This is a genomic window from Silanimonas algicola (genome assembly GCF_054777375.1).
In genome coordinates, this window is sequence record NZ_BAAHAS010000002.1 from 106,963 (window position 1) to 218,752 (window position 111,790).

Below are 111,790 nucleotides of genomic sequence, written 5' to 3' on the forward strand. Positions count from 1 at the left end.
GCATGGTCTTCCCGGAGCCCGTCATCTCGATGGCGGTGGAGCCGAAGACCAAGTCCGACCAGGAAAAGATGGGTATCGCCCTCGGCCGTCTGGCCCAGGAAGACCCCTCGTTCCGCGTCCGCACGGACGAGGAGTCGGGCCAGACGATCATCTCGGGCATGGGCGAGCTGCACCTCGAGATCCTCGTCGACCGCATGAAGCGCGAGTTCAACGTCGAGGCGAACGTCGGCAAACCGCAGGTGGCCTACCGTGAGGCGATCCGCAAGGCCGTCAAGCAGGAAGGCAAGTTCGTGCGCCAGTCGGGCGGTCGCGGCCAGTACGGCCACATCGTCATCGAGATGGAGCCGCAGGAGCGCGGCGCCGGCTTCGTGTTCGAGAACGCGATCGTCGGCGGCGTGGTGCCGAAGGAATACGTCACCGCCGCCGGTAAGGGCATCGAAGAGGCCATGAAGAACGGCGTCCTCGCCGGCTTCCCGGTCGTCGACGTCAAGGTCAAGGCCGTCGATGGTTCGTTCCACGACGTCGACTCGAACGAAATGGCGTTCAAGGTCGCCGGTTCGATGGCCTTCAAGGAAGGCTTCAGCAAGGCCAACCCGGCCCTGCTCGAGCCGGTCATGAAGGTCGAGATCGTCACGCCGGAGGATTACCTCGGTGACGTGATGGGCGACGTGAGCCGTCGTCGCGGCATCCTGCAGGGCAGCGACGATTCGCCGGCCGGCAAGGTCATCAACGCGATGGTCCCGCTGGGCGAGATGTTCGGTTACGCGACCACCCTGCGCTCCATGTCGCAGGGCCGCGCGACCTACACGATGGAGTTCGACCACTACGCCGAAGCTCCGAACAACATCGCCGAAGCGGTCATCAAGAAGGCCTGATCCAGGCCTTCCGACACCCGAATCCAACAGAATCAAACTCAGAGGTAAGCAGTCATGGCAAAGGGCAAGTTCGAGCGCACCAAGCCTCACGTGAACGTGGGCACGATCGGTCACGTTGACCACGGCAAGACGACGCTGACGGCGGCGCTGACGAAGATCGGTGCCGAGCGTTTCGGTGGTGAGTTCAAGGCTTACGACCAGATCGACGCGGCGCCGGAAGAGAAGGCTCGCGGCATCACGATTTCGACCGCGCACGTGGAATACGAGTCGCCGACGCGCCACTACGCGCACGTCGACTGCCCGGGCCACGCGGACTACGTGAAGAACATGATCACGGGTGCGGCGCAGATGGACGGCGCGATTCTGGTGTGCTCGGCCGCTGACGGCCCGATGCCGCAGACGCGCGAGCACATCCTGCTGTCGCGCCAGGTGGGCGTGCCGTACATCGTGGTCTTCCTGAACAAGGCGGACATGGTGGACGACGCCGAGCTTCTCGACCTGGTCGAGATGGAAGTCCGCGAGCTGCTGTCGAAGTACGACTTCCCGGGCGACGACACGCCGATCATCAAGGGCTCGGCCCGTCTGGCGCTGGAAGGCGACCAGTCGGAGATCGGCGTCCCGGCGATCCTGAAGCTGGTCGAGGCGCTGGACACGTTCATCCCGGAGCCGCAGCGCGACGTCGACCGTCCGTTCCTGATGCCGGTCGAAGACGTGTTCTCGATCTCGGGTCGCGGCACGGTGGTGACGGGCCGCATCGAGCGCGGCGTGATCAAGGTCGGCGAGGAAATCGAGATCGTCGGCATCCGCGACACGCAGAAGACGACGGTGACGGGCATCGAGATGTTCCGCAAGCTGCTGGACCAGGGCCAGGCGGGCGACAACGCGGGCCTGCTGCTGCGCGGCACGAAGCGTGACGACGTGGAGCGCGGTCAGGTCCTGGCGAAGCCGGGCTCGATCAAGCCGCACACGACGTTCGAGTCGGAGGTGTACGTTCTGTCGAAGGAAGAGGGCGGCCGCCACACGCCGTTCTTCAAGGGCTACCGCCCGCAGTTCTACTTCCGCACGACGGACGTGACGGGTTCCATCGAGCTGCCGGAAGGCGTCGAGATGGTGATGCCGGGCGACAACATCAAGATGGTCGTCACCCTGATCGCCCCGGTCGCGATGGACGAGGGCCTGCGCTTCGCGATCCGCGAAGGCGGCCGCACCGTCGGTGCCGGCGTCGTGGCCAAGATCATCAAGTAACACCTGGTGGCATCTCCCCGCCTGGCCGAGGCCGGGCGGGGCACCAAGCGAAAAGAGGTCCAAGGATGGGCTTCGTCTTCGCCGGACAGGGAAGCGTGGATCGTTAAGCCTCCGTTGTTGACGGGGGCTAGCCATCCCCTCTATACTCTCCCGTCTCGGCAGAAGCCCTGTGGTTTCTGTCGATGTTTTTTTGGGGTTCGCGCCAGACGCGTGCGGCCCGTCGCTCTTTAACTCAGGAAACCGGCCATGGCGGACCAGAAAATCCGTATTCGCTTGAAGGCGTTCGATCACCGACTGATCGACCGTTCCGCGAGCGAGATCGTCGAAACGGCCAAGCGGACCGGCGCGCAAGTGCGCGGCCCGATCCCGCTGCCGACGAAGATCGAACGCTACACCGTCCTCGTTTCTCCGCACGTCGACAAGGACGCGCGTGACCAGTACGAGACCCGCACCCACAAGCGCGTCCTGGACATCGTTGATCCCAACGACAAGACCGTCGACGCCCTGATGAAGCTCGAACTCGCCGCTGGCGTGGACGTGCAGATCAAGCTGGCCTGAGGTACACGATCATGAAGCACAGCATCGGTATCGTTGGGCGTAAGGCAGGCATGAGCCGGGTTTTCACCGCGGATGGCGCGTCCATTCCGGTCACCCTGATCGAAGCCACCCCCAACCGCGTCACCCAGATCAAGACCGTCGAGACCGACGGCTACACCGCCGTGCAGGTCACCGCGGGCGACAAGCGCGCCTCGCTGGTGAACAAGCCGGAAGGTGGCCACTTCGCCAAGGCGAAGGTCGCCCCGGGTCGTGGCCTGTGGGAATTCCGCGTCGAAGCCAAGGACCTGGGGGCCTATGAAGTGGGCGCCGAGATCAAGGCGGACGTCTTCGCTGTCGGCCAGATGGTCGACGTGCAGGGCGTGACGAAGGGCAAGGGCTTCCAGGGCACCATCAAGCGCTGGAACTTCACCATGGGTGACGCCACCCACGGTAACTCGCTCTCGCACCGCTCGCCGGGCTCGATCGGCCAGCGCCAGACGCCGGGTCGCGTGTTCCCGGGCAAGAAGATGTCGGGCCACATGGGCGCCGAGGTCCTCAGCGTCCAGAACCTCGAAGTCGTCAAGGTCGACGTCGAGCGCGGCCTCATCGCGATCCGTGGCGCCGTTCCCGGTGCGCCGGGTGGCGACGTGGTCGTCCGTCCGGCCAGCAAGGGTTAAGGAGTAGACGATGGAACTTTCCGTCATCAACGGCAAGGCGCTGTCGGTCAACGACGCCGTCTTCGGCCGTGAATTCAACCAGGACCTCGTGCACCAGGTCGTCGTTGCCTACCGCAACGCCGGTCGCGCGGGCACCAAGGCGCAGCTGACGCGTTCGGAAGTCCGCGGCACGACCAAGAAGTTCAAGAAGCAGAAGGGCGGCGGCGCTCGTCACGGCGACTACCGCGCTCCGATCTTCGTGGGCGGCGGCGTGACCTTCGCGGCCAAGCCGCGCAGCTTCGCGCAGAAGGTCAACAAGAAGATGTACCGCGGCGCCATGGCCGTGATCCTGTCCGAGCTCGCTCGCCAGGGTCGCCTGATGGTCGTCGAGGGCTTCGACGTCGACGCGCCGAAGACCAAGGGCCTCGTTGCCAAGCTGGCCGACATGAAGGTCGGTACCCGCACGCTGATCGTGTCGGAGCAGGCGAGCGAGAACCTGTACCTCGCCGCGCGCAACATCCCGTACGTGGAAGTGCGCGACGTGCAGGGCCTGGACCCGGTGTCGCTGGTCGGTGCCGATTCGGTCGTCATCACCGCCGAGGCCGTCAAGCTGATCGAGGAGTGGCTGGCATGATCAACGAGAGCCTGTTTTCGGTCCTCCGCGCCCCGAAGGTGTCGGAAAAGACCGCCCGTCTCGCCGAGAGCAACCAGTACGTCTTCGAAGTCGCCAAGACGGCGACCAAGGCTGACGTCAAGGCGGCCATCGAGCACCTGTTCAACGTCAAGGTGCTCGCGGTGAACGTCGCGAACATCAAGGGCAAGTCGAAGGCGTTCCGCCAGCGTGCTGGCCGTCGCTCCGACAAGCGCAAGGCGTATGTCCGTTTGGCCGAAGGCCAGACGCTCGACGTCACCGCCAAGGCCTGAGGATAAAGACCCATGGCAGTCATGACTTTCAAGCCGACCTCGCCTGGCCGCCGCGCCATGGTCAAGGTCGTCAACCCGGACCTCCACAAGGGCGCCCCGTTCGCGGCCCTCGTCGAGAAGAAGGGCAAGACCGGTGGCCGTAACAACCACGGCCGCATCACCACCCGCCACATCGGCGGTGGCCACAAGCAGCATTACCGCATCATCGACTTCAAGCGCGACAAGGAAGGCATCGCCTCCCGCGTCGAGCGCCTCGAGTACGATCCGAACCGTACCGCGCACATCGCGCTGCTGTGCTACGCGGATGGCGAGCGTCGCTACATCATCGCGCCGAAGGGCCTGCAGGTCGGCGACCAGCTGATCTCCGGCAAGGATGCGCCGATCAAGGTCGGCAACACCTTGCCGCTGCTCAACATGCCGATCGGTGCCACCGTGCACTGCGTCGAGATGAAGCCGGGCAAGGGCGCCCAGCTGGCCCGCGCCGCTGGCGCTGGCGTCCAGCTGATCGGCCGCGAGCATGGCTACGCCACCCTGCGCCTCCGCTCCGGCGAGATGCGCAAGGTGCCGGTTGACTGCCGCGCCACCATCGGCGAAGTGGGCAACACCGAGCACAACCTCGAGAAGCTGGGCAAGGCCGGTGCCTCCCGCTGGCGCGGCATCAAGCCGACCGTCCGCGGCGCCGCCATGAACCCGGTCGACCACCCGCACGGTGGTGGTGAGGGCCGTTCGGGCCAGGGCAACCCGCACCCGGTCAGCCCGTGGGGCCAGCCGTCGAAGGGTTACAAGACGCGTAAGAACAAGCGCACCGACAAGTTCATCGTGCGCGATCGTAGGGGTTAATCGGCCATGCCACGTTCACTCAAGAAGGGCCCGTTCGTCGACCACCACCTCGCCAAGAAGGTGGAGGTCGCTGCAGCGGCCAACAGCAAGAAGCCGATCAAGACCTGGTCGCGTCGTTCGATGATCCTGCCGGAAATGATCGGTCTGACCATCGCCGTGCACAACGGCAAGGCGCACATCCCGGTGCTCGTCAACGAGAACATGATCGGCCACAAGCTCGGCGAATTCGCGCTCACCCGGACCTTCAAGGGTCATGGCGGCGACAAGAAGTCGGGCAAGTAAGGAGATGACCATGGAAGCGAAAGCCATCCTGCGCTCGACGCGCATCTCCCCGCAGAAGGCCCGCCTGGTCGCCGACCAGGTGCGTGGCCTCCCCGTGGCCCGTGCCCTCGACCTGCTGAAGTTCAGCGACAAGAAGGCCGCCGGCATCATCCGCAAGGTCGTTTATTCGGCGGCTTCGAACGCCGAGAACAACCTGGGTGCGGACGTCGACGAGCTGAAAGTCGCCACGATCATGATCGACGAGGGCCCGGTGCTGAAGCGCTTTGGCGCCCGCGCCAAGGGCCGTGGTACCCGCATCCTCAAGCGCACCAGCCACATCACTGTGGTCGTGGGCTCCGGCAAGAAGGCGTAAGGACGAGACTATGGGTCACAAAGTTCATCCGACCGGTATCCGTCTTGGCATCGCCAAGGACTGGAACTCCAAGTGGTACGCGAACAAGAAGGAATTCGCGGGCTACCTCGCCGCCGACCTGAAGGTTCGCCAGATGCTTCGCGAGAAGCTGGCCCAGGCCGGCATCTCCAAGATCCTGATCGAGCGTCCGAGCAAGTCGGCGCGCGTGACGATCCACACCGCCCGTCCGGGCGTGGTGATCGGCAAGCGCGGCGAGGACATCGAGAAGCTGCGCAAGCAGGTTTCGGACATCATGGGCGTCCCGGCGCACATCAATGTTTCCGAAGTCCGCAAGCCGGAACTCGACGCCCAGCTCGTCGCCGAATCGATCGCCCAGCAGTTGGAGCGCCGCATCATGTTCCGTCGCGCCATGAAGCGCGCCGTAAGCAATGCGATGCGCCTCGGCGCGCTCGGCATCAAGGTCAACGTCGCCGGCCGCCTGAATGGTGCCGAGATCGCGCGTTCGGAGTGGTATCGCGAAGGTCGCGTGCCGCTGCATACGCTGCGTGCCGACGTCGACTACGGCTTCGCCGAAGCCCGCACCACGTTTGGCGTCATCGGCGTCAAGACGTGGGTCTACAAGGGCGAAATCTTCGACTTCTCGCAAGTCGGCCAGGAAAAGACCGATGAGCGCGCGGAACGTCCGTCGCGTGGTCAGGCCAAGTGAGGTAACGAGCCATGTTGCAACCCAAGCGAACTAAATATCGCAAGCAGTTCAAGGGCCGTAACGAGGGTCTGAGCTGGTCGGCGAACGCCGTCAGCTTCGGCGAGTACGGTCTGAAGGCTACCGAGCACGGCCGCCTCACCGCCCGCCAGATCGAATCGGCCCGCCGTACGATCAGCCGCTACGTGAAGCGCGGTGGCAAGCTCTGGATCCGCGTGTTCCCGGACAAGCCGATCACGCAGAAGCCGATCGAAGTCCGAATGGGCGCCGGTAAGGGTAACGTCGAGTACTGGGTCGCCCAGATCCAGCCCGGCCGGATGCTCTACGAGATGGAAGGCATCCCGGAGGACCAGGCCCGCGAAGCGATGCGCCTCGCCGCCGCCAAGCTCTCCGTCAAGACCACTTTCGTGACCCGGACGGTGCGCTAATGGAACTCCAGGAACTGCGTCAGAAGTCGGCCGAAGAGCTGAAGGCCCACCTGCTGGAGCTCCGCAAGGAGCAGTTCTCTCTGCGCATGCAGAAGACGACGAACCAGCTGGCGAAGACCCACGAGATCAGCCGTGTCCGCCGCGAGATCGCGCGCGTCAACACGCTGCTGACCCAGAAGAACTAAGGGACAGGCCATGAGCGATAACGCCACCCCGCTGCGCACGGTCGAAGGCCGCGTCGTCAGCAACAAGATGAACAAGACGGTGACGATCCTGGTCGAGCGCCAGGTCAAGCACCCGCTGTACGGCAAGTACATCCGCCGTTCGACCAAGCTGCACGCCCACGACGAAGCCAATGCCTGCAACGAAGGCGACGTCGTCCGCGTGACCGAGTGCGCCCCGATGTCGAAGACCAAGAACTGGCGCGTCGTCGAGATCGTCTCGAAGTCGGCCGAGTAAGAGGAGCCTGAGCCATGATCCAGACGCAGAGCTACCTCGAAGTCGCCGACAACTCCGGTGCCAAGGAACTGATGTGCATCAAGGTGCTTGGTGGTTCCAAGCGCCGCTATGCCCACATCGGCGACATCATCAAGGTCACCGTGAAGGACGCGATCCCGCGCGGCAAGGTCAAGAAGGGCGAGGTCTACAACGCCGTCGTCGTGCGCACCCGCAAGGGCGTGCGCCGCGCCGATGGTTCGCTGATCCGCTTCGACGCGAACGCCGCCGTGCTGCTGAACAACAAAGAAGAGCCGATCGGCACCCGCATCTTCGGACCCGTGACCCGTGAACTCCGCAACGAGAAGTTCATGAAGATCGTGTCCCTGGCGCCTGAAGTGCTGTAAGCCGGAGACGAAACCATGAACCGTATCCGCAAGGGCGACCAGATCGTCGTCATCACCGGCAAGGACAAGGGCAAGAAGGGCGAGATCACCCGCGTTGCCGGTGATCGCGTCGTCGTCGCCAACATCAACGTGGTGAAGCGCCATACCAAGGCGAACCCGCAGGCCGGTCAGGCCGGCGGCATCGTCGAGCGCGAAGCCCCGATCCATATCTCCAACGTGATGCTGTTCAACCCGGCGACGGGCAAGGGCGACCGCGTTGGCTTCAAGGTGCTCGAGGATGGACGCAAAGTGCGTGTGTTCCGCTCGAGCGGTGAGGCGATCGACGCCTGAGGAATGCCCCGATGACCACCCGGCTTGAAAAGATTTACAAGGACACCGTGGTGCCGAAGTTGATGAAAGACTTCGGCTACACGAATCCGATGCAGGTGCCGAAGATCACCAAGATCACGCTTAACATGGGCGTGGGCGAGGCGGTCGGCAACAAGAAGATCCTCGAGAACGCCGTCGCCGACCTGGCCACGATCACCGGCCAGAAGCCGGTCACGACCAAGGCCCGCGTCTCGGTTGCCAGCTTCAAGATCCGCGAAGGCTGGCCGATCGGCACCAAGGTGACCCTGCGCCGTGCCAAGATGTACGAGTTCCTCGACCGCCTGATCAGCGTCGCCCTGCCGCGCGTCCGCGACTTCCGCGGCGTGTCGGGTCGCGCGTTCGACGGCCGCGGCAACTACAACATGGGCCTGAAGGAGCAGATCATCTTCCCGGAGATCAACTTCGACCAGGTTGACGCCCTGCGCGGCATGGACATCGCGATCACCACGACCGCGAAGACCGACGCCGAGGCCAAGGCCCTGCTCGCTGCCTTCAACTTCCCGTTCCGCAACTGACCTTCAGGACCTAATCATGGCCAAGACCAGCATGGTGAACCGCGAGGTCAAGCGCGAGAAGCTTGCCAAGCGTTATGCCGCCAAGCGTGCCGAGCTCAAGAAGCTGATCGCCAACCCGGCGACCGGTTACGAAGAGAAGATCGATGCCGTCAACAAGCTCGCGAAGCTGCCGCGCGACTCCTCGGAGTGCCGCCAGCGCAACCGCTGCGCCCTGTCGGGCCGTTCGCGTGGCGTGTATCGCAAGTTCGGCCTCGGCCGCAACAAGCTCCGCGAAGCCACCATGCGTGGCGACGTCCCCGGTCTCCGCAAGGCGAGCTGGTAAGACAAAAAGCTGCTATCCTAAGCGGCTTGCTGAACCCACCCGGCCGGAGACGGCCGGGTTTTTCCACTGAACCTGTTCGCGAAAGCGGATATCGGTGCTACTCATAAGGAACTCTCCATGAGCATGACTGATCCCATCGCCGACATGCTGGTGCGCATCAAGAACGCGCTGGCTGTCCGCAAGACCACGGTGAAGATGCCGTCGTCCAAGATCAAGCTGTCCCTCGCCAACGTCCTGAAGGCCGAAGGCTACATCCTCGACGTGCGCCTGGTCGGCGACGCCAAGAAGCCGGAACTCGAAATCGTTCTGAAGTACTTCGAAGGCAAGCCGGTCATCGAGCGCCTCGAGCGCTTCTCGCGTTCGGGCCTCCGCCAGTACCGCGGCAAGGACGCGCTCCCGAAGGTCCTTGGCGGCCTCGGCGTGTCGATCATCTCGACGTCCAAGGGCATCATGACCGACCGCGATGCACGCCAGCAGGGCGTGGGCGGCGAAGTCCTGTGCCTCGTGGCTTGATGCAGGAGAACTGACCATGTCCCGCGTCGCCAAGAAGCCGATCGCTCTCCCGAAGGGCGTTGAAATCACCTCCACCGCCGCGCAGTTCAGCGTCAAGGGCCCGAAGGGCACCCTGACCCTGGCCAAGCCGCAGGGCGTGGACCTCAAGAACGAGAATGGTGTCGTCACGATGGTTGCTGCCAATGCGGCGGCCATCGCCATGGCAGGCACCGCTCGCGCCATCCTCTCCAACATGGTGAAGGGCGTTTCCGAAGGCTTCCAGCGCAAGCTGGAGCTCGTCGGCGTCGGTTACCGTGCCGCGATGCAGGGCAAGGACCTGAGCCTGTCGCTCGGATTCTCTCACCCGGTCGTGTTCAATACGCCGGAAGGCATCACCATCACCACGCCGACGCAGACGGAGATCCTGATCGCCGGCGCCGATGCGCAGATGGTGGGCCAGGTCGCGGCCAAGATCCGTGCGTTCCGTTCGCCGGAACCGTACAAGGGCAAGGGCGTCCGTTACTCGGGCGAGAACGTCATCATCAAGGAAGCCAAGAAGGCCTAAGGGTCTTCAGCTTCCAGAAGGTATCCAGTCATGGAAAAGAAAATCGCCCGCCTGCGTCGCGCCAAGTCGACGCGCCTGCACATCCGCACGCTGGGCATCGCCCGCCTGTCGGTCCTGCGCACCGGTCAGCATCTCTACGCCCAGATCTTCACCGCCGATGGCTCGAAGGTCCTCGCCGCCGCGTCGACCCTGGAGGCCGACGTCAAGTCGGGCCTGAAGGGCAGCAAGAACCTCGAGGCCGCCGCCAAGGTTGGCTCCGCCATCGCCGCCAAGGCCAAGGCCGCCGGCATCGAGTCGGTTGCCTTCGATCGTTCGGGTTACCGGTTCCATGGCCGCATCAAGGCGCTGGCCGACGCAGCCCGCGAGGGCGGCCTGCAGTTCTAAGTGTCATGTGGCATCCAGGCGCGGGGTCCAATCCGCGCCTCACACAACTATAAGCGGCGCAAAGCCGTAATTTTCTTTATCACGAGAGTCCATCATGAGCAGCAATGAAAGCCGCGATCGTCGCGACCGCGAAGGCGCCGACGACGGCATGATCGAGAAGCTGATCGCGGTCAACCGCGTCAGCAAGACCGTCAAGGGCGGTCGCCAGTTCACCTTCACCGCGCTGACGGTCGTCGGCGACGGCGCCGGCAAGATCGGTTTTGGTTACGGCAAGGCCAAGGAGGTTCCGGTCGCCATCCAGAAGTCGATGGAGTACGCCCGCAAGGCGATGATCAACGTCGACCTGAACGACGGCACCCTGTGGCACCCCGTCAAGGCCAACCACGGCGCGGCCGCGGTCTACATGCAGCCGGCGTCGGAAGGTACCGGCGTGATCGCCGGCGGCGCGATGCGCGCCGTGCTGGAAGCGGTCGGCGTCAAGAACGTGCTGGCCAAGGCCACCGGTTCGCGCAACCCGATCAACCTCGTCCGCGCCACGGTGCGCGGCCTGTCGATGATGCACTCGCCGGCCAAGATCGCGGCCAAGCGCGGCAAGAAGCTTGAGGAGATCCTCCATGGCTGAGAAGACTGTCAAGGTTCGGCTGGTTCGCGGCCTCCGCGGCACCCAGCAGCGCCATCGCCTGTCGGTCAAGGCGCTCGGCCTGAACAAGCTCAATGACGTCCGTGAGCTGAAGGACTCGCCGCAGGTTCGCGGCCTGATCAACCAGCTCCACTACCTCGTCCGCGTCGAGGCCTAAGGAGAATCCCATGCGTCTCAACACCATCACTCATGCCGAGGGCGCCCGCAAGGAGCGCACCCGCGTTGGTCGCGGTATCGGTTCGGGCCTCGGCAAGACCTGCGGCCGTGGCCACAAGGGCTCGTTTGCTCGCGCCGGCAAGGGCAAGATCAAGCCGGGCTTCGAAGGCGGCCAGATGCCGATGCAGCGTCGTCTGCCGAAGATCGGTTTCCGCTCCAAGATGGCCCACGAGTCGGCCGAGGTCCTGCTGTACCAGCTGGCGATGCTCGATGCCGATGTCATCGACATCGTCACCTTGCGCGCCGCCAAGCTGGTTTCGGACGACGCCAAGAAGGTGAAGGTCGTCAAGAAGGGTGAGCTCACCAAGAAGCTCACCATCAAGGGCCTGCTCGTCACGGCAGGTGCGAAGGCGGCGATCGAAGCCGCCGGCGGATCGGTGGAGTAATCGCTTGGCCTCGAACGCGGCAACGATGATGGGTGGTCTCGGCAAGTTCAAGGAACTGAAGGACCGCCTGCTGTTCGTGCTTCTCGCGTTGATCGTGTACCGGGTCGGGAGCTTCATCCCGGTCCCGGGGGTCAACCCCGAGGCCATGTTGGCCCTGTTCGAAAGCCAGGGCGGCATCGTGGACATGTTCAACATGTTCTCGGGTGGCGCCCTCTCGCGTTTCAGCATTTTCGCGCTCAACGTCATCCCCTACATCTCGGCGTCCATCATCGTGCAGCTGCTCGGGCAGGTGTATGAGCCGTGGAAGGCTTTGAAGAAGGAGGGGGAGGCGGGTCGCCGCAAGCTCACGCAGTACTCGCGCTACGGCGCCGTGTTCCTCGCCATCGTCCAGGCGGGCAGCATTGCCACCGCCCTGCAGGGGTCGGTTGCCGCCGGTGGCCAGCCCGTGGTGTACAGCCCCGGCATGGGCTTCGTATTCACAGCCATCGTGTCGTTGACCGCCGGTACGATGTTCCTGATGTGGCTGGGCGAGCAGATCACGGAGCGAGGCATTGGCAACGGTATCTCGCTGATCATCTTCGCGGGCATCGTCGCGGGCCTCCCCGGTGCGCTCATCAATACGATGCGCCAGGTGAACGCTGGCGAGATCAGCTGGCTCGCCATCCTCGTCATTGCCGTGCTCGTTCTTGGCGTCGTCTACTTCGTCGTGTTCATGGAGCGCGGCCAGCGCCGTATCACCGTGCACTACGCGCGCAAGCAGGGGGCGCGCCAGGGTTACAACAACCAGAGCTCGCACCTGCCGCTCAAGCTGAACATGTCGGGCGTGATCCCGCCGATCTTCGCCTCGAGCCTGATCATGCTTCCGGCAACCATTACCGCATGGACGGGCGGTACGGGTGCGGCCGAAGCGGCAGCGGCTGCATCCGATGCCGGTTGGCAGGCACAGGTCACCCTGGCGCTGCAGAAGGTCGCTACGGCGCTGGCGCCCAACGAGCCCCTGCACATGCTGCTGTTCGCGGTCCTGATCGTCGGTTTCGCGTTCTTCTACACGGCGCTGGTGTTCAACAGCCAGGAGACCGCGGACAACCTGAAGAAGTCCGGCGCGCTCGTTCCAGGCATTCGCCCCGGCCGCGCGACGGGCGACTACATCGACGGTGTCCTGACCCGTTTGACCCTGATCGGCGCGCTCTACCTCGTCGCGGTCTGCCTGCTGCCGGAAGTGCTCCGGGCGACATGGCAGGTTCCGTTCTATTTCGGTGGCACCTCGCTGTTGATCGTCGTCGTGGTGGTCATGGACTTCACAGCGCAAGTGCAGGCGCACCTGTATTCGCACCAGTACGACAGCCTTCTGAAGAAGGCCAATTTGAAGGGCGGTCCGCGCGGCGGCTTGGCGCGCGGATGAATCGAGGCGGGCCCGCGCAAGAGTAGCGCGGGCGGCGAGTGGGCCTTCGGGTCCGGTCGCCAACCCCGGTTTGTCGCCGGAGCATGGGCACACTCCCCATGCCGGGTTCGTCCCTGTTCAGGGGGCGGACTTCTATTGAACCCCAGGCCAGTGTAAAATTTCCGATTCCTTTCGCCGCTCGTCGGCGACGAAACCAGTGGAGACCGCGTCATGGCGCGTATTGCGGGTGTGAACCTGCCTGTCCAGAAGCATGTCTGGGTGGGCCTTCAGAGCATTTTCGGGATCGGGCGTACGCGCTCGCGCCTGGTGTGCACGGCCGCGGGTGTGAACCCGCACAGCAAGATCCGTGAGTTGTCCGAGCCGGAAATCGAGCGCCTCCGCGCCGAAATCGGCAAGTACACCGTCGAAGGCGACCTGCGTCGCGAAGTCGGCATGTCGATCAAGCGCCTGATGGACCTCGGTTGCTACCGTGGCGTCCGTCACCGTCGTGGCCTGCCGCTCCGCGGCCAGCGCACCCGCACGAATGCCCGTACCCGCAAGGGTCCGCGCAAGGCGATCAAGAAGTAAGGATCAGCCCCAATGAACAAGCCGGCAGCTGCCAGCAAGACCAAGAAGAAGATCAAGCGCGTCGTCACCGATGGTGTCGCCCACGTGCAGGCTTCCTTCAACAACACGATCATCACGATCACCGACCGCCAGGGCAACACGCTGAGCTGGGCCACCTCGGGTGGTGCCGGCTTCCGCGGCTCGCGCAAGTCGACGCCGTTCGCGGCGCAGGTCGCCGCCGAAAAGGCCGGCAAGGCCGCGCTCGATTACGGCCTGAAGACGCTCGAAGTGCACGTCAAGGGCCCGGGCCCGGGTCGCGAATCGGCCGTCCGCGCGTTGAACAACGTCGGCTACAAGGTCACGAACATCATCGACGTCACGCCGATTCCGCACAACGGCTGCCGTCCGCCCAAGAAGCGTCGCGTCTAAGGGCAAGGGGAAGAACACATGGCTCGTTATATCGGTCCCACCTGCAAGCTCGCGCGCCGCGAAGGCGCCGACCTCAGCCTCAAGTCCCCGGCCCGCGCGCTGGACAGCAAGTGCAAGCTCGAGCAGAAGCCCGGCGTGCATGGCCCCGTCGCCAAGAAGGGTAAGCTGTCGGATTACGCCACCCAGCTTCGCGAGAAGCAGAAGGTGAAGCGCATCTACGGCTTGCTGGAGCGCCAGTTCCGCAACTACTACAAGAAGGCCGCCAACCGGAAGGGCAACACGGGCGAGAACCTGCTGCAGATGCTCGAGCAGCGTCTCGACAACGTCGTCTACCGCATGGGCTTCGCTGTCACCCGTCCGCAGGCCCGCCAGCTGGTCTCGCACCGCGGCGTGCTGGTCAACGGCAAGTCGGTGAACCTGCCGTCGTTCCAAGTTCGCGTCGGCGACCAGATCACCCTGACCGAGAAGGCCGCGGCCCAGCTGCGCGTCAAGGAAGCGGTGGCCCAGGCCCAGCAGATGGACCTCGTCCCGTCCTGGTGCTCGGTCGACGCCAACAAGTTCTCCGGCACCTTCAAGGCTGTGCCTGATCGCGCCGACCTGCCGGCCGACATCAACGAAGCGCTGATCGTCGAGCTGTACTCGAAGTAATTCTCCGGAGAACGCCGCCCATGACGGTAAATGCCATCCAGATGCTGCGTCCCAAGGGGCCGCAGATCGAGCGCCTGTCGACCACCCGCGCCCGCGTCGTGATCGAGCCGCTGGAGCGTGGTTACGGCCACACCATCGGCAACGCGCTGCGTCGCGTGCTGCTGTCCTCGATCCCGGGTTGCGCCATCACCGAGGTGGAAATCGATGGCGTGCTGCACGAGTACACCACGCTTGAAGGCCTGCAGGAGGACGTCCTCGACGTCCTTCTGAACCTCAAGGACGTGGCGATCCGCATGCACAACGTCGAGTCGACGATGCTCACCCTTCAGAAGAAGGGCCCGGGGGTCGTGACCGCCGCGGACATCAAGACCGACCACAACGTCGAGATCCTCAACGGCGAGCACGTGATCTGCACGCTGACCAAGGACACGGCGCTGAACATGCGCCTCAAGATCGAGCGCGGTTTCGGCTACCAGCCGGCCGCGGCGCGTCGTCGCCCGGACGAAGAGTCCCGTGCGATCGGCCGCCTCATGCTGGACGCCAGCTTCGCTCCGGTCCGTCGCGTGGCATATGCCGTGGAAGCGGCCCGTGTCGAGCAGCGCACCGACCTCGACAAACTCGTCCTCGACATCGAGACCAACGGCACGATCGATTCGGAAGAAGCCATCCGCACCGCCGCCAGCATCCTCACGGACCAGCTGTCGGTGTTCGGTGACTTCATTGTCCGCGGCCCGGCGTCGAGCAAGAGCGCGACCGGTGGCGTCGACCCGACCCTGCTGCGTCCGATCGACGACCTCGAGCTGACCGTCCGCTCGGCCAACTGCCTCAAGGCCGAGAACATCTACTACATCGGTGATCTGATCCAGCGCACGGAAGTGGAGCTGCTGAAGACCCCGAACCTGGGTAAGAAGTCGCTCACCGAGATCAAGGAAGTGCTGGCTCAGCGCGGCCTTGCCCTCGGCATGAAGCTCGAGAACTGGCCGCCGGCCGGTCTCACCCAGGGCGTGATGATGGGCTAAGGCCCACGATCGATAAGGAACCCAACCCATGCGTCACCTCAACGCCGGCCGCAAGTTCAGCCGCACCAGCGCGCATCGCGAAGCGATGTTCCGCAACATGGCCTCGTCGCTGTTCAAGCACGAGCTGATCCGTACCACCCTGCCGAAGGCCAAGGAGCTGCGTCGCATCGCGGAGCCGCTCATCACGATGGCCAAGACGGATGGCGTCGCCAATCGTCGTCTCGCCTTCTCGCGCTTGCGCGACAAGGAAGCGGTGGGCAAGCTGTTCGTCGAGCTCGGTCCGCGCTACCAGGCGCGTCCGGGCGGCTACCTGCGCATCCTCAAGTGCGGCTTCCGTCCGGGCGACAACGCCCCGATGGCTTACGTCGAGCTGGTGGATCGGCCGCGTGCCACCGAGGCCGTCGACGCCGAGTAAGCGTCGAGCGTCGCGTGTTTCGAAGAAAAACCCCGGCGAAGGCCGGGGTTTTTCGTTTGCAGATGCCTTGCTCCTGCGTCGCCGCGATTCTCTGCGATGAGCACGGCTTGGTCACTCGGCGCAGTTCGCCTAGGCGTTGCAAGGCACATAGGTGTGACACCTCGTTGCTGCTAAAGACCCCTACGGCGCCTTCGGCGGCGGCGAGGGCCACTGGCTACTGATCAGGCACGTGAGTGCTTGAATGCCGCTGTATTCCCACCAAGCGCACTCCGGATCGTGGCAGCCGTTCGCCAACGGGAGAAGCTTGGGTGATTTGTCTGGGGGGGGTCAGCGGCCGCGATCGAATGCGCGAAAAGGAAGAAGGCAGCGACTGCCATGATTTTTGTGCGCTTCGTGAGCACTCAGCCTCTCGTGTTGGGGGATGAGATTCACTCACCGGTGTTCGCCATCAAGCGGCGCCGGCGATTGACTCTAGGGAACTGGCCGCGGCTTCGGTAGTCGGAGCACAATGCCTTTTGACTTTCCCGGTGTGTGTCCCATGTCGAACGCCAACCCCTTCGCTTGGTCCTTCCGCCTGCAGATGCTGTTCGGCTTCGCCGTCTGCGCGGCCCTGCTCGGTTTCGCGCTTTACGTCGAGCACGGCATGTTCATGCTGCCTTGCCCGCTGTGCATCCTGCAGCGCTTCTTCTTCGCCGGGATGGGCCTGCTTGGCCTCGTCGCGGCCCTGCACAACCCCGGCGGGCGTGCGGGCCGGGGGGGCTACGGCATTGCCATCGGCCTGCTGGCGGCGGTGGGGGGCAGCATCGCGGCGCGCCACGTGTGGCTGCAGCTGCAGCCGCCGAGCGGTTTCCCGAGCTGCAGCGGGCAAGGGCTGTCCTACATGCTCGAATCCTTGGGGCCGGTCGACGCGCTCGCGCAGTCGCTCTCCGGCTCGGCGGATTGCGCCAAGATCGACTGGGCCTTCCTCGGCTTCTCGATGCCGGCCTGGACGCTGCTGTGCTTCGTGCTGCTGGGCCTGGGCGCGCTGGTGGCGGGGCTGCGCCGGCGCGGCTGAGTCATGAACTCATGAAGTTGCGGATGTAATCGAGTCGCGACTCGAATTCCCGCGTGGCATAGTCTTCGGCCCACCCCAAAGAGAACCGCCATGAACGCGCAGGATCGTCCCGTCACCCCCGTCAACGCGCCCGCCGGTTGGACGCGTTCGTCGTGGCGGACGAAGACGGCCCTGCAGCAGCCGAGCTATCCGGACGCCGAGGCCCTAGCCGCGGTCGGGCGCGAGCTCGAGGCCCTGCCGCCGCTGGTCACGTCCTGGGAGGTGCTGGCCCTGAAGCGCCAGATCGCCGAGGCCGAGGTGGGCAAGCGCTTCATCCTGCAGGGCGGCGACTGTGCTGAGAGCTTCGCCGACTGCGAGAGCGGCTTGATCTCCAACCGCCTGAAAGTGCTGCTGCAGATGAGCGTCGTGCTCGTGCACGGCCTGCGCCTGCCGGTGGTGCGCATCGGCCGTTTCGCCGGTCAGTACGCCAAGCCGCGTTCGGCCGACCTCGAAGAGCGCGATGGCGTCACGCTGCCCAGCTACCGCGGTGACTTCATCAATGCGCCCGAGTTCACGCCGGAAGCGCGCATTCCCGATCCGCGCCGGATGGTGAAGGGCCACGCCCGTTCGGCGATGACGATGAACTTCGTCCGCGCGCTGATCGACGGAGGATTCGCCGATCTGCACCACCCGGAGTACTGGGATCTCGGCTGGGTGGCACGCTCGCCGCTGGCCGAGGAGTACCAGAAGATGGTGAGCGGCATCGGCGATGCCGTGCGCTTCATGGAAACCGTGACCGGCGGGCCGATCGACAACCTCAGCCGTGTCGACTTCTACACCTCGCATGAGGCGCTGCTGCTGCCCTACGAGGAGGCGCAGACGCGCCAGGTGCCGCGCCAGTGGGGCTGGTTCAACCTCAGCACCCATTTCCCCTGGATCGGCATGCGCACCGCGCAGCTCGACGGCGCGCACACCGAGTACTTCCGCGGCATCCGCAACCCGATCGGCATCAAGCTCGGCCCGTCGGTGACGCCGGACCAGGCCCTGCGCCTCGCTGACGTGCTGAACCCGGAGAACGAGTCGGGCCGCCTCGTGTATATCCACCGCATGGGCGCGGGCAAGGTGCTCGAGAAGCTGCCGCCGCTGCTGGAGGCGATGAAGCGCGAAGGCCGGCGAGTGGCGTGGATGTGCGACCCGATGCACGGCAACACCGAGACGGCGGCGAACGGTTACAAGACGCGCCGCTTCGACAACATCCGGGCCGAGGTCGAGCAGAGCTTCGACGCACACGCCGCGGCCGGAACGCGATTGGCGGGCGTGCATCTCGAGCTGACCGGCGAGAACGTCACCGAGTGCACGGGCGGTGCGCGCGAGCTGGTCGATGCCGATCTGGCCCGCGACTACCGCACCACGGTCGACCCGCGGCTCAACTACGAGCAGTCGCTGGAGATCGCGATGCTGATCGTGCGCAAGCAGTCGCAGATCGCCCAGCCGACGTCGCTTTGAGACGATCCGATCCCTCGGCGGCAGGCCGTCGAAGGATCGATCTCCGCCCTCACGGATTGCACTGCGGGCAATGCCCCGCGTCGGCGGCCATGAGGCCGTCGGCCCGCGGTCGATCCTCGCGATGCCCGCAGACGCCGCAGCCGTGGATCTCGGCACGGACCAGATCGGTCGCTTCGCCGCAGAGCTCGCAGGGCAGGCCGACGTGATTGCCGACGCGGCCGAAGCCGGGCGCGTGGCAGAAGGAGCAGGGCGTGGCGAGGCGCAGCGCGAGCTGATGCCCCAGCCGGCCGATGGCCGACAGACGCGTCGGGTTCACGTGAGCCCGCATATCGGCTTCGATGCGTGCGAGGCCGTCCTCCGAGGACGCGGCCAGGCGTCCCATTGCTTCGGCGATGCCTGCCGGGTGCCTCAGCCCCTTCGCCACCGGCATGGCCCCGGCTTGGGATCGCGCCCAGCGGTTCGGTTTCACAAGGGCGGCGTGGCCGGGCAGGCCGATCGACGCGATCACGGGTTGTAGATCGTCGCCGGGCCGAAGCGCCCTTGAGACCCAGTTCGTGTCGTGGCCCGCGTGCTCGAGGACGAGGGTCTGGCCATGCTCGTCGTCCACGAAGGCCAGCAGTTCCGTATGCAGGGGCAGGAAGCCGAGCAGCGGATCCGGGCCGAAGCAGCCCTCCGTGGAGAGACCGAGCTTCAGCCCGCTGGCAGCCATGCCGCGCCGGGCCTTTTCGATGACGACCTCGTGCGGCGTGCCCGGGCGCTCGATGTCGCCGGCGAAAGTGCCCAGCGCATCGGTGTCGACCGCGACCGACTCGACGCGAAAACCGAGCGGGGCCAGCGCCGGCGCCAAGGCCTCCGCCTTGCCGTGCAGGGTGGCGAGGGCGACGCGGGGATCGGAATAGGGCAGGCGCATCCCCACAGTGTCCGAGCCCTGCGGTGGAGGCGGCGCCGACGACCCGCACACCGCCTCCTCGTTTCCATCGATGCCGCTTATTCGCCCTGGGCCTGCGAGTAGCCTCGCACGCCGTCGAAGGTGTAGAGGTTCTCGGTTTTCACCGCGTCGAAACCGGCATCGGCGATGCGCATCAGCAGGCGCGAGATGGCCTGCCCGTCGACCGTCTCCCCCTTCGCGGGGAAGCGGCAGCGCCAGTGGTCGGTGCGCAGCGTCTGCGGGTTGCCGTTCGGGTAGACCTTGACGCCGCGGTTGGTGATGAGCGCGAGGCGGAAGTCGTCGCCGGCGAGTTTCTCGAGCGCCGCGCCGAGTTCGTTCGGGTCGCGGGCGTCGGTGTCCCAGTTCACGAACACGTCGACGCCGACCAGGGCCTTCTTCGCATTGACGTGCGGCGGAATCGACACGTCCGGATGGACCAGCGACTCCGGCTCGCGCTCGGGGTAGTTCACGGCAGCCATCTTCTTCGGCTTTTGGCCGAGGCGGGCGATGACCGCCTGCGCGAACTCGCGGGTGCCGACTTTCGTCGTGCTGACGCCGTCGCGGAAGATGTCGCCGGTGTGGATGCCCTCTTCCAAGGTGCAGAGCCAGGCGTTGTGGATGTCCGTGGCGGGCTTCGCGCGGCCGAGGTGCACCAGCATCATCACCGCCGACAGCAGCAGGCCCGAGGGATTGGCGATGTCCTTGCCGGCGATGTCCGGCGCGGAGCCGTGCACGGCCTCGAACATCGCGCAGTCGTGGCCGATGTTCGACGAGCCGGCGAGGCCGATGGACCCGGCCACTTCGGCGGCGACGTCGGAGAGGATGTCGCCGTAGAGGTTGGGCGTGACCACAACGTCGAAATCGGTCGGGCGGCTGGCCATGCGCGCCGTGCCGATGTCGATGATCATGTGGCTGGTCGCGATCTCCGGGTACTGCGGCGCGATCTCGTCGAAGACCCTGTGAAACAGGCCGTCGGTGAGCTTCATGATGTTGTCCTTAGTCATGCACGTGACCTTCTTGCGCCCGTGCGCGCGGGCGTACTCGAAGGCGTAGCGCACGATGCGCTCGCAGCCGGGGCGGGTGATCAGCTTCAGGCACTGCACCACCTCGTCGCTCTGGCGGTGCTCGATGCCGGCGTAGGTGTCCTCCTCGTTCTCGCGCACGATCACGACGTCCATCGTCGGGTGCAGCGCGGTGACGTAGGGGTGGTAGGAGACGCAGGGGCGCAGGTTGGCGTACAGGCCGAGGGTCTTGCGCAGCGTGACGTTGACCGACTTGTAGCCGCCCCCCTGCGGCGTGGTGATCGGCCCCTTGAGGATGATCTTGTGCTGGTCGATCGCCTTCCAGGTGTCCTCGCCGATGCCGGCCATCAGGCCGCTTTCGTAGGCCTTCAGTCCGACGGTTACCGCCTGGAAATGGAGGGCGGGATCCCCGGCCTTGAGGATCGCCAGCGTGGCGGCCATGATCTCGGGGCCGATGCCATCGCCGGCGGCAACGGGAATGGTGGCGGCGGGTAGCGCGGCGGGGACGTAGCGGGCCGGGGCGACGGATTCAGCGAGGACGGCGGACATTGTGCGATCTCCGAAACACGAAAAAGATGTCGTGAATATTGAAGCGCGAAAAGCTGTGCGGCGCAAGCTGGCGGGTGAGTCGCGCGTGAAGGCCTTGGCCGCGAAGCGCGTGCCGACGGGCGCCGCGGCGACGAAAGCGGCCCTGAAGTCGGCAGATGCCGACGCGCAATGGACCTTCCTGAGCAATCACACGCATGTGCTGGTTTGCCTCGCTGCCGACGCGGATCAGACTCTGCGTGACGTCGCTTCGAAGGTCGGCATCACCGAGCGTGCGGTTCAGCGCATTGTTGCGGAGCTCGAAGCGGCAGGCGCGCTGACACGGGAGCGCGATGGCCGTCGGAACCGCTATCAGCTCGACACCTCGCTGCCGCTCAGGCATCCGCTGGAGAAGCATCGGAGCATCGGCGACGTCTTGGCGCTGTTGCTCGGCGAGGTCCGCTGAACGGATGTCGGTCACGGATCCGAACCAGCGGGCCGTAGGCGATGCACCACGGGCCGGCGTTCTCCGGTGGCCGGGCGCCGAGCTCGACGTACGGACCGCCCAGGTGCGTCGGGGCCGGCAGACACTGGCGCTCGATCGCTCGTCCTACGAAGTGCTGCTGGCCTTGCTGTTGCGCGCAGGGCAGGTGCTCAGCAAGGACGACTTGCTCGATGCCGCGTGGCCGGGGCGCGTGGTCTCCGAAAACTCGCTGGCCAAGGCGATCAGTCGACTGCGTCGTGAGCTCGGCGAGGCGGCGGGTGCGCCGCTGCAGTCGGTGCACGGCTACGGCTACCGATGGGCGGGCGAGGTGCACTGGGTCGACGCCGAAGCCTCGCCGCCGACGCCCGCAGGCGAGCACGACTGGATTGGCGTCGCCGTTCCGAAGCGGCCGGGATGGACGTTCCGCCGTCTATTGGGTCGTGGGTCGCACAGCATGGTGTTTCTGGCCGATTCCGATGCTGGCGATGCGCCGCGCGCCTTCAAGCTCGGCGTCGGGGAGGAGGGTCTTCGGCATGTGCGACGCGAGGTGGCCCTGCATAGATACCTTGCCGCCATCGGTCGGAAGGTGCAGGGCCTTGCGCCCGCCTTGGGCTGGCAATTGGACGAACCCCCGATCTTCGTCGAGTACCCCTATTTCGAACATGGCGACCTCGCCCACTGGATGGCGTCGAAGGCCGCGACGGGTGGCGTTCCGTTTGACCATCGGCTTGCTTTGGCCGCTCAGATCGCCGAGGCGCTGGGCGAGCTGCACGCCGCGGGTGTCGTTCACCAGGGCCTGAAACCCGGCAATATTTTCCTTGCGCCGGATTCGGGCTTGCCGGAAGGGTGGCGTGTCGCCATTGCCGACCTTGGTGGCGGCCACGCATCGCCCATGTCCCCGCATGCCGATGCGCTGTTTGATGCCGACGCGATGGCTGAGGCACGGTCGCCGTCGGCCCTGCACGCGGCCGCAGCGCTCCACTGCGCCCCTGAAGTCCTCGCCGGCGGCTTGCCGACCCAGCGCAGCGATCTCTATTCGCTGGGGGTCCTGCTTTTCCAGCTGGTCGTCGGTGATTTGCGGCGACCCTTGGCCCCGGGCTGGGAGTCGGATGTCGATGATCCGTTGCTGCGCGATGACATCCGGGCACTGGCCGCCTTGCGGGGAGAACAGCGCACGTTGGGCGCGCAGCAGCTCGCCTTGCACCTGCGCCAGATGCCCGAGAGACGCCTCGCCGCCGCCGCGCGCGAGGAGACCCAGGCGCGCGCGCGTCGCGCCGAAGTGGAGTTTCAGCGGCAGCGGGTGAGGCTGCGCTTGCTCGGTGCGGCGACCGCCGCTTTGTGCGTGGGCCTCGCCGTGGCCACCTGGACCGGTTGGCTGGCGTGGGAGGCCCGCCGCGACGAGGCGCTTCGGCGAAGCGAGGCGCAGGCCGTCCTCGACTTCCTCACCGACGATGTGTTGACTCGCGCCGATCCTTACCACGGCGGGGATGTCGGGATCAGCTTACGGGCCTCGCTGGACGCTGCCGCCGCGAGCATCGACGAGCGCCTTGGTGGACGTCCGGTGGTCGCCGCGGCAGTGCATGGCGCCGTGGCCGAGGCCTACGAGGCATGGGGTGAATACGCCAAGGCGGCTCGCCACCAGCGCTCGGCCATCGAGAGGATCGCTGTCGGCAGCCCGAGCGCCGACTCGCTTGCCGCGCATCATCGCCGGCTTTGCCAGTTCGAGCGTCTCGCAGGCGATCTTGACGCTGCACAAGCGGCTTGCGACGCCGCTGCCGAAGGCGACCGAGTTCGCTTGGGGCAGGTTTCCGATGCCAGCTTGGTCGAGGCGGCCAAGCTCCTCTACGAGCGCGGTCGCTGCGACACCGCGGTTGCGCAACTCGCGTCGCTCGTGGCCGACGAAGCACGAAGCGCCCGCCTCCCCCCGGGCGTGCAGGCCGATGCCCTCTGGTTCATCGGTCTGTGCCAGAGCCGCCTCGGGGAAGAGGTGGTCGCCGCGGAAACCTTCCGGTCGCTGGTTGCCCTGCGGGAGGCGGAGTCAGGCCTCGACGACCCAAAGACGGCCTGGGCGTTGTCGGACTACGCCGAGGCCTTGGCCCGGGCGGGGCGCTTCGCCGAGGCGGGCGCCATCCTCGAGCGGCTCGATGATCGGATCGTCCATCGCCTGGGCGTGGAGCATCCCGACGCCCTCGCCATCGAGTATCGGCGGGGCCTGATCGCCGCAGGGCAGGGGCGCGACGACGAGGCCACGGGTCTCTTCCGCCGGGCCTATGACGGTTGGAGCCGGAAGCTCGGCGAACGCCACGTGCTGACGATCCTCGCCGGGTCCGAGCTGGCGCGCAGTCTGGCGCGGCAAGGAAATCGCCCCGAGGCCGATGCCCTGCTGGCCCGTACGCAGCTCGTGGGGCGGCCATTGCTGGCAGGTCGTGCCGCCAGGGCGGCCGATATTCAACAGCTTTGGGTCGAGACCCTCTTGCATCTGGGGCGGGTGGAGGACGCGGCACGGACGCTATCCGACTACCGTGCTGTCGCCGTCGATGTCTTTCCGGACCAGCATCCCCGCGTGGCGGCGGCACACTGCTACGAGAGCCAGATCGCCGCCCATCGGGGACAATTGGACGAGGCCGGTGCCTCACTGAGCGCCTGCCGTTTGGGGATGGCCCGCCTGCCGGCGGACGACTATCGGCGGCGGATTCTGGCCGATGCCGAGCAAGCGGCCGAGTCGGTGGCTCGCTGATCTCCGGAACGCGGCTCCAATCGATTGATTCAAAAGACTTTCATAAGTCTTCAGAAATGCTCACCCTTGGGGAAAGCGCACTTGCCTGTGCCTTGGCATCGTAACGGTACCTCGGGCCGGGCAGCGGCGATTCGAAGGGTGGGGACACCCGTAGGGCAGGGAGCCAGCAGGGACGCCGATCGTGCTGTTCGACCCCGGGCCGGTTCCACAGGACGTGGAATCAGGAGTTTCAGGGGTTCAGATGACCACGAAGGCGCCGGTTTGGAACCGGCGCCTTCGATCTTTCTGGTCCTGCCGAATGGCCTTTCGAGGCCGCGCTCAGGGCTGCAGGGTGGGGCGGAAGGTGGGGGGGCGACGCGCCCCAGCCAGCCCGGCCTCGACGGCCGCGCCCAAGGCCAACAAGTCCGCATCGCCGCCCCGGGCGCCCAGCAGGCTCAGGCCCACGGGCAGTCCGTGGATCTCGCCCATCGGGATCGTCAGGCTCGGCGTGCCCGCCACGGCGGCGGCGCCGTAACCCGCGCTCGTGAAGTGATCGCCCAGCACCGGGTCGATGGGCCAGGCTGGTCCGGTCGTCGGGGCGATCAGCGCATCGAAGCCGCCCTCGCGCAGCACCTTCAGCAGTCCATCGTCTCCGGCAAGGCGCCGGGCCGCGGCCTTGGCCTCGAGGTAGGCGGGATCGGTCAGCGGCCCTTTCCCTTGGGCCTGCTCCAACAGCTCCTGCCCGAACCAGGGCATCGCCCGGTCGGCGTTGGCGGTGTTCCAGGCGATGAGGGCGTCCAGATCAGCGACCGGCGCCGGGCCCTCGGCGAGGTAGCGGTTCAGTCCGTCCTTGAACTCGTAGAGCAGCACCGTCAGCTCCGCTTCGCCCCACTGGCCCCACGTCGGCAGTTCGACATCCACCACGTCGGCGCCGGCCTCGCGAAGCCGGGCCACCGCGGCCTCGGTCGCCGCATCGAGGCCGGCATGCCGGCCCATGGCCTGGCGCATCAGGCCGAAACGCCTGCCGGCCAGGGGCCGCACACCGGTCGCGCCGTTGGGGCTGGTCGTGAGGTTCTTCTCGGGATTCGTCGCCGCCTCGATGCCGGACAGCGCCGCCATCAGGGCGGTGGCATCGGCGATCGAGCGCGCCATCGGGCCCCCCGTGTCCTGCGAGGCCGAGATCGGCACGATGCCGTCGGCCGGAACCACGCCGACGGTCGGCTTGAAGCCCACCAGTCCGTTCACCGCCGAGGGGCAGAGGATGCTGCCGTCCGTTTCGGTGCCCACGCCCACGGTGGCCAGGCTGGCGGCGATGGCGGCGCCCGTGCCCGAGCTCGAGCCACAGGCGTTGCGGTCGAGCACGTACGGGTTGCGGGTCTGGCCGCCCGCGCTGCTCCAGCCCGAGATCGAACTCGTCGAACGGAAGTTGGCCCATTCGCTGAGGTTCGTCTTGCCGAGGATCACGGCGCCGGCGCTCCGAAGCGAGGCGACCAGTGCGGCATCGTCGGGCGGCACGTGGCCGGCCAAGGCCAGCGAGCCGGCGGTGGTCGGCAGGCCGGCGACGTCGATGTTGTCCTTCACCAGCACCGGGATGCCGTGCAGCGGGCTGCGCAGGGTGCCGGCCGCGCGCTCGGCGTCCAGCGCCTCGGCGTCGGCGCGGGCGTTCGGGTTCAGCGCGATGACGGCATTGAGCGTCGGGCCCGAATCGTCGACGGCGGCGATGCGCGCGAGGTAGGCGTCGACGAGATCGGCGCTGGTGAAGCGGCCGGCCCCCATGCCCGCCTGCGCGTCGGCCACGGAGAGTTCGACGACGTCGACCTTGGCGCGGGTTTCTTCCGACGTTGGTGCCGTCGCCGGCGCCGGCGGGGTGGTTTCGGCGCCTTGGCCGCAGCCGCCGAGTCCGGAGGCGAGAAGGACGCCCGCGATCAGGGCGGGGAGGGGGCGCAGGCGGTTCGGCATGGCGGACTCCGGTAGCGGAATCCCGATGCTAATCGCGGCGCGGCCCGTGCGGCCGTGAAGCGCCTCAGCCGCGCAGCAGGTCGAGGGCGAGCTTGCCGATCAGCGCCGTGACCACGGCGAGGAAGACGTAGCGCACGAAGCGCTGGCCTTGGCGGATGGCGAGGTGGCTGCCGATCCAGCTGCCCAGCATGTTGCCGAGGATCAGCGGCACGGCCAGCACCCAGACCACGAAGCCGCCGATGGCCAGCACCGTCCACGAACTCACGTCGGCCGCGACGTTGGCGGCTTTCGACACGCCGGACGACTTCAGGAAATCCAGGCCGAGCACGCTGACGAAGGCGAAGACCATGATCGTGCCGGTGCCCGGGCCGATCAGGCCGTTGTAGAAGCCGCAGGCCGCGCCGACGCCGGTGGCGACGAGGGCTTCCTTCTCCAGCGGGTAGCGCCGCGCTTCGACCAGGCCGAAATCCTTGCGGAACGCCGTGTAGACCGCGAGCACGGCACAGATCGCCAGAACCGTCCACTTCAGCAGTTCGGGGTCGAGGCGCTTGGCGAACTGCACGCCGATGGCGGAAGCCACCAAGGCACCGATGCAGGCCGGCACGACGATCTTGCGCTCGACCGGGATGCGCGACAGGTAGTTCCAAGCCGCGACGCTGGTGCCAAACATCGAGCTCGTGCGCTGCGTGCCGATGGTCTGCAGGATCGACAGGCCGGGGTGCAGGTTGAGCATCGCCGGCGTCAGGATCAGCCCACCGCCGCCGACGATGCTGTCGAGCAGGCCGGCGGCGAAGCCGGCCAGCGCGGTCAGCGCCAGCAGTTCGGGCGTGAGGTCGGCGAGCATGGGGACGGGCGCCGGGAGGCCGGCGCCCGCGTCGATCAGGCCGCGCGACCGGCGCGCTTGCGCTCGTTTTCCGTCAGCAGCTTCTTGCGCAGGCGGATTTCCTTCGGCGTGATCTCGACCAGCTCGTCATCGTCGATGAAGTCCAGCGCCTGCTCGAGGGTGAACTTGATCGGCGGCGACAGCTGGATGGCGTCGTCCTTGCCCGAAGCACGCATGTTGGTCAGCGGCTTGGTGCGGATCGCGTTCACCGTCAGGTCGTTGTCCTTCGAGTGGATGCCGACCAGCTGGCCTTCGTACACCTGGTCGCCTTCGGCGGCGAACAGCTTGCCGCGCTCCTGCAGCGGGCCCAGCGCGTAGGCCGGCGTCGGGCCCGGGGCGTTGGCGATCATCACGCCATTGAGGCGCTTGGCGATCTGGCCGGCTTCCTTCGGGCCGTAGTGGTCGAACACGTGGAACAGCAGGCCCGAGCCCTGGGTGAGGGTGCGGAACTCGTTCTGGAAGCCGATCAGGCCGCGCGCCGGGATCATGTAGTCGAGGCGCACGCGGCCCTTGCCGTCCGGCTCCATGTTGGTGAGCTGGGCCTTGCGGGTGCCGAGCTTCTCCATCACGCCGCCCTGGTGCTGCTCTTCCACGTCCACCACGAGCTGCTCGATCGGCTCCATCAGCTGGCCGTCGATCTCCTTGATGATCACTTCCGGGCGCGACACGGCGAGCTCGTAGCCCTCGCGGCGCATGTTCTCGATCAGCACCGAGAGGTGCAGCTCGCCACGGCCCGAGACGAGGAACTTGTCCGCGTCCTCGAGCTGCTCGACCTTCAGCGCGACGTTGTGAACGGCCTCGCGCTCGAGGCGGTCCTTGATCTGGCGGCTGGTCAGGAACTTGCCGCCCGAGAGGTCTTTGTTGCCGGCGAACGGCGAGTTGTTCACCTGGAAGGTCATCGAGATCGTCGGCTCGTCGACCGTCAGCGCCGGCAGCGCCTCCGGCATGTCGATCGAGCAGACGGTGTCGGAGATCGTGAGGTCCTGGATGCCCGAGATGGCGACGATGTCACCGGCCTCGGCGGTTTCCTGCTCGATGCGCTCGAGGCCCATGAAGCCGAGCACCTGCATGACCTTGCCCTGGCGCTTCTTGCCGTCGCGGCCGATCACGGTCACCGGCATGTTCTTCTTCAGCGTGCCGCGCTGGATGCGGCCGATGCCGATCACGCCGACGAAATTGTTGTAGTCCAGCTGCGAGATGCGCATCTGGAACGGGCCGTCGCTGGCCACCGGCGGCGGCGGCACGTGCTTCATGATCGCTTCGTAGAGCGGGGTCATGTCGCCGTCGCGGGCGGCGTCGTCGAGGCTGGCGTAGCCGTGCAGGGCCGAGGCGTAGACGATCGGGAAGTCGAGCTGCTCGTTGGTGGCGCCGAGCTTGTCGAACAGGTCGAACACCTGGTCGATCACCCAGTCCGGGCGCGCGCCCGGGCGGTCGATCTTGTTGACCACGACGATCGGGCGGAAGCCCATCGCGAAAGCCTTCTGGGTCACGAAACGGGTCTGCGGCATCGGGCCGTCCATCGCGTCGACCAGGATCAGCACCGAGTCGACCATCGACAGCACGCGCTCGACCTCGCCGCCGAAGTCGGCGTGGCCCGGGGTATCGACGATGTTGATGCGGTTGCCCTGCCAGGTGATGGCGGTGTTCTTGGCCAGGATGGTGATGCCGCGTTCCTTCTCCTGGTCGTTGCTGTCCATCACGCGCTCGGCCAGCACGGTGCGCTCGCTCAGCGTGCCCGATTGCTTCAGCAGGCAGTCGACGAGGGTGGTCTTGCCGTGGTCGACGTGGGCGACGATGGCGATGTTTCGCAGGTTCTCGATGGACATGGGGAGGCGGCGCGCTTCAGGGCGCGGGAGCTCGTTCGGAAAGGAAGCCGAGGAGTATACCGGCCTAAATTGACGGGACGTTAACGCCGCCCGACCCGGTGGGCCCCTGCAGCCGGGCCTGCAGGCCCGGCTGCAGGGGCGACACGGGTACACTGCGCGCCCTTCCCCGCACGCCGGAGCGCGCCCATGAGCACCGTCACCGCCACCTTCCACACCGCCCGCGGCCCGATCCAGGTCGCGCTCCATGCCGACAAGGCGCCGCTGACGGTGGCCAACTTCGTGAACCTGGCGCGCCGCAAGTTCTACGACGGCCTGAACTTCCACCGCGTCATCGCCGATTTCATGATCCAGGGCGGCTGTCCCGAGGGCTCCGGCCGCGGCAACCCGGGTTATCGCTTCGAGGACGAGGTCGGCACTGGCCTGTCGCACGAGCGCGGCGTGCTTTCGATGGCCAATGCCGGCCCGAAGACCAACGGCAGCCAGTTCTTCATCACCCATGTCCCGTGCCCCTGGCTGGACGGCAAGCACACGGTCTTCGGCAAGGTGCTCTCGGGCATGGAGGTCGTGGACAGCATCAAGACCGGCGACGGGATCGAGAAGGTCACCCTCGAGGGCGACGTCGATGCCGTGCTGGCCGCCAAGGCCGAGCGCGTCGCCGAGTGGAACAAGGCGATGGACGACGCCGCGCGCTGAACCATCGTGTCACCCCTTCGAAGCCGCCCTCCGGGGCGGCTTCGCGCTTTCCGGGGTCGACCGTCGGGCCGCGGTGCTACACTTTCGGGCTCACCGCCAATGCCGCCGAGGGGAGTCCGATGCCGCAGCTCAGCCGTCGAATGGGTCACGCCAAGCCGAGCGCCATCATGGCCGTGGCGGAGAAGGCGAAGGCCCTCAAGGCCCAGGGCCGCGACATCATCAGCTTCTCGATCGGCGTGCCGAACTTCCTCCCCGGCGAGCACGTCTATGCCGCCGCCCGCGAGGCGCTGGCCAAGGACAGCGGCCAGTACGGCAGCAACCGTGGCGCCGACGCGCTGCTGGACGCCTTCATCGCCCACATGGGCCGCCTCGGCCTGACCGGCTACACGCGCAAGCATTGCGCCACCGGCGTCGGGGCCAAGCACCTGCTGTACAACCTGGCCGAAGCGCTGCTCGATCCGGGCGACACCATCGCCTTCGCCACGCCGTACTGGACCACCTACGTCGACATCGCCGACATCGTCGGTGCGAAGACGCTGCTGCTGCCGGCCCCGGCCTCGCAGGACTACAAGATCACGCCGGCCCAGCTCGACGCCGCGCTGGCGCAGAAGCCGAAGGTCTACCTGTTCAACAACCCGTCCAACCCGACGGGCATGGTCTATTCAAAGGACGAGATCGCCGCGCTGGCCGACGTGTTCGCGAAGCACCCGGACACCTGGATCATCAGCGACGACATCTACAACACGCTGGTGTTCGACGGCCTCGGTTACCACAACATCGTCAACGTCCGACCGGAGTTGCGCGAGCGCACGGTCTTCGTCGACTCGCTGTCGAAGACCTACGGCATGCCGGGTTGGCGCGTCGGCCTGATGGCCGGCCCCGAAGCCATTGCGCAGGCGATCACCACGCTCAATTCGAACCACATCACCAACCTGCCGGAAGTCGTCACCGCCGCCGCCGTGGCCGCGTTGTCGGGCCCGCAGGACGTGCCGCAGCAGAAGTGCCGGGAATTCGAAGCCAAGCGCGACGTGGTGCTGGCGGCCCTCGCCGCCATCCCGGGCGTGAAGTGCCCGCGACCGCAGGGCGCCTTCTACGTCTTCCCCGACATTTCCTGCGCCTTCGGCAAGTCGCATGGCGGCAAGACCATCGCCAACGACGTCGACTTCTGCAACCTGCTGCTGGAAGCCGAGGGCGTCGCCTGCGTGCCGGGCTCGGCCTTCGGCGAGCCCAGTGCGCTGCGCATCAGCTACACCTGCCCCGATGCCCCGCTGAAGGAAGGCCTGCGCCGCATCCAGGCCTTCTTCGCTGCGCTGCAGTAATCCCCATCCGCCCGGCCGGCCCCGGCCGGGCTCCGTCCAAGCCTGTTCCAGGAGCCCATCCCATGAAGAAGCCCGTCCGCGTCGCCGTCACCGGAGCCGCCGGCCAGATCGGTTACTCGCTGCTGTTCCGCATCGCCTCGGGCGAGATGCTCGGCAAGGACCAGCCGGTCATCCTGCAGCTGCTTGAGCTGCCGATGGACAAGGCCCAGGCCGCGCTGAAGGGCGTGATCATGGAGCTCGAGGACTGCGCCTTCCCGCTGCTCGCCGGCGTGGTCGGCACGGCCGATCCGATGGTCGCCTTCAAGGACGCCGACGTGGCCCTGCTGGTCGGCGCCATGCCGCGCGGCCCGGGCATGGAGCGCAAGGACCTGCTGCTCAAGAACGCCGAGATCTTCACCGTGCAGGGCAAGGCGCTCGACGCCGTCGCCTCGCGCGACGTCAAGGTGCTCGTCGTCGGCAATCCGGCCAACACCAACGCCTATATCGCCATGAAGTCGGCGCCCTCGCTGCCGGCGAAGAACTTCACGGCGATGCTGCGCCTCGACCACAACCGCGCGCTGTCGCAGCTGTCGGCCAAGGCCGGCGTGGCCGTCGGCGACATCGAGAAGCTGATCGTGTGGGGCAACCACAGCCCGACCATGTACCCCGACTACCGTTTCGCCACCGTCGGCGGCGCGTCGCTGAAGGACAAGGTCAACGACGAGAACTGGAACCGCACCGACTTCATCCCGAAGGTGGGCAAGCGGGGCGCTGCGATCATCGAAGCCCGTGGCCTCTCCTCGGCCGCCTCGGCCGCGAACGCCGCCATCGACCACATCCGTGACTGGGTGCTGGGCACGAACGGCAAGTGGACGACGATGGGCATCCCGTCGGACGGCAGCTACGGCATCCCGAAGGACGTCATGTACGGCTTCCCGGTCACCTGCACGAACGGCCAGTACGAAATCGTCCAGGGCCTGGCCATCGACGACTTCTCGCGCGAAATGATGAACAAGACGCTGGCCGAGCTCGAGGAAGAGCGCAGCGGCGTGGCACACCTCCTCGGCTGATCGCCGGGAACAACGGAAAGGCGGCCTCGGCCGCCTTTCTTGTCATTGCACCGAGGAAACACGATGAGCCTGAATTCCCCCGGCGCGCGCTTCCGCGCCGCCCTCGCCGCTGAATCGCCGCTGCAGGTGATCGGCGCCATCAACGCCAACCACGCCCTGCTCGCCAAGCGCGCCGGCTACAAGGCGATCTACCTCTCGGGCGGCGGTGTGGCCGCCGGATCGCTCGGCCTACCGGACCTCGGCATCAGCGGCCTCGAGGACGTGCTGATCGACACGCGTCGCATCACGGATGTGTGCGACCTGCCGCTGCTGGTCGACATCGACACCGGTTTCGGCCCGAGCGCGTTCAACATCGAGCGCACCGTGAAGGCCCTGATCAAGGCGGGCGCCGCGGCCTGCCACATCGAGGACCAGGTCGGCGCCAAGCGCTGCGGTCATCGTCCGGGCAAGGAGGTGGTGTCGACCGGGGAGATGGTGGATCGCGTCAAGGCCGCCGCCGATGCGAAGACCGACAAGGACTTCTTCCTGATCGCCCGCACCGATGCCATCCAGGTGCACGGCGTGGACGCGGCCATCGAGCGCGCCATCGCCTGCGTCGAGGCCGGTGCCGACGGCATCTTCGCCGAGGCCTCCTACGACCTCGAGACCTACCGGCGCTTCGTCGATGCCGTGAAGGTGCCGGTGCTGGCCAACATCACCGAGTTCGGCAAGACGCCGCTTTTCACCCGCGGGGAGTTGGCCTCGGTCGGTGTCGCCATCCAGCTGTACCCGCTGTCGGCGTTCCGCGCCATGAACAAGGCCGCAGAGGCCGTGTACACCGCGATCCGCCGTGACGGCCACCAGAAGGCCGTGGTCGATTCGATGCAGACCCGCGAGGAATTGTACGAGCGGATCGGCTACCACGCCTTCGAGGGCAAGCTGGACGCCCTCTTCGCGAATAAGGGCGGCTGAGCCTTCGACCCGACGCCCGCTCGGCGTCGGGTTCATCGCCTGCGGGTGCTTTTCAGCGCTCCAGTCGCGCGGCGAGCAGGGCCACCTGTTCGCGCAGCGCCCGCACTTCGGCCACCAGCGGCTCCTCGGCGTGGCTGACGGCGTCCTCTACCGCCTGTTTGCGGTCGGCATCCACTTCCGACTGCATTGCCGAGACCACCACGCCAATGAAGAGGTTGAGGGCAGTGAAGCTGGTGGCGAGGATGAAGGGCACGAAGAACAGCCAGGAGTGCGGGTGCACTTCCATGACCGGCCTGACGATGCCCATCGACCATGACTCCAGGGTCATGACCTGGAACAGGGTATACAGCGAGGCCGGGACCGAGCCGAACCACTCCGGGAAATCCGCGCCGTAGAGCTTGGTGGCCATCACCGCGCCCACGTAGAAGATCAGGCCCAGCAGCATCACGATCGAGCCCATGCCGGGCAGGGCGCCGAGCAGCGCGCCGACCACGCGGCGCAGCGAGGGCACGACGGTGACGAGGCGCAGGACGCGCAGCACGCGCAGGGCGCGCAACACGGCCAGCGGGCCGCTGGTCGGCAGCAGGGCGATCGCGACCACGGCGAAGTCGAACAGGTTCCAGGGGTCGCGGACGAAGCGAGTGCGCTGGACGATCATCTTTGCCGCCAGCTCGACCACGAAGACGCCCAGCGCGAACACGTCGATCGCGTTCAGGAGGCCGCCCCAGTGCGCGACGATGCCGGCATCGGTCTCCAGGCCGAGCACGACGGCGTTGATGAGGATCAGGGCGAGGATGAAGCGTTCGGTGAGCCGGTGGGCAAGGAGGCGTTCGAGCAGGGCGATCATCGGAGTCGGGTTGGTGGCTTCGGGTGGCGGCGCGATTCTAGAGCCCGCCGCGCTCCTATAATCGGGTTTTCAGCGGAGGCCCTCCCATGTCCGAGCCCGTCCTTCCCAAGGCCAAGAAATCCGTCGCCCTCTCGGGCACTGCCGCCGGCAACACGGCCCTGTGCACCGTCGGCCGCAGCGGCAACGACCTGCACTACCGCGGCTACGACATCAAGGACCTGGCCGACCACGCCAGCTTCGAGGAAGTGGCCCACCTGCTGGTGCACGGCGTGCTGCCGACGGCCTCGCAGCTCAAGGCCTACAAGGCCAAGCTGAAGCGCCTGCGCGGCCTGCCGGCAGTCGTGACTGATGCCCTTGAACTTGTTCCTGCCGCCGCCCACCCGATGGACGTGCTGCGTACGGGCTGCTCGGTGATGGGCACCGTGCTGCCGGAGCGCGAAGGCCATCCGGAGAACGAGGCCCGAGACATCGCCGACCGCCTGATCGCCAGCTTCGGTTCGATGCTGCTGTACTGGTGGCACTTCACCCGCAACGGCGACCGCATCCAGACCCAGACCGATGATGATTCGGTGGCGGCGCACTTCCTGCACCTGCTGCACGGCGAGCCGCCGAGCGCGCTGCACGCCCGCTCGCTGGACCGCTCGCTGGTGCTGTACGCCGAGCATGAATTCAACGCCAGCACCTTCACCGCGCGCGTCATCGCCGGCACCGGTTCCGACCTGTTCTCCTGCATCACCGGCGCCATCGGCGCGCTGCGTGGCCCGAAGCATGGCGGTGCCAATGAAGTCGCGATGGACATCATCGCCCGCTATGGCAGCGCGGACCAGGCGGAAGCCGACATCCGCGCGCGCGTCGAGCGCAAGGAGATCGTGATCGGCTTCGGCCACCCGGTGTACACCATCGGCGACCCGCGCAACCCGATCATCAAGGAGATCTCGCGCGCCCTGTGCAAGGACGGCGGCAACGAGGTGCTGTTCGACGTCAGCGAGCGCATCGAGACGCTGATGTGGGACCTCAAGAAGATGTTCCCGAACCTCGATTGGTACAGCGCGTCGGCGTACCACATGATGGGCATCCCGACCGCGATGTTCACCCCGCTGTTCGTCATCGCCCGCACCACCGGCTGGAGCGCGCACGTGATCGAGCAGCGCCAGGACGGCAAGATCATCCGCCCGAGCGCGAATTACACGGGCCCGGAAGACCGCGCCTACGTGCCTATCGAGAAGCGCTGACGGCAGTCCGGTAAGGCGCGGACCCGTGCCGCGCCTGACGCCCGCATCGAAGCATCAGTCGCCCTGCGGGGGCTCGGTGGGAAGCCTCGGGAACGACGTTCGGGCGCTCTCGGCGGCACCGCACAGCAGCTCCACGGCACGGTCGGCGGCGTCCTGAAAGGGTTGGAGGACGAGGTTGGCTCCCTCGACGCCCAGGTGGTGGGCGTCGCCATCTTCGTGCGAGGCGACGGCAACTTGACCCGAGAACCCATGGACACGAGCGGTCTGGATCAGCGTGCGGCGTGAATCCTCCCGGCTGAGGCTCGCGGGCGTCACGGGCACCGTGGAGACCAGCCAGCGTGCCTCCCGGAGAGGCAGTTCGGCGATACAGGACGGATCGCCGGCGTCGCCGTAGTGGGCTGGCAATGCGAGGCCATGCCAACGTCGGATCGCTTCGGGGTTGAAGTCGACACCGAGCACGCGAATGCCACGACGAGCCAATCGTAGGCCGATCTCCGTGCCAAATCGCCCCAATCCGAAGATCACGACCTCCGGTCCCAGCGAGTCGTCCGTTCCGGCGCCCGGGACCTCCCGCGACGCGGGTGCCCGCTCGAAAATCCCGAGGAGTGGCTCGCACCAGTCGAACAGCCGGTGCGACCAGGTGATCATGTAGGTCGACGCGGCAATCGTGACGAGTCCAACCATCGTCACGAGCCCCAGAGCGTTCCCCCCGACGTGACCCAGTGCGACGCCCATCGCGATGAATACGAGGGAGAACTCGCTGATCTGCGCCACCGTGAGGCCGGCGAGGAAGCTGGTGCGCTTGCGGTAACCCATGGCTCCCATGATCGCCATCACGATCAGGGGGTTGCCGATGAGCACAAAAAGAGAAAGCACGATCGCCGCCCCGAGGTTGGCTCCGAGGTTGGGAAGCTCGAGCGAGGAGCCGAGGGCGACAAAGAAGAAGAGCAGCAGGAAGTCGCGCAGCGGGGACAGGCGTGCGGAGATGGTTTCGCGGTAGGGCGTCGAGGCCAGGGCGATGCCAGCGATCAGTCCCCCGACTTCCTTGCCCAAGCCGACGGCGTCGCCCGCCGCGGCTGCCGCGGCGGCCAGCGTGATCGCGAAGAGGACGAGGAGTTCGGGGGTATCCGCCAGCTTCGCCGTGAGTCGATCCGCGCCAAACCGGATGAACAGGGCGACCGCGCCGAGCATCAGCATGGCCGAGGCGGCGACCGGCCAGAGGGATGGATCGTCGTCCGCGCCGGCGCGTATGCCGAAGGTGGACAGGACGATCATCGCAACGACAACGACCAGGTCTTGAACGATCAGGAAGCCGAGCGCGATCTGGCCGTGCAGGGAGTCGATCTCGCGCTTGTCCGAGAGGAGCTTGACAACGATGATCGTCGACGAAAACGTCAAGGCGACGGCGACATAGAGGCTCTCCACGTGTCCGAATCCGAGGGCAAGGCACAGGGCGTAGCCGAACAACGCGGTGAAAAGCACCTGCCCCAGCCCGGTCATTACCGAGACAGGGCCCAGGGAGCGGATCAAGTGGAGGTCGAGCTTGATGCCGACGAGGAACAGGAGCAAAGCGATGCCCAGCTCGGCAAGCAGGGTGATCGACGCCGAATTGCGGCCGAGTTCGGGGAGCAACGATCCGGCGATCATGCCCACGACGATGAACGTGACGATCAGCGGCTGGCGCAAGGCGTGCCCGATGATGCCCAGCGAGGCAGCGAGAGTGAGCAGTACGGCGAGTTCGGCAAAGCTGCTCAAAAGCATGCCTCGATCAAGAGGGCTGCGGCCCCGGGTATGGGGGGATTATGGTCAGGCGCCCGCCGGCCATCTTGACGCCCGTCAACACACGTCGCGCGCGCCGGCGTGAACCTTCCGGTGAGCCATCGGAGTCGCCATGCAGACCATCCTCCATGCCACGGACTTTTCGGAGCGTTCGACGCTGGCCACGCGTCGCGCCGCCGCCCTTGCCCGCGAATGCGGCGCGACACTGCACCTGATCCACGTCGTCGACCTCGGGCGTTCGACGCGATTGGTCGAGCGCGAACGTATCGAAGCGAGCCGCGAGATGGAGGATCTCGTGGCCGGGCTCGTGGCGGAGCACGTCCGCGTCGGTTCGTCTCGGGTGGTGGCGGAGGACCCCTTCAGGGCCATCCTCGCGGCAGTCGAAGCGCATTGCGCCGATGTCCTCATTCTCGGGTACCCCCGGCGCCGCCCGCTGCGCGATGCCTTCGTTGGCACCACCGTCGATCGCGTGTTGCGCTTCTGCGAGTGCCCCGTCCTCGTCGTTAAGGGCCCCGTTTCCGGCCCTTACCAGAGGCTGATGGCGACAACGGACCTCGGGGTGGCCTCGATCGATGCGCTCGCGGTTCTTGCGGACCTGCGTTGGCCTGCCGGGCAGCGGACGCTCCTCCATGTCTTCGACGTGCAGGAACTCCGCGGCGCGGCCGGGCTTGGCCATGCCGACGAAAGCGTCGCCACGGAGCGGGCACGCATGAAGGCCATGCAGGGCGTGGTCAGCCTGGTTCCCCGGATGGGCACGCCCGCGTTCGAGCCTGCTGTCCGCCGAGAGCGCATTCCTTTGGCCCACGAGATCCTCCGCGCAGCCGAGGAGGAACGCGTCGACGTCATCGCGCTTGCCACCCATGCCCGGGCGGGGTTACGCCGAATGGTGCTCGGTAGTATCACCGGCGAGGTTCTGGCGAACGCGCTGGTCGACGTGTTGGCCATCCCCCCGGGGGTGGGCCGGGCAACGGATCTGCCGCCGGTTCCGTCCGGGCGGTGAGCGCCTCTCAGCGGCCTGAGGCCGCACTCGCGTCGGGCTCCCGCGGGCGGAGCCGGTTGACCCGGAAGAACGTGTGGTCGTCGATGGTCGCGACTTGCGGGTAGCTGGCCCAGCTCGGGTTGGCGATCCGCATGGCGGCGAAGTGGCTCGCCCCCGGCACGACCTCCCGGCGCTCGGCGCGTGGGCGGTTCCATTCCTTCTGGGCGGCGAAGGCGACCGCCACGGCCTCTTCCCAGGCCGCTGGATTGTTCAGTCGGGTCCGCGGCGGCACGAGGGTCGGGGCGAACTGCTTGGGCGCCTTCACCACCGCGCAGACGTCGTTGCCCCAGAGGCCGGAGTCCCGGCGGCGCAATGCGACCTCGGCGACGGCGCGCTGGCCCAGTTCCGACTGGTTGCGGGCTTCGAGGTAAACCGTGGTGGCGAGGCAGAGGGGCTCGGCCTGGGCCGGGGGCAGCAGCGTCGCCAACCACATCAAGAACGATAGCTCCATGGCTTTCCTTGCTCCGTTGCGTCCGTGGCGTCCCGTGCGATGTGCCGCGCGGGTGGAGCCAGTGACTTGGCGTAATGGGGATGAACGGGTCCAGGAGTTCTGAGCTGCCCCGCCTTCCCGAGCCGCCGGAGCGGAGGGAAGCCCCCGAAGCGCCATGAGCCCGGGAGTCACGAGAACGCCGTACTGGCCAAGGGGCGGTCGGGCGAACGGCGCGAACCCTAGCCCGGTCTTTCAAAACGCGGGCTGAACGCCGATTTCATAAGCTTTTGAATTTCCTCGGGCTTTTGCTCTAGCCCGAGGCCGTGGTGCGCGCTGCGGAATGCCTACAGCGCCGCGGCGGCCCGCGTGCCCTGCGCAATCGCCCGCTTGGCGTCGAGCTCGGCGGCCACGTCGGCGCCGCCGATCAGCTGTACCGGCACCGTGGCGGCCTGCAGGGGTTCCAGCAGATCGCGCAGCGGCTCCTGGCCGGCGCAGACCACCACGTGGTCGACCGGCAGGAGCGCCTCCTTGCCCTCGATCCGAACGTGGAAGCCGGCGTCGTCCACCTTCAGGTACTCGACATCGCCATGGGCCTTCACGCCCTTCATCTTCAAGGCGGCGCGGTGGATCCAGCCCGTGGTCTTGCCCAAGCGGGCGCCGGGGCGGCCCTTGGAGCGCTGAAGCAGCCAGACCTCGCGGGCGGCGGGCTCCGGATGCGGCTTGGCGAGGCCCCCGGGACCGTCGAAGTCGGCCGCCACGCCCCATTCGGCCATCCAGGCCTTCGGGTCGAGGCTGGGCGAGACGCCGCGGTGGACGAGGAACTCGCCGACGTCGAAGCCGATGCCGCCGGCGCCGACGATGGCCGCTTTGGCGCCGACCTGCACCTTGCCGGTCAACACGTCGATGTAGCTGACCACCTTCGGATGGTCATGGCCCTCGAAGCTCGCCTTGCGCGGTCGGATGCCGGTGGCCAGCAGCACGGTGTCGAAGCCCTTGAGGTCGTCGGCCCCGACGCGAGTGTTCAGGCGCACATCGACGCCGTGCTTTCTCAGCAGGGTGTCGAAGTAGCGGAGGGTCTCGTGGAACTCCTCCTTGCCCGGGATCGTCTTGGCGAGGTTGAACTGGCCGCCGATTTCCGGGGCGGCATCGAACAGGGTGACGGCGTGGCCGCGCTCGGCGGCGGTCGTGGCCGCGGCCAATCCCGCCGGACCGGCGCCCACCACGGCCACCTTCTTCTTCTGCGCGGCCGGCTTGATCACCAGTTCGGTCTCGGCGCAGGCCCGCGGGTTCACGAGGCAGCTGGCCTTCTTGTTCTCGAACACGTGGTCGAGGCAGGCCTGGTTGCAGGCGATGCAGGTGTTGATCTCGTCCACGCGGCCGGCCTTGGCCTTGGCCACCCACGCCGGGTCGGCGAGCAGCGGACGGGCCATCGAGACCAGGTCGACCTCGCCCGAGGCCAAGATCCGCTCAGCCACGTCGGGCATGTTGATGCGGTTGGTGGCGACCAGCGGGAGCTTGACGTGCGGGCGCAGCTTGGCGGTCACGCCGGCGAAGGCCGCGCGCGGCACCGAGGTGGCGATGGTGGGCACCCGGGCCTCGTGCCATCCGATGCCGGTGTTGATGATAGTCGCGCCGGCGGCCTCGATGGCCTTCGCTTGCATCACGATCTCGTCCCAGGCCGCGCCGCCGTCGACCAGCTCGAGCATCGACAGGCGATAGATGAGGATGAAGTCCGGGCCCACGGCCTCGCGTATGCGGCGGACGATCTCGACTGCGAAGCGCATGCGCTTCTCGGGCGTACCACCCCAGGCGTCGGTGCGCTGGTTCGTGCGCGCCGACAGGAACTGGTTGATGAGGTAACCCTCGGAGCCCATCACCTCGACGCCGTCGTAGCCGGCATCTCGGGCGAGCTTGGCCGAGCGCACGAAGGCCTTGATCTGGCGCTCGACGCCCCAGCCGGTGAGGGCGCGCGGTTTGAAGGGGTTGATCGGCGCCTGGATGGCCGAAGCGGACACCGAGAGCGGGTGGTAGGCGTAGCGCCCGGCATGCAGGATCTGCATGCAGATCTTCCCGCCCTCGGCGTGCACCGCCTTGGTGACGATGCGGTGCTTGTGCGTCTCCCAGGGCCAACTGAGCTTCCCGGAAAAGGGCTTGAGCCAGCCGACGACGTTCGGTGCGATGCCGCCCGTCACCATCAGGCCCACGCCGCCCCGGGCGCGTTCGGCGAAGTAGGCGGCGAGCTTGGGGAAATCGCGCGAACGGTCCTCGAGGCCGGTGTGCATCGAGCCCATCAACACGCGGTTGGGCAGCGTGCAGAAGCCGAGATCGAGGGGTTTGAACAGCTGGGGAAAGGCGGCGGCCGTCATGTCAATACGGTGGCGTAGGGTTTGACGAGCATGCCCGTGCGTCCCTGCCGGCACAAGGCGATGATGACGCAGTCGGCGGCAGGGCGCTCCCGTCCGGCGGCGCTCCCACGCCCGGGCCTTGACGGCGGATGAAGGCCGCGGGATTGTTCCGCTTTGCGCGCCTTGTCACGACTTAGCGCGGTGTTAACATCCAGCGGGCAAGGCACCCCCTGGAAGGGGCGCGGCCTGCAGGGCAGTCCCTTCCCCTATTTGGAGTTGATCATGAAGAAGAATCTGCTGTGTCTGGCCGTGCTGGCCGCCTCCTTCGCCAATGTGGCCATGGCGCAGGACTTCGACGACCGTTGGTACCTCACGGGTTCCGCCGGCCTGAACATCCAGGACAACGAGCGCAACACCTCGAACGGTGCCGAGTTCGGCGTGGGCGTGGGCAAGTTCTTCTCGCCGGAGTGGTCGCTCGACGGCGCCCTGTACTCGACCAATCCGTCGTTCAGCGCCAACACCAACCAGAACTTCAGCCAGTACGGTCTGTCGCTGGACCTGCGTCGCCACTTCCGCTCGGAAGGCAAGAACTGGTGGCCGTACCTCAAGGCCGGCGTCGGCGTCATGCGTTCGGAGGAGGAATTCAACGCCTTCCCGAACCCGAACTCGCCCGGCCAGCGCGAAGACAGCAACCTGACCGCTGACGTCGGTGCCGGCCTGCAGGCCGACATGGACAACTTCGGCATCCGCTTCGAGGGCGGCGTCCGCCTTTCGATGGACGACCAGAGCATCGTCGCCGCTTCGGAAGACCGCTTCGCCGACAAGTACGTGAAGGCCATCTTCCTCGTTCCGCTGGGCCCGAAGGCCGCCCCGGCGCCGGCTCCCGCCCCGGCGCCCGCCCCGGCGCCGGTCGCCAGCTGCGAAACGCAGGACGACGACGGTGACGGCGTCAACAACTGCGTCGACAAGTGCCCGGGTTCGCAGGCCGGCCAGGCGATTGGTCCGGACGGCTGCGCCGTGCCGCTGACGATCGACCTCAAGGGCGTGAACTTCGATTTCGACCAGGCCACCCTGCGTCCGGACGCGGTGACGATCCTCAACGAGGCGATCGACATCCTGAAGAAGTACCCGCAGCTCAAGGTCGAAGTCGCCGGCCACACCGACTCGGTCGGCACCGACGCCTACAACCAGGGTCTCTCGGAGCGCCGCGCCCGCACGGTGTTCGATTACCTCACGAGCAACGGTATTGATGCCGCCCGCCTGAATGGCCCGACGGGCTACGGCGAGTCGCGTCCGATCGACAGCAACGACACGGACGCCGGTCGCGCCAAGAACCGCCGCACCGAGCTGAACGTCCAGAACTGAGTGCGACACGAGCAATCGTAACGCACTGAAAAGACTCGGCTTTTTCCGAGAAAAGGCGTAAATCTCTAGCTTCGCAAGAGGCTAGAGAGCACCAAAAACAGAGCCCCGGGAGGGCGTTCCTCCCGGGTCTCCGCGCAATGCGGAGAGCTCGGGGCGTCGTGGTACTCCTCCAACTCTTCGGCGCATCGCAACGATGGCCGGCGTCCTCGACTTGAGGGCACACGGTGTGCTCTTCCTGCAACGGGAAGAGGAAACTTTTCAGCGCGCAGATTGCGTGCTCTCGATGGCATTGCTCAATCACGCCTCGCGCGCGATAGCGAGCTCGCTATGCGACTAGCGGTAGCCTAGGAAGGCGTGCGTGACTGGTAACGGTCTCGTGCGAAGCCCTTCTGACAATGAAGCCCTCCAGAGGTTTTGGAAGCGCTCCGCCCGCAAGCGTGGCGCGCTGGACTGTGAGCAGCACTACGGTCCGGGAGCTAGGCTGACCGGCATGGGTATCGAACAGAGAACTGTCTATAAACGTCGTTAGAACGATGGTGCCGACGCTGCTGGTTAAGGCATCGACCAAAACGGTACGTGAGCAGTTGCCCCGCTTCAGTTTCGGGGCACGTCGCTAATCAAGCTCACCGGCGAACAGACAGACCCTGACCCGGTCGTGTGTCATCGAGGGAACGTGGCAACCCCGTCCATCCGCCCACTGGGCAGGCGAACCGCAAGGAACGCTGATGGATGCGCGGGGATGGGATCGCGGAGAAAGCGAATGGCCGGCTGTAATCGTCGGCATAGGCGTTGAAACATCACGCCAGTGCGAGAGCACGCCCACTTCCGCGTGGTTCTGGATCGCGACAACGATTTGCTGAAACCCACAACGGACGCGAACTTGAAGTTCGCGTCTACAACCTACCCGTCAGGGGACACAGTCCCCTTCGGGCTGCTGTCTCTTGCGCGGTTAACCAAGCAGGAGAGCAGCATGAGAGAGTCCAATCCCAAGGTTGGATCTGCGCCCTCCGGCGTGCCGAATGACTGGATGCACATTGATTGGCACCACGTCGATCGGACCGTTCGGGGTATGCAGATACGAATCGCGAAGGCGACACAGGAAGGCGACTGGCGCAGGGTGAAAGCCCTGCAACGGATGCTGACCCGCTCGTACACGGCAAAGATGCTCGCCGTGCGCCGAGTGACTGAAAACCAAGGCAAGCGCACGGCCGGAGTCGACCGTGTGCTTTGGACTGAACCTGAGCAACGATGGGAGGCCCTCTCGAGCCTTCGTCGTCGCGGTTACAAACCCTCGCCGCTGCGGCGCGTCTTCATCCCGAAATCCAATGGGAAGGAACGTCCGCTGGGCATTCCCACGATGCGGGACCGGGCCATGCAGGCGCTTCATCTGCTGGCACTGGCCCCAGTGGCGGAAACGACGGGCGACCCGAATAGCTTCGGCTTTCGACAAGGTCGTTCGACGCATGACGCCATGGCCCAGAGCTTCATCTGCCTCGCGAAGAAGTATTCGCCGGGGTGGGTGCTCGAAGCCGACATCAAGGGGTGCTTCGACCACATCGACCACGACTGGCTGGTGACCCACGTCCCTATGGACAAGGAGATCCTTCGGAAGTGGTTGAAGGCCGGCATCCTCTATCGGGGTCAATACGAACCGACGAGGGCGGGGACGCCGCAGGGCGGCATCATTTCGCCAACACTGGCGAATCTGGCACTGGATGGGTTGGAGCGTGGTTTAAGGGAGCATGTTCTCGCAACCTTGGGCTACACGAAGGCCCAGCAGGCGAAGATCAATGTGGTTCGGTATGCCGACGACTTTGTCGTGACCGGCTCCTCGCAAGAGGTGCTGGCCGACATTGTCCGGCCATGGGTGGAGCGTTTTCTTGCTACCCGTGGTTTGGAACTGTCGACGGAAAAGACCCGCATCACGCACATCGACGCCGGCTTTGATTTCCTGGGATGGAACTTTCGCAAGTACAAGGGGAAGTTGCTGATCAAGCCGAGCAAGAAGAATGCTTCGGCCTTCTACCGGAAGGTGGAGGAGATCATCGGTAGTCAGAAGGCGGTCCGGCAGGACCACCTGATCAAGATGCTGAATCCCGTACTCAGAGGGTGGTCGAACTACCACCACCCGGTTGTGGCGAAGGCGACGTTCAACCGTCTGGATGCCCTGATCTTCGGGGTGATCTGGCGATGGTGCCGCCGACGACACAACAACAAGGGCTCTCGCTGGGTGAAGGATCGCTACTTCCACTCTGTCGGGAATCGGCGCTGGGTATTCGCGGCACACCGCATCGACAAGGACGGGAAGAAAGGGGCACTGCGAACGCTGTACCGGCTCGCTGACACGCCGATCGTTCGACATGTGAAGGTCAAAGCGGAGTACAACCCGTTCGATCCCACATTCGAGCTCTACGGGGAGAAGCGGCGTCAGGACCGGCTGATGCGGTCAATGGCCCACCGAACGCAATGGATTCGCCTGTACCACTCACAGGGCGGCCGATGCGTTCACTGCGGGCTCCCGATCACCCGGCAAACCGGCTGGCACGACCACCATATCGTCCAGCGGACCGCCGGAGGATCTAACGCGCTGTGGAACCGGGTTCTGCTCCATCCGATCTGCCACGTACAGGTCCATGCTTTGGGTTTAACAGTGGTGAAGCCTGTATCTGGGGCTTGAGCCGGGTGCTCGGAAACGCGCACGCCCGGTTCTTAGGGGGGAGGGGGCCAGCAATGGCTCCCTCCCACCCAACGACGCCCCGCAGTGATGCAGGAAAGCCCGGCGAACGCCGGGCTTTCTTTTTGGAGGCAGCCTTGCCCGCAAGCTCGGCTTGTCGCACCGCGGTGCGCTGCGTAAGCTTCCGGGCGATCCCGTCGTCCGGAGTTGCCGTCATGGCGCGTCGCCACGCCTTCACCTTTGTTCTGTCGGCCTTGGCCGCGTCGATGCTCCAGGCCGCGCCTGCGCCCGAACTGGGGGCGGGTATGGCCGTCTCGCCGTCCAACTCGCCGGTGTCGGTGCAATCGTTCCTCCAGCGCGTTCGGCAGCCCGTGGCTGCGGTGCCGGCGGCCGCCGGCACCGGTGGTTACGTCCCGCGCACGGCGCACGACAATTCGCCATACCGCTTCGACATGACGCAGAACGGACGCCGCATGACGGCGGAGGAGTTCGATGCCTGGATGAAGGCCCGCGGCATCCGCGTGGCGACGGGCAGGCCGGCCGGGAGCGAGACCGCCACCGCGGCACCGGCGGCGGCCACTGCGCAGGCTTGCCAGCCGACGGCGGCTACCGCCTGCTGACGCGCGGGGCCGTTGCCCTGGTGGACAGGAAAGGGCGCCCGCGGGGCGCCCCTTTTGCGTCGGGGTTCCGGAGCCCTCAGCGTTTCACGAAGCGGTAGTGGGCAACGCCCCACTCCGAGCCGCCGGCGTAGCCGAACAGCTCGGCGCAGGCCATCCAGAACATCCGCCAGCGCTGCGCCCACACCGCGGCATTCTTCGCGCCGTAGGCTTCGGCAAGCACCCGATGAACCTCCTCGGCATGGCGGTCCTGGTTCTCGAGCCAGTGGTTCGCGGTCTTCTCGTAGTGCACGCCCGACAGCACCCAGCGCTGCTCGATGCGGAGCGCGTTCTGGAAGTGCAGCAGCGTGTCCGCGCTGGGCATGAGGCCGCCGGTGAAGAAGTGGCGGCCCATCCAGTTGTCCGAGCCCTCGGTCTCGAACGGATACATCAGGCTGCGGTGGCAGAAGATGTGCACGAACAGCTTGCCGCCCGGTTTCAGCCAGCGCGCGACGTTGCCCAGGAGCGTCTCGTAGTTGCGCATGTGCTCGAACATCTCGATGGACACGCAGCGGTCGAACGTCTCCGGGGTGAGGTCGAGGCGGTTGACGTCCGTGGTGATGATCTCGACGTTGGCCAGCCCGCGCACCGCGGCCTGGGCAAGGATGTGCTCGCGCTGCGTGCGCGAGTTGGACACGCCGGTGATGCGCGAGTTCGGGAAGCGCTCTGCCATCCAGAGCGTCAGGGAGCCCCAGCCGCAGCCGAGTTCGAGGATGCGCATGCCGTCCTTCAGCTCGGCGCGCTCGCCGTAAAGCGCAAGCATCTTCTCCTCGGCTTCGTCGAGGGTCTCGTTGCCGTCCGGGTAGTAGCAGGCCGAATACTTCAGGCGTTTGCCGAGGGACAGCTCGAAGAAACGCGTGGGTACCTCGTAGTGCTGTTCGTTGGCAGCCGCCGTCTCGATGGCGATCGGGCTGGATCGAAGTTCGGAGAGCAGGGTGCGGAAACGCGCGTCGGCGCGGTCGAGGTCGGCGTCATGCTCGTCGCGGAGGCGCTGCTCGCAGAGCTTGCGGATGCCGTAGCGGGTCAGGAAGTCGGGCACGAGGCCGCGTTCGCACAGATCGATCAACGCCATGGGTTCTCAGTTCGAAGGAGGATCGGACGCTTTGGGCGGCCATGGGAAGAATGCACTGACTTCGCGCTGGTAGCGACGGTAGGCGTCACCGCGGCTGCGGAGCGCCTGGGCCTCCGTCCATGGAATGCCGCTGACGCGCCAGAGGAAAGCGAACATGACGACGGGCCCGAGCAGGCTCCATCCGAAGTGCGGGCCGCACCATGCGAGCAGCACGTACGCGAACCAGTGCACCCACTCGAAGAAGTAATTGGGGTGGCGGGACCAGGCCCACAACCCGACGCGGCACAGCTTGCCCTTGTTGGCGGGATCGCTGCGGAAGGCGTCGAGCTGGCGGTCGGCGAGCGTTTCCCCGCCGATGGCGACGATCCAGACCACGACCGCGAGCAGCATGAGTGGTTCGAGTCCTTCGGCATCGGCGGAGGCCGCCGCGGTGAAGGGGATGGCGAACAGCGCCACGACGAAGGCCTGGACCTGGAAGAAGGCGAGCCAGCGCAGCGGAGAATCGCCGATGGCGGCGCGCATGGCCTGGTAGCGGCCATCCTCCGGCTCGCGCAGGACGCGATGCATCAGGTGCAGGCACAGGCGCGAACCCCAGACGCCGCCGAACACCGCCACGAGGCCGCGCGGCAGGACATCGCCTTCGCCCGATAGGCCGGCGAACATCGCCGCGAGCGCCATCAGACCCGCCCACGCCACGTCGACCCAGCCCGCGTTGCGAACCCGCATCGAGAAGGCCCAAACGGCGGTCATGCCGACCGCAGCGCCGAACCAAGTCAGCAGGATGATGGTCCAGAAGCTCACGCTTCGGCGACCTCGCGATCGGGGCGAGGCTGGGCGAGGCGATGGAGGGCATACAGGGCAGGCATGGCCACGCCCCAAGTCACGGCGAGGGCGACGAGAGCAACGGGAAGCCCGAGGCCGAAGTCGACGGCGTCGAAACCGCGCGCGGCACCCCAGTAGGCGAGCGGCCCACCGGCGGCGCCGAACGCTGCCGCGGCCATCCAGCGGTCGCGCAGGAAGCCCATGGAGTGGTTCAGCGTCAAGGCAAAGCCGGCCCACATGGCGAGGATCCACACCGGGGCGGCGAAGGTCCACGGCCAGGGGCTCGCGAAGGCGAGAACGCCGCTGGCGGCGAGCAGGGAGTCGGCCACGATTCCCATCGCCAAGGCGATGGCCAGCATGCGCAAGTCGCCACGGCGGTCGGGGGTCCACCGGAAGTGCACCGCGGCATAGGCCGCGATGGCCAGGGGACCCGCCCAGGGCAGGCCGTTGGCGGCGCCGATCACGCTGGCGAACCATACGGCCTGGAAGCCGAGCACGTTCGCGATGAGGAACCCTTTCGCCATCACGCGAGCTCTGGGGCGGGGATCCATGCCTCGCGGCGGTTCATCGGCCGTGCGAACAGCAGCTGGGAGACCCCGATCGATCGCTCCAGGAAGCCACCCTCGCAGTAGGCGAGGTAGAACTCCCACATGCGGATGAAGCGCTCGTCGTAGCCGAGTGCGCGCACATCGGCGAGTCTGGCCATGAAGCGCTCGCGCCAGTGCCGAAGCGTCAGGGCGTAGCTGGGGCCGAAATCCTCCTGCGAGACGAGGCGCAGGTCGGTGCTGCGGCCCATTGCCCCGGTGATGGCGCTGATGGACGGAATGAAGCTGCCCGGGAAGATGTGCCGCTTGATGAAGTCGACCGAACGCAGCGCCTGCTCGTAGCGATGGTCCTCGATGGTGATGGCCTGCACCATCGCGAGGCCGTCCGGCTTCAGCAGGCTGGCGCACTTGGCGAGGTAGGTGTCGAGGTACTGGTGGCCGATGGCCTCGATCATTTCGATCGAGACGAGCTTGTCGTGGGCGCCCTTCAGGTCGCGGTAGTCCTCGAGCAGCAGGGTCACGCGGTCGGACAGGCCGGCGCGGGCCACGCGCTCGGTGGCCAAGGCGTGCTGCTCCTTCGAAATGGTCGTGGTCGTGACACGGCAGCCAAAGTGCTTGGCCGCGTGCAACGCCATGCCGCCCCAGCCGGTGCCGATCTCGACGAGGTGGTCCGACGGCTTCAGGTCGAGCTTGCGGCCGATGCGCTGGAGCTTCCGGAACGAGGCGGCTTCGAGCGGTTCGTCGGTCGAAGCGAAGATCGCCGACGAGTACATCAGGTCATCGGACAGGAAAAGGCGGAAGAGGTCGTTGCCGAGGTCGTAGTGGGCCGCGATGTTCTTGCGCGAGCCGGCACGGGTGTTGCGGCGGAACGCGTGCACGGCCTTGAGCAGCCAGCCCGACAGGCGGGCCATGCCGCCTTCCATCGCATCCAGCAAGTCGCGGTTCAACACCAGCAACCGGATCAGGTCGACGAGCTCGTCGCAGCTCCATTGACCGTCCATGTAGGCCTCGGCGGCCCCCACCGACCCCCCGGTGGCGATACGGGCGTAGGTTTCGAGGTCGTGCACGCGCAGCCGCGCCACCGGGGCGCCCGGCGCAGGCTCCGCATCGCCGAGGCGCCTTTCCCCCAGCGCGTCGCTGACCACGAGGGCGCCATGGCGCAGGCCGGCGAGGCGCTCGAGCAGGCGCGAACGCAGCCAGCGTTCGTAGCTGCCGGGGGAGGCGGATTCGTCGGGCAGGGCGTCGGCAGGCAGGCTCACAGGCGGGCGTCCGGGTTCGGGTGGGGGTGGAAGGGCACGCGCTTGAGGGTGAGCTTCAAGGCTTGCCAGTAGATGGCGGCGGCCACCTTCACGGTGATGAATGGATACGCGGCAAGGCATGAAGCCAGCGTGTTGCCTTGCAACGGACGCCGCTCCAGGGTGAGCGTGGCATCGAACTCCCGCGAATCGCCCCGGAGGACGTCCATGTGGATGTGCAGGTCCTCGCGCGGCGGGGTGAAAACCCAGTGGTAGCGCCGGTCCATGGGGAGGAAGGGCGAGACGTGGAAGGCCTTCTCGAAGCCGAAATGCAGGGCGCGGCCCTTCCGCTCCGCCGTCTCGGCCGGCAGGAGGTAGGCGTGGCGCTCGCCCCAGGGGGTGTTGGTGATCTCGGCGAGGATCCAATCGAGGGTTTCGCCGTCCTCCCGGTAGCCGTAGTAGAAGCTGACGGGGTTCTGCACGTAGCCGAAATAGCGCAGGTGCGTGAGCACGCGGATCGGCCCGGGCGCCGGACGGCCCAGTTGCGCCTCCACGCGCCGCCGGACGGCCACATCGAGGGACAGAGCGGGGTCGCCGAAGTAGTCGCTGCGGCGGAACTCGGCGAGGTTGCGGCGGTTCACCGACCAGAACCAGCGCCGGTCGAAGACGCGGTCGAGTTCGGCGAGGTCGAGGAAGGGTTGGAACATCCGGTAGCGGAAGTGGTTTTCCGCCACCGCGAAGCGGCGGTGCTGGACGCGGCCGACGTAGAGGGCGCTCCGCAGCCCGTTGGCTGCGGGCGCCGATCGTTGGTCGCCGCTGCCGGTGTTCACCAGCGCACCCCGAGGCCGGCCGCGGCGTCGACGCCCGCGCGCATGCCATCCTCGTGGAAGCCGAAGCCCCAGTAGGCGCCCGCGAACCAGGTGCGGCGGCGGCCGTTGAGCTCGGCGCGGCGCTCCTGCGCCGCCACGCTGGCGTGGGTGTACACCGGGTGGTGGTAGCTCATCGTTGCGATGATCTTGGCCGGGTCGATCGCGGCGGTGCGATTGAGCGTGACCACGAAGGGCTCGGGAGAGTCGAGGCCCTGGAGCAGGTTCATGCAGTAGCTGACCGAGCATTCCGCCTTTGGATCAGCCGGGACGAAGGCATTCCAAGCGGCCCAGGCCTTGCGGCGCGTCGGCAGCAGGCGGCGGTCGGTGTGCAGCACCACCTCGTTGCGCTGGTAGGGCATGGCCCCGAGCACCTCGCGCTCGAGCGCGTCCGCATCGCCCAGCAGGGCGAGGGCCTGGTCGCTGTGCGTGGCCACGACGATCGCATCAAAGCGCTCCTCGCCGGCCACGTGCTTCACCGCCACGCCGGCGTCGTCGCGGGTGATGCGCTGCACCGGGCAGGCGAGGCGCACGTCGACCGTCCAGCGCGCCTTCAAGGCCTCCACGTACGTCGACGAACCGCCCGTCACCACGCGCCACTGCGGCCGGCCTTCCACCTGCAGCATGCGGTGGTGGTCCATGAAACGGACGAGGTACTTGGCCGGGAAGTCGAGGATCGTCGCCGAGGGCGAAGACCACAGCGCCGAGGCCATCGGGATCAGGTGGGCGTCGCGGAACAGGGCCGAATAGCGGTTCCGCTCGAGGTAGTCGCCGAGCGAGGGGCCCGGGCCGGGGTCGCGCAGCAGGGCGCCGGCCTCGCGGTAGAAGCGCAGGATCTCGCGCACCATCCGGAGGAAGGATGGCGAGAGCAGGTTGCGGCGCTGGCAGAACAGGGCGTCGAGGTTGGTGGCGTTGTACTCGAGGCCGGTGGCTTCGACCTGCGCCCCGAAGCTCATCGTCGTGTCCTGCGAGGCCACGCCGAGCTCGTCGAACATCCGCGTCAGCAGCGGGTAGTTGTGCGTGTTATGGACGATGAAGCCGGTATCGACGCGGTAACGCTTCCCGGCCTGATCGACGTCGTGGGTGTGCGTGTGGCCGCCAAGCCGCGCCTCGGCCTCGAACAGCACGACCTCGTGTTCGCGGGAAAGGAGCCAAGCGGCGGACAGACCGGCGATGCCGCTGCCGACGACGGCGACCCTCACGCGGCCTCCGCGGTCGGTTTGCGGAAGGCTTCCGGCACGGGCTTCAGGTCCCAGACGATGCGGAACAGGCTGAGCGCCTTCAGCGTGTAGTACGTGAAGTCATACTCCCACCAGCGGAAGCCCTGGCGCGCCGAGCCGGGGTAGTGGTGGTGGTTGTTGTGCCAACCCTCGCCGAAAGTGAGCAGAGCGAGGAACCAGTTGTTGCGCGAATCATCGCGGGTTGCGAAGCGGCGCCGGCCGAAGCGGTGCGCGAAGGAGTTGATCGTCACCGTCACGTGGAAAAGCACGACGGTCGATACGAAGAAGCCCCAGACCAGCAGCTGCGGGCCGTTGGTCTCGAGCGCGGGTGCGGCCGTCTCGAGCCAGCCGCCCAGCAGGAAAAGGCCCGTGGCCAGCAGCACGGGCACGAGGATGTCGAAGCGGTCGAGCAGGCGCAGTTCGGGGAACTTGGCGAGGTCCTTCACCGCGTCGAGGTCGGTGCGGAAGGCGCCCCGGGTGAGGAACCAGCCCATGTGGCTGTACCAGAAACCCTTGTGCTTCGGCGAATGCGGGTCGTGCTCGGTGTCGCTGGCCCGGTGGTGCTGACGGTGGTGCGCCGCCCACCACAGCGGGCCGCGCTGCACGCTGCTGGCGCCGACCACGCCGAACAGGAACTGCACCGGCCGCGAGGTGCGGAAGGCCTTGTGTGAGAAGTAGCGGTGGTAGAAGCCGGTGATCGCGAACATGCGCACCGCATACAGCACCACGGCCACGGCGACGGCGAACGGGCTCACGCCGACCCAGATCACGGCCACGCAGGCCAAGTGGAGGCCGATGAAGGGAAGGACGCGCAACCAGTCGATGCGGGCGGCCTCGACCGCATCCACCGGGTCTGCGGCTGCGGTATCGAACCAGCGGATGACGGCCGTCAGGCCGCGGCGCCAGAGCGGGGCGTGCGTTGGAAAATCGGACATGGGCGCGACTCTAGGGCGGCGGGCGGTGAGAGGGCGGTGAATCGGATCGTCCGGCACTCACGCCGGCTCGACCACGACCTCGGCGCGGATCGTGCTGCCGATGAAGCAGTTGGCGTGCGCCCGCTCGTGCAATCTCGCGAGCTCTTCGGCGTTGGGCTGTTTTTCCCCCGAGAACACGGCCCTCGGCCGCAGGGTGATGCGGGTGATGGCCATTTTCCCCTCGGCATTCTTGTCCAGCAGGCCGGAAGCGGCGTCTTCATACTGCTCGAGCACGTAGCCGCGCTTCGCGCACACGGCGAGGAAGGTCAGCATGTGGCATGACGATAGCGAGCCAACGAGCAGCGTCTCGGGGTTGAGGGCCTCCGGGTTGCCGGCGAACGCCGGGGCCGAGGACGCCAGGCTGCGCTGTCCATTCTCGAATTCGAGGGTGTGATCGCGCGAATAGCCGTCATGCGTGACGTCGTGCCCATGGCGCGACCAGCTCAGGCGGGCGGTGTGCTCGGACATCGGAGGTTCCAGGGCGGACAAGGGAGGTCAAGCGTAGCCAAGTCCGGGTCGAATCCGGATCATCGTCCCATGCCGCCCCGTCATCCCGTCCCGATGCCACGCCATGGCGTGGCCCGCGTGCTCTCGAAAGCCGGCCTCGCCTCCCGCTCTCAGGCCGCGGCGTGGGTGCGGGACGGCCGCGTCAGCGTGGCCGGGCGCGTGGTCATGGATCCCGAACATCCGGTGCGCGCGGGCGTGGACGCGGTCTGCGTCGACGGCCGGCCGATCGCCGCGGAGGCCCGCGTCTACCTCGCCTTGAACAAGCCGCGCGGCCTGGTCACCACGGCGAGCGACGAAAAGGGCCGCGAGACGGTCTATCGCTGCCTTGATGGCGCGGGCCTGCCGTGGATCGCGCCGGTCGGCCGGCTCGACCAGGCCAGCGAAGGCCTTCTGCTCTTCACCAACGACCCGGCGTGGGCCGCGCGCATCACCGCCCCCGGGGCCGGGCCGGACAAGACCTACCGCGTCCAGGTCGACGGCGTGCCGGGCGACGATGCGCTGGAGGCGATGGTCGACGGCTTCGAGGATGGTGGCGAGCGCTTGGCGGCGAAGTCGGTGCTGCTGCTGAAGAGCGGCGGCAAGACGGCGTGGCTGGAGGTCGTGCTCGACGAAGGGAAGAACCGCCAGATCCGACGGCTGGCGAAGGCCGCCGGGTTCCCCGTGCTTCGGCTGGTGCGCGTGGCGATCGGCGGGCTGGTCCTGGGCGATCTGCCGAAGGGCGCCTGGCGCCACCTGACCAGCGAGGAAGTGGCGGCGCTGCGCGGACCTCAATCCACGCCCTCGCCTGCCGGCTGACGCCAGCGTGCGAGGCGCTTGCCGAGCAAGGCCGCGACCACCGCGTGGGCCCGTGCGTCCTGCGGGCCGCGCGCGTCCGGGCCCTTGCCCTTGTCCTGGTTGCAGCGCCGGCAGGCCACCGCGAGGTTGCGCGCGTCATCGCGATCCTCGCCCACCTGGGCCGTGAGCGCCGCGGCGGCGCGCAGTCCGAACCATGCCTGGGGCACGACGTGTTCCAGAGAGCTCGCCCCGAGGGCTTCGCCATCGGCCGCGACCTGCAAGCGCGTGCGGCAATGCAGGCAGCGCGTCGTCCACGTCCCGTCCTGGGCCTGGACGGCCTCGGTGTCGGTGGCGACGGCGAGGCGGAACAGGGATTTGAGCTTGGCGCGCATCGGCGTCGGGGGCCGTGGCCCGCTGTCCCGCCGCCCGAGGCTCAGCCCGGGATGACCCCGAGCTCCCGGCCCACCTTGGCGAAGGCGGCGATCGCTCGGTCGAGGTGCTCGCGGGTGTGCGCCGCGCTCATCTGCGTGCGGATTCGCGCCTGGCCCTTCGGCACCACCGGGAAGAAGAAGCCGATGGCGTAGATGCCTTCCTCCAGCAGGCGGGCGGCGAATTTCTGCGCCAGCGGGGCGTCGTACAGCATCACCGGGCAGATGGGGTGCACGCCGGGCTTGAGGTCGAAACCCAGCTTCGTCATCTCCGCGCGGAAGTAGGCCGTGTTGGCGGCGAGGCGCTCGCGCAGGTCGCCCGCCTTGGCCAGCATGTCGAAGGCGGTGATGCCGGCGGCCACCACGTGCGGCGGCAGCGAGTTGCTGAACAGGTAGGGGCGCGAGCGCTGGCGCAGCAGCTCGATCACGTCGCGGCGGCCCGTGGTGAAGCCGCCGAGCGCACCGCCCATGGCCTTGCCCAGCGTGCCGGTGAAGAGGTCGATCTTGTCCATCACCCCCTTCACCTCGGCGCTGCCGCGGCCCGTCGCCCCGAGGAAGCCGGTGGCATGGCATTCGTCGATGTGCACGAGGGCGCCGTACTTGGCGGCCAGCGCGGTGATCTCGTCCAGCGGGGCGATGAAGCCGTCCATCGAGAACACGCCGTCGGTGGTGATCAGGATGTCGCGCACGCCGTCGGCCCGTGCCTGCTGCAGCTGCGTCTCGAGGTCGGCCATGTCGCCGTTGGCGTAGCGGTAGCGCTTGGCCTTGCACAGGCGCACGCCGTCGATGATCGAGGCGTGGTTGAGGCTGTCCGAGATGATCGCGTCCTGTTCGCCCAGCAGCGGCTCGAACAGGCCACCGTTGGCGTCGAAGCAGGCGGCGTAGAGGATGGTGTCCTCGGTGCCGAAGAAGTCCGCGATGGTCTTCTCGAGCTGCTTGTGCAGGTCCTGGGTGCCGCAGATGAAGCGCACCGACGCCATGCCGAAGCCGTGGGTGTCCAGGGCCGCCTTGGCCGAGGCGATCACGTCCGGGTGGTCGGCCAGGCCGAGGTAGTTGTTCGCGCAGAAGTTCAGCACCGCACGGCCGTCCTCGAGCGCGATCTCGGCCGACTGCGGGCTGGTGATCACCCGCTCGGCCTTGAACAAACCGGCGGCGCGGATCTCGTCCAGCTCGGCGGCGTACCGGGCGAGGGTGGGGGAGGGGGTGGCGGGAATGGTCGAGGCCATGGCGATCCGGGTGCGCGGTGCGGGGGCGGCATTATGGACCGGGGTCGGCATGTCTTCCGTTGTCCTCCGGTGCTTGACACAATTCACACTTGTAAAACATGTTGCGGAACCGGACCCACCGAGCCGGCCGCCCAGGGGACCATGTCGCGAACTCTGCAAATCGGACTCGTCGAAGACGATCCCACCCAGGCCAAGATCATCGCGACGATGATCGAGAACTCGGGCATGGATTGCCTCCACTACGGCACCGAGCTCGATTTCCGCCGCCGCATGGGGCCGGAGTCGATCGACCTGCTGCTGCTCGACTGGAACCTGCCCGGCGTCTCCGGGCTGGAGCTGCTGCGTGAACTCCGCCAGACCAATGCGACGCTGCCGGTGATCTTCCTGACCGGCAACGACCAGGAGTCCGACATCGTCACCGGCCTGCAGGCCGGCGCCGATGACTACATCGTGAAGCCGGCGCGCGCCGCCGAGCTGGTGGCGCGGATCAAATCGGCCATGCGCCGTGCGGCGCCGCTCAGCAATGCCAACATCATCGAGGACGTCGAGCCCTTCGGCTTCGATCTGGATCGCCGTCGCCTCACCTTGCACGGCGAGCAGATCGAGCTCACCGATCGCGAATTCGACCTGCTGGTGTTCCTGTTCCAGCGCCGCGGCAAGGTGGTTTCGCGCGAGACGCTGCTCTCGCAGGTCTGGCGCGTCGGGCCGAACGTGGCCACCCGCAGCATCGACACCTACGTGAGCCGGCTGCGCAAGCGCCTGGGCCTCCAGGGCGACAGCGAATGGCGGCTGGAGGGCATCTACCAGCACGGCTATCGCCTTGTGCGCAGCAGCAACGACGATACGGCCGATGGCCCCGAGGCCGAGGTCGGCTGAAGTGCCGACTCAGTAGCCCGCGTCGCCCCGCGGCCGGCGGAGGTTGAACTCACGCGCCGGCCCGATCGATTGCTCCACCAGCGCCCAGCCTTCGGCGAGGAGGGCGGCCCGCGCCCGCGGACTGGCCTCCCGTGCGAGCAGCAGGCGTTTGTCGGCGACTCTCGCCAGCGCCGGATCGGCAAAGAAGTCCGCCGTCTCTGGCGTCCATTGCAGCAGGTCGACGGGCAGGGCCAGCCACAGCCGCTCCTCGCCATCGCGGAGCACGAGGGCTTCGCCGAAGACCTCGAAGCGCGTCGGGAAGCGCGGGCGTGCCGCGACGAGCAGTTGCAGGGCGTCGACCACGAAGCGGGCTTCGGCCTCCCGCTGGACGCTGGAGGCGAGCCCCAGGAACACGTCGCAACCGCCTTGCGGCGCGAGGTCCAGCAACGCGTCCACGGCCTGCGTCTGCAGGGTCGGGCTGTAGCGCGCGTTGTCGAAGAAGGCGTCCTGGACATCGGCACGGCACGCGAGCGGCGCGAGGCGGGCCGCGTTCCAGGCTTCGACGTCCTCCGGTGGCCGCTCCCAGACCATCCGGTGGATGCGCGCGCTTTGGCCGACCACGGCGCCGGCCGCACCGCCCACCTCGCCCAGGCCCAGGCCAACGCCGCGCCGGCCGACGAGCGCCGACCAGGCCAGTCGATCCATCTCGGCGTCGAGCCAAGGGTTGGTGGAATAGGGATCGATACCAAGCTCCCGCCCGAGCTCGCGTCGGGCCGCGTTGTAGCCAAGCCAGCGCTTGCCGAGCTTGAGGGCGAGGCCTCCCCCCTTCTGCCACCACGGCTCCGGCTCCGGGGGGAGCGGCGCCAACTCGCGAGGACGCAGGCTGGCGTCGAACAGGGCCTCGCCCGATAGCGCCTCGAACGCGCGCTCGCCGGCGTCCGACGCCTGTCGGCCGTAGTTCGAGGCGCGCCGTCCGAAGACGCGAAGCATGCCGGCCGGCAGTCCCACGATGCTTTCGACCGGCCGCGTGACGACGCCCGCGATCGCATCGCCGCTCGCCACGAGCGAGGAAGCGGCGGCACGTCCGGCGGTGCCGGCGGCACGTTTCGTCCGCAGCTGGCGCACGGCCTCCATCTCGACCGCGCGGATCTCGAGCAGATCGAGACTCTCGACCCGAAGTGTCGCCGGCTCGATGCCCCCCGCGCCGCTCCCGCGGGCGTGGAGCACGAACTGCGCCATCCCGCCGACGATCTCTGCGCAGGGTGCGGCGCTGAAATCCTCGGCGCCGAGCAGCGCAGGCGGCGCCATGGCGGCGGCGGGCAGGGCCCCGGGACCGCAGGCCGGCGTGCCGGCCGTCGCCGCCCGCGCGCCGTGGGTGACAAGCAGTAGGCCCGCGGCCAACCAGACGCGGGGTTCACGAAGAAGCGAGGGCATTCAGTCGAAGCGCTTTTCGAGGAAGTAGCGGGTGTACCCGGGCGGATTGTCCGCCTGCTGGCCGAACGGCCGGTAACCGAGGCGCTCGTAGAAGCCCAAGGCCTGGAACTCGATCGTCTCGAGGTAGACGCCGAGCGCGCCGCGCTGGCGCGCCCACTGCTCGGCCTGTTCGAGCAGCTGCATCCCGATGCCGGTGCGACGGCGTTCCGGCGCGACGGCCAGCATGTCCACGTGCAGCCAGCCCAGACCGTACTGGCCTGCCAGCCCGCCGACGAGCTCGTCCTCGGCGTCCAGCGCGGTGATCACCATCGGCAGCCAGTCCGGCCGGCCGATGAATCTCGCGTTGTAGTCACGGAGCATCTCGCGGATGGCGAGCGCCTTCTCGCCGTCGAGGTCGGGGTCGACGGCGATGTGGACGCTGGAGGCGGAGCACATGGGCGTGGCCTCGTGGGGAAGGGGATGCCGCGGGTCAATTCCAGCTGCAGACGACCTTGCCGCAGGTGCCGGCGTCCATCAGGTCGAAGCCCTTCTGGAAATCGTCGATGTGGATCTGGTGCGTGAGCACCTTCTGCAGCGGGAAGCCGGTGAGCACCATCTGCGTCATCTTGTACCAGGTCTCGTACATGCGCCGGCCGTAGATGCCCTGCACGGTGAGGCCCTTGAAGATGATCCTGTCCCAGTCGACGCCGGTGCCCTTGGGCAGGATGCCGAGCAGGGCGATCTTGCCGCCGTGGTACATGCAGTCGAGCATGTCGTTGAAGGCGCGCGGGTTGCCGCTCATCTCGAGGCCGACGTCGAAGCCCTCCATGTGGAGGTCCTTCATCACGTCCTTCACCGACTGCTTCGAGACGTTCACGACCCGCGTGGCGCCCATGTCGGCGGCCAGCTTCAGGCGGAAGTCGTTGACGTCGGTGACGACCACGTTGCGCGCGCCGATGTGCTTGCAGATGCCCGCGGCGATGATGCCGATGGGGCCGGCGCCGGTGATCAGCACGTCCTCGCCGATGACGTCGAACTCCAGCGCGCAGTGCGCGGCGTTGCCGTAGGGGTCGAAGAACGCGGCGAGCTCCGACGGGATCTGGTCGGGGATCGGCCACAGGTTGGCGGCCGGCATGGCGATGTACTCGGCGAAGGCGCCGGGGCGGTTCACGCCGATGCCGACCGTGTGCGGGCACAGGTGCTGCTTGCCGGCGCGGCAGTTGCGGCAGACGCCGCAGACGATGTGGCCTTCGGCCGAGACGCGGTCGCCGACCTTGTAGCCGGTGACGCCGGCGCCCAGCTCGACGATGCGGCCGACGAACTCGTGGCCGATGACGAGGCCCGGCGTGATCGTGCGCTGGCTCCACTCGTCCCACTTGTAGATGTGCAGGTCGGTGCCGCAGATCGCGGTCTTCTCGAGCTTGATCAGCACCTCGTTGGGGCCGATCTGCGGGACCGGCACCTCCTCCATCCAGATGCCCTTCTCGGCGTGGCGCTTCACGAGCGCCTTCATCATCATGCCCATCGCGTGCTCCCGGGGCCCTCGGCCCGAAGGGCGCCGATTATACCGACGGGCTTTCGCCCTCGCGGTGAGCGTCCGGTGGGGCCGGCTCGATGCGCCGACCGTCCGGCCAGGCCACGGCGGGGCGGTGGAACAGCCAACCCTGCACCTTGGAGAAACCCTGGGCCCGGCAGAACGCGAGCTGCGCGGGGGTCTCGACGCCTTCCGCCACCACGTCCAGCCCGAGCGAGCGTCCCAGCACGCCGATGGCGGCGGCGATGGCGTTGCCGAAGCGGTCGCCGCTGCCGATGAAGCTGCGGTCGATCTTCAACCGGTCGGCGCGCAGTTCGCGCAGGTGCGACAGCGAGGAGTAACCGGTGCCGAGGTCGTCAAGCGCGATGCGGACGCCGAGCGCGCGCAGCGCATCGACGATGTCGCGGGCGCGGGCGAGGTCGTGCATCGCGGCCGACTCGGTGATCTCCAGCTCGAGCAGGCCGGGCGTGATCCGGTTCCGCCGGAGTTGAGCCTCGACCGCCGCGGGCAGGCTCGAGTCGAGCACCGAAGCAGCCGAGAGATTCATCGCGACAGGCACCTCCGGCAGGCCGGCTTGCTGCCGCTCCCGCAGCTCACGGCAGACCCGGTCGAGCACCCACCGGTCGATGTCGCCCATCAGCCCGCCGCGCTCTGCCGCCGGCAGGAAGCGCCCGGGCGGCAGGACGCCCTGCAGCGGATGCTTCCAGCGCAACAGGGCTTCCACGCCGTCGAGCTGGCCGGTGGCGACGTCGAAGATGCCTTGGTATTCGAGGAACAGCTGGTCCTCGCCGATGGCCCGGTAGAGCGCACCGACCGTCTCGACCTCGTCGGCGTCCGAGCGGGCCTGCTCGGGCTCGAAGCGCAGCATGTGCATGCCTGCCGCCTCGGCCTTTTCCTGCGCGAGGCAGGCGCAGGCCAGCAGGCTCTCCACGCGCTCGCGCTGCTGGCGGACGGCATAGCCGAAGCTTACGCCCACCGGATGGCCGAGGCCCTGGGCGACCGATTCCACCTCGCGTCGGCGCGCCAGCACGTCGGCGTCGGCCAACGAGCCGTCGGCGCTGATCGCGATGGCGAGCCGATCGCTGTCGATGCGACCGATCGCGAGGAAATGGTGGTTCCGTCCGGTGACCAGGGCTTCGCCGACCCGGCGCAGCGCCTCGCGCGCCCAGTCCGGGCCGAGGGTGCGTTCCAGCATGGAATAACGCTGCAAGCGCAACGCCATGACGGTGAGTGATGCATTGCTGCCGGCGCCTTGGTCGATGCGCCGGAGGAAGCCGTGGCGGTTCGGAAGGCCGGTGTCCTCGTCGAAGTGCGCCAAGCGCTCGGCCGTCAGCGTCTTGGCCTCGGCCATGGCCTGCGTGCGTTCCTGCACCCAAACCAGCATCGCGATCGCCAGCGCCATCACGCCGACCAGGCCGAAGAGCTGGAGCCAGACCGTCACGTCGATACCCCACGCCTGCCAGTCGTCCACGAGTGTCACGACGGCATTCACACCATTGCTGGCGGCGAGGATCGAGAGCGAGCCCACGACGAGCCCCTGGCCAAGGGTGCGGCCGCGGTCGGGACGGTGGCGCGCCATCAGCAAGGCGAGCGTCGCATAGGCCACAGCCGTGATCAGCGCACGCACGCCGATGCGCAGCATGTTGCGCAGTTCCGCACCGCCGGGGTCGAAGGCGCCGGGCCATGCGAGGGCGACGCCGACGACGAGGGCCGCTGCGACGCTTGCGCGGAGCGTGCCCGGGTGCAGCCCCCTCCGCAGGACGGTGAGATACAGGGCGAGGGCGAGAAAGACGATGTGGAGGATCGACGCCGACTGGGATGCCGCACTGGCCAGCGTGCGGGTCAGTACCCATTGCGGCCCTTGCCCGGAAAGCCAGAACGCCAGCATGGACAGCGCATGGAAGGCGCCAAGCGCCGCGAAGCTGGTCGCAAGGATGCGCCGCGACATGCGCAGGCGGTTGCCACCCATCTGCGCGGCGACGGCGGCCATCGCGATCGCGATGACGGCCTGTGTCACGCTGAGGAAAACGAGGACCTGGCTGTTTTCCATCGTCGCGCCTCAGCCGCCGGCCCGGGCACCGAAGGGCGCCCGGGTCGGGGAGGCCGATGCCGCCAGGAGGCTTGCGGGTCGGCGGTTTCCGCTCATGCCCATCGTCGTGCTCGCGCTGTCCAGCGCACACAGTAGTGGGCGCGCGTCGACGGCGGAAGTCGTGGCGCCGCGGGCCGGGAAATCGCCCCCGACTTCCGGCAGGGGGGTGGGTGCGGGCGGGCGGCTAGACTCCAGCGGCTTCGCCTGCCATCCATCCGCTTTACCGCCATCGTCCGAACCGGGGAACCCCTCATGCGCCGACTTCCGCTCGCTGCCGCCATTGCGGCCATGCTCATCGCTTCCGCCGCCCCCGCCCGCGAGGGCATGTGGGTCCCGCAGCAGCTGCCCGAGATCGCCGGTCCGCTGAAGGAGGCCGGCCTCGAATTGTCGCCCGAGCAGCTTGCCGACCTCACGGGTGACCCGATGGGCGCCGTCGTCGCATTGGGGGGCTGCACCGCGAGCTTCGTCTCGCCGAACGGCCTCGTCGCGACCAACCACCACTGCGCTTACGGCGCCATCCAGCTGAACTCGACGCCCGAGAAGAACCTGATGGTGACGGGCTTCAACGCCGCGACGCCGGCCGATGAAGTCTCCGCGGGTCCGAACGCGCGCGTTTTCGTGATGGACCAGATCACCGACGTCACCGCCGACATGCGCGCCGCGATCGCCGGCGCCGCCGACGGCCTCGCGCGCCAGAACGCGCTGGAAGCCAAGCAGAAGGCGCTGATCGCCGCCTGCGAGAGCGAGGCGGGCTACCGCTGCACGCTGTACTCGTTCTTCGGCGGCCAGACCTTCCGCCTGTTCCGCCAGATGGAGATCCGGGACGTGCGCCTCGCCTATGCGCCGCCGTCCTCGATCGGCAACTACGGTGGCGAGGTCGACAACTGGATGTGGCCGCGCCACACCGGCGACTTCACTTTCTACCGCGCCTACGTGGGCCCGGACGGCAAGCCGGCCGCGTTCTCGAAAGACAACGTGCCGTTCCGTCCGCGCCACTGGCTGAAGCTCGCCGACCAGCCGCTGGAGGCCGGTGATTTCGTGATGGTGGCGGGCTATCCGGGCCAGACCAACCGCTACGCGCTGTTCGACGAATTCCAGAACGTCGCCGAGTGGCAGTACCCGGTCGTCGGCCAGCACCTGAAGAATGTCGTCGCCCTCGTCGAGGCCGCCGGCAAGGCCGACAAGGACGTGGAGGTGAAGTACGCCGCCACGATCCGCGGCTGGCAGAACGCGATGAAGAACTGGGACGGCCAGCTGGAAGGCTTCAAGCGCATCGACGCGCTGGCCACCAAGCAGGCCGAGGAGCAGGCCGTGCTCGACTGGCTGCGCGCCGGCGCCGCAGGGGCCGAGGGCCTCGATGCGACGGCGGCTCTCGATGCACACGCCGCGCTTGAAGCCCTGGCCGCCAAAGCCCGCGAAACCCGCGAGCGCGACCTCGTCCTCGGCCAGATCGGCAACGCCGGCCTGCTCGCCAGCGTTCGCCAGCTCTACCGCCTCGCCGTCGAGAAGGCGAAGCCGGACCTCGAGCGCGCGCCGGGTTTCCAGCAGCGCGACCTGCCGGGCATCGAAGGTGGCCAGCGCCAGCTGGAGCGTCGCTACGCCCGCAGCATGGAGCTGCAGCTGATGGCCTACTGGTTGGGCCACTACGCCAAGCTGCCGGCCGCCCAGCGCGTGCCGGCGCTGGATGCGATCGTCGGCGACGGCAGCGAGGCGGCGATCAAGGCCGGCCTGGAAAAGCTCTACTCGGGCACCCAGCTCGAGGGCACCGACGCGCGTCTCGCGCTGCTGACGGCGGACAAGGCCACGCTGGAGGCCAGCAACGACCCGCTGTTGAAGCTCGTCGTGGCGCTGTTCCCGACCTACATGGCCCTTGAGAACGAGGCGAAGTCGCGCGGTGGCGACAGCCTGCTGCACCGCCCCGCCTTCCTCGCCGCCGTGCAGGCCTACCGCAAGTCGAAGGGCGGCCACGTCTACCCGGACGCCAACCTCAGCCTGCGCATCACCTTCGGCAACGTGACCGGCTACGTGCCGCGCGACGGCGTGGCCTACACGCCGTTCACCACGTTGGAAGGCCTCGCCGCCAAGGCGACGGGCGTCGAGCCCTTCGATGCCCCGCAGGTGCAGCTCGACGCGATCCGCGAGCGCCGCCACGGCAACCGCGCCGATGCGGCGCTGGGCACCGTGCCGGTGAACTTCCTCTCCGACCTCGACATCACCGGCGGCAACTCCGGTTCCCCGGTGATGGACGCGCGGGGCCGCCTGGTCGGCCTCGCTTTCGACGGCAACTGGGAGTCGGTGAGCTCGAACTGGGTGTTCGATCCGAAGATGACCCGCATGATCGCCGTCGACTCGCGCTACATGATGTGGACGATGGAGCACGCCTACCCGGCGCCGCAGTTCGTCAAGGAGCTCGAGGACGCCGCCAAGGCGCGCTGAGTCCGTCGTCGCGGGCCGTCCCCCCGGGGGCGGCCCGCCAGGACATCGGGGGCGGCCGCAGGGCCGCCCTCGTCGTTTCCGGCTACGCTCGATGTATCGACGAGGAGAGTGCGAATGCGGGTGATCTTCCACGGGGCCGCGGCTGAGGTGACGGGCTCCTGCCACGAGGTCGAGGCGGCCGGGCATCGCCTGCTGCTGGACTGCGGCCTGATCCAGGGCAGCCGTGCCGACGAGGCGCGCAACCGCGAGGATTTCGGCTTCGATCCTGCGGCCGTCGACGCGGTGGTGTTGAGCCATGCGCACATCGACCACTGCGGCCGCCTGCCGCTGCTGGTGAAGCGCGGCTTCCGCGGTCCGATCTGGACCCAGCGCGCCACCGCCGACCTGCTCAAGGTGATGCTGGAGGATTCGGCGAAACTGGCGCAGGCCGACGCCGAGCGCGCGCGTCGCCGTTTGCATGAAGGCCGTGGCGGGCGCGACGACGAGGAGGAGCTCGAGCCGCTGTACACGCTCGACGACGTCGCCAAGACGCTCAAGCACGTGCGCGCGATCGACTACGACGCACCGACCGCGCTGTTCCCCGGCCTCGTACTGACGCTGCGCGATGCTGGCCACATCCTCGGCTCGGCCACCGTCGAGCTGGTCGAGACGATGAAGGACGGCACGCGCCGGACCCTCGTGTTCTCCGGCGACCTCGGGCCGGCCGGCACGCCGATCCTGCGGGACGCCGCGCCAGTGCCGCACGCCGACCTGCTGCTGCTCGAATCCACCTATGGCGGCCGCCTGCACCGCGAGCGCGCCGCCACCGTCACCGAGCTCGGCGAGATCTTCCGCGAAGCCTGGCGCGACCGCGGCAACGTCGTCATCCCGGCCTTCGCGGTCGGCCGCACGCAGGAGCTGCTCTACGCGTTCGCCCAGCACTTCGACGACTGGGGCCTCGGCCGCTGGCAGATCTTCCTCGACAGCCCGATGGCCACCAAGGTGCTGGCCGTCTACGAGCGCCATGAGGAGCTGTTCGACGAGGAGGCGGCGCGCGTCTTCGCGAAGACGCCCCACCCGCTGCGGCTGAAGAACCTGCACCTCACCGACAGCACGGAGGAGTCGATGGCCATCAACCGCATCGACAGCGGGGCCATCATCATCGCCGGCTCGGGCATGGCCAATGGCGGCCGCGTGCGACACCACCTGCGGCACCGACTGCCGTTCGAACGCAACCACGTGGTCTTCGTCGGCTACCAGGCGCAGGGCACCCTGGGCCGGCGCCTGGTGGACGGCGCCGCCTACGTGCGCGTGCTGGGCAGCGAGGTGCCGGTGCGGGCGAAGCGGCACACGGTGGGCGGACTGTCCGCGCACGCCGACCAGGCCGGCCTGCTCGACTGGTATGGTCGCGTCGGTGGCCGGCCCGACACGGTGCTCGTCCACGGCGAGGACGATGCGCGCGAGGCCTTGGCACGTGAGCTCCGCCGTCGCTTCAACGCCGACGTCGAGCTGGCCCGGCCGGACCTCGCCCGCACGGTGGGTCGCTAGGCCGTGTGCCTCAGGCCGGGTCGAACGTGTCGGCGATGTCCTTGAGGTAGATCGACAGCACGAGGCGCTCGGTCTTCGGCAGGGCGCGGAAGCTCAGGCCCAGGCGCTCGCGGCTCGGTGCCTCCATCGCGCGGCGGTGGCAGATCACCGCTTCGGTGCTGATCTGGGTCTTCTCGCCTTCGGCGTCGACGACGAAGGTGATGCGCAGCGCGTCGCCCACGCCACCCGTCGGATGCAGCGTCTCCACCAGGGCGCCGGCGGGGCTCAGGTCCAGCACCGAGGCGGCTTGGCCCTCGGCCCTACCGGCGATGGGGGCGAGCTGCGCGGGGAGCAGCGTCCGCACGCGCAGGGCCTGGCGCACCAAGCGCGCCTGCACGGCGTCCGGCCATGCGAGCAAGGCATACACGAAGGGCGCGTCAAAGGTACCCACAGCCTCGGTTTCGAACTGGAAATCGTACTGTCCGGTGAAGCCTTGGACGCCGTATCGCACCCCCGTGCTGACGGGCGACATCCTCTGCCCGGGCAAGGGCGCCAGCATGAGCCCCTTGCCCTCGATGGCCGCGCAGAACTGCCACTCTTGTGTGATGCCGGAATCACCGGTCCGCCAGGTCTGAAGCAGGGTCTTCGGGCGCAGGCGCAGCTGTCGGAACGGCAGGGGCGTCGCGTGGGAAGCATCGGCGGGCATGGGCTCGTCCTTTTCGCGGGGGGGGATCAGGCGGCGCCGAGGAATCGCCATGCCAGCGTTTCACCGGCGGCGAGAGGCACGACGGTCTTGTCGCCGTACGGCAGTGCCGCGGGGATCACGTTCGCGTCCTTGCGCAGCGCGACGCGCGAGGCATGCCGTGGCAGCCGGTAGAAGTCCGGGCCGAAGTGGCTGGCGAAGCCTTCGAGCCGATCCAGCGCGCCGGCCGCCTCGAACGCACTCGTGTACAGCTCCATGGCATGCAGGGCGGTGTAGCAGCCGGCGCAGCCGCAGTCGGACTCCTTGTCCCCCTTCGCATGCGGCGCCGAGTCGGTGCCGAGGAAGAAGCGCGGGCTGCCCGAGGTGGCCGCGGTGACGAGTGCCTGGCGATGCACTTCGCGTTTCAGCACCGGCAGGCAGTAGTAGTGCGGACGGATGCCCCCGGTGAAGATGGCATTGCGGTTGTAGAGCAGGTGGTGCGCGGTGATCGTCGCGGCGATGTCGCCTCCGGCGTCGCGCACGTACTCGGCGGCGTCCTTGGTGGTGATGTGCTCGAAGACCACGCGAAGCCCCGGGAAATCGCGGCGTAGCGGCTCCAGCTTCTCGTCGATGAAGACCTTCTCGCGGTCGAAAACGTCGATGTCGCGGTCGGTGACCTCGCCGTGGATGGCCAGCACCATGCCCACGTCCTGCATGGCCTCGAGCGCCCTGTAGGTGTGCTTGAGGTCGGTGACGCCGGAATCCGAGTTCGTGGTCGCGCCCGCGGGGTAGAGCTTCACGGCGTGGACGAAGCCGCTGTCCTTCGCGCGGCGGATCTCGTCGCCGGGCGTGTTGTCGGTGAGGTAGAGCGTCATCAACGGCTCGAAATCCGAGCCGGCCGGGCGAGCGGCGAGAATGCGCTCGCGGTAGGCCGCGGCCAGCGCGGTGGTCGTCACCGGCGGCTTCAGGTTCGGCATCACGATGGCGCGACCGAACTGGGCGGCCGTGTGCGGCAGGACGGCGTTGAGCTGCTCGCCGTCGCGAAGGTGCAGGTGCCAGTCGTCGGGGCGGGCGATGGTCAGCGTCGTGCCTTCGGGCACCGAAGCCGGCCGGGTGAAGTGGTGGGCGAGGGTCATGGGATGGGAGGCAAGGAAGGGCAGGGCCGAGTCCGCTAGTCTGCCATCGCCGTCCAGGGCGCCGGCTGCCAGCGCTCGGCGAGGCGCCTCGCCAGCACCGCGGCCCAGGCGCCCTGCGTGGCGGCGTTGGCGTGGTAACCGTCGGGGGCGAACTCGTCCGGGCGCGGCACGTAGGTGGTGGGCTCGTGCAGCACGCCCGGTCGTCGCGTCGCGACGCGGGCCGCGAGCGCATCCAGCGTCTGTGCGCGCAGGCCGGCGGCAAAGCGCAGGGGCTGGGGCAGCAGCGGGAAGTGCTGCATGCGGGGCAGGCCGCAGAGCAGGACCGTGGCGCGTGGCGCCCGCGACCGCAGGCCGTCCACCAGTTCGACGAGGCGTCGCTCGAAGTCGGCGCTGCGCGTCAGCCCGGAAACGTCGTTCACGCCCACCGACACCAGCACGAGGTCCCAGGCTGCGGCCGGCACGGCGGGCAGCAGCGTTTCGCCCAACTCGCGCACGCAGGCGCCGGTGCGGCCCAGTGCGCGCCAGCGCACCTCGCGCGCGAACACCGCAGCCAATTCGCGGCTGAAGTGTCCGGCAAGGGCCTGCTCGACGCTGGGGCAACCCACGCCGTCGATCACCGAATCGCCGAGGGCGAGCACATGCATCGGTGGCCCGTCGCCCACGCGGCCTTCGCGCGGTCCTGGTGCGGGTGCGAAACGGGGGGCGGTGCGCTTGAGGTGCAGGCCTTGCGGCGCGGCGAGCGGCATCAATCCCCAGAACAGGGCGCGTTTCCAGAGCATGGCGGGTCGGGCAGGGGGAGGAGTCGAAGTATGGCGTCGGCGATGTCCGCCGGGCGCGCCGCATGACGCCCCGCCGACGGTGCGCCGGTCACCATGGCGGTCCCGTAAACCGCTGGAACCGCCATGCGCCTTGCCCCGATCGCCCTCGTCGTCGGTCTCGCCATCGCTACGCCCATCGCCGCCCAGGCGCCAACCGCGCCGGCCACGGCCGCCGCACCGGTCGCCCAGGGCCCATACGCGCTGCCGCCGCTGCCCTACGCCGCGAACGCGCTGGAGCCGGCGATCGACGCGGAGACCATGACGATCCACCACGAGCGCCACCATGGCGCGCAGGTGGCCGGCCTGAACCAGCTGGCCGCGACCGTGCCCGAGCTTAGGGACGGTGACATCGAGCCGCTGCTTGCCCGCGTGTCGACCTTGCCGCCGGGCGTGCGCAACAACCTCGGTGGGCATTACAACCACAGCCTGTTCTGGTCGGTGATGGCACCGGCGGGCAAGGGCGGTGCGCCCTCGGCCGAGTTGGCGGCGGCCATCGACACGACGTTCGGCTCGATGGATGCGATGAAGCGGCAGTTCTCGCAGGCGGCCGCGACGCGATTCGGCTCGGGCTGGGCGTGGTTGATCGTCAAGGCCGACGGTTCGCTTGCCATCGCCAGCACGCCCAACCAGGACAACCCGCTGATGGACGTCGCCGAGGTGCGCGGTACGCCGGTGCTGGGTCTCGACGTGTGGGAGCACGCCTACTACCTGAAGTACAGGAACGTCCGCGGCGACTACGTCTCGGCCTGGTGGGACGTCGTCAACTGGAACGAGGTCAGCCGGCGCTTCGGCGCGGCGACCGCCGCGACGGCCCGCTGAGCCGGGCGGGACGCCATCAGCGCCAGAACGGGATCCGCCACGGCAGGTCGTCGTCGCCGGTGGCGTTGTCGTCGAGCTGACGCTGCGATCCGGGCTGGTCGATCTCCAACACGAACGGCCCGGTGGGCCGTGCCCGCAGGTCGATCATCACCTGGAAGCCGCGGCGGTCGTGCCGCGTGTCCTCGCTCCACCACCATGGCGCATCGACCGGACGTCCATCCAGTCGGATCGGCTGGGTGGCGGAGACGCAATCCAGCACGGCGCGGCTGGCCGCGACATCGGACCGCCAGTCGGCGCCAGCGTCCTTCGTGCAGAGCCCCAGCGCCGCGTCATGCCATTCCGGCACGTAGGGGATCCACAGTTTGGCGTACGGTCCGGTCAGTACGTCGCTGGGCAAGGCGGGCACCATCTGTCGTTCTCCGGGTCGCTGCCGGTCCAGGTAGTGGACCGCGCGGAGTGCCCCCGGATCGCCGGCGTCAAGCACCGGAAACGCGCCGTCCAGCAGCCGGCCGATGCTGCGGTGCTGCAGCACCGGTACCAGCAGCGCGAGCAGGATGACGCCGGTGACGACCGTCGCGATGGCGAACTGGGCGCGCCAACCCCGCTTGGCCCCGGCGACGCGGTAGGTGGCCATGGTCGTGCCCAGGTTCCGGTCGGCGGTGAAGCCGGCGAGCGCATAGACGCGGAGGAGGGCAGTGACCCAGCGCGATGCAGTGCGTCCTCGCTTGCCCGCGTGGTTGTCGGCCATCGTCGCGACCATCAACGGCAGGATCCATGCCGCCAGGAAGCCGAAGTTGATGGCGACGAGATGCTCGTCGAGCCCGAGGCCCGTCGTGAACGCATAAGCGAGGAGGAAGACCAGCCCGAGCGTCAGCGTCAGTCCCGCCATCATCTTCGCCAGCCCGAGGGCCGCACCGAACACCAGCGTGGCGGCATCGTCGAGCGCGGCGATGCGTTGGGGCAGGGCATCGAGCGCTTCGCCGAGCAGCAGCCGCTGCGCCGGTCCCAAGTTCTCGTTGTCGCGCAGCCGACCCTCGGGATCCACCGAGCGGAGTCCGACCAGCGAGACCCACACGGCGCGCAGCAACAGGTGGACGAGGAAGCCCAGCGCGAGTCCGAGCACGCCTCCCTGCACGTAAAGGCCCAGCGGGCTGACGATGCCGCCGAGGTCACTGGGAAGGCGCTCGAACAGCCAGAACAACGCGGCATTGAGCTCGACGTAGGCCTGGAACAGCGCGAACACCGTGGCGCCGGAGAGGAGGATCTCCATCTCCCAGGTCGGCGTTGTGCGCTGGGGGAGCGTGTGGCCGGGCTCGGCCGACGCGGTCGTGGGGGGCGGGGTCATTGGGCGCGGGTCGTTGGGACGGGCGAACGCTGACACGCTGCGTCCCTCCGGGCAATCACGCCCGAAGGGCGCTCAGCCCATCGGCAGCCGGCGGCCGTCGCTGGCCGGCCACGGGTATTCCATGTAGGCCGCGGTGGCGCGTGCCAGCGTTTCGCCGTAGTCGGCCGCGACCAGTTTCAGCGCGAGGTCGATGCCCGCACTGATGCCGGCCGAAGTGGCGATGCGTCCGTCGATCACCCAGCGGCGTTCGCGCTCCACGAGCACGGACGGCCAGTCGCGGGCCAGCCGGTCCAGGCTCTGCCCATGCGTGGTGGCGGAGCGGCCATCGAGCTGGCCCGCCGCGGCCAGCAGGAGGCTCCCGGTACAGACCGACGCGAGTCGGCGCGGCAGTGGCGCGGCGGCGCGCAGCCATTCGAGGAACACGGCGTCCTGCAGCAGCGGACGGACGCCGTAGCCGCCCGGCACCACCAGGGTGTCCAACGTGGCGGGATCAAGATCGGCCACGGTGCAATCGGGCTCCACCTTCAGGCCGCCTCGGCCGTGCACCCGTCCGGGCGCCACGCCAGCCAGGAGCACGTCGTAGGGCGAGGCCGATTCGCGCCGGTTGGTCTCGTCGAGGCGCAGGGCCGAGAACACCTCGAACGGCCCGGCGAAGTCGAGCACCTCCACCTCGTCGAACACCACGATCGCCACCCGACGGCGGTTCATGCGTCGTCGCGCGTCGGCGCCGCGCCCCGCGCGGTGGAAAGGCAGGCGTTGCCGTGCAGCCTCGCCATGTGGCCTCAGCCCTTGTTTGCCGCGATGAAGCGGTCGATCTTCGCCTCCAGCACCGAGAGCGGGATCGAGCCGTCCTGCAGCACTTCGGCGTGGAAGGCCTTGATGTCGAAGCGGTCGCCGAGTTCGCGCGCCGCGCGGGCGCGAAGCTCGAGGATCTTCAGCTCGCCGATCTTGTAGGCCAGCGCCTGGCCCGGGATGGCGATGTAGCGCTCGGCTTCGGACACGGCCTCGGTGTCGGTGGTGGCCGAGTTGTCCTTCATGTAGGCGATCACCTGCTCGCGGGTCCACCCCTTGCTGTGCAGGCCGGTGTCGACCACCAGCCGGATCGCGCGCCACAGCTCGGCCTGCAGTCGGCCGAAGTAGAGCTGCGGCGTGTCGTACGCGCCGAGCTCCTTCCCGAGGGACTCCGCATACAGGCCCCAGCCCTCGGAGAACGCGGTTTCCCCGCCGAATCGACGGAACATCGGGAGGCCCGTCAGCTCCTGCTGCAGGGCGAGCTGGAAGTGGTGGCCGGGCACCGCCTCGTGCAGGTAGAGCGCGTCGCGGTCCCAGTTCTTCCGGCTCGGCAGGTCGTAGGTGTTGACGTAGAACACGCCCGGGCGCGAGCCGTCCTGGCTGGGGCGCATGTAGCTGCCGCCGGCCGCCGATGCGGCGCGGAAGGCCTCCACCGGGCGGATCTCGAAGCCGGCCTTCGGTACCAGCGAGAACAGTTCCAGTGCGCGCGCGTCGATGCGCCCGCGCAGGGCGTTGTAGTCGGCGAGCAGCGCTTCTTCGGAGGGATACTCGTACTCCTTCGCCGTGGTCATGTGCACGAAGAAGTCCTGCAGGCTGCCCTCGAAGGCCATCTGCGCCATCACCCCGCGCATCTCGCCGTGGATGCGCGCCACTTCGGAGAGGCCGATGTGATGGATCTGCGCCGGCGTCAGGTCGGTGGTGGTCTGCGTCCTCGCCATGTACGCGTACCAGGCCTGGCCATCCGGCAGGGCCGAAAGCGCCACGGTCTCGCGCGTCTCCGGCAGGTACTCCTCGGCGACGAAGCGGCGCAGCTCGCGATAGGCCGGCATCAGCTGCGTTTCGATCAGGGCCTTGTACTCCGCGGTGAGGCGCTCACGGTCCGCGTTGGCGACCCCTTCCGGGAAGGCCGTGATCGGCTTCCAGAACAGGGTGTCTTCGGCCTTGTCCTTGATCAACGCATCGAGCTGCGGCAGCACCTTCTCCATCAGCACGCGTGGCTGGACCACGCCGTTGGCCATGCCTTCGCGCATGTTGCCCTGCATCGAGTTGAACAGGACAGGCAGGCGCGAGGCGCGCTTCAGCCAATTGTCGTAGTCCTGCGTGGTCTTGAAGGGCTGCGCGCCGGTGCCCGAGCCGAGCTGGGCGAAGGTGGCCGCCAGGTTGTAGAACTGGTTCAGCGGTTGCTGCCATGCCGGGAAACGTTCGCCTTCGATCTCGAGTTCGAGGTCGCGCTTGAGGATCTCGACCCCGAGGCGCTGCTGGGGCGAAAGGGTCCCGACCTCGATCGCGGCCACGCGCGCCAGCCAGGCGCGGTTGAATGCGGCGGACTCGGCGCGCGCCGCGGCGCTGAACACGTCGGGCAACTGGTCGTTGTAGCGGGCGTCGCCGACGAAGGTGGCACGCAGCGGGGAGAGTGCGAGCGACGCCTCCCAATACTCGGCGAACAGGGCGTCCACGGCGGCGTCCGCCGGCTTCGCAGCCTCGTCCGTGGCCTCGTTCGCCGCCGGAGCGGCCTGTGCCTGGGCGAGGCTGGGCAGGCCGAACGCGAGGCCGATCGCGAGGGCAAGGGACATCGGGCGCAGGGTCATCGTGGGCAACTCCGGAAGCGGGCGCGAAGGCCCTGGGTACCCGCCAAGGGTCGTCCCGTGCGCCGGGCACCGCATGGGCCTGAGGTCACGGTTGCGGAGGCGGGCGTTCCAAGCGGAGGGCGCGTTCGAAGCGGGCGCGCGCGTCGGCGTCCCAAGGGCCGGCGTGTTCGAACCGCCAGCGCGCCCGGCCGTTGCGCAGTACGACGGCGGGCAGCGTGGAACGGGTGAGGTCGGCGGGCAGCACGGATGCGCGCGGCACCCGCAGCCTGGCCGCCCAGTCCTCGAGCGCCGCTGCGTCCGCGACGCTGCCGTTGGCGTCGCGCGTCAGAAGGTGCACCACGCGCAGGTCGCCTGGCAGCGTGGGTTGCAGCGTCCGCCACTGGGCGACGCAGGCGTCGCAGGAGGGCGCACCGTACACCACGAGGAAGGGCGCGCCACGCCATGGCGAAAAATCGGGCTCGCCGCGCAAGCCCGGGGGTTCGTCGCCGTGGACCCACCATGCCAACGCCACGACGAGCCCCATGCCGACGAAGAATGCGGCGTTCAGCGTGAGGGTGCGTTTGCGCGGCCGGGGACGTTCGCCGATACGCGAGGCACGCATGGTTCAGTCCTGCGCGGCCGCCATCCGCAGCCGCTCGGCGCGCTCACGGCCGAGCCATGCGGTGAAGGCGCGGCGGGAAAGATAGATGAGCGGGATCAGTGCCACCGCGGCGGCCATCTTGTAGCCGTAGTTCACGGTGCCTACCGCGGCCCACAGCGACGTGGGCCACGCCTGAGGGCCGATGACGAAGGCGATGTAGAGGACGATGAAGCTGTCGATCAGCTGGGAGACGGCCGTCGAGCCCGTGGCCCGCAGCCAGACCCATCGCTCGCCCGTCATGCGCCGGATTCGCACGAAGATCGCGACGTCGACCAACTGGCCGACGAGGAAGGCCACGGTCGAACCGAGGATGATCCACAGGCCCTGGCCGAAGATCGCCGCGAACGCGGCCTGCTGGTCGGGCACCCCTTGCGCCGCCGCGGCGCCCACCCACCAGCTGGCCGGGGCCAGCGCGATGGCCGCGTAGGCGAAAGCGAAGCCGTAGAGGATCAAGCCAACCGAGAGCAGGCTGATGAAGCGGACGCCGCGCCGGCCGTAGAACTCGTTGACGAGGTCGGTGAGCACGAACACCAGCGGCCAGACCAGCACGCCGGCGGTGAAGGAGAGCGAGCCGCTCTGGCCGAACAGGTGCCAGGCGAACGGAGCGGTGCCGAGGGTGTCCTCCAGGGCGAAGATCTTCACCCCGATGAAGTTGGCGAGGACGGCGTTGACGGCGAAGAACGCCGCCAGCACGAGGTACAGCCGCGTCGCACGGTCGTCGATGAGGCTCAAGGGCGAGGCCCCTCGAACGGAACGTCCGTCGGTGCGACCGCGCCGCCGGAAATGATGAAGGCCATCGCCTCGTCGAAGCTCCACTGGGTCGGCGTGAGCCGATCGACGGGCACGATCTCGAGGTAGCCCGACGTGGGGTTCGGCGTCGTTGGCACGTAGACGGCCGCGAGCTCCCGGCCGGTGCCCTCTTCGCGCAGCGTCCGGGTGACGAAGCCCACGGCCTTCATGTCACGGTGCGGGAAGTCGATGAGCACGACGCGCTGGGCGCCGCCGCCGGGCGGGTGTTGCAGCAAGTCGAGCAGCTTGCGGGCGCTCGAGTAGATGACGTTGACGAGCGGCACGCGGGCGATCAGGCCCTCGGTCCAGCGCAGCAGGGTCTGGCCGACGACGCGGCGGGTCAGCGCACCGACGCCGACGATGATGAGCAGCGTGCCCACGAGGGCGACGACGGGAAGCACCCAGGGATGGGCCGCCCAACCGAAGACGTCGGGCTCCGCGCCGGCCAGCCCGTTGAGCAGGGGGCCGACCCAGGGGCGCGACAGGTCGGAGAGCAGGCTGAAGACGACGCTCACGACCAGCCACGCCAGCCAGAGCGGCAGCAGGGTCAGCAGGCCGGTGAGGAACCAGGTGCGGAGGTTGCGCATGCGACCATCGTAGCGGTCTCAGCGTGGACGGCGCGGGGAGGCGTCGAGCAGCTCGTCGAGCGAGACCTCGCGGACGAGGCGGAATCCGAGATCGTCCTGCCCGCGTTCGTCGCCCACCGCCTGCGTCGCCCCGGCCCGCGCCTCGGCGGCGTCGGTGCGCCAGCCCGCGCCGGCCGTCTCGCGGCCGCCGGCCAACCATTCGCGGACGTTGCCGCCGATATCGATCAGGCCCAGCGGCGACGCCTTGCCCACGCCCGCGGCGACCGTGCCCTCGCGGCGGTCGCAGCCGAGGCGGGTGCCGGCGCAATCGCTCGGAGCCCCCGCGCTCAGGCGCCGCCATTCGTCCGCCGTGGGCAGCCGGTAGCGCACGCCGTCGCGCTGCCCGCGCCATTGCGCGTACGCATCGGCGTCGGCCGCGGTGACGCAAACGGCCGGGTCGCGCGCGGTCTGGGAGAATCCGGGGTCGTTCCATGTGCGCCGCTCGAGGAAGCCGCCGCGGCAGCGCGACACGGCGCGTCCGGTGGCCTGGACGAAAGCGAGGAACTCCCCGCGCGTGACTTCCGTTTCCATGGCCGCGAGGCCCGGTCGCGCCTCGCCGGGCGCGGTGACGAGGCGCATGGGCGGGCCGTTGCCCTCGAGGCGGCTCCCGGGCCGGGGCAACAGGGCGCGGCGCGCGGTTCGGATGGCGTCGGCGAAACGCGCCTCGTCGAAGCCGTAGAGCGCGATCTCGTCAGTGGCGCGCTTCAATTCGGCGGCATCGCGGCGCGTTGCCGCATCGGCGAGCCGGCGCTCGATCGCCGACGCGCGGGCGTCGACGAGGGCACGCCAGCCCGGGCTGTCGCCGATACCGGCCTGCTCCACGTAGCGCTGCGCCCGCTGCCACAGCGCGCCGGCGTTGGGGCCGTCATCGGCGCCCAGCGCCTTGTCGATCTGGGTGCCGAAAGCGCGGAGCAGGGCGGCTTCGAGGCTGGGCAGGCCGGGATCGCGCGGTGCGAGGCGACGCGCGGCGAGCAGGGATTCCACGGCGTTGTCGCCTGCGGGAGTCGATAGCCGCAGCCGTGCGATCTGGCGCTGCGCCGCCGCCAGCTCGCGCGCCGCAGGCATGCGCGGATCGTAGGGCAGGGGGCGCGAGACGAACGCCATGGCCGCGGGCGCGACGGCGGGGACCGTGGCAAGTGGGGCGTCGGCACCGTCGTTGTCCGCCGTCCCGGCCTCGGCAGCGGTTGGGAGGGGGGCGGGTGCGGACGCGCCAGGCGCCGGCGCCGGCGCCGCACCCGCGGCAATCGCCACCGAGCCGATGGGATCCTGGATGGGGGGCGGCGCGCTGCTGTCGATGGTCAGGAAGTCGGGTGCGCCCTCGCGCGATGCCGTCCACCACGCGGCGGCACCCGCCAGCGCGAGCACGATCGCTGCGATTCCCACCCAGCGCCCCAGGGGGCGCGCGGCGGCCTCGGTTTCCTCGGTGCTTCGACCGATGGGTGTCGCTGCGGGTTCGGTCGGCGCGTCCGTGGAGGCGGAACCCAGGCGTTGGCGGCGTTCCAGTTCGTCGAGCGCGCTGAGCATCTGCTCGGCGTTGCGGAAGCGCTGCTCCTTCGTCTTCGCCATCGCCAGCGAGATGAACGGCTGCCAGTGCCGGCGGTTGCTCGGCAGCGGCGGGATCGGGTCGTGCGCGTGCATCACCGCCAGCGCCAGGGCGTCGTTGGCCTGGAACGGCAGGTGGCCGGTGACCATCTCGTAGGCCAGCACGCCGACCGCATAGAGGTCGGCACGGCCGTCGACGTTGTCGCCGCGCGCCTGCTCGGGGGCCATGTAGGCGGCGCTGCCGACCGCGAAGCCGACGTTGGTGATGCGCGTCGAGCTGCGGAACGGCAGCGCGATGCCGAAATCCGCCAGCACCGGGCGGTCGGCGTTGTCGAACAGCACGTTCTCGGCCTTGACGTCGCGGTGGACGATGCCGCGCGTGTGCGCGTAGCCCAGCGCCGACAGCAGCGAGCGCAGCACGGCGATGATCCGCGCTTCGTCGTTGCGCAGGTCGCGCTGGCCGAGGTGGCCCTTCGACAGGTAGGGCATCACGTAATACATCAGCCCCTGCGGCGAGCGGCCCACCTCGTAGATGCCGACGATGCAGGGGTGCTCGAGCTTGGCGATCGTCCGCGCTTCCTGCTCGAAGCGTTGCTTGCTGATCTCGTCGCGGAGGATCTCCGGTGCCGTGATCTTGATCGCCACCTGGCGGTCCAGCGATTCCTGCACCGCGAGGTACACGAAGCTCATGCCGCCCTTGCCGATGCGGCGCATCACCCGGTAACCGGGGATGTCGGGCATCACGGAGGTCAGCAGGGCCGACAGCTCCTCCGGCGACATCTCCTCGTCGGGCGACGGCGTGAAGCGCAGGATGGCCATGGGCGGCAGGGTCGACGGGGGCGAGCGGGGCGCCAGCTTCGCGCGTCATCCCGACCCTGTCCAGCGGACAATCCGCCGCGATCAGCGTCGATCAGGCCTCCGTGGCGGTGGCGCCCGTCGAGCCGTGAAGTCCGTCACGTTCCGGCCCCGCAGCAGGCCGGGCGCGCGGCTTCAGGCGCACGTAGAGCTGCTTGCGTACGCGGGCCACCACGTCGCCCTCGGCGTCGACGACCGGGCAGTCCATCCAGCGCAGCACCTTGCCGCCACCGGCGGCCTCGGCGCGGAACTCTTCGAGCAGGGCGTCTCCGAGGTCGAAACGGCAGCGCACGGTGCCGCGTCCCGGCTTCACGAATTCGATCTCCCCGGCCTTGTCCCAGACCACGTAGTCCTCGCCGAGCGCGCGCAGCGTGAGGATCATCCAGAACGGATCGGTCATCGCGAACAGCGAGCCGCCGAAGTGCGTCCCCACGTAGTTGCGGTTCCAAGGCCGCATCCGGAGTTCCACTTCGGCGCTTCGCCAGTCGGTGCCCAGATGGGTGACGTGGATGCCGGACAGCAGGAAAGGCGGCCAGACGTTGAAAAGGTGGCGGAGCAGGCGGGGCGGCATGGTGGAAGGGAATCGGGCGCGGGCGTCGGATCATGCCATACGCCGCCGTATGGCGGCGTTCAGAAGAGCACGGAGGCCATCTTCCTGCGGTACGCCCCGACGAGATCCTCGTCGTCCACCACGCGGAAGGCGTCGATCAGGGCCTTCTTCGGCAGGCCGTCCTCGTAGGCGCGGTCGCGCTTGAGCATCTCGAGGAACTGGGTGAGGCCGGCTTCCGACTCGCCCTCGACCAAGCGGCGCGCGCCGAGCAGGTGGCGGGCGCGCAGGTCGTCGGGATTGGCGGCGATGGCCTGTTCGAGCACGGTGGCTTGTGGCGCGTCCTTGAGCAGGGCGGCGAAGCCCAGCCGGGCGCGGGCCTTCACGGCGCGGTCGTCGGTGGCGAGGTTGGCGGGCAGGGCATCGAGCAGGCCCTCGGCCTCGCCCGCGGCCCCCACCTTCAGCAGGGCCAGCACGAGGTCGAGCTTCAGCGCGCCGTCGTCCGGGGCGTCGGCCACTGCGTGGCGCAGGCGGATGACGTCCGCTTCCGGATCGACCGGCGGGGCTTCCGCCACGGCCGATTCGGCGGCGGGCTCGGCCGGCGTGATGCCGTGCTGGGCGAGGAACTGCTTGAGCTGGCCTTCCGGCAGCGCCCCGGGGAAGCCATCGACGATCTGCCCGCCCTTGAGCAGCATCACCGTGGGCACGGAGCGGATCTGGAAGTAGCCGGCGAGCTGCTGCTCCTTGTCCACGTCGACCTTCGCCAGCAGGAAGGCGCCGTGGAACTCCGCGGCCAGCTTCTCGAGGATGGGCCCCAGCGTCTTGCAGGGGCCGCACCACGTGGCCCAGAAGTCGACGAGGACCGGCACCTCCTTCGATTTCAGCAGCACCTCGGCTTCGAAGCGCTCGAGGGTCGCGTCGAACACGTGGGGCGAGGCGGCGTCGGTGGCGGGAGCGGCGGCGGGCGGGGTGCCGAAGGCGTCAAGGCGGATCATCGAAGTCTCATGAGGGGAAGGCGCATCGCGCCGACGCCCCCACGGATGGGGGCGGGGGCGCCGGCTTGCAAGGCGGTCAGTTCGCCAGCGGTTTCACCACGGCGCCGTCCTTCATCACGAAGGCGACCCGCCGGGTGAGGCCGATGTCGGCGACGGGGTTGCCGGGCACGGCGACCACGTCGGCGATGAAGCCGGGGGCGAGTTGCCCGAGGTCGCTGGCGCCGAGCACGGTCGCTGCGTTCACCGTGGCGGCCTGCAAGGCGGCGCTGGCGGGCATGCCGCCCTCCACCATGAACTCGAACTCACGGGCGTTGTCGCCGTGGGGGCTTACGCCGGCGTCGGTGCCGAAGGCGATCGGCACGCCCATCGAATACGCCTTGGCGAAGGTCGCCATGATCTGGCGACCGACGGCCCGCGCCTTCGGGCGGACGATTTCCGGGTAGTAGCCGTCGATCTCGGCCTTCTCGCCGACGAAGCGGCCCGCCGACAGCGTCGGCACGTACCAGGTGCCCTTTTCCTTCATCAGGCGCATGGTGGCCTCGCTCATGAAGGTCCCGTGCTCGATGCTGGTGACGCCGCCCTCGATGGCGCGACGCATGCCCACGTCACCGTGCGCGTGCGCCGCCACCGTGTAGCCATAGTCCTTCGCGGTGTCGACGATGGCGCGGATCTCCTCGACGGTGAACTGCGGCGCGTCGGGGCTGCGGGCGTAGCTCAGCACGCCGCCGGTGGCGGTGATCTTGATCGTGTCGCTGCCTTCCTTGTATCGCTGACGCACGGCCTGGCGCGCGGCATCGACCCCATTGATGACGCCTTCCGTAGGCCCCGGTGCGCCCAGCAGGTTCGACAGCTGGCTGTTCAGCCCATTGGTGGGGTCGGCATGGCCGCCGGTCGTGGCGATCGACTTGCCCGCGGCGTAGATGCGCGGGCCGGGGACGATGCCGGCGTTGATCGCGTCGCGCAGGTGCGGGCTGATCTCGCCGCCCAGGTCGCGCACGGTGGTGAAGCCGGCCTCCACGGTGCGGCGCGTGTACTGCGTGGCGCGCAGGGCGAAGTCGACGTCGTCGAGGCGGAAGCCCTCGGAGTAGCTGTTCGGGTTGGATTCCTGGCCGACGTGCACGTGCAGGTCGATCCAGCCCGGCGAGCAGGTGTGGCCCGACAGGTCGATCGCCGTCGCGCCGGGCACCTCGATCTTGCCGGGTCGCAGCGCCGTGATGCGGCCGGCGTCGACCACGATGGTTTGTGCGCCGATCAGGCGGCCGGCCTTGGCGTCGAAGACGTCGCCGCACTGCAGGGCGGTGGGGGCGGCCTGCAGGGGCAGGGCGGACAGGACGGCGGCGGCCAGCAGGCCGGGGCGAAGCGACATCGGCACTCTCCTTGAGGGGCCGGTAGGGCATTCGACGCGGGCCCCGGCACAGCCTGCGGCGCAGCGACCGACTCTACGGCCTGCGCGGCCGCTGCGGTACCCTTGGCGGCTTGCCAAATGCCGGGCGCTCGCCAGCCGACCGCCCCAACGAGACCCCATGCACGCCGAATCCCACGCACCCACCGACACCGCCGAGACCGGCTTCCAGCCCAAGGCCCTCGAAGCCGCTGCCCAGCAGTGCTGGGACGCCGCCAAGGCCTTCGAGGTCGTCGAAGACCCGTCCAAGCCCAAGTACTACGCGCTGTGCATGCTGCCCTACCCCTCGGGTGCGCTGCACATGGGCCATGTGCGCAACTACACCATCGGCGACGTGATCAGCCGCTTCAAGCGCATGCAGGGCTTCAACGTGCTGCAGCCGATGGGCTGGGACGCCTTCGGCCTGCCGGCCGAGAACGCCGCGATCAAGAACAACACCGCGCCGGCGAAGTGGACCTACGAGAACATCGGGAAGATGCGCAACCAGCTGAAGTCGCTGGGTTATGCCTACGACTGGTCGCGCGAGGTCACCACCTGCACCCCCGAGTACTACCGCTGGGAGCAGCAGTTCTTCACCCGTCTGTATGCGAAGGGCCTCGTCTACCGCAAGAACAGCGTGGTGAACTGGGATCCGATCGACCAGACCGTGCTCGCCAACGAGCAGGTGGTCGACGGCCGTGGCTGGCGCTCCGGCGCGCTGGTGGAAAAGCGCGAGATCCCGCAGTGGTTCCTGAAGATCACCGATTACGCGCAGGAGCTGCTGGACGGCCTTGATGCGCTGCCGGGTTGGCCGGAGTCGGTCAAGACCATGCAGCGCAACTGGATCGGTCGTTCGGAAGGCCTCGAGATCAGCTTCGCCGTCGAAGGCGAGTCTGAGCCGATGGTGGTGTTCACCACCCGCCCGGACACGCTGATGGGCGTGACCTACGTGGCCGTGGCCGCCGAGCACCCGCTGGCCGCCAAGGCCGCCGCCTCGAACCCCGAGGTCGCGGCCTTCGTCGCGGGCTGCAAGCAGGGCGGCGTGTCCGAGGCCGAGCTGGAGACGCAGGAGAAGCGCGGCATCGCCACCGGCCTGTTCGCCATCCACCCGATCAGCGGCGCCAGGGTGCCGGTGTGGATCGCCAACTTCGTGCTGATGGGCTACGGCACCGGCGCGGTCATGGCCGTGCCCGGCCACGACGAGCGCGATTTCGAATTCGCCACCAAGTACGGCCTGCCGATCACGCAGGTGATCGCCGTGGACGGTGAGACCTACGAACCCACGCGCTGGCAGGACTGGTACGGCGACAAGACCGCGCCGACCCTGCGCACCGTCAACTCCGGCGCGATGGACGGCCTCGGCTACAAGGCCGCCTTCGACAAGGCCGCCGCGCTGCTGGGCGACAAGGCCACGCGCCGCGTGAACTACCGCCTGCGCGACTGGGGCGTGAGCCGCCAGCGTTACTGGGGCTGCCCGATTCCGATGCTCTACGACGCCGACGGCAACGCGCACCCGGTGCCGGAGGAGCAGCTGCCGGTGGTGCTGCCGGAGGACGTGCGCTTCGAAGGCGTGGCCTCGCCGATCAAATCGAACCCGGCGTGGCGCCAGTACACGGCGGCCGACGGCCAGCGCTTCGAGCGCGAGACCGACACCTTCGACACCTTCATGGAGTCGAGCTGGTACTACGCGCGCTACTGCTGCCCGGGCGCCACCGACATGCTGGACGACCGCGCCAAGTACTGGCTGCCGGTCGACCAGTACATCGGCGGCATCGAGCACGCCGTGATGCACCTGATGTACTTCCGCTTCTTCCACAAGCTGCTGCGCGATGCGGGCTACGTGGACAGTGACGAGCCGGCGACGAACCTGCTGTGCCAGGGCATGGTGATCGCCGAGACCTTCTACCGCGAGAACGCCGACGGCTCGAAGGATTGGCACAACCCGGCCGATGTCGAGGTCGAGCGCGACGAGCGCGGCCGCGTGGTCGCGGCCAAGCTGCGCGCCGACGGCCAGCCGGTGACCATCGGCGGCACCGAGAAGATGTCCAAGTCGAAGAACAACGGCGTCGACCCGCAGGTGATGGTCGACCGCTACGGCGCCGACACCGTGCGCCTGTTCTCGATGTTCGCGGCACCGCCGGAGCAGTCGCTGGACTGGAACGAGTCGGGCGTGGAGGGCATGGCCCGCTTCCTGCGCCGCCTGTGGAACCAGGTGCAGAAGCACGCCGAAGGCGGCAAGGCGCCGGCGCTCGACGCCGCCGCGCTGTCCCCTTCCGGCAAGGCGATCCGCCGCCAGCTGCACGAGACCATCCAGAAGGTGACGGACGACTACGCCCGCCGCTACAGCTTCAACACCGCCATCGCGGCGGTGATGGAACTGCTGAACGCCCTGTCGAAGTACGACGAGGCCGGTGATGCTGCCCGCGCGCTGCGGCAGGAGGCCTTCGAGGCCGTCACCCTGCTGCTCAACCCGATCACCCCGCACACCAGCCACGCGCTGTGGCAGGTGCTCGGCCACGCGGAAACCGTGCTGGAAACCCTGCCGTTCCCGGCGGTCGACCCGGCCGCGCTGGTGCGCGATTCCCTGACGCTGGCGGTGCAGGTCAACGGCAAGCTGCGTGGCACCATCGAGGTGCCGGCCGCCGCCGACAAGGCCGCCATCGAGGCGATGGCGCTGGCCGAGCCGAACGTGGTGAAGTTCATCGAAGGCCAGACGGTGAAGAAGGTGATCATCGTTCCGGGCAAGATCGTCAACATCGTCGCCGGATGACCCCCATGCGCGCTCGCTTCCTCGCTCCCGCCCTCGTCGCCGCGCTTGCGGTCGGTTGTGGCTTCGCCCCGCGCGGCGCGCTCACGGTGCCGGAGGGTTTCGGCGCCATCGCCGTGACCGCCGCCGATCCCTACAGTCCGCTGGCCGACGAGCTGCGCCGGTCGCTGCAGCGCGCGGGCGCCACCACCACGGACGTGGCCGACGGTGCCGCCAAGCTCGCGATCACCGCCGAAGCCTGGGAAACGCGGCCGATCTCGGTCGATGCCTTCGTGGCGGTGCGCGAGGTCGAAACGCGCTACCGCGTCACCTTCGACCTGCTCGACGCGTCGGGCAACAAGCGTCTCGACCAGCAGACGGTCGAACTGACGCGCGACTACGTGTACGAAGCCGCCGAGGCCTTCGGCAACCCGGGCGAGCAGGAGATCGTGCAGCAGGAGCTGCGCCGCGACATGCAGGCGGCCATCCTCCGCCGCGTCGACCTCGCCCTGCGCGTCCCCTGATGGCGGAACTCCGCCCCGAAGCGTTCCTGAAGCGGCTTGCCGCCGATGCGCTGCCGCCGGTGGTGCTGATCGCCGGTGACGAGCCGCTGGTGGTGCAGGAGTGCGCCGACGCCGTGCGCGAGAAGGCCAAGGCCGAAGGCTACGGCGAGCGCGAGGTGCTGGATGCCGAGGGCAACTTCGACTGGAACCGACTCACGCAGGGCCTCGCTTCGCTGAGCCTGTTCGCCCAGCGGCGCCTGTTCGACTTGCGCCTGCCGAGTGGCAAGCCCGGCAAGGACGGCAGCGAGGCGATCCGCGAGTACTGCGCGAACCCGCCGCCCGACACCGTGCTGCTGATCACCGCGCAGGACTGGAGCCGCCAGCACGCGGGCAAATGGAGCGAGGCCATCGCCGCCACCGGCCACCTCGTCGCGGTGTGGCCGTTGAAGTCGCATGAACTGCCCGACTGGCTGGCCGCGCGCCTGCGCCGGCGAGGCTTGGTCGCCACGCCCGAGGCTCTGGATCGCCTCGTCGAGCGCGTCGAGGGCAACCTGCTGGCAGCGGCGCAGGAGATCGACAAGCTCGCCCTGCTGCTCGAGAAGGGCGCCGGGCCGATCGATCTGGACACCTTGGAGCGCTTGGTCGCGGAGGCCTCGCGCTACGACGTCTTCAAGCTGGTGGACGCCGCGCTGGCGGGCGAGGCCGCCCGCGTGCCGCGCATCCTCGCCGCGCTGCGCGGCGAGGGCGAGCAGGTGGCCGGGCTGCTGGGCTGGACGCTGGGCGAGATCACCAAGATCGCCGGCTTCGCCGCGGTCAAGGCCCGGGGCGGCAACGTCATGGCCGAGATGCGCGCGGCGAAGCTCTGGGAGTCGAAGATGGCCCAGTACAGCCGGGCGCTGGAGCGGCACCCGCCGTCGTCCTGGGAGCGCTTTGCCATCGCCGTCGGCGAGGTGGAGCGGATGGCGAAGGGACGGGCCAGTGGCGACGCTTGGCGGGCGCTCGAGCGCCTGCTGCTGGCGATCGCGCGGCCGCGCGCGGCGATGACCCTGCTGGCGAAGTGATCGGCCGGGAGCGCGCGATGACGCCCACGCCCCCCCTGCACCTGCTTTACGGCGGCACGTTCGATCCCATCCACCTCGGCCACCTCGCCGTGGCCCGCGCCGCCCTGGCCACGACGGGCGCCGCGCATCTGGATTTCCTTCCGGCCGCGGACCCACCGCACCGCGGCCCGCCGGGGGCCGCCTTCGCCGACCGCGTCGACCTGCTGCGGGCGGCTCTGGCGAGCGAGCCGCCGCCTTCGGTCGGGACCTGGGCGATCGACCCGCGCGAGGGTGCGCGCCGTGGCCCGAGTTACACCGTCGATACCCTGCGCGAATGGCGAGCCCAGCATGGCCCGTCGACGCCCTTGGGTTTCGTCCTCGGTGCGGATGCCTTCCTCGGACTGACCGGCTGGCAGGAGTGGCGCGCGCTGTTCGACCTCGCCCACCTGCTGGTGGCGCGTCGCCCGGGTTGCGCGCTCGAAGGCCTCACGCCGGCGCTGCGGGAGGCGCTGGACGGCCGCTGGGCCACCGATGCGGCCGATTTCCACGCGGCGCCGGCCGGACGTATCGCCGTGCTCGACCTGCCCCTGCAGCCGGAAAGCGCCACGGCGGTCCGCGACGCCGTGGCCGGCCGGCGCCCGCCCTCCGGGCTGCCCGCCGGCGTCGCCGCCGTCATCGCGGCGCGTGGCCTGTACCGGGATGCGGGGCCGGGTTGAGCCCGGGAGCGTGGGGGTATACTCGGCGCCAGCCCACACAGGACCGCCCCGTTGTCGCATCCGCAACACGTCATCAAGCCGCAGCCGCCGAACCCCTTGCCGGCCCCCGCCGATCTCCTGAAGCTCGCCATCGGCGCGCTCGAGGAAATCAAGGCCAAGGACCTCGTCGAGATCGACGTGCGCGGCAAGACCTCGGTGTGCGACTTCATGGTCATCGCCTCGGGCACCTCGACCCGCCACGTCAAGTCGCTGGCCGATGAAGTCGTGAAGGCGTCGAAGCAGGCCGGCTACCAGCCCTTGGGCGTCGAAGGCGAACGCGAAGCCGAGTGGGTGCTGGTCGACCTCGGCGATGTCGTCGTCCACGTGATGCTGCCGCGCGTCCGCGAGTTCTACGCGCTGGAGCGTCTCTGGACGGTCGGCGACCAGCCGCCGGAAGCCTGATTCCGCTGCGGCGCGTCGACGCCGTCGCGCCTCCCCGCCGATGAAGGCCCGCCTGATCGCCGTCGGTGAACGGCCACCCGCTTGGGTGGCCGAGGGCTACGCCGATTACACCAAGCGCCTGTCGCGCGATTTGCCGCTGGAGCTCGTCGAAGTGGCGCCCGGCATGCGCGGCAAGGGCCGCGATGCCGCCCGAGCGATGCACGATGAAGGCGAGCGCGTGCTCGCCGCGCTGCCGAAGAACGCCTGGGTCGTCGCCCTCGACGGCCGGGGCAAGCCCTACGCCTCCGAGCAGCTCGCCGAACGCCTTGCCGCGTGGCGCCAGGGGGGGCGCGACCTCGCCTTCCTGATCGGCGGGCCGGAGGGGCATGCGCCCGACGTCTGGGCCCGCGCCGACGAGCGTTGGGCCTTCGGCCCGATGACCCTGCCGCACATGCTGGTGCGCCTGCTGGTGGCCGAGCAGCTCTACCGCGCCTGCTCGATCCTCGGCAACCACCCCTACCACCGCGCCTAGGCGGAGCGGTCCCCGCGCGGCACCGGCGCCGGCCGCGGGCGCAGGATCTGCCATTGCAGGCGGCCTTCGCCCACCAGTTCGGCGATGCGCTTGCCCGGGTGGCCGCCGAGCGCGGCGTCGCCCATGTGCGGGCCCGCCGTCAGGCCCACCCAGGTGTTCCGCCCGCTGGCCTTGGCCTGGTAGAGCGCCGCGTCGGCGAGTTCCAGCGCATGCGCCCAATCGGACTGCGCGGTGGCGCCGAGTGGATGCCGCGTCCAACCCACGGAAAACGTCAGCGTGAGCGGGCGTTCGGTACCGAGGTCGAAGTTCAGGCTCTGGCCGTCGTCGAGCAGGCGGGTCATGCGCGACGCGACCGCGTCCTCCCGGAGGCCGCCGAAGACGATGATGAATTCCTCGCCGCCCCAGCGCGCGAGCAGGTCGCCCTCGCGCGTGGCCCGGCGCAGGAAAGCGGCGAAATCACGCAGCACGGTGTCGCCGGCCGCGTGGCCGTAATCGTCGTTCACCCGCTTGAAGTGGTCGATGTCGACCAGGGCGAGCACGACGCCCTCCGGATGCCGCGCGAGCATCGTCGGCATCTGCTGGAACACGGCGCGACGGTTCGGCAGGCCGGTCAATGCGTCGGTCTGGCTCTCGACCGCGAGGACGGCGTTCGCCTGTGCGAGCCGCTCGTTGGCCCGCTGCCACTGCGCCGTGCGCTCGTCCACCAGCGCCTGCAGGCGCTCCGTCCTCAGGCGTTGCCGGCGTTGGCCGAGCATCATGCCTGCGGCGAGCAGGAGCAGGCCTGCGGCCAGACCCAGTCCACGGATCGCCGGCCGCTCCGTCCAGCGGGGTTCGACGCGCACGTCGAGCGGGTTCCCGGCCTGGACGGACTTGCCGAACTCGTCCCGGGCGCGGACCCGGAAGCGGAAGTCGCCCGGTGGAAGGTTGGTGTAGAAGGCGCTGCGGCGCTCGCCCGCGTCGATCCAGTCGCGGTCGTAGCCGTCGAGGCGGTACTCGAAGCGCATCGCGCGTGGGCTGCGGAAGTGCAGGGCCGTGAAGTCGAAGCGGAGGTCGCGCAGTTCGCCGTCGAGCACCAGCGTCCCGGCATCGGGCGAGTGCCGCCGATCGCCGAGCATCGCCGATTCGACGTGGACGAGGGGATCGGTACCGCTGCTGCCGATGGCGCCGAGGTCGACACGCAGCACCCCGGAGATCGATGGCAGCCAGAGCTGGCCGCCGACCATCAGCGCACGTGACCGTGCGCCTCCGTTGCAGCATCGTGCGCGCTGGCCGCTCTGGTTCCGCCCCGCCATCGACAGGACCCATGACGCGCCGACGTCCGCGCCGTGGGCGGCGTCCGCGTCGGTGGTGGCCGGGTCGGGCAACTTCGCCAGCGGTAGGCGGTAGAGCCCTTCGATCGAACTGACGTAGAGCCAATCCTCGTGGGTCCGAAGGGTCCACGCATTCAGCGTCGGCAGGCCCTCGTCGAGCCGGATCGCCCGCTCGCCAGCGACGAGGGTGAGGCCGGAATCGAGCGTTCCCGCGACGAGCAGTCCGCTCGGCAGGCGGAGGAGGCTGGTCACCATCCGTCCGCGCAGGTCGCGCGCCCAGTCCGGCACGCTGACCTGCGCGCCGTCGACGTAGCGCAGTCCGTCTTCGGTGCCGACGAGCGCGCGATCGTCGTCGAGCGGGAGCAGCGCGCGCACCCGCATCGCGGTGCCTTCGAAGGCCCCCTCGCCGACCGGCCGAAGGCCCTGGCGGGTCGTGGACCGGTAGAGGCCGTCGTTGGTCCCCACCCAGATCGCGGTCGTCGACGGCGCGATGACGTTCACCTGCACGCCTTCGAGAGCCTCGGCACCGGGCGGCATGCCCAGTCGCCCGTTCAAGCGCTCACGCAACCCGCCGCGCGTGCCGATCCACAGGCGGTCGTCGGGCAGCCGGGCCAGTTCGTACACCGCGGCGTCGGGGAGTGCCGTCCCGGGCACGAGGGTTTCCGTGCGGCCGTCGTGCCAGCGCGACAGGCCCGAGTTCGTGCCCACGAGCACGCCGCCGCGGCCGTCGTCCTCGAGCGACCAGACGAACGGATCTTCGAGGCCGTCGGCTTCGGTGAGCCGCGACACGAGCCCATCCCAGACCCGGAACAGGCTTTCGGTCTGGCTACCCAGCCACAAGTTGCCTTCGCGGTCTTCGAGGCAGGTGTTCACCCATGGGTTGCGCACCAGTTCCGAGTCCTGGATGGCGTCGAGCACTCCGTTCGAGCGCAGCCGGTACAGGCGCGGCGCCGTGCTGATCCACAGGCTGCCGCCGCTGTCCGCACACAGGGTTTCGATCGGCAGCCGTCCCAGTTCGGCGACCGGTGTGAATGGCTCCGGCGCCGCGTCGCCCGACATGCGCCAGAGGCCTCGTGGCGTGCCGATCCAGAGCGTCGCGCCGCGGGGAAGCAGGTGCGTGATGCGGAGGTCCTCGCCGCCCGGTAGCGGGATGCTGCGGGTGCGTTCGCCCTCGCGGCGGAGCAGGCGCCCACGGGCGCCGATCCACAGCACCGGCCCGTCGGACACCAGCGCGCCGATGTCCATGCCTTCGAGGCCTGCCGGCACCAGGGTATCGCCGTCCCGTTCATAGAGGCCGCGGGCGGTGCCGAACAGCATCCGTCCCGCCGGCCATTCGGTGATGGACTGCACCGCCACGCCGGTGCCCGCGGCGGCGACCCGCGTCACGCGGTCGCCACGGATGCGGAGGGCGCCGGTCCGGTTGGCGAACCAGACGTCGCCATCGCGCGACCGGTAGCTCGACTCGGCCATCGAGGTGTCGATGCCGCCGGTGCGGCGACGGTCGAAGGGTTCGAAACGCACGCCATCGAAGCGGGCGATCGACGACTGCGTCCCCACCCAGAGGTAGCCATCGCCGTCCTGCGCCACGCTTTGCACGGCCACCTGCGGCAGGCCGTCCGCCACGGTCCAGTTGTCGATGGCGAAGTCGCTGAACCGGCGGTCCTCGCTCAGGGCGGCCGCCGTGCCCCCCCAGGCGAGGAGGGCAGCGCCCATCAGCAGGTCGGTCCAGATGCCTCGGCGTGGGGGGAAGGGCCGTTCCATGGCGCAAGGCTAACGTGCCCGGGGCCTGAACGGGCGGCTATGCTTGCGCCATGCTCTTCCTCGCGTCCCAATCGCCGCGCCGCCGTGCGCTGCTCCAGCAGCTCGGCCTCGATCCCGGACTCCTCGACGTCGACGTGCCGGAAGTCCGCCAGCCGGGCGAGCCGGCCCTCGATTACGTGAACCGGGTCGCTCGCGAGAAGGCCGGTGCGGGCTTGCTCGAGGTGATGGCCGTTCCCGCGGCCCGGGTGCTGGCCGCGGACACCGAGGTGATCCTCGAGGACGACGTGTTCGGGAAACCCGCGGACGCTGCCGACGCTGCCCGCATGCTGCGCCGGCTCTCGGGCCGGACGCACGAGGTCGCCACCGTGGTGTGGCTGCTGGCGGCCGGCGAGGAAGCCTCGGCCGTGTGTCGCTCCGAAGTGACGTTCGCCGCACTCGATGACGCGACCGTGGACGCCTATCTCGCCAGCGGCGAGTGGCAGGGGAAGGCCGGGGCGTATGCCATCCAGGGACGGGCGGCGGCCTTCATCGCCCACCTTTCCGGCAGCTACAGCGGCGTGATGGGGCTGCCCCTGTTCGAGACCGCTGCGTTGTTGCGCCGCCATGGAGTGATGAGTTGAGCGCCGAGATCCTGATCAACGTCACCCCGCGCGAGACGCGGGTGGCGCTCGCCGAGCAAGGCATGCTGCAGGAGCTGCACATCGAGCGCAGCCTGCGTCGTGGCGTCGTCGGCAACCTGTACAAGGGCCGCGTTCAGCGCGTGATGCCGGGGATGCAGGCGGCCTTCGTCGAACTCGGCCTCGAGCGCGCGGCCTTCCTGCACGCCTCCGACATCGTCCGAGTGCCGCAGGTGCAGCCCAGCGAGAGCGAGGAGATCGGCCCGCCGGCGCCTCCTCCGTCGATCACCTCGCTGGTGCACGAAGGGCAGGAAATCGTCGTCCAGGTGGTCAAGGACCCGATCGGCAGCAAGGGTGCCCGGCTCACGACCCAGGTCAGCATCCCGTCGCGCTACCTCGTGCTGCTGCCGTATTCGAAGGTTATCGGCGTCTCCGCCCGCATCGAGGACGACGCGGAGCGCGCCCGCCTCAAGGGCCTCGTCACCGAGCTGGCGGAAGGCAGCGGTATGGGCTTCATCGTCCGCACCAATGCCGAAGGGCTGGACCGCGATGCGCTGGAGGCCGACGTGGCCTACCTGCGGCTGGCCTGGCAGCTGATCCGCGAGGCCAGCGCCAGCACGCCGGTCGGGGCCCGCATCTACGAGGACCTGTCGCTGCCGATGCGCGCCCTGCGCGACATGATGAGCAGCCAGATCGACCGCGTTCTGGTCGATTCCCGCGAGACGCATGAACGGCTGCTGCGCTTCGCCGGCCAGTTCATGCCCGATTTGGCTGGCCGGATCGAGCATTACGCCGGCGAGAGGCCGCTGTTCGACCTGAACGGCGTGGAGGACGAGATCTCCCGCGCGTTGCAGAAGGAAGTGCCGCTGAAATCGGGCGGTTACCTCGTGGTCGACCAGACCGAGGCGATGACCACGGTGGACGTCAACACCGGGTCCTTCCTCGGCCAGCGCAACCTCGAGGAAACCGCCTTCCGCACCAACCTCGAAGCCGCGCAGGCGGTGGCGAGGCAGCTTCGGCTGCGCAACCTCGGCGGCATCATCATCATCGACTTCATCGACATGCACGACGCCGACCATCGCCGCCAGGTGCTTCGTACGCTGGAGAAGGCGCTGTCGCGCGACCATGCCAAGACGACGGTCTACGACTTCTCGCCGCTCGGCCTCGTGGAGATGACGCGCAAGCGCACCACGGAAAGCCTCGAGCACCAGCTTTGCGAGACCTGCCCGACCTGCAGCGGCCGCGGCATGCTGAAGTCGCCGGAAACGCTGAGCTACGAGATCTTCCGCGAGGTCACGCGGGCGGTGCGGCAGTTCGAGGCCGAGCGCCTGCTGGTGATCGCCGCCCCGAACGTCGTCGCGCGCATCACGGAGGAAGAATCCGTCGCCGTCGCCGAACTCGAGGAGTTCCTCGGCAAGACCATCCGCTTCCAGCCCGACGAGCAGTACGGGCAGGAACAGTACGACGTCGTCCTGCTGTGAGCCGCCCCTGAGCCATGGCCTCCGTCGCGCGCCGCTGGTGGCGTCGCTGCCGCCGCATCGGCGGCTACGGCGTATTGGTGGTCCTGATCGTGGTGGCCGTTCTGGTCGCCGTCGCGAACCAGTTCCTCCCGGCCGTGGAAAAGCACCCGGAAGAGGTCGCCCGCTGGCTGTCGGAGCGCGTCGGCCAACCCGTCCGCTTCACCCGCATCGACGCCCGCTGGACACGGCAGGGGCCGCGGTTCGCCCTCGATGGCCTCGTGGTCGGGGAGGGCGAGCGCCAGCTCGCCATCGGCCGCGCGGACCTGCAGCTCTCGGTGTATTCGGGTTTGTTCCCCGGCATGCCCTTGACCGAGCTGAGCGTCGATGGCCTCTCGCTGACCCTCCACCAGGATGCCGACGGCCGCTGGCGGATGAGCGGCTTGCCCGAGCCCGCGAGGCCCGGGATCGATCCGTTCGACATGCTCGCCGGTTTCGGCGAACTGCGGGTGCAGGGTGCGGTGCTGCGCGTCCTTGCTGAGCGTTGGGGCATCGACCACACCCTGCCGCGCATCGATGGCCGCCTCCGCGTCAGCGATTCGCGGGTCCGCGGTGGCGTGCGGCTGTGGTCCGAGGAGGGCCGTGCGCCGCTCGACCTCATCGCCGACGTGGCCCGCGATGGCCGCCTCGGGCGCCTGTGGGTGGGCAGCGAGCAGGTCGATCTTCCGGCCTGGGGCCCGTTGTTGGCCGCGCTGGGCGTGGAGCCGCTGGCCGGTCGCGGCGAGCTCGGCGCCTGGATCGATCTCGATGATCGCCGGATCGCCCGCGTGGAAGTCCGCACCGCGCTGGAGGGCCTGAGCCTGCGGCGGGTCGGCACCGCCCTGCCGCCGGTGCGTTTCGAGCGGGCGGGCTTCGATGCGCAGTGGCGGCTCGAGGCGAACGGCTGGCAGGTCTCGGTGCCGGGCGGCACGTTCACCAACGGCACCAGCGAACAGCGCATCGACCGCTTCTGGATGGCCGGCGGCGAACGCCTCGCTCTCGAGGCCGAACGCATCGACATGGCGCCGCTGCTGGCGTTGGCGGCCCTCAGCAACCGCTTGCCCGGCGGTGTCGCCTCCTGGGTCGCCGAGGCTCGCCCGTCGGGCACGGTGCGTGCGCTGGCCGTGCCGGCGGCGGCGCCAGGGACCTTTGCCGGTCGGGCGACGCTCGAGGGCGTGGGCTTCGCGCCGGTGGGTCGCCGGCCGGGCCTCCGCGGCCTCGGGGGCAGCGTCGACTTCGATACGCACGGCGGGGTGCTCGCGCTCGATGGTGCGTCCATCGGCCTCGACTGGCCGGCGGAGTTCGGGCCGCTCTTGCCGCTCGGGCTGAGCGGCGAACTGGCGCTGTGGCGTGAGGGCGAAGGCCTGGGCCTCGGCAGCGACGCGCTTGCGATCGAAGCGCCCGGGTTGCGGATCGGCGCGCGTTTCGCGCTGGGGTTCCAGGGCGACGGCACGCGGCCGACGCTGGACCTCGCCGCCGACCTCGACGATTTCGACGTGGTCGATGCCAAGCGCTTCTGGCTGCGGACGACGATGAAGCCGCCCGTGCGGCAGTGGCTCGACACCGCGCTGGTCGCCGGCCGGGCGCGCGGTGGCCGGGTTGCGCTCGGCGGTGATCTTGACCACTGGCCATTCCGCGATGGCGGCGGGCGTTTCGATGCGCGGGTCGCGCTCGAGGACGTCACCCTGAGGTTCAACAACGCGTGGCCCGCGGCGACCGAGTTCCACGGTGAGGCCGTCTTCGACGGCCCGGGCATGGCGCTGACCGGGATGCGCGCCAAGCTGCTCGATTCGGTGGTCTCCGATGCGACGGGCGCGATCGATGATTTCAAGGCGCCGTGGCTCGACCTCGAGGTTCGCGGTGGCGGCGATGCCGGCGACCTCCGCCGGCTGGTGATGCAAAGCCCGCTCTATGCGCCCCAGCGGGCGAACCTGGACGCGCTGTCGATCAGCGGGCCCGCGGCGGTCGACCTGCAGCTGAGGCTGCCGCTGCGCAGGGATCTCGGCGAGCGGCACGTCGAGGGCACGCTGTCGCTCGACAATGCGAGCGTCGCCGATGCGCGCTGGACGATCGGTTTCGAGGGGCTGAGCGGGGCCATTCCCTTCAGCGACAAGGGCTTCGTTGTCGACGCCCTGCCGGTGCGCTACGGCGACAGCAAGGGCGCTCTGTCGCTGCGCGTCGGTGACAGGGTGCGCGAGGCGGCCCACCTCGCCGAGCTGCAGCTCGATGCCGCGCTCACGCCATCACAGTTGCTCGAGCGCAGCCCCGAACTGGCGTGGCTCCAGCCCTGGCTCGAAGGCCGCAGCCTGTGGGACGTGCGCGTCGACGTGCCGCGCGCGACGGCAGACGCACCCCCGCCGCCGGCGCGCCTCAGCCTCCGGTCCGACCTGGTCGGCACCCGGCTCGGCTTGCCCGCACCGTTGCGGAAAAGCGCCGCGACGCCGCTGCCGCTTCGCCTCGACCTGCCCCTGCCCGCCAAGGCCGGCGCCCTGCAGCTGCGGCTTGGCCGCCTGATGCAGCTGCGCGGCCGGATGGCCGACCGCGAGCGGCCGTTCGCGGCGGTCGCCGAGTTCGGCAGCATCGGCGACCCACTGCCCATTCCCGACGCCGGCATCGCCGTCCGCGGCCAAGTGCCGAGTCTCGATGTCGGCGGCTGGGTCGCCGCGGCGTCGGGTGGCACCACCGGTCAGGGCGGACTGCAATCCGTCGATGTGCAGGTAGGGGCCATCGACGTCCTTGATCGCAGCTTCGGTGAGGGCCGGGTGCGGCTGCGGCGGGAGGCGCAGGGTTTGTGGGTGGGATTCGACGGCGCGGCCATCGCCGGCGAGATCCGCGTGCCCGCGGCGGAGGGCGCGGCCGTCGACGGCCGCTTCGCGCGCCTGCACTGGCCGCCCGTCGACGCCAAGGCGATGACGGGCAGCCGTGCCGAGCCCGCCCCGGCAGTCGACGAGACCGATCCTTCCGGCCTGCCACCGCTGCAGTTCCGCATCGAGGACTTCCGCCTGGGCGAGGCCCGCTTGGGCCGGGCCGACATGCACACCTTCCCCACCCCGGAAGGCATGCACGTCGACCGCTTCAGTACGTCGTCGGAAGCCCTGACGCTGATGGCCAGCGGGGACTGGACGCGCATCGGCGGCCAGACGCGGTCGCGCTTCGCCGTCGACTTCGACGCCAAGAGCCTCGGCGGCATGCTCGACGCACTCGGCTTCGCCGGCATGGTCGAGGAAGGGCCGGTGAAATCGCGGATGGTGGGCGACTGGCCCGGCTCGCCGGGCAGCTTCCGTCTGGACCGCTTCGACGGCAGCCTGCGGGTGGATGTCGGCGCCGGCCGCCTGCTTGAAGTGGAACCGGGCACCGGTCGCTTCATCGGCCTCGTTTCCATCGCCGAGATTCCGCGCCGACTGACGCTGGATTTCAGCGACTTCTTCGAGAAGGGATTCGCGTTCAACGGCATGAGCGGCGACTTCGAGTTCAAGGACGGCGACGCGCGCACCGCCAACCTGCGCATCGATGGGCCCTCCGCGGAGATCAACGTGAGCGGCACGACCGCGCTGGCGGCGCGCGAGTACGACCAGCGCGTCGAAGTGCTGCCCAAGGCCGGCGGCGTGCTGCCGGCGATCGGAGCGGTCACCGGCGGCCCGGCGGGCGCCGCGCTGGGCGCCGTGGCGCAGGCCGTGTTCCAGGCGCCCTTGAAGCAGGCGACGCGCACCGTCTACAGCGTGCAGGGCCCTTGGGCCCAACCGGACGTCGACGTCGTCGAGCGCGGCCCGCGCCGCACCACCCCGAATCGCGACACCCCCGAAGGAATTCCCGATGACGCCGCTTGAACTCGCCGAACGCACCCTCCTCGCGCCCACGGGCCTCGGCCTCGACGACGTCGATCGCGCGCTGGCCGAACTGCTGGGCCCTGGCGTGGACGACGGCGACCTCTACTTCCAGCACAGCCGCCGCGAGAGCTGGACGGTGGAGGACGGCATCGTCAAGGACGGCGCCCACAGCATCGAACAGGGCGTGGGCGCGCGCGCCATCAGCGGCGAGAAGACCGGCTTCGCCTACACCGACGAGATCGACCTGCCGGCCCTGCTGGAATCGGCCCGCGCCGCCCGCGCGATCAGCCGCGAGGGCCTGAAGACGCCACTCGGCCAGCGCATCCGGGTCGCCGGCCATGCGCTCTATCCCGCCATCGACCCGATCGACCGCGTAGCACCCGAGGGCAAGCTGTCGAGGCTGCGCGAGATCGAAGCCTGGGTGCGCGCCGCCGATCCGCGCGTGGTGCAGGTCAGCGCCTCGCTGTCGGCCGCGGTCGACACCGTGCTGGTGGCCCGCGCCGACGGCACGGTGGCCGCCGACGTGCGCCCGCTGGTGCGCTTCAACGTGCAGGTGATCGTCGAGCAGGGCGGGCGCCGCGAATCCGGCTACGCCGGCGGCGGCGGGCGCTTCGACTACGTCGAACTGTTCGCCAACGGTCGCGCGGAAGGCCTCGCGAAAGAAGCGCTGCGGCAGGCCCTGGTGAACCTCGAGGCCATCGATGCGCCGGCCGGCGCGATGCCGGTGGTGCTGGGGCCCGGCTGGCCCGGCGTGCTGCTGCACGAGGCCGTCGGCCATGGCCTGGAGGGCGATTTCAACCGCAAGGGGACCTCGATCTACTCGGGCCGCGTCGGCGAACGCGTGGCGGCGCCCGGCGTCACCGTCATCGACGACGGCACGCTCGACGCGCGCCGCGGCTCGCTGAACATCGACGACGAGGGCGCGCCCACGCAGCGCACCGTGCTGATCGAGGACGGCATCCTCAAGGGCTACATGCAGGACAGCCTCAATGCCCGCCTGATGGGCGTCGCGCGCACCGGCAACGGCCGCCGCGAGAGCTTCGCGCACCTGCCGATGCCGCGCATGACCAACACCACGATGGCGGCAGGTTCGCACACGCTCGAGGAGATGATCGCCTCGGTCGAGCGCGGCCTGTTCGCGCCCAACTTCGGCGGCGGCCAGGTCGACATCACCACCGGCAAGTTTGTGTTCTCGGCCAGCGAGGCCTACCTGATCGAGAACGGGAAGATCACCGCGCCGGTGAAGGGCGCCACGCTGATCGGCAACGGCCCGGAAGTGATGAACCGCGTGGTGATGGTCGGCAACGACCTTCAGCTCGATGCCGGCGTGGGCGTGTGCGGCAAGAACGGCCAGAGCGTGCCGGTGGGCGTGGGCCAGCCGTCGCTCAAGATCGCGCAGATGACCGTCGGCGGCACGAAAGCCTGATGCGCGAGGCGATGCCCCGCGCAAGCGCGGCCTCAGTCGTCGCGGCGCCCGCCGAAATCGTCGTGGCGGTATTCGTCCAGCCCGTCGAGGCCGCCGATCTCGTCGAGGTCGTCGAGGGCGTGGTCGGTGGCGTTCGCCTCGGCCTCCAGCGCTTCGTCGATCGCGTCGGCGTCGTTGCTCCCGGCCTCGTCGGCCTCGGCCATCAGATCGCGCAGCACGCGGAAGATCTCGCGGAAGCTGTGCGGCGGCTTGTTCGCCAGCCGCTCGGCCTTGGCATTGCGCGCCAGCGTGCGCAGCTGCTGGCGGTCGGCCATCGGGTACAGCGCGATGAACTCCGCGAGGCCGGCGTCGCCGCCGTCGACGATCTTCAGTCGCCAGTGCTCGACGCGATGCAGGGCCGCGGCTTCGCGGCGGGCATCTTCCTTGGTGTGCTCGAGCGCCGCGCGCAGCGTGTCCAGCACGACGTCGTCCTCGCGCCGCATCTGCTTCGCCAGCCACTGGGTCTGGCGCTTGCGGGCAATGTGCGAGGTGATGCGCTGCGAGTCGATGACCAGCTCGCGCAGTTCGTCGGGCATGGGCAGGAGCGCCAGCGCCGCGGGGCTGGTGTCCATCAGCTTGCCGGCCATGGCCAGAACATCAAGGGCCTCGCGCCGCTTCGCGCTGCGGCTCTCGTCGAGGAATTCGCCGGTTTCGGGGTCGCGTCCGCGCATGCGCCGGGGCCGTACAGTTGAACGATGCACAGGATAACGCAGTGACCTCCACCCGATCTTCCGGCGCCGATGCCACCCTCGACCGCCTCGCCGAATTGTCGGCGCTTGCCGTGGCGGAAGCCCGACGCCTCGGCGCTTCGCAGGCGGAAGCCAGCGCCAACGACGAGCGCGGCCTCAACGTGAACGTCCGGATGGGCGAGGTCGAATCGGTCGAGCGCACCCGCGACCGCGGCATCGCCGTCACCGTCTATTACGGCCAGCGCAAGGCGAACGCCAGCACCGCCGACCTGAAGCCCGAAAGCCTGAAGCGCACGGTCGAGATGGCCTGCGCCATCGCCAAACACACCGAGCCGGATGCGGCCAACGGCCTCGCCGACGAAGCACGGATGGCCCGCGAATCGCGCGATTTCGACCAGTGGCACCCGTGGGCGATCGAGGCCGACGCTGCGGTGGCGCTGGCGCTGGAGGCCGAAGCCGCGGGCCGTGGCTTCGATCCGCGCATCAGCAATTCCGAAGGCGCGTCCGTGTCCACCAACGAGGGCCTGTCGGTCTATGCCAACTCGCACGGCTTCGTGGGCCGCGAGAAGAGCACCAGCCACTCGATCAGCGCCTCGCTGATCGCCGGGGCCGGCGAGGCCATGCAGGGCCAGTACTGGTACACCGCGGCCCTGCGCGCCGAGGCTCTCGAGAGCGCCGCCCACGTCGGCCGCAAGGCCGCCGAGCGCACGCTGGCGCGGCTGGATCCGCGCAGCGCACCGACCGGCGAGTTCCCGGTGCTGTTCGTGCCTGAAGTGGCGCGTTCGTTGATTGCGCACCTCGTCGGCGCGGTGTCCGGCGGGGCGCTCTACCGCAAGGCCAGCTTCCTCGTGGGCGCGCAGGGGCAGAAGCTTTTCCCGGACTGGTTCCGCATCGTCGAGCGGCCGCACCTCGTCGGCGGCTGGCGCAGCGGTGATTTCGACGCCGACGGCGTGGCCACGCGCGAATCGCCGCTGGTCGACGGGGGCGTGCTGCAGCGCTATGTCCTCGGCACCTATTCCGCGCGGCGGCTGGGCCTGGAGAGCACCGGCAACGCCGGCGGCGTGCACAACCTCGAAGTGGCGGCGAACGCCGACGGCTTCGACGCGATGCTGAAGGGCATGCGCCGCGGGCTCGTCGTGACCGAGCTGATGGGGCAGGGCGTCAACACCGTCACCGGCGACTACTCGCGCGGCGCGGCCGGCTTCTGGGTCGAGGACGGCGCCATCGCCTACCCGGTCGACGAACTCACCATCGCCTCCAACCTGCGCGAGATGTTCCTCGGGATCGAGGCCGTCGGCGCGGACGTCGACCGGCGCTCGGCCACGGCCGTCGGCAGCCTTCTGGTGGGCCGGATGACGGTGGCGGGTGGCGGAGACTGATTTCGCTTTGCCTTGACAGGCATTCACGCATTCACGACAGTGGGCGACGCGTTCACACCCTCTTGAGGAAGCCCATGTCCGACGCTTTTTCCCCCCCGCCCGCCCCGGCCGGTGACGTCTCCGCCGAGCAGCGCCAGTGGGGCCTGTTCGCCCACCTGTCCGCGCTCTCCGGTCTGATCATCCCGCTGGGAACGATCCTCGGCCCGCTGATCGTCTGGCAGGTCAAGAAGGACGAAATGCCGTTCGTGACGGACCAGGCCAAGGAGGCCTTGAACTTCAACATCACCGTCACGATCGCGGCCATCGTCGCCGGCATCCTGACGATCGTGCTGATCGGGCTGCTCCTGCTTCCGCTGATCGGTATCGCCTGGATCGTTCTGACCATCCTCGCGGCCATCAAGGCCAACGGTGGCGAGGCCTATCGCTACCCGTTCTCGCTTCGCCTGATCAAGTAATCAGCGGGCGCGCCGCACGGCCATGACGGCCAGGTCCGCGAGGGCCTGGCCGTCGTCGTTTCCGGCGCCGGTGAACGGGGCCAGCGCCGCGTCGAGGTCTCTTGCCACGGCGTCGAGCCGCGCGCGGGCGCCCTCGAGGCCGAGCAGGGTCACATAGGTGCTCTTGCCCTGTGCCTCGTCCTTGCCGGCGGTCTTTCCCAGCGTTGCCGAGTCCGCCTCGGCGTCGAGCAGGTCGTCCTTGATCTGGAAGCCGAGGCCGAGCAGGGCGCCGATGCGCCGGAGTCCCTGGAGGGTCTCGGCATCCGCACCGCGCAGTTGGCCTCCCATCACCACGGCGGCCTCGATCAGCGCGCCGGTCTTCATTCGATGCATGGTCGCCAGCGCGTCCAGCGACTGGGCTCGGCCGGTCATCGCCATGTCGATGGCCTGGCCGCCGCACATGCCGCGTGAACCCGTCGCGTGAGCCAATTCGCGCAGCGCGGCCCTCACCGTTTCCGCAGGGGCTGGGGCTGCCGAAAGCGCAAGGAAGGCTTCCGACTGCAGCGCATCACCGACGAGGATGGCCGTGGCCTCGTCGAACGCGACGTGGACCGTGGGGCGTCCACGGCGCAGCGCATCGTCGTCCATCGCCGGCAGGTCGTCGTGCACCAGCGAGTACGCGTGGACGAGCTCGATGGCGACGGCCGCCGCGTCGAGCGCGTCCTCGCCCGATGGCGCGGGCGGGGCGCCCATCGCGGCGCTGGCGGCATAGACCAGCAGCGGACGCAGCCGCTTGCCATCGCCGAGCACGGCGTAGCGCATGGCGGCGTGCAGGGCGTGCGGTTCGCGGGTGTCGTCAGGAAGTTGCCGCGCCAGCGCGGCGTCGACGCGGCGGCGCCACGCGTCGAGCGTGGCCTTACTCCGCATCGGCGCGGAACTCGCGCGCGCTGCCGGGGTCGGCCGGATCGGCAAGGAGACGGACGCGCAATTCCGCCTGTTCCAGTGCCCCCTGGCATTGCCGGTAGAGCGCAACGCCGCGTTCGTACGCGCCGAGCGATTCCTCGAGGCTCAGGTCGCCCCCCTCGAGTCGTTGCACCAGCGCCTCGAGTTCATCGAGGGCGCGCTCGAAATCCTGTGGCGGTGTCGGGCTCATCGCCGCAGTTTAACCGGGAGGCTCGCCCGGCTGCCAAAGCAGGCGAGCCCCGCGTGCCCGCAGCCAGGCCTCCAACGAAGCGCCATAGGCGAGGTCCCCGAGGGCCTGCAGTCGCCCGTCGCCATCCACCAGCAGGGGGACCGCGTCGCGCTCCCACGGGGGCAGGCCAAGGCGGACGAAATGCGCCTTCAGCGGGTGCGAGTGCCGCGCGCCGGCCGCGAGGAAACGAGGTGGGGCGGCTGACCGCGGTACCAGCGCCATCGGTTGGTCGAAGGCCTCCGCCCCAAGCAGCGTGAGCGTGCCTTGGCGTCCCTCCCGGGGGGGGAACGGCAGCCGGAGCGGCGACCGGCCGTCCCAAGGCACCGATGCCCATGCCGCGGCGTCCGGACTTCGCGACGCGCCGCTGCCACCCGCCGCATCGCGCGGTGTCAACCAAAGACGGTCGCCCCATTGACGCAGCATCGCGTCGCCCAGCGCATGCGCGAGTACCCGGCCGGGAGGTTGCCGTGACCACTCCCCCAGCACGCGTTCGACCACGTCCGTCGTCAGGCGGGCACCCTGCGTTTCCGCCCAAGAGCGCAGCGCCCGCGTTCCCCGGGGTGCGGGAAGTGCGCGCAACGCCTTCGCATCGAGCACGTCGCCGCGAAGGCCCAGCAGCGTGGCGACATCCTTCCGCGCCTGCGCGCGCAGCAGGTCGTCGGCTTCGGCGAGTCGCTGCGCGCTGTGTGCGAGGCTGGCGTCCACCTGCGGCCATTGCCGTCGGAGCAGCGGCAGCACGGTCCGGCGCAGATGGTTTCTCGACAGCCGTTCGTCGCGGTTCGACGGGTCGTCGATCCAGTCCAGCCCGAAGCGGGCCGCGTATTGTGCGACGGCCTGCGCGGGTGTTCGCAGCAATGGCCGCCAGATCGGCCCGCGAGCATCGACGGTGAACTCGCGCATGCCCGATAGGCCGCGCTCGCCGCTGCCGCGCAACAAGGCCAGGAGCAGCGTCTCGGCCTGGTCGTCGCGATGGTGGGCGAGCACCAGGCATTCGTCTGCTTGGCGTTCCGCCGCGAAGGCCGCATAGCGCGCCCGTCGCGCCGCGTCCTCGAGGCCGCCGCCCCGGGCCGCCACCGCCACCCGGCGTACCACGCAGTCCATGCCCATCCTGGCCGCCTGCGCTTCGCAATGGGCCGCCCAGCGCGCAGCATCGACATGCAGGCCGTGGTCGACGTGGACGGCGCGAAGGCCGGTCCACGGCGGCGCGGGGATCGCCGACAGGCGGTGCATCAGGGCGGTCGAATCGCGCCCGCCACTGAAGCCGACGAGCAATCGTCGCGGCGCATCGGCGGGAAAAGGCGTGAGGTCCATCGTGCAAGCCTGCCGCCCGCCGCCCTCGGCGCGCAAACCCTGGGCGGGAAACGACAGCGCCCGCCGTGGGGCGGGCGCTGACGGCGTGAAAACGCGGTCTTGCTCAGAAGTCGAGGATCACCTTGACGGTGCCGTCGACGGCGTCGTCGCTGATGTACCCGATGGCGCCGGGCGTCGAGGCGACCTTCGCCTTCACGGCCGCGTCGTCGGCGAGGTCCTCCGGGGCCTTGGCGCGCCCGGTGAAGACCAGTCGCGACCAGTGCGAGGCGAGCTGGGCGCCCGCGCGGCCGACCACGCCGGACTCGAACGGCGCGCGGACCGGGCCCTTCTGGAACACGACGACGGCCGGCTGGCCACCCACGGTCGGAGTGCGGCCGAGGAAGATCGCCTGGGCGGCGGCTTTGTCGAGCGTGCCTTGGCTGGAGTTCGCGGCGACAACCACCTTGCCGGCGAAGGCCGGCGAAGCGAAGGCGAGGGCGAGGGCGGCGATGTTGAAGATGCGATTCATGGTCGTCCTCCGGATCAGAACGTGAACGTGACGCCGACGGCGAACGTGTCCGCGTCCGCGCTCGCCGGGGTGTCGTTGGTGTATTGCGTGTAGTCGGCCTTCAACGCGACGTTGGCGGCGACGTCCCAGCGCAGGCCGTAGCTCCAGTAGGTCGCGTCGAGGGCTTCCGAGAGCACCACGCCCTGGGTCGCCGCGCGCAGGCCGGCCAGCGGCGGCACGTTCGGCAACAACGCGACGATGCCCGGCTTGGCTTCATTGTCGCGACGCGCCCACGTCACGCTCGGCATCCACGCGCCGAAACGGTAGCCACCGGTCACGTAGTACTGGGTGCGGTCGGCGTAGTACGCATCGTCGATCTGGGTGTCGGTCCACTCGCCGATCAGCAGCCAGTTGCCCTTGTTCACTTCGGCGGCGAGGCCGATGAAGCGACCGTGGTCCTCGCTGAAGTCGACCGCTTCGGCGACATTCGCGAAGCCGTTGCCACGAAGTGCGGACAGCAGCGGGTTGATCGCATCGGCATCGACCGAGACATCGGCCTGGATGTAGCTGGCCCGCAACGTCAGCCAGTCCGCGTACGTGGTGTCGGCATAGACGCCAACCAGCGAGCCCAGCTCCTGGGTGGCGGGGAGGTTGCTGATGGTGAGGCTGTCCTCGTTCTTGCCGCCGATCACGCCGATGTTCGAGAACCACTCGCCCGAGCCGAACGCGTAGGACGCGCTGGCGCCATCGTAGTTGCTGAACGTGGCGTTGTAGACCGCATGCGGCGGGCGCAGCCAGGGGTAGGCGTAGCCGACCTCGAGGAAGTCGGAATAGCGGAAGAAGGGCACGCGCTGGCGGCCGATCTTCGCGGACCAGCCGTTGCCGCCGTTCCAGCCGACATAGGCCCAGGCGAATTCAGGGTCGAAATCGTCGCGGCCGCGGGCCACGATCTGCGCCGTGGCCGACCACTGCTCGTTCAAGTCACCGCGAATCTGCAAGGCGAACAACGACTCGTCCTTGAAGTCCCAATCGCCGTCGTAGCCGGTGCCGGGGAACGCGTCCCCGTCGGTGACCGTGCCGGCCACCATCTGGCCAAAGCCGGTGATCTGGACGTTCTGCGCGGCGATAGACGTCGCCGAAAGGGCGGCAAGGATGCCGAGGGCCAAAAGGCGCTTCATCGAAATTCTCCGAAAGGTGGTGACGCAAGCGGGGCATCGACCCCGGGTAGCGAAACTTTAACGTTCGGATTCGGATGAACGTTTGACGGGAATCCCGCATTTCACGCTGTAGACACGCGTTTTTGCGATTCGCTCGTCATTCCCTTGCTGCGGTGCGGAATGGTTCAGTTTGGAAGGCCTCGCGGCGTGCGGTAACGCAGCATCGCCTCCCCCTCAAGCGGTCGCGAACGCCCCGTACTTCCGCAGTCGCGCATAGCGGCGATCGAGCAGCGTCTCCTTGGGCAGTCCCTCGAGCTTGGCCAGCTCGGCCATCAGCGTGGCCTTGAGGGTCTGGGCCATGGCCTGCGGATCGCGATGGGCCCCGCCCAGCGGTTCCTTGACGATGAGGTCGATCAGGCCGTTGTCCTTCAGCCGCGGTGCCGTGAGGCCCATGGCCTCGGCGGCGTCCTTGGCCTTGTCGGCCGACTTCCACAGGATCGACGCGCAGCCTTCGGGCGAGATCACCGAATAGGTCCCGTACTCGAGCATCAGCGTGATGTCGCCGACGCCCACGGCCAGCGCGCCGCCGGAGCCGCCTTCCCCGATCACCGTGCACAGGATCGGCACGCTGAGCTCGGCCATCTCCAGCAGGTTGCGGGCGATGGCTTCCGACTGGCCGCGCTCCTCGGCGCCGATGCCGGGGTAGGCGCCGGGGGTGTCGATGAAGGTGAGGATGGGCAGCTTGAAGCGCTCGGCCATCTGCATCAGCCGCAGCGCCTTGCGGTAGCCCTCGGGGCGCGGCATGCCGAAATTGCGGCGGATCTTGCTCTTGGTGTCGCGGCCCTTCTGGTGGCCGATCACCATCACGCTGCGGCCGTCGATGCGGGCGAGGCCGCCCACGATCGCGGCGTCGTCCGCGAAGGCGCGGTCGCCGGCCAGTTCGTGGAACTCCTCGGCGATCAGGCCGAGGTAGTCGAGCGTGTAGGGGCGCTGCGGGTGGCGGGCCAGCTGGCTGATCTGCCATGGCGTGAGGGTGGCGAAGATCTCCGCCGTGCGGGCCCTCAGCTTCTCCTCGAGGCCACGGATCTCGCTTTCGATATCCACGGCCGGGCCGGTGCTCGCGTGCCGGAGCTCGTTGATCTTGGCTTCAAGATCGGCGATGGGCTGTTCGAAATCGAGGAAGTTCGGATTCATTTGCTTGGGACTTGGAGGGCGTTCCCCGGGAGAACCCGGGCCGCTAGAGCAAAGAGTCTAGCTGGGGGGGCGGGGTGCCGGCCATGGGGCGCGGGCGCCCCGGCGCTCAGCCCTGCAGCCAGGGTTTGTGCAGTTGGAGTTTGACCGTCTCCACGAAAGGCAGGCGGCGCAGGCGGGACAGCAGGTCGGAGGCCGTCCGGACGCCCTCCCGGCCCCCCAGGTCGAGGCTGCCGGCCGCGCCGGGGCGCTTGAGGTCCAGCCGCAGCGGGGTGGGGCCCGGCCGGTACTCGGCCAGCAGGCCCTGCAGCTGCTCGAAGGCCCCTTTGCCGCGCAGGTCGGCCGACAGGGCGATGCGCCGGGCATGGGTGTCGAGCAGGGCCTTGAAGTCCCAGGCCTGCTTCACCCGCATGGACAGCTCGCCGCTCACCCGGTCCGCGCCCACCTGGCCCTCGACGATGAGGATGCGGTCGCGCGACAGCAGGTGGCCGAAGCCGGTGCAGGCCTCACGGAAGAAGGCCAGCTCGATCTGGCCGTGGCCGTCGTCGATCTGCGCGAAGGCCATGGCGTCGCCGCGCTTGCGCACGTTGCCCACGAGGCCGGCGAGGATCATCGTCGCCTCGTTGCGGCGGTCCTTGCGCTGCGCCCAGGTGGCCTCGACCTCGCCGAGGTGGATGTTGACCAGCTCCGACAGCTCGGTGCGCCACGGGTCGATCGGGTGGCCGCTGAGGTAATGGCCCAGCGTCTCGCGCTCGCCGGCCAGCAGCTGCTCCAGCGGCCACTCGTCGCAGGCCGGCAGGTCGACCTTCGCCACCGGCGCGTCGGCGAAGCCGCCGAACAGCGAGACCTGGCCGGCAGCGGCCGAACGCGCGGCCTGTTCGCTGGCCTTCACCGCCTCGGGCAGCTGCAGCAGCAGCGACGCGCGGTTGGGTGCGAAGCCGTCCAGCGCACCGGCGTTGATCATCGCCTCGACCGCGCGGCGGTTCATCTTGGTGGGGTCGACGCGCTCGCAGAAATCCAGCAGGTCGCGGAACGGGCCCTTGGCCTCGCGGGCCTGCACGATGGCTTCGGTCAGGCCGGTGCCCACGCCCTTGATGGCGCCGAGGCCGTAGCGGATCGTGCGCGCGTCCGTGGCTTCGAACATGGTCGCCGAGTGGTTCGCCTTCGGCGGCAGCACGGTGAGCTGCAGCGCGCGGCACTCGTCGAGGAAATTGACGACCTTGTCGGTGTTGTCCATATCGGAGGACAGCACCGCGGCCATGAACTCGGCGGGGTAGTGCGTCTTCAACCAGGCGGTCTGGTACGAGACCAGCGCGTAGGCGGCGGCGTGCGACTTGTTGAAGCCGTAGCCGGCGAACTTCTCCATGAGGTCGAACACGGCGTCGGCTTTCGCTTCGTCGATGCCGTTCTTCGCCGCGCCCTCGCGGAACATGGCGCGGTGCTTGGCCATCTCCTCGGGCTTCTTCTTGCCCATCGCGCGGCGCAGCAGGTCGGCGCCGCCGAGCGAATAGCCGCCCAGCACCTGCGCCATCTGCATCACCTGCTCCTGGTAGACCATGATCCCGTAGGTCTCCTCCAGCACCGGCTTCACGCGCGGGTCGGGGTACTCGACCGCCTCCTTGCCGTGCTTTCGAGCGTTGAAGCTGGGGATCAGGTCCATCGGGCCGGGACGGAACAGCGACACCAGCGCGATCAGGTCCTCGAAGCGGTCCGGCCGCGCCTCGCGCAGCAGGTTGCGCATGCCCGAGGATTCGAACTGGAACACCGCCACCGTCTGCGCGCGGCTGAACAGCTCGAAGGTCGGGCGGTCGTCGAGCGGGATGCGCGCGATGTCGAGCGGCGGCTCGCCTTTCTCGGCGCGCCGCTTGTTGATGGCCTTCACCGCCCAGTCGATGATCGTCAGCGTGCGCAGGCCGAGGAAGTCGAACTTCACGAGGCCGATGGCCTCGACGTCGTCCTTGTCGAACTGGGTGACGGCGCCCTTGCCCCCGGGTTCCGAGAACAGCGGGCAGAAATCGGTGAGCGGCGTCGGCGCGATGACGACGCCACCCGCGTGCTTGCCGGCGTTGCGCGTGAGGTCCTCGAGCTGGCGCGCCAGGTCGAGCAGGTCGCGGACGTCGTCCTCGCGGGCGTAGCGCTCGATCAGCTCGCCCGAGCGCACGGTGTCGTCGGTCTTGCCTTTCTCGGTCTCGCCCAAGGCGTCGTCGAGCGCGATGCCGAGCACGTTCGGGATCAGCTTGGCGACGCCGTCGACGAAGCCGTACGGATGCCCCAGCACGCGGCCGCAGTCGCGCACCACGGCCTTCGCGGCCATGGTGCCGTAGGTGATGATCTGGCTGACGCGGTCGCTTCCGTATTTGCGGCTGACGTAGTCGATGACCTCGTCGCGGCGGTCCATGCAGAAGTCGATGTCGAAGTCGGGCATCGACACGCGTTCGGGGTTGAGGAAGCGTTCGAACAGCAGGTTGTAGGCCAGCGGGTCGAGGTCGGTGATGCCAAGCGCGTAGGCCACCAGCGAGCCGGCGCCGGAACCACGGCCCGGGCCCACGGGGATGCCGTGTTCCTTCCCCCAGTTGATGAAGTCGGCCACGATCAGGAAGTAGCCGGGGAAGCCCATCTTGATGATGACGTCGACTTCGCGCGTGAGGCGGTCGGCGTAGTCCTGCGCCGAGAGCCCGGGTGCCGGATCGTGCGAGGCAAGGCGCTTGGCGAGGCCGCGTTCCGCTTCGGAGCGGATCCAGGTGTCCAGCGTCTCGCCGTCCGGCACCGGGAAGGCCGGCAGGTAGTAGGTGCCCAGCGACAGCGCGAAATTGCAGCGCGCCGCGAGATCGACGGTGTTGGTGAGCGCGTCCGGCAGGTCGTGGAACAGCGCCTCCATTTCCTCCGTCGACTTCAGGTATTGCTCGGCGGTGAAGTCGCGCGGGCGCTTCGGGTCGTCGAGCACGCGGCCCGTCGCGATGCAGACGCGCGCCTCGTGCGCGTCGAAATCGTCGCGGTCGAGGAAGCGCACCGCATTGGTCGCGATCGCCGGCAGGCCGCGCGCCGCGGCCATCTCCAGCGCGGCGCGGTTGAAGGCTTCCTCGCCGGCTTTGCCGGTGCGGGTCAGCTCGATGTAGAGGCGGTCGTCGAAGCGTCGCGCGTAGCGGTCGAGCAGCCGGGCCGCATGGTCGTCGCGCCCGCCGCTGAACGCCTGGCCGAGCGGGCTGTCGGCGCCCAGCGCCAGCAGCAGGCCCTCGTGGTCGTCGAACAGCCACTCCGGTCGGATGCCCAGCACGTCGCCGCGCTGTCCGTCGGCGTAGGCGCGGGTGATGAGGCGCGAGAGCGAGAGGTAGCCGCGGCGGTCGAGGCACCACGCGGTCACCCGGCCCTGCACGGCCTCGCCGTCGTCGAGCGTGAGCTGGGCGCCGGCGATCGGCTTCAGGCCCTTGCCCTCGGCCTCCTTGCAGAACTTCACCAGCCCGAACAGGTTGGTCGGGTCGGTGAGCGCGACCGCCGGCTGCCCGCGCTGCGCGCAGCGCTTGGCGAGGTCGGGCAGGCGGATGGTCGAATCCGTCAGCGCGTACTCGCTGTGGACGTTGAGGTGGACGAAGCGGGGCGGCATGGCGGCGTCCGGGGCAGACGCCGCAGGCTACGTGCCTCGCATCGACGGGACAAGGACTTGACGTTCCGGTCCCGGCCGCCGCGCCCTCAGCGCGCGTAGCGTGCGTCGGCGTAGCTGCGGCCGCGGTGCAGCTGGCGATCGAGGCGCTGCACCTGCTCGGCCAGCTGGCGCAGGGCCAGGTACTCGTCTTCTCGGCGCTGGTGCTCGGTGCGCGGGGACGGGCTGGGCTGCGGGGCGTGGGTGGGGTGCGGGCGGCTGGTGGCGTTCATGGCGGGGCTCATCGGGGTCTCGTGGCCTCGCCACGGGGCCGCGGCGAGGTGGCGACAGTCTCCGTGTCCGCCCGTCGTGCGCGAAGTCACAAAAGTCAGCATGACCACCGGCGCAATGCCGGAAGTCACGGCGCTTCAGAGCAGGCCGGGCGTCTGCGCAGCGCGCACGGGGGCGAAGCTGCGGCGGTGCGCCGGGCAGGGCCCGAACCGGCGCAGGGCCTCGAGGTGCTGAGGGCTCGGGTAGCCCTTGTGCGCGGCGAAGCCGTACTCCGGATGGGTCGCATCGAGCTCCAGCATCCAGCGGTCGCGCGCGACCTTGGCGAGGATCGAGGCCGCCGAGATCGCCGCGATCTTGGCATCGCCCTTGACGATGGCTTCGGCATCGACGCCCAGCCCCGGCGGCACGCGGTTGCCGTCGACGAGCACGCGCGACGGCGGGCTGGCGAGCGCCGCGACCGACCGCCGCATGCCCGCCATCGTCGCCTGCAGGATGTTGAGACGGTCGATCTCGTCGGCGTGCACGAACACGATGGCGAAGGCGAGCGCGTCGGATTGAATGCGCGGGAACAGCGCTTCGCGGCGGGCTTCGGTGAGCGCCTTGGAATCGCCGAGCCCGTCGATGCGTCGTGCCGGGTCGAGGATCACCGCAGCCACCGCCACCGGGCCGGCCAAGGGGCCGCGGCCGGCTTCGTCGACCCCGGCGAGGCCCGGCACAGTCCACGAAGGATCGATCATCGCGCCAGCAGCGTGGATACCGCTTCGGCAGCGGCGCGCGGCGTCGGCGCGTGCAGCGCCTCGTGCAGGCCTTCGAAGCGCTGGCGCTGGGCCGCCGTCAGCCCCTCGCGCAGCAGGCGCTCGATGTCGTCGGCCAGCACCTCGGCACGACAGTCGGCCTGCATGCGCTCCGGCACCAGCGATTCGCCGGCCAGCACGTTCGGCAGGCTGTAGCGCTCGACCTTCAGCAGGCCAAAGGCCTTGACGATGAAGTGCGTGAGCGGCGCGATGCGGTAGGCCACGACCATCGGCCGCTTGGCGAGCATCGCCTCGAGGGCCGCGGTGCCCGAGGCCAGCAGCACCGCGTCGCTGGCCACCATCGCCTCGCGGGCTCGGCCGTCGACGAGGTGCAGTCCGCCGTGCAGGGCGAGCGAGGCGGGATGCGCCGCGAGCAACGCTTGGAAGCGCTCGCGGCAGCGCGGGTTCGCCATCGGGGCCACGACGCGCAGGTGCGGTAGGCGTTCGCGCAGCAGGGCGACCGCGTCGAGGAAGACCGGGCCGAGGCGCGCGATCTCGCTGCCGCGGCTGCCGGGCAGCAGGGCGAGCAGCGGGGCGTCGCCATCGAGGCCCAGCGCGCGGCGGGCCGAGTCGCGGTCCGGGCGCATCGGCAGCATGGCGGCCAGAGGATGGCCGACGAAACTCGCCTCGACGCCGTGCTTGGCGTAGATGGCCGGCTCCATCGGGAACAGGCAGAGCACGCGGTCTGCCGAAGCGCCGATCTTCGCCGCGCGGCCCTCGCGCCAGGCCCAGATCGAGGGGCTGACGTAATGCACGGTGCGGACACCGCGCTGCTTCAGCCATTGCTCCAACCCGAGGTTGAAATCGGGGGCGTCGATGCCGATGACGACGTCCGGCCGCCAGGCCAGCAGCCGTTCCCGCAGTTCGCGACGCAGGCGCAACAGCCGGGGCAGGTGCTTGAGCACCTCGACGAGGCCCATCACCGCGAGCGCCTCGCAGTCGTACCACGCCGTGACGCCGGCGGCGCGCATCTCCGGCCCCGCGACGCCAACGAACTCGGCGTCGGGATGGCGCTGCTTCAGGTCGCGGACGAGCGCGGCCCCCAGCAAATCGCCGGACGCCTCGCCGGCGACCAGCGCGATGCGCAGCGGCTGGCTCACCGGAATGCGGTCGACCTCGCCCATGCGGGTGGCGCGCCGTCAGCGCAGCAGGCCGCGCTCGCTCGACTCGATGAAGGCGAGCATGCGGGCGACGTCGTCCGATGTGAGGGCCGCTTCCGCAAGCTGCTGCTTGGCTTCGGCCAGCGGCGCGCCCGACATGAACACGGCGCGGTAGGCACGCTTGATCGCGGCGATGCGCTCGGCGTCGAAGCCGCGGCGCTTCAGCCCCTCGGCGTTGATGCCGCGGGGCACCGCGTACTTGTCGGCGACGATCACGAAGGGCGCGACGTCGGCGTTGACCAGGCTGCCCATGCCGACGAAGGCGTGGGCCCCGATGCGGCAGAACTGGTGGATGCCCGCGAAGCCACCGAGGATTGCCCAGTCCTCCACGATGACGTGGCCGGCGAGCGTGGCGTTGTTGGCGAAGATGCAGTGATTGCCGATGACGACGTCATGCGCAACGTGAACGTAGGCCATCACCCAGTTGTCGTTGCCGATGGTGGTGACACCGCCGCCGTCGACGGTGCCGCGCGAGAACGTGGTGAATTCGAAGATCGTGTTGCGGTCGCCGATGACGAGCCGAGTCGGCTCGCCCTTGTGCTTCTTGTCCTGCGGCTCGCCACCGAGGCTGGCGTGCGCATGGATCACGTTGTCGCGGCCGATGGTCGTCGGGCCGAGGATCGAGCAGTGCGAACCGATGCTCGTGCCCGCGCCGATCTCGACGTCGGGCCCGATCACGGTGAAGGGGCCGACCGAGACGCCGTCGTCCAGCCGGGCCTTCGGGTCGATGATGGCGGTCGGGTGGATGGCGGCGTTCGCGTTCATGCGGCCTTGGTCTCCGCGCAAAGCATCTCGGCGCTGGCCACTTCCTTGCCGTCCACGAGCGCCTTGCCTTCATAGAGCGCCATGTTGCGGATGGTGCGCTTCAGCGTGACTTCGAGGATGAGCTGGTCGCCGGGCACCACCATCTTCGAGAAGCGGGCGTTGTCCACCTTCACGAGGTAGAACTGGCTCGGGCCGTTGTTTTCGGCGCAGGCCTTGCCCTCCGAGAGCATCGAGAGCAGGCCGCCGGCCTGCGCCATCGCCTCGATCACCAGCACACCCGGCATCACCGGGTTGCCCGGGAAGTGGCCGGTGAAGTGCGGCTCGCTGGCGGTGACGTTCTTCAGTGCGACGATGCGCTGGCGAGGGTCGACCGAGAGCACGCGGTCAACGAGCAGGAACGGATGGCGATGGGGCAGGAGGCGCTCGATGCAGCGGACATCGAGCGGGAAGGGGGGCAGGGTCATGGGCTGGAATCGGTCTTCTTGAGCAGGATTCTGGCGAGTCGGTCGAGCTGGCCGAAGCGCGCGGCATTCTTGCGCCATTCGCGCTTCGGCTGCAGGGGCGTCCCGGAAGCGTACTCCCCCGGCTCGCCGAGCGAATGGGTGACGAGGCTCATGGCACCGATCGTCACCTTGTCGGCGATCTCGAGGTGGCCGAGGATGCCCGCTGCCCCACCCACCAGGCACCAGCGGCCGATCCGCGTCGAGCCCGCCACGGCGACGCATCCGGCCATCGCCGTGTGCGCGCCGATGCGCACGTTGTGGCCGATCTGGATCTGGTTGTCGAGGCGGACGTCGTCTTCGAGCACGGTGTCGTCGATCGCGCCGCGGTCGATCGTGGTGTTCGCGCCGATCTCGCAGTCGTCGCCGACCACCACGCCGCCGAGCTGGGGGACGTTGATCCAGCGCCCGCCGTCGACGGCGAGCCCGAAGCCGTCGGCGCCAAGCACGGCCCCCGGATGGATGCGGACGCGTCGGCCAAGGCGCACGCGGCGGACGAGGGTCACGCGGGCCACCAGCTCGCAGCCCGCGCCGACGATGCAGTCCTCGCCGACCACGCTGCCGGCGCCGAGCACCGCCCCCGCCTCGACGATGCTCCGCGCACCGACGCTGACGAAGGGGCCGATGTGGGCGCTCGGATCGATGGTCGCGGTCGGGTCGATGGCGGCGCTGGCGTGGACGCCCGGAGGACGCGAGGGCGTGCGTTCGAACAGCGACGCGATGCGCGCATAGGTCGCGTAAGGGTTCGCGCTCAGTAGCGCCGGTACCGGGCTGTGGGCGGCTTCCGACGGGTGCAGCACCACCGCCGCGGCGCGGGTGGCGGCGAGGTGCTTGCGGTAGGCCGTGTTGGCCAGGAAGGC

109 protein-coding genes and 1 pseudogene (2 of these 110 running past the window's edge) are annotated in these 111,790 nt (G+C 68.8%); 59 read left to right on the top strand and 51 right to left on the bottom strand.

Annotated features, from left to right (window positions below):
- The 31 genes from fusA to ACYVAK_RS05795 all read left to right on the top strand — a co-directional run.
- Positions 1-875, top strand: the final stretch of a protein-coding gene (fusA, locus tag ACYVAK_RS05645) for an elongation factor G (RefSeq protein WP_461058855.1). Its footprint begins 1,216 nt before the window's first position; only the last 875 of its 2,091 coding nucleotides appear in the window; the start codon falls outside the window, past its left edge; its stop codon occupies positions 873-875.
- Positions 876-929: 54 nt separating this feature from the next.
- Entirely contained in the window at positions 930-2,120 is a 1,191-nt protein-coding gene (tuf, locus tag ACYVAK_RS05650) for an elongation factor Tu (RefSeq protein ID WP_461058840.1), read from the top strand.
- A 246-nt stretch (positions 2,121-2,366) separates the two neighbouring features.
- Entirely contained in the window at positions 2,367-2,678 is a 312-nt protein-coding gene (gene rpsJ / locus ACYVAK_RS05655; RefSeq protein ID WP_028771346.1) for a 30S ribosomal protein S10, read from the top strand.
- A gap of 11 nt (positions 2,679-2,689) precedes the next feature.
- The gene (gene rplC / locus ACYVAK_RS05660) at positions 2,690-3,334 is read left to right on the top strand and encodes a 50S ribosomal protein L3 (RefSeq protein ID WP_297867658.1); all 645 of its coding nucleotides are present in this window, start codon (positions 2,690-2,692) and stop codon (positions 3,332-3,334) included.
- A 10-nt stretch (positions 3,335-3,344) separates the two neighbouring features.
- The gene (gene rplD / locus ACYVAK_RS05665; protein ID WP_461058859.1) at positions 3,345-3,947 is read left to right on the top strand and encodes a 50S ribosomal protein L4; all 603 of its coding nucleotides are present in this window, start codon (positions 3,345-3,347) and stop codon (positions 3,945-3,947) included.
- Complete coding sequence (gene rplW / locus ACYVAK_RS05670; protein ID WP_297867660.1) at positions 3,944-4,237, top strand: 50S ribosomal protein L23; 294 nt, start codon at positions 3,944-3,946, stop codon at positions 4,235-4,237. Before rplD ends, rplW begins: the two co-directional genes overlap by 4 nt.
- Positions 4,238-4,249: 12 nt before the next feature.
- Positions 4,250-5,077: a 50S ribosomal protein L2 gene (gene rplB / locus ACYVAK_RS05675; RefSeq protein ID WP_461058862.1), complete on the top strand. Its 828-nt coding sequence runs from the start codon at positions 4,250-4,252 to the stop codon at positions 5,075-5,077.
- 6 nt (positions 5,078-5,083) lie between these two features.
- Positions 5,084-5,359 carry a 30S ribosomal protein S19 gene (rpsS, locus tag ACYVAK_RS05680; protein ID WP_461058864.1) on the top strand — a complete coding sequence of 92 codons (276 nt, stop codon included), beginning with the start codon at positions 5,084-5,086 and terminating at the stop codon, positions 5,357-5,359.
- A 10-nt stretch (positions 5,360-5,369) separates the two neighbouring features.
- Positions 5,370-5,711, top strand: coding sequence for a 50S ribosomal protein L22 (rplV, locus tag ACYVAK_RS05685; protein WP_297867663.1), 342 nt, complete (start codon positions 5,370-5,372; stop codon positions 5,709-5,711).
- Positions 5,712-5,721: 10 nt separating this feature from the next.
- Positions 5,722-6,417, top strand: coding sequence for a 30S ribosomal protein S3 (gene rpsC, locus ACYVAK_RS05690; protein WP_461058866.1), 696 nt, complete (start codon positions 5,722-5,724; stop codon positions 6,415-6,417).
- A gap of 11 nt (positions 6,418-6,428) precedes the next feature.
- Positions 6,429-6,842, top strand: a complete 414-nt coding sequence (rplP, locus tag ACYVAK_RS05695) for a 50S ribosomal protein L16 (RefSeq protein ID WP_297867665.1) — start codon at positions 6,429-6,431, stop codon at positions 6,840-6,842.
- On the top strand, positions 6,842-7,027 hold the full coding sequence (gene rpmC, locus ACYVAK_RS05700) for a 50S ribosomal protein L29 (protein ID WP_297867666.1): 186 nt from the start codon (positions 6,842-6,844) through the stop codon (positions 7,025-7,027). Before rplP ends, rpmC begins: the two co-directional genes overlap by 1 nt.
- A gap of 10 nt (positions 7,028-7,037) precedes the next feature.
- Positions 7,038-7,301, top strand: a complete 264-nt coding sequence (rpsQ, locus tag ACYVAK_RS05705) for a 30S ribosomal protein S17 (RefSeq protein WP_297867667.1) — start codon at positions 7,038-7,040, stop codon at positions 7,299-7,301.
- A gap of 14 nt (positions 7,302-7,315) precedes the next feature.
- Complete coding sequence (gene rplN / locus ACYVAK_RS05710; RefSeq protein ID WP_294064773.1) at positions 7,316-7,684, top strand: 50S ribosomal protein L14; 369 nt, start codon at positions 7,316-7,318, stop codon at positions 7,682-7,684.
- 15 nt (positions 7,685-7,699) lie between these two features.
- Positions 7,700-8,014 (top strand): 50S ribosomal protein L24, encoded by a 315-nt coding sequence (rplX, locus tag ACYVAK_RS05715; protein ID WP_297876022.1) that lies wholly within the window; start codon positions 7,700-7,702, stop codon positions 8,012-8,014.
- An 11-nt stretch (positions 8,015-8,025) separates the two neighbouring features.
- Positions 8,026-8,568: a 50S ribosomal protein L5 gene (rplE, locus tag ACYVAK_RS05720; RefSeq protein WP_297876023.1), complete on the top strand. Its 543-nt coding sequence runs from the start codon at positions 8,026-8,028 to the stop codon at positions 8,566-8,568.
- Between the two features lie 16 nt (positions 8,569-8,584).
- The gene (gene rpsN / locus ACYVAK_RS05725; RefSeq protein ID WP_297867670.1) at positions 8,585-8,890 is read left to right on the top strand and encodes a 30S ribosomal protein S14; all 306 of its coding nucleotides are present in this window, start codon (positions 8,585-8,587) and stop codon (positions 8,888-8,890) included.
- 117 nt (positions 8,891-9,007) lie between these two features.
- On the top strand, positions 9,008-9,403 hold the full coding sequence (rpsH, locus tag ACYVAK_RS05730; RefSeq protein ID WP_461058870.1) for a 30S ribosomal protein S8: 396 nt from the start codon (positions 9,008-9,010) through the stop codon (positions 9,401-9,403).
- A gap of 16 nt (positions 9,404-9,419) precedes the next feature.
- Positions 9,420-9,947: a 50S ribosomal protein L6 gene (rplF, locus tag ACYVAK_RS05735; protein ID WP_461058872.1), complete on the top strand. Its 528-nt coding sequence runs from the start codon at positions 9,420-9,422 to the stop codon at positions 9,945-9,947.
- A gap of 30 nt (positions 9,948-9,977) precedes the next feature.
- Positions 9,978-10,331, top strand: a complete 354-nt coding sequence (gene rplR / locus ACYVAK_RS05740) for a 50S ribosomal protein L18 (protein WP_461058873.1) — start codon at positions 9,978-9,980, stop codon at positions 10,329-10,331.
- A gap of 94 nt (positions 10,332-10,425) precedes the next feature.
- A complete protein-coding gene (rpsE, locus tag ACYVAK_RS05745) occupies positions 10,426-10,953 on the top strand; it encodes a 30S ribosomal protein S5 (RefSeq protein ID WP_461058875.1) in 528 nt (175 codons plus the stop codon).
- Positions 10,946-11,128 (top strand): 50S ribosomal protein L30, encoded by a 183-nt coding sequence (gene rpmD, locus ACYVAK_RS05750; RefSeq protein WP_461058877.1) that lies wholly within the window; start codon positions 10,946-10,948, stop codon positions 11,126-11,128. The genes rpsE and rpmD overlap by 8 nt, the downstream gene beginning before the upstream one ends.
- A gap of 10 nt (positions 11,129-11,138) precedes the next feature.
- Positions 11,139-11,573: a 50S ribosomal protein L15 gene (gene rplO, locus ACYVAK_RS05755; protein WP_461058878.1), complete on the top strand. Its 435-nt coding sequence runs from the start codon at positions 11,139-11,141 to the stop codon at positions 11,571-11,573.
- 25 nt (positions 11,574-11,598) lie between these two features.
- The gene (gene secY, locus ACYVAK_RS05760; protein ID WP_461060492.1) at positions 11,599-12,975 is read left to right on the top strand and encodes a preprotein translocase subunit SecY; all 1,377 of its coding nucleotides are present in this window, start codon (positions 11,599-11,601) and stop codon (positions 12,973-12,975) included.
- A 210-nt stretch (positions 12,976-13,185) separates the two neighbouring features.
- The gene (gene rpsM, locus ACYVAK_RS05765; protein ID WP_297867677.1) at positions 13,186-13,542 is read left to right on the top strand and encodes a 30S ribosomal protein S13; all 357 of its coding nucleotides are present in this window, start codon (positions 13,186-13,188) and stop codon (positions 13,540-13,542) included.
- Between the two features lie 12 nt (positions 13,543-13,554).
- Positions 13,555-13,950, top strand: a complete 396-nt coding sequence (gene rpsK, locus ACYVAK_RS05770; RefSeq protein WP_294064754.1) for a 30S ribosomal protein S11 — start codon at positions 13,555-13,557, stop codon at positions 13,948-13,950.
- An 18-nt stretch (positions 13,951-13,968) separates the two neighbouring features.
- Positions 13,969-14,598, top strand: a complete 630-nt coding sequence (gene rpsD / locus ACYVAK_RS05775; RefSeq protein ID WP_461058881.1) for a 30S ribosomal protein S4 — start codon at positions 13,969-13,971, stop codon at positions 14,596-14,598.
- Between the two features lie 20 nt (positions 14,599-14,618).
- Entirely contained in the window at positions 14,619-15,617 is a 999-nt protein-coding gene (locus ACYVAK_RS05780; RefSeq protein ID WP_297867679.1) for a DNA-directed RNA polymerase subunit alpha, read from the top strand.
- 28 nt (positions 15,618-15,645) lie between these two features.
- A complete protein-coding gene (gene rplQ / locus ACYVAK_RS05785) occupies positions 15,646-16,032 on the top strand; it encodes a 50S ribosomal protein L17 (protein WP_297876030.1) in 387 nt (128 codons plus the stop codon).
- A 538-nt stretch (positions 16,033-16,570) separates the two neighbouring features.
- Complete coding sequence (locus ACYVAK_RS05790; RefSeq protein WP_461058883.1) at positions 16,571-17,086, top strand: disulfide bond formation protein B; 516 nt, start codon at positions 16,571-16,573, stop codon at positions 17,084-17,086.
- 90 nt (positions 17,087-17,176) lie between these two features.
- Positions 17,177-18,571: a class II 3-deoxy-7-phosphoheptulonate synthase gene (locus ACYVAK_RS05795; RefSeq protein WP_461058885.1), complete on the top strand. Its 1,395-nt coding sequence runs from the start codon at positions 17,177-17,179 to the stop codon at positions 18,569-18,571.
- Between the two features lie 49 nt (positions 18,572-18,620).
- Here the strand turns inward: ACYVAK_RS05795 and ACYVAK_RS05800 are convergent, their stop codons facing one another.
- Together ACYVAK_RS05800 and ACYVAK_RS05805 are read right to left on the bottom strand one after the other, a co-directional pair.
- Complete coding sequence (locus ACYVAK_RS05800; RefSeq protein WP_461058887.1) at positions 18,621-19,481, bottom strand: DUF6671 family protein; 861 nt, start codon at positions 19,479-19,481, stop codon at positions 18,621-18,623.
- Positions 19,482-19,558: 77 nt separating this feature from the next.
- Positions 19,559-21,070: an NADP-dependent isocitrate dehydrogenase gene (locus ACYVAK_RS05805; protein ID WP_461058889.1), complete on the bottom strand. Its 1,512-nt coding sequence runs from the start codon at positions 21,068-21,070 to the stop codon at positions 19,559-19,561.
- Between the two features lie 85 nt (positions 21,071-21,155).
- Between ACYVAK_RS05805 and ACYVAK_RS05810 the strand changes: the two genes are divergently transcribed.
- Both ACYVAK_RS05810 and ACYVAK_RS05815 read left to right on the top strand, forming a co-directional pair.
- Positions 21,156-21,512, top strand: coding sequence for a helix-turn-helix transcriptional regulator (locus ACYVAK_RS05810; RefSeq protein ID WP_461058890.1), 357 nt, complete (start codon positions 21,156-21,158; stop codon positions 21,510-21,512).
- Between the two features lie 4 nt (positions 21,513-21,516).
- The gene (locus ACYVAK_RS05815; RefSeq protein WP_461058892.1) at positions 21,517-24,267 is read left to right on the top strand and encodes a winged helix-turn-helix domain-containing protein; all 2,751 of its coding nucleotides are present in this window, start codon (positions 21,517-21,519) and stop codon (positions 24,265-24,267) included.
- Positions 24,268-24,585: 318 nt separating this feature from the next.
- Here the strand turns inward: ACYVAK_RS05815 and ACYVAK_RS05820 are convergent, their stop codons facing one another.
- The 3 genes from ACYVAK_RS05820 to typA all read right to left on the bottom strand — a co-directional run bounded on the left by ACYVAK_RS05820 (position 24,586) and on the right by typA (position 28,914).
- Positions 24,586-26,205 (bottom strand): amidase, encoded by a 1,620-nt coding sequence (locus ACYVAK_RS05820; RefSeq protein WP_461058894.1) that lies wholly within the window; start codon positions 26,203-26,205, stop codon positions 24,586-24,588.
- Positions 26,206-26,269: 64 nt separating this feature from the next.
- Positions 26,270-27,049, bottom strand: a complete 780-nt coding sequence (locus ACYVAK_RS05825) for a sulfite exporter TauE/SafE family protein (protein ID WP_461058895.1) — start codon at positions 27,047-27,049, stop codon at positions 26,270-26,272.
- A gap of 35 nt (positions 27,050-27,084) precedes the next feature.
- Positions 27,085-28,914, bottom strand: a complete 1,830-nt coding sequence (typA, locus tag ACYVAK_RS05830; RefSeq protein WP_461058897.1) for a translational GTPase TypA — start codon at positions 28,912-28,914, stop codon at positions 27,085-27,087.
- A gap of 186 nt (positions 28,915-29,100) precedes the next feature.
- Between typA and ACYVAK_RS05835 the strand changes: the two genes are divergently transcribed.
- The 4 genes from ACYVAK_RS05835 to prpB all read left to right on the top strand — a co-directional run bounded on the left by ACYVAK_RS05835 (position 29,101) and on the right by prpB (position 32,926).
- Entirely contained in the window at positions 29,101-29,607 is a 507-nt protein-coding gene (locus ACYVAK_RS05835; protein WP_461058899.1) for a peptidylprolyl isomerase, read from the top strand.
- A gap of 140 nt (positions 29,608-29,747) precedes the next feature.
- Positions 29,748-30,926 (top strand): pyridoxal phosphate-dependent aminotransferase, encoded by a 1,179-nt coding sequence (locus ACYVAK_RS05840; protein ID WP_461058901.1) that lies wholly within the window; start codon positions 29,748-29,750, stop codon positions 30,924-30,926.
- Positions 30,927-30,988: 62 nt separating this feature from the next.
- Entirely contained in the window at positions 30,989-31,975 is a 987-nt protein-coding gene (locus ACYVAK_RS05845) for a malate dehydrogenase (protein WP_461058903.1), read from the top strand.
- Positions 31,976-32,038: 63 nt separating this feature from the next.
- Positions 32,039-32,926, top strand: a complete 888-nt coding sequence (prpB, locus tag ACYVAK_RS05850; protein WP_461058905.1) for a methylisocitrate lyase — start codon at positions 32,039-32,041, stop codon at positions 32,924-32,926.
- 52 nt (positions 32,927-32,978) lie between these two features.
- Here prpB and ACYVAK_RS05855 read toward each other — a convergent pair whose 3' ends face one another.
- Positions 32,979-33,773 (bottom strand): ion transporter, encoded by a 795-nt coding sequence (locus ACYVAK_RS05855; RefSeq protein ID WP_461058907.1) that lies wholly within the window; start codon positions 33,771-33,773, stop codon positions 32,979-32,981.
- An 86-nt stretch (positions 33,774-33,859) separates the two neighbouring features.
- Here ACYVAK_RS05855 and prpC point away from each other — a divergent pair, with 86 nt between their 5' ends.
- On the top strand, positions 33,860-35,005 hold the full coding sequence (prpC, locus tag ACYVAK_RS05860) for a bifunctional 2-methylcitrate synthase/citrate synthase (RefSeq protein ID WP_461058909.1): 1,146 nt from the start codon (positions 33,860-33,862) through the stop codon (positions 35,003-35,005).
- Between the two features lie 54 nt (positions 35,006-35,059).
- Here prpC and ACYVAK_RS05865 read toward each other — a convergent pair whose 3' ends face one another.
- Positions 35,060-36,766, bottom strand: a complete 1,707-nt coding sequence (locus ACYVAK_RS05865; RefSeq protein ID WP_461058911.1) for a cation:proton antiporter — start codon at positions 36,764-36,766, stop codon at positions 35,060-35,062.
- A gap of 130 nt (positions 36,767-36,896) precedes the next feature.
- Between ACYVAK_RS05865 and ACYVAK_RS05870 the strand changes: the two genes are divergently transcribed.
- On the top strand, positions 36,897-37,784 hold the full coding sequence (locus ACYVAK_RS05870; protein ID WP_461058913.1) for a universal stress protein: 888 nt from the start codon (positions 36,897-36,899) through the stop codon (positions 37,782-37,784).
- Between the two features lie 7 nt (positions 37,785-37,791).
- Here the strand turns inward: ACYVAK_RS05870 and ACYVAK_RS05875 are convergent, their stop codons facing one another.
- Both ACYVAK_RS05875 and ACYVAK_RS05880 read right to left on the bottom strand, forming a co-directional pair.
- Positions 37,792-38,274 carry a cell wall hydrolase gene (locus ACYVAK_RS05875; RefSeq protein ID WP_461058915.1) on the bottom strand — a complete coding sequence of 161 codons (483 nt, stop codon included), beginning with the start codon at positions 38,272-38,274 and terminating at the stop codon, positions 37,792-37,794.
- Between the two features lie 323 nt (positions 38,275-38,597).
- Positions 38,598-40,619: an oxidoreductase gene (locus tag ACYVAK_RS05880; protein WP_461058917.1), complete on the bottom strand. Its 2,022-nt coding sequence runs from the start codon at positions 40,617-40,619 to the stop codon at positions 38,598-38,600.
- Positions 40,620-40,880: 261 nt separating this feature from the next.
- On the opposite strand from ACYVAK_RS05880, the gene ACYVAK_RS05885 reads away from it, so the two are divergent.
- The 3 genes from ACYVAK_RS05885 (at position 40,881) to ACYVAK_RS05895 (ending at position 45,257) form a co-directional block, all read left to right on the top strand.
- The gene (locus ACYVAK_RS05885) at positions 40,881-41,963 is read left to right on the top strand and encodes an OmpA family protein (protein ID WP_461058919.1); all 1,083 of its coding nucleotides are present in this window, start codon (positions 40,881-40,883) and stop codon (positions 41,961-41,963) included.
- 970 nt (positions 41,964-42,933) lie between these two features.
- Positions 42,934-44,640, top strand: a complete 1,707-nt coding sequence (gene ltrA / locus ACYVAK_RS05890) for a group II intron reverse transcriptase/maturase (RefSeq protein ID WP_461058921.1) — start codon at positions 42,934-42,936, stop codon at positions 44,638-44,640.
- 212 nt (positions 44,641-44,852) lie between these two features.
- Positions 44,853-45,257 (top strand): hypothetical protein, encoded by a 405-nt coding sequence (locus ACYVAK_RS05895; protein ID WP_461058923.1) that lies wholly within the window; start codon positions 44,853-44,855, stop codon positions 45,255-45,257.
- Between the two features lie 76 nt (positions 45,258-45,333).
- On the opposite strand, the gene ACYVAK_RS05900 is transcribed toward ACYVAK_RS05895, so the two are convergent.
- Genes ACYVAK_RS05900 through ACYVAK_RS05935 form a run of 8 tightly spaced genes read right to left on the bottom strand, consistent with a single transcriptional unit; the run spans position 45,334 to position 52,495 of the window.
- Positions 45,334-46,365, bottom strand: a complete 1,032-nt coding sequence (locus ACYVAK_RS05900) for an SAM-dependent methyltransferase (protein ID WP_461058925.1) — start codon at positions 46,363-46,365, stop codon at positions 45,334-45,336.
- 6 nt (positions 46,366-46,371) lie between these two features.
- Positions 46,372-47,166, bottom strand: a complete 795-nt coding sequence (locus ACYVAK_RS05905) for a DUF1295 domain-containing protein (protein WP_461058927.1) — start codon at positions 47,164-47,166, stop codon at positions 46,372-46,374.
- Positions 47,163-47,711, bottom strand: coding sequence for a DUF2878 domain-containing protein (locus ACYVAK_RS05910; RefSeq protein WP_461058929.1), 549 nt, complete (start codon positions 47,709-47,711; stop codon positions 47,163-47,165). Before ACYVAK_RS05910 ends, ACYVAK_RS05905 begins: the two co-directional genes overlap by 4 nt.
- A complete protein-coding gene (locus tag ACYVAK_RS05915; RefSeq protein ID WP_461058931.1) occupies positions 47,711-48,991 on the bottom strand; it encodes a class I SAM-dependent methyltransferase in 1,281 nt (426 codons plus the stop codon). The genes ACYVAK_RS05910 and ACYVAK_RS05915 overlap by 1 nt, the downstream gene beginning before the upstream one ends.
- On the bottom strand, positions 48,988-49,797 hold the full coding sequence (locus ACYVAK_RS05920; RefSeq protein WP_461058933.1) for a DUF1365 domain-containing protein: 810 nt from the start codon (positions 49,795-49,797) through the stop codon (positions 48,988-48,990). Before ACYVAK_RS05920 ends, ACYVAK_RS05915 begins: the two co-directional genes overlap by 4 nt.
- Positions 49,794-51,035: an NAD(P)/FAD-dependent oxidoreductase gene (locus tag ACYVAK_RS05925; RefSeq protein ID WP_461058935.1), complete on the bottom strand. Its 1,242-nt coding sequence runs from the start codon at positions 51,033-51,035 to the stop codon at positions 49,794-49,796. The genes ACYVAK_RS05920 and ACYVAK_RS05925 overlap by 4 nt, the downstream gene beginning before the upstream one ends.
- Complete coding sequence (locus ACYVAK_RS05930; RefSeq protein ID WP_461058937.1) at positions 51,032-51,988, bottom strand: acyl-CoA desaturase; 957 nt, start codon at positions 51,986-51,988, stop codon at positions 51,032-51,034. The genes ACYVAK_RS05925 and ACYVAK_RS05930 overlap by 4 nt, the downstream gene beginning before the upstream one ends.
- A 57-nt stretch (positions 51,989-52,045) precedes the next feature.
- Positions 52,046-52,495, bottom strand: a complete 450-nt coding sequence (locus ACYVAK_RS05935; protein ID WP_461058938.1) for an OsmC family protein — start codon at positions 52,493-52,495, stop codon at positions 52,046-52,048.
- 69 nt (positions 52,496-52,564) lie between these two features.
- On the opposite strand from ACYVAK_RS05935, the gene ACYVAK_RS05940 reads away from it, so the two are divergent.
- Positions 52,565-53,329 (top strand): pseudouridine synthase, encoded by a 765-nt coding sequence (locus ACYVAK_RS05940; protein ID WP_461058940.1) that lies wholly within the window; start codon positions 52,565-52,567, stop codon positions 53,327-53,329.
- Here the strand turns inward: ACYVAK_RS05940 and ACYVAK_RS05945 are convergent.
- Positions 53,302-53,700 carry an HNH endonuclease gene (locus ACYVAK_RS05945; protein ID WP_461058942.1) on the bottom strand — a complete coding sequence of 133 codons (399 nt, stop codon included), beginning with the start codon at positions 53,698-53,700 and terminating at the stop codon, positions 53,302-53,304. The genes ACYVAK_RS05940 and ACYVAK_RS05945 overlap by 28 nt on opposite strands.
- 41 nt (positions 53,701-53,741) lie before the next feature.
- Positions 53,742-54,962 carry a glycine C-acetyltransferase gene (gene kbl, locus ACYVAK_RS05950; RefSeq protein WP_461060494.1) on the bottom strand — a complete coding sequence of 407 codons (1,221 nt, stop codon included), beginning with the start codon at positions 54,960-54,962 and terminating at the stop codon, positions 53,742-53,744.
- Positions 54,963-55,103: 141 nt separating this feature from the next.
- On the opposite strand from kbl, the gene ACYVAK_RS05955 reads away from it, so the two are divergent.
- Entirely contained in the window at positions 55,104-55,838 is a 735-nt protein-coding gene (locus ACYVAK_RS05955) for a response regulator transcription factor (RefSeq protein ID WP_461058944.1), read from the top strand.
- A 9-nt stretch (positions 55,839-55,847) separates the two neighbouring features.
- On the opposite strand, the gene ACYVAK_RS05960 is transcribed toward ACYVAK_RS05955, so the two are convergent.
- Genes ACYVAK_RS05960 through ACYVAK_RS05975 form a run of 4 tightly spaced genes read right to left on the bottom strand, consistent with a single transcriptional unit; the run spans position 55,848 to position 60,814 of the window.
- Positions 55,848-57,251, bottom strand: coding sequence for a hypothetical protein (locus tag ACYVAK_RS05960; RefSeq protein ID WP_461058946.1), 1,404 nt, complete (start codon positions 57,249-57,251; stop codon positions 55,848-55,850).
- Positions 57,252-57,686, bottom strand: a complete 435-nt coding sequence (locus tag ACYVAK_RS05965) for a GNAT family N-acetyltransferase (protein WP_461058948.1) — start codon at positions 57,684-57,686, stop codon at positions 57,252-57,254.
- Positions 57,687-57,720: 34 nt separating this feature from the next.
- On the bottom strand, positions 57,721-58,755 hold the full coding sequence (gene tdh, locus ACYVAK_RS05970) for an L-threonine 3-dehydrogenase (protein ID WP_461058950.1): 1,035 nt from the start codon (positions 58,753-58,755) through the stop codon (positions 57,721-57,723).
- Between the two features lie 37 nt (positions 58,756-58,792).
- Complete coding sequence (locus tag ACYVAK_RS05975; RefSeq protein ID WP_461058952.1) at positions 58,793-60,814, bottom strand: putative bifunctional diguanylate cyclase/phosphodiesterase; 2,022 nt, start codon at positions 60,812-60,814, stop codon at positions 58,793-58,795.
- 291 nt (positions 60,815-61,105) lie between these two features.
- Here ACYVAK_RS05975 and ACYVAK_RS05980 point away from each other — a divergent pair, with 291 nt between their 5' ends.
- Together ACYVAK_RS05980 and ACYVAK_RS05985 are read left to right on the top strand one after the other, a co-directional pair.
- Positions 61,106-63,289 carry a S46 family peptidase gene (locus ACYVAK_RS05980; protein WP_461058954.1) on the top strand — a complete coding sequence of 728 codons (2,184 nt, stop codon included), beginning with the start codon at positions 61,106-61,108 and terminating at the stop codon, positions 63,287-63,289.
- A 114-nt stretch (positions 63,290-63,403) separates the two neighbouring features.
- Positions 63,404-64,816 carry an MBL fold metallo-hydrolase RNA specificity domain-containing protein gene (locus tag ACYVAK_RS05985; protein WP_461058956.1) on the top strand — a complete coding sequence of 471 codons (1,413 nt, stop codon included), beginning with the start codon at positions 63,404-63,406 and terminating at the stop codon, positions 64,814-64,816.
- A gap of 10 nt (positions 64,817-64,826) precedes the next feature.
- Here ACYVAK_RS05985 and ACYVAK_RS05990 read toward each other — a convergent pair whose 3' ends face one another.
- The 3 genes from ACYVAK_RS05990 to ACYVAK_RS06000 are packed head-to-tail and all read right to left on the bottom strand — an operon-like array spanning position 64,827 to position 67,392.
- On the bottom strand, positions 64,827-65,501 hold the full coding sequence (locus ACYVAK_RS05990; protein WP_461058958.1) for a PilZ domain-containing protein: 675 nt from the start codon (positions 65,499-65,501) through the stop codon (positions 64,827-64,829).
- 26 nt (positions 65,502-65,527) lie between these two features.
- A complete protein-coding gene (gene pyrC / locus ACYVAK_RS05995; protein WP_461058960.1) occupies positions 65,528-66,613 on the bottom strand; it encodes a dihydroorotase in 1,086 nt (361 codons plus the stop codon).
- A 35-nt stretch (positions 66,614-66,648) separates the two neighbouring features.
- Positions 66,649-67,392, bottom strand: coding sequence for an SGNH/GDSL hydrolase family protein (locus tag ACYVAK_RS06000; protein ID WP_461058962.1), 744 nt, complete (start codon positions 67,390-67,392; stop codon positions 66,649-66,651).
- Between the two features lie 123 nt (positions 67,393-67,515).
- On the opposite strand from ACYVAK_RS06000, the gene ACYVAK_RS06005 reads away from it, so the two are divergent.
- Positions 67,516-68,250 (top strand): superoxide dismutase, encoded by a 735-nt coding sequence (locus ACYVAK_RS06005; RefSeq protein ID WP_461058964.1) that lies wholly within the window; start codon positions 67,516-67,518, stop codon positions 68,248-68,250.
- Positions 68,251-68,266: 16 nt separating this feature from the next.
- Here the strand turns inward: ACYVAK_RS06005 and ACYVAK_RS06010 are convergent, their stop codons facing one another.
- The 10 genes from ACYVAK_RS06010 to ACYVAK_RS06055 form a co-directional block, all read right to left on the bottom strand.
- Complete coding sequence (locus ACYVAK_RS06010) at positions 68,267-69,595, bottom strand: hypothetical protein (RefSeq protein ID WP_461058966.1); 1,329 nt, start codon at positions 69,593-69,595, stop codon at positions 68,267-68,269.
- 72 nt (positions 69,596-69,667) lie between these two features.
- Positions 69,668-70,303, bottom strand: a complete 636-nt coding sequence (locus ACYVAK_RS06015; protein ID WP_461058968.1) for a DJ-1/PfpI family protein — start codon at positions 70,301-70,303, stop codon at positions 69,668-69,670.
- 74 nt (positions 70,304-70,377) lie between these two features.
- Positions 70,378-72,204: a DUF885 domain-containing protein gene (locus tag ACYVAK_RS06020; RefSeq protein ID WP_461058970.1), complete on the bottom strand. Its 1,827-nt coding sequence runs from the start codon at positions 72,202-72,204 to the stop codon at positions 70,378-70,380.
- Positions 72,205-72,280: 76 nt separating this feature from the next.
- A complete protein-coding gene (locus ACYVAK_RS06025; protein ID WP_461058972.1) occupies positions 72,281-72,796 on the bottom strand; it encodes a hypothetical protein in 516 nt (171 codons plus the stop codon).
- 3 nt (positions 72,797-72,799) lie between these two features.
- Positions 72,800-73,567 (bottom strand): queuosine precursor transporter, encoded by a 768-nt coding sequence (locus ACYVAK_RS06030; protein WP_461058974.1) that lies wholly within the window; start codon positions 73,565-73,567, stop codon positions 72,800-72,802.
- Entirely contained in the window at positions 73,564-74,211 is a 648-nt protein-coding gene (locus tag ACYVAK_RS06035) for a DUF502 domain-containing protein (RefSeq protein ID WP_461058976.1), read from the bottom strand. Before ACYVAK_RS06035 ends, ACYVAK_RS06030 begins: the two co-directional genes overlap by 4 nt.
- Positions 74,212-74,229: 18 nt before the next feature.
- Complete coding sequence (locus ACYVAK_RS06040; protein ID WP_461058978.1) at positions 74,230-76,611, bottom strand: protein kinase domain-containing protein; 2,382 nt, start codon at positions 76,609-76,611, stop codon at positions 74,230-74,232.
- A 91-nt stretch (positions 76,612-76,702) separates the two neighbouring features.
- Positions 76,703-77,218 (bottom strand): DUF4442 domain-containing protein, encoded by a 516-nt coding sequence (locus ACYVAK_RS06045; protein ID WP_461058979.1) that lies wholly within the window; start codon positions 77,216-77,218, stop codon positions 76,703-76,705.
- A gap of 59 nt (positions 77,219-77,277) precedes the next feature.
- The gene (trxA, locus tag ACYVAK_RS06050) at positions 77,278-78,189 is read right to left on the bottom strand and encodes a thioredoxin (RefSeq protein ID WP_461058981.1); all 912 of its coding nucleotides are present in this window, start codon (positions 78,187-78,189) and stop codon (positions 77,278-77,280) included.
- A 76-nt stretch (positions 78,190-78,265) separates the two neighbouring features.
- Positions 78,266-79,555, bottom strand: coding sequence for a metal-dependent hydrolase family protein (locus ACYVAK_RS06055; protein ID WP_461058983.1), 1,290 nt, complete (start codon positions 79,553-79,555; stop codon positions 78,266-78,268).
- A 157-nt stretch (positions 79,556-79,712) separates the two neighbouring features.
- On the opposite strand from ACYVAK_RS06055, the gene leuS reads away from it, so the two are divergent.
- From leuS to rlmH, 6 genes are read left to right on the top strand one after another with little or no spacing between them, the layout of a single operon-like run.
- On the top strand, positions 79,713-82,340 hold the full coding sequence (leuS, locus tag ACYVAK_RS06060; protein ID WP_461058985.1) for a leucine--tRNA ligase: 2,628 nt from the start codon (positions 79,713-79,715) through the stop codon (positions 82,338-82,340).
- Between the two features lie 5 nt (positions 82,341-82,345).
- Positions 82,346-82,840: an LPS-assembly lipoprotein LptE gene (locus tag ACYVAK_RS06065; RefSeq protein WP_461058987.1), complete on the top strand. Its 495-nt coding sequence runs from the start codon at positions 82,346-82,348 to the stop codon at positions 82,838-82,840.
- Positions 82,840-83,880: a DNA polymerase III subunit delta gene (gene holA / locus ACYVAK_RS06070; protein WP_461058989.1), complete on the top strand. Its 1,041-nt coding sequence runs from the start codon at positions 82,840-82,842 to the stop codon at positions 83,878-83,880. Before ACYVAK_RS06065 ends, holA begins: the two co-directional genes overlap by 1 nt.
- Positions 83,881-83,897: 17 nt before the next feature.
- On the top strand, positions 83,898-84,575 hold the full coding sequence (gene nadD, locus ACYVAK_RS06075) for a nicotinate-nucleotide adenylyltransferase (protein ID WP_461058991.1): 678 nt from the start codon (positions 83,898-83,900) through the stop codon (positions 84,573-84,575).
- A 51-nt stretch (positions 84,576-84,626) separates the two neighbouring features.
- The gene (gene rsfS / locus ACYVAK_RS06080; RefSeq protein WP_461058993.1) at positions 84,627-85,016 is read left to right on the top strand and encodes a ribosome silencing factor; all 390 of its coding nucleotides are present in this window, start codon (positions 84,627-84,629) and stop codon (positions 85,014-85,016) included.
- Positions 85,017-85,056: 40 nt separating this feature from the next.
- Positions 85,057-85,527: a 23S rRNA (pseudouridine(1915)-N(3))-methyltransferase RlmH gene (gene rlmH / locus ACYVAK_RS06085; RefSeq protein WP_461058995.1), complete on the top strand. Its 471-nt coding sequence runs from the start codon at positions 85,057-85,059 to the stop codon at positions 85,525-85,527.
- On the opposite strand, the gene ACYVAK_RS06090 is transcribed toward rlmH, so the two are convergent.
- Complete coding sequence (locus ACYVAK_RS06090) at positions 85,524-88,598, bottom strand: diguanylate cyclase domain-containing protein (RefSeq protein ID WP_461058997.1); 3,075 nt, start codon at positions 88,596-88,598, stop codon at positions 85,524-85,526. The genes rlmH and ACYVAK_RS06090 overlap by 4 nt on opposite strands.
- 50 nt (positions 88,599-88,648) lie before the next feature.
- On the opposite strand from ACYVAK_RS06090, the gene ACYVAK_RS06095 reads away from it, so the two are divergent.
- From ACYVAK_RS06095 to tldD, 4 genes are read left to right on the top strand one after another with little or no spacing between them, the layout of a single operon-like run.
- Positions 88,649-89,218, top strand: coding sequence for a Maf family protein (locus ACYVAK_RS06095; RefSeq protein ID WP_461058999.1), 570 nt, complete (start codon positions 88,649-88,651; stop codon positions 89,216-89,218).
- A complete protein-coding gene (rng, locus tag ACYVAK_RS06100) occupies positions 89,215-90,696 on the top strand; it encodes a ribonuclease G (RefSeq protein ID WP_461059001.1) in 1,482 nt (493 codons plus the stop codon). Before ACYVAK_RS06095 ends, rng begins: the two co-directional genes overlap by 4 nt.
- 14 nt (positions 90,697-90,710) lie before the next feature.
- Positions 90,711-94,538, top strand: a complete 3,828-nt coding sequence (locus ACYVAK_RS06105) for a YhdP family protein (RefSeq protein WP_461059003.1) — start codon at positions 90,711-90,713, stop codon at positions 94,536-94,538.
- Positions 94,525-95,964, top strand: a complete 1,440-nt coding sequence (gene tldD / locus ACYVAK_RS06110; protein ID WP_461059005.1) for a metalloprotease TldD — start codon at positions 94,525-94,527, stop codon at positions 95,962-95,964. Before ACYVAK_RS06105 ends, tldD begins: the two co-directional genes overlap by 14 nt.
- Before the next feature lie 152 nt (positions 95,965-96,116).
- On the opposite strand, the pseudogene yjgA reads toward tldD, so the two are convergent.
- Positions 96,117-96,674: pseudogene (gene yjgA, locus ACYVAK_RS06115) on the bottom strand (ribosome biogenesis factor YjgA); the annotation flags it as partial.
- Between the two features lie 41 nt (positions 96,675-96,715).
- Between yjgA and pmbA the strand changes: the two are divergent.
- Together pmbA and ACYVAK_RS06125 are read left to right on the top strand one after the other, a co-directional pair.
- Positions 96,716-98,071, top strand: a complete 1,356-nt coding sequence (gene pmbA, locus ACYVAK_RS06120; protein ID WP_461059007.1) for a metalloprotease PmbA — start codon at positions 96,716-96,718, stop codon at positions 98,069-98,071.
- 74 nt (positions 98,072-98,145) lie between these two features.
- Positions 98,146-98,526 (top strand): DUF4870 domain-containing protein, encoded by a 381-nt coding sequence (locus ACYVAK_RS06125; RefSeq protein ID WP_461059009.1) that lies wholly within the window; start codon positions 98,146-98,148, stop codon positions 98,524-98,526.
- On the opposite strand, the gene ACYVAK_RS06130 is transcribed toward ACYVAK_RS06125, so the two are convergent.
- From ACYVAK_RS06130 to lpxD, 13 genes are all read right to left on the bottom strand, one after another.
- Positions 98,527-99,432 carry a polyprenyl synthetase family protein gene (locus tag ACYVAK_RS06130; protein ID WP_461059011.1) on the bottom strand — a complete coding sequence of 302 codons (906 nt, stop codon included), beginning with the start codon at positions 99,430-99,432 and terminating at the stop codon, positions 98,527-98,529.
- The gene (locus tag ACYVAK_RS06135) at positions 99,422-99,658 is read right to left on the bottom strand and encodes an exodeoxyribonuclease VII small subunit (protein WP_461059013.1); all 237 of its coding nucleotides are present in this window, start codon (positions 99,656-99,658) and stop codon (positions 99,422-99,424) included. The genes ACYVAK_RS06130 and ACYVAK_RS06135 overlap by 11 nt, the downstream gene beginning before the upstream one ends.
- Before the next feature lie 9 nt (positions 99,659-99,667).
- Positions 99,668-101,008: a tRNA lysidine(34) synthetase TilS gene (tilS, locus tag ACYVAK_RS06140; protein ID WP_461059015.1), complete on the bottom strand. Its 1,341-nt coding sequence runs from the start codon at positions 101,006-101,008 to the stop codon at positions 99,668-99,670.
- 103 nt (positions 101,009-101,111) lie between these two features.
- On the bottom strand, positions 101,112-101,516 hold the full coding sequence (locus tag ACYVAK_RS06145) for a phosphate ABC transporter substrate-binding protein (RefSeq protein WP_461059017.1): 405 nt from the start codon (positions 101,514-101,516) through the stop codon (positions 101,112-101,114).
- Between the two features lie 14 nt (positions 101,517-101,530).
- Positions 101,531-102,673, bottom strand: a complete 1,143-nt coding sequence (locus ACYVAK_RS06150; RefSeq protein ID WP_461059019.1) for a porin — start codon at positions 102,671-102,673, stop codon at positions 101,531-101,533.
- Between the two features lie 213 nt (positions 102,674-102,886).
- Positions 102,887-103,846, bottom strand: coding sequence for an acetyl-CoA carboxylase carboxyltransferase subunit alpha (locus ACYVAK_RS06155; RefSeq protein ID WP_461059021.1), 960 nt, complete (start codon positions 103,844-103,846; stop codon positions 102,887-102,889).
- Between the two features lie 106 nt (positions 103,847-103,952).
- Positions 103,953-107,444: a DNA polymerase III subunit alpha gene (dnaE, locus tag ACYVAK_RS06160; RefSeq protein ID WP_461059023.1), complete on the bottom strand. Its 3,492-nt coding sequence runs from the start codon at positions 107,442-107,444 to the stop codon at positions 103,953-103,955.
- Positions 107,445-107,530: 86 nt separating this feature from the next.
- Entirely contained in the window at positions 107,531-107,713 is a 183-nt protein-coding gene (locus ACYVAK_RS06165) for a hypothetical protein (RefSeq protein WP_461059025.1), read from the bottom strand.
- Positions 107,714-107,848: 135 nt separating this feature from the next.
- Positions 107,849-108,448 (bottom strand): ribonuclease HII, encoded by a 600-nt coding sequence (gene rnhB / locus ACYVAK_RS06170; RefSeq protein WP_461059027.1) that lies wholly within the window; start codon positions 108,446-108,448, stop codon positions 107,849-107,851.
- Positions 108,445-109,629: a lipid-A-disaccharide synthase gene (gene lpxB / locus ACYVAK_RS06175; protein WP_461059029.1), complete on the bottom strand. Its 1,185-nt coding sequence runs from the start codon at positions 109,627-109,629 to the stop codon at positions 108,445-108,447. Before lpxB ends, rnhB begins: the two co-directional genes overlap by 4 nt.
- A gap of 15 nt (positions 109,630-109,644) precedes the next feature.
- Positions 109,645-110,430: an acyl-ACP--UDP-N-acetylglucosamine O-acyltransferase gene (lpxA, locus tag ACYVAK_RS06180; RefSeq protein WP_461059031.1), complete on the bottom strand. Its 786-nt coding sequence runs from the start codon at positions 110,428-110,430 to the stop codon at positions 109,645-109,647.
- Positions 110,427-110,894 (bottom strand): 3-hydroxyacyl-ACP dehydratase FabZ, encoded by a 468-nt coding sequence (fabZ, locus tag ACYVAK_RS06185; RefSeq protein WP_461059033.1) that lies wholly within the window; start codon positions 110,892-110,894, stop codon positions 110,427-110,429. Before fabZ ends, lpxA begins: the two co-directional genes overlap by 4 nt.
- Positions 110,891-111,790, bottom strand: the 3' portion of a protein-coding gene (gene lpxD / locus ACYVAK_RS06190; RefSeq protein ID WP_461059035.1) for a UDP-3-O-(3-hydroxymyristoyl)glucosamine N-acyltransferase. It continues 132 nt past the right edge of the window; 900 of the gene's 1,032 nt are visible here — the last part of the coding sequence; its start codon lies beyond the right edge, outside the window; the stop codon is at positions 110,891-110,893. Before lpxD ends, fabZ begins: the two co-directional genes overlap by 4 nt.

Coding starts and splice junctions, on each gene's coding strand:
- rplP (WP_297867665.1), top strand. CDS start 6,429: ATGTTGCAACCCAAGCGAACTAAATATCGCAAGCAGTTCAAGGGCCGT.
- ACYVAK_RS05945 (WP_461058942.1), bottom strand. CDS start 53,700: ATGCGCGCCAAGCTCAAATCCCTGTTCCGCCTCGCCGTCGCCACCGAC.
- ACYVAK_RS06000 (WP_461058962.1), bottom strand. CDS start 67,392: ATGCTCTGGAAACGCGCCCTGTTCTGGGGATTGATGCCGCTCGCCGCG.
- tuf (WP_461058840.1), top strand. CDS start 930: ATGGCAAAGGGCAAGTTCGAGCGCACCAAGCCTCACGTGAACGTGGGC.
- ACYVAK_RS06015 (WP_461058968.1), bottom strand. CDS start 70,303: ATGAACCGCCGTCGGGTGGCGATCGTGGTGTTCGACGAGGTGGAGGTG.
- rpsQ (WP_297867667.1), top strand. CDS start 7,038: ATGAGCGATAACGCCACCCCGCTGCGCACGGTCGAAGGCCGCGTCGTC.
- ACYVAK_RS05880 (WP_461058917.1), bottom strand. CDS start 40,619: ATGACGGCCGCCGCCTTTCCCCAGCTGTTCAAACCCCTCGATCTCGGC.
- lpxA (WP_461059031.1), bottom strand. CDS start 110,430: ATGAACGCGAACGCCGCCATCCACCCGACCGCCATCATCGACCCGAAG.
- ACYVAK_RS05940 (WP_461058940.1), top strand. CDS start 52,565: ATGCCGCCCCGTCATCCCGTCCCGATGCCACGCCATGGCGTGGCCCGC.
- ACYVAK_RS05930 (WP_461058937.1), bottom strand. CDS start 51,988: ATGTCCGATTTTCCAACGCACGCCCCGCTCTGGCGCCGCGGCCTGACG.
- ACYVAK_RS05980 (WP_461058954.1), top strand. CDS start 61,106: ATGCGCCGACTTCCGCTCGCTGCCGCCATTGCGGCCATGCTCATCGCT.
- rpsM (WP_297867677.1), top strand. CDS start 13,186: ATGGCGCGTATTGCGGGTGTGAACCTGCCTGTCCAGAAGCATGTCTGG.
- rpsK (WP_294064754.1), top strand. CDS start 13,555: ATGAACAAGCCGGCAGCTGCCAGCAAGACCAAGAAGAAGATCAAGCGC.
- rnhB (WP_461059027.1), bottom strand. CDS start 108,448: ATGATCGATCCTTCGTGGACTGTGCCGGGCCTCGCCGGGGTCGACGAA.
- ACYVAK_RS06035 (WP_461058976.1), bottom strand. CDS start 74,211: ATGCGCAACCTCCGCACCTGGTTCCTCACCGGCCTGCTGACCCTGCTG.
- rpsC (WP_461058866.1), top strand. CDS start 5,722: ATGGGTCACAAAGTTCATCCGACCGGTATCCGTCTTGGCATCGCCAAG.
- kbl (WP_461060494.1), bottom strand. CDS start 54,962: ATGGCCTCGACCATTCCCGCCACCCCCTCCCCCACCCTCGCCCGGTAC.
- typA (WP_461058897.1), bottom strand. CDS start 28,914: ATGTCCATCGAGAACCTGCGAAACATCGCCATCGTCGCCCACGTCGAC.
- rplF (WP_461058872.1), top strand. CDS start 9,420: ATGTCCCGCGTCGCCAAGAAGCCGATCGCTCTCCCGAAGGGCGTTGAA.
- pyrC (WP_461058960.1), bottom strand. CDS start 66,613: ATGACCCTCGCCCACCACTTCACCCGGCCGGCTTCGGTGCCCGAAGGC.
- ACYVAK_RS05875 (WP_461058915.1), bottom strand. CDS start 38,274: ATGGAGCTATCGTTCTTGATGTGGTTGGCGACGCTGCTGCCCCCGGCC.
- ACYVAK_RS06150 (WP_461059019.1), bottom strand. CDS start 102,673: ATGAAGCGCCTTTTGGCCCTCGGCATCCTTGCCGCCCTTTCGGCGACG.
- rplV (WP_297867663.1), top strand. CDS start 5,370: ATGGAAGCGAAAGCCATCCTGCGCTCGACGCGCATCTCCCCGCAGAAG.
- rpsD (WP_461058881.1), top strand. CDS start 13,969: ATGGCTCGTTATATCGGTCCCACCTGCAAGCTCGCGCGCCGCGAAGGC.
- ACYVAK_RS05855 (WP_461058907.1), bottom strand. CDS start 33,773: ATGATCGCCCTGCTCGAACGCCTCCTTGCCCACCGGCTCACCGAACGC.
- ACYVAK_RS06125 (WP_461059009.1), top strand. CDS start 98,146: ATGTCCGACGCTTTTTCCCCCCCGCCCGCCCCGGCCGGTGACGTCTCC.
- ACYVAK_RS05815 (WP_461058892.1), top strand. CDS start 21,517: ATGTCGGTCACGGATCCGAACCAGCGGGCCGTAGGCGATGCACCACGG.
- ACYVAK_RS06040 (WP_461058978.1), bottom strand. CDS start 76,611: ATGGCCATCCTGCGCTTCACGCCGTCGCCCGACGAGGAGATGTCGCCG.
- ACYVAK_RS06005 (WP_461058964.1), top strand. CDS start 67,516: ATGCGCCTTGCCCCGATCGCCCTCGTCGTCGGTCTCGCCATCGCTACG.
- ACYVAK_RS06045 (WP_461058979.1), bottom strand. CDS start 77,218: ATGCCGCCCCGCCTGCTCCGCCACCTTTTCAACGTCTGGCCGCCTTTC.
- ACYVAK_RS05790 (WP_461058883.1), top strand. CDS start 16,571: ATGTCGAACGCCAACCCCTTCGCTTGGTCCTTCCGCCTGCAGATGCTG.
- dnaE (WP_461059023.1), bottom strand. CDS start 107,444: ATGCCGCCCCGCTTCGTCCACCTCAACGTCCACAGCGAGTACGCGCTG.
- ACYVAK_RS06010 (WP_461058966.1), bottom strand. CDS start 69,595: ATGACCCCGCCCCCCACGACCGCGTCGGCCGAGCCCGGCCACACGCTC.
- rplB (WP_461058862.1), top strand. CDS start 4,250: ATGGCAGTCATGACTTTCAAGCCGACCTCGCCTGGCCGCCGCGCCATG.
- fabZ (WP_461059033.1), bottom strand. CDS start 110,894: ATGACCCTGCCCCCCTTCCCGCTCGATGTCCGCTGCATCGAGCGCCTC.
- ACYVAK_RS05935 (WP_461058938.1), bottom strand. CDS start 52,495: ATGTCCGAGCACACCGCCCGCCTGAGCTGGTCGCGCCATGGGCACGAC.
- ACYVAK_RS05895 (WP_461058923.1), top strand. CDS start 44,853: ATGGCGCGTCGCCACGCCTTCACCTTTGTTCTGTCGGCCTTGGCCGCG.
- rpsJ (WP_028771346.1), top strand. CDS start 2,367: ATGGCGGACCAGAAAATCCGTATTCGCTTGAAGGCGTTCGATCACCGA.
- rplW (WP_297867660.1), top strand. CDS start 3,944: ATGATCAACGAGAGCCTGTTTTCGGTCCTCCGCGCCCCGAAGGTGTCG.
- ACYVAK_RS05820 (WP_461058894.1), bottom strand. CDS start 26,205: ATGCCGAACCGCCTGCGCCCCCTCCCCGCCCTGATCGCGGGCGTCCTT.
- rplC (WP_297867658.1), top strand. CDS start 2,690: ATGAAGCACAGCATCGGTATCGTTGGGCGTAAGGCAGGCATGAGCCGG.
- ACYVAK_RS05955 (WP_461058944.1), top strand. CDS start 55,104: ATGTCGCGAACTCTGCAAATCGGACTCGTCGAAGACGATCCCACCCAG.
- ACYVAK_RS05885 (WP_461058919.1), top strand. CDS start 40,881: ATGAAGAAGAATCTGCTGTGTCTGGCCGTGCTGGCCGCCTCCTTCGCC.
- rpsN (WP_297867670.1), top strand. CDS start 8,585: ATGGCCAAGACCAGCATGGTGAACCGCGAGGTCAAGCGCGAGAAGCTT.
- rpsE (WP_461058875.1), top strand. CDS start 10,426: ATGAGCAGCAATGAAAGCCGCGATCGTCGCGACCGCGAAGGCGCCGAC.
- leuS (WP_461058985.1), top strand. CDS start 79,713: ATGCACGCCGAATCCCACGCACCCACCGACACCGCCGAGACCGGCTTC.
- rplE (WP_297876023.1), top strand. CDS start 8,026: ATGACCACCCGGCTTGAAAAGATTTACAAGGACACCGTGGTGCCGAAG.
- ACYVAK_RS05975 (WP_461058952.1), bottom strand. CDS start 60,814: ATGGAAAACAGCCAGGTCCTCGTTTTCCTCAGCGTGACACAGGCCGTC.
- ACYVAK_RS06090 (WP_461058997.1), bottom strand. CDS start 88,598: ATGGAACGGCCCTTCCCCCCACGCCGAGGCATCTGGACCGACCTGCTG.
- tilS (WP_461059015.1), bottom strand. CDS start 101,008: ATGGACCTCACGCCTTTTCCCGCCGATGCGCCGCGACGATTGCTCGTC.
- ltrA (WP_461058921.1), top strand. CDS start 42,934: ATGAGAGAGTCCAATCCCAAGGTTGGATCTGCGCCCTCCGGCGTGCCG.
- ACYVAK_RS05870 (WP_461058913.1), top strand. CDS start 36,897: ATGCAGACCATCCTCCATGCCACGGACTTTTCGGAGCGTTCGACGCTG.
- ACYVAK_RS05840 (WP_461058901.1), top strand. CDS start 29,748: ATGGGTCACGCCAAGCCGAGCGCCATCATGGCCGTGGCGGAGAAGGCG.
- ACYVAK_RS06055 (WP_461058983.1), bottom strand. CDS start 79,555: ATGTCGCTTCGCCCCGGCCTGCTGGCCGCCGCCGTCCTGTCCGCCCTG.
- lpxB (WP_461059029.1), bottom strand. CDS start 109,629: ATGGGCGAGGTCGACCGCATTCCGGTGAGCCAGCCGCTGCGCATCGCG.
- ACYVAK_RS06065 (WP_461058987.1), top strand. CDS start 82,346: ATGCGCGCTCGCTTCCTCGCTCCCGCCCTCGTCGCCGCGCTTGCGGTC.
- ACYVAK_RS05985 (WP_461058956.1), top strand. CDS start 63,404: ATGCGGGTGATCTTCCACGGGGCCGCGGCTGAGGTGACGGGCTCCTGC.
- trxA (WP_461058981.1), bottom strand. CDS start 78,189: ATGATCCGCCTTGACGCCTTCGGCACCCCGCCCGCCGCCGCTCCCGCC.
- rplO (WP_461058878.1), top strand. CDS start 11,139: ATGCGTCTCAACACCATCACTCATGCCGAGGGCGCCCGCAAGGAGCGC.
- rplX (WP_297876022.1), top strand. CDS start 7,700: ATGAACCGTATCCGCAAGGGCGACCAGATCGTCGTCATCACCGGCAAG.
- rpsS (WP_461058864.1), top strand. CDS start 5,084: ATGCCACGTTCACTCAAGAAGGGCCCGTTCGTCGACCACCACCTCGCC.
- rpsH (WP_461058870.1), top strand. CDS start 9,008: ATGAGCATGACTGATCCCATCGCCGACATGCTGGTGCGCATCAAGAAC.
- holA (WP_461058989.1), top strand. CDS start 82,840: ATGGCGGAACTCCGCCCCGAAGCGTTCCTGAAGCGGCTTGCCGCCGAT.
- secY (WP_461060492.1), top strand. CDS start 11,599: ATGATGGGTGGTCTCGGCAAGTTCAAGGAACTGAAGGACCGCCTGCTG.
- ACYVAK_RS05900 (WP_461058925.1), bottom strand. CDS start 46,365: ATGGCGTTGATCGATCTGTGCGAACGCGGCCTCGTGCCCGACTTCCTG.
- ACYVAK_RS05845 (WP_461058903.1), top strand. CDS start 30,989: ATGAAGAAGCCCGTCCGCGTCGCCGTCACCGGAGCCGCCGGCCAGATC.
- tdh (WP_461058950.1), bottom strand. CDS start 58,755: ATGGGCATGATGATGAAGGCGCTCGTGAAGCGCCACGCCGAGAAGGGC.
- ACYVAK_RS06165 (WP_461059025.1), bottom strand. CDS start 107,713: ATGAACGCCACCAGCCGCCCGCACCCCACCCACGCCCCGCAGCCCAGC.
- ACYVAK_RS06095 (WP_461058999.1), top strand. CDS start 88,649: ATGCTCTTCCTCGCGTCCCAATCGCCGCGCCGCCGTGCGCTGCTCCAG.
- ACYVAK_RS05910 (WP_461058929.1), bottom strand. CDS start 47,711: ATGGCGAAAGGGTTCCTCATCGCGAACGTGCTCGGCTTCCAGGCCGTA.
- rplQ (WP_297876030.1), top strand. CDS start 15,646: ATGCGTCACCTCAACGCCGGCCGCAAGTTCAGCCGCACCAGCGCGCAT.
- ACYVAK_RS06145 (WP_461059017.1), bottom strand. CDS start 101,516: ATGAATCGCATCTTCAACATCGCCGCCCTCGCCCTCGCCTTCGCTTCG.
- ACYVAK_RS05865 (WP_461058911.1), bottom strand. CDS start 36,766: ATGCTTTTGAGCAGCTTTGCCGAACTCGCCGTACTGCTCACTCTCGCT.
- rpmC (WP_297867666.1), top strand. CDS start 6,842: ATGGAACTCCAGGAACTGCGTCAGAAGTCGGCCGAAGAGCTGAAGGCC.
- ACYVAK_RS05825 (WP_461058895.1), bottom strand. CDS start 27,049: ATGCTCGCCGACCTCACGCCCGAACTGCTGGCGCTGACCGCGCTGGCC.
- ACYVAK_RS05800 (WP_461058887.1), bottom strand. CDS start 19,481: ATGCGCCTGCCCTATTCCGATCCCCGCGTCGCCCTCGCCACCCTGCAC.
- ACYVAK_RS06135 (WP_461059013.1), bottom strand. CDS start 99,658: ATGAGCCCGACACCGCCACAGGATTTCGAGCGCGCCCTCGATGAACTC.
- rlmH (WP_461058995.1), top strand. CDS start 85,057: ATGAAGGCCCGCCTGATCGCCGTCGGTGAACGGCCACCCGCTTGGGTG.
- ACYVAK_RS06025 (WP_461058972.1), bottom strand. CDS start 72,796: ATGCGTGCCTCGCGTATCGGCGAACGTCCCCGGCCGCGCAAACGCACC.
- rplD (WP_461058859.1), top strand. CDS start 3,345: ATGGAACTTTCCGTCATCAACGGCAAGGCGCTGTCGGTCAACGACGCC.
- tldD (WP_461059005.1), top strand. CDS start 94,525: ATGACGCCGCTTGAACTCGCCGAACGCACCCTCCTCGCGCCCACGGGC.
- ACYVAK_RS05835 (WP_461058899.1), top strand. CDS start 29,101: ATGAGCACCGTCACCGCCACCTTCCACACCGCCCGCGGCCCGATCCAG.
- ACYVAK_RS06130 (WP_461059011.1), bottom strand. CDS start 99,432: ATGCGGAGTAAGGCCACGCTCGACGCGTGGCGCCGCCGCGTCGACGCC.
- ACYVAK_RS05795 (WP_461058885.1), top strand. CDS start 17,177: ATGAACGCGCAGGATCGTCCCGTCACCCCCGTCAACGCGCCCGCCGGT.
- prpC (WP_461058909.1), top strand. CDS start 33,860: ATGTCCGAGCCCGTCCTTCCCAAGGCCAAGAAATCCGTCGCCCTCTCG.
- ACYVAK_RS05780 (WP_297867679.1), top strand. CDS start 14,619: ATGACGGTAAATGCCATCCAGATGCTGCGTCCCAAGGGGCCGCAGATC.
- nadD (WP_461058991.1), top strand. CDS start 83,898: ATGACGCCCACGCCCCCCCTGCACCTGCTTTACGGCGGCACGTTCGAT.
- ACYVAK_RS06155 (WP_461059021.1), bottom strand. CDS start 103,846: ATGAATCCGAACTTCCTCGATTTCGAACAGCCCATCGCCGATCTTGAA.
- rplR (WP_461058873.1), top strand. CDS start 9,978: ATGGAAAAGAAAATCGCCCGCCTGCGTCGCGCCAAGTCGACGCGCCTG.
- ACYVAK_RS05960 (WP_461058946.1), bottom strand. CDS start 57,251: ATGCCCTCGCTTCTTCGTGAACCCCGCGTCTGGTTGGCCGCGGGCCTA.
- ACYVAK_RS05990 (WP_461058958.1), bottom strand. CDS start 65,501: ATGCCCGCCGATGCTTCCCACGCGACGCCCCTGCCGTTCCGACAGCTG.
- prpB (WP_461058905.1), top strand. CDS start 32,039: ATGAGCCTGAATTCCCCCGGCGCGCGCTTCCGCGCCGCCCTCGCCGCT.
- ACYVAK_RS06105 (WP_461059003.1), top strand. CDS start 90,711: ATGGCCTCCGTCGCGCGCCGCTGGTGGCGTCGCTGCCGCCGCATCGGC.
- rpmD (WP_461058877.1), top strand. CDS start 10,946: ATGGCTGAGAAGACTGTCAAGGTTCGGCTGGTTCGCGGCCTCCGCGGC.
- ACYVAK_RS05965 (WP_461058948.1), bottom strand. CDS start 57,686: ATGTGCTCCGCCTCCAGCGTCCACATCGCCGTCGACCCCGACCTCGAC.
- rplN (WP_294064773.1), top strand. CDS start 7,316: ATGATCCAGACGCAGAGCTACCTCGAAGTCGCCGACAACTCCGGTGCC.
- ACYVAK_RS05805 (WP_461058889.1), bottom strand. CDS start 21,070: ATGTCCGCCGTCCTCGCTGAATCCGTCGCCCCGGCCCGCTACGTCCCC.